Annotated in this window: 107 protein-coding genes, 1 tRNA gene and 1 riboswitch (2 of these 109 cut by a window edge); of the genes, 42 read left to right on the top strand and 66 right to left on the bottom strand. The window is 68.6% G+C overall.

Annotated features, from left to right (window positions below; genetic code table 11):
* The 5 genes in view from FB547_RS04950 to FB547_RS04930 are tightly spaced (each overlapping or abutting the next) and all read right to left on the bottom strand, a layout consistent with a single transcriptional unit that may run on beyond the window.
* Positions 1-433, bottom strand: partial view of a dihydroorotase gene (locus FB547_RS04950; protein ID WP_145740097.1) — the beginning only. Its footprint begins 854 nt before the window's first position; 433 of the gene's 1,287 nt are visible here — the first part of the coding sequence; it begins with the start codon at positions 431-433; the stop codon falls past the left edge of the window.
* Positions 430-1,392, bottom strand: a complete 963-nt coding sequence (locus FB547_RS04945; protein ID WP_145740096.1) for an aspartate carbamoyltransferase catalytic subunit — start codon at positions 1,390-1,392, stop codon at positions 430-432. The genes FB547_RS04950 and FB547_RS04945 overlap by 4 nt, the downstream gene beginning before the upstream one ends.
* A complete protein-coding gene (gene pyrR / locus FB547_RS04940) occupies positions 1,392-1,889 on the bottom strand; it encodes a bifunctional pyr operon transcriptional regulator/uracil phosphoribosyltransferase PyrR (RefSeq protein WP_145740095.1) in 498 nt (165 codons plus the stop codon). The genes FB547_RS04945 and pyrR overlap by 1 nt, the downstream gene beginning before the upstream one ends.
* Complete coding sequence (gene ruvX / locus FB547_RS04935; RefSeq protein ID WP_025569394.1) at positions 1,886-2,335, bottom strand: Holliday junction resolvase RuvX; 450 nt, start codon at positions 2,333-2,335, stop codon at positions 1,886-1,888. Before ruvX ends, pyrR begins: the two co-directional genes overlap by 4 nt.
* On the bottom strand, positions 2,335-2,934 hold the full coding sequence (locus FB547_RS04930) for a YqgE/AlgH family protein (RefSeq protein WP_015867381.1): 600 nt from the start codon (positions 2,932-2,934) through the stop codon (positions 2,335-2,337). Before FB547_RS04930 ends, ruvX begins: the two co-directional genes overlap by 1 nt.
* Here FB547_RS04930 and FB547_RS04925 point away from each other — a divergent pair, their 5' ends adjacent.
* Positions 2,935-4,482 carry a cryptochrome/photolyase family protein gene (locus FB547_RS04925; protein ID WP_145740094.1) on the top strand — a complete coding sequence of 516 codons (1,548 nt, stop codon included), beginning with the start codon at positions 2,935-2,937 and terminating at the stop codon, positions 4,480-4,482.
* Here FB547_RS04925 and FB547_RS04920 read toward each other — a convergent pair.
* Entirely contained in the window at positions 4,433-4,777 is a 345-nt protein-coding gene (locus tag FB547_RS04920) for a hypothetical protein (protein ID WP_261380212.1), read from the bottom strand. The two genes, FB547_RS04925 and FB547_RS04920, sit on opposite strands and share 50 nt — an antisense overlap.
* 45 nt (positions 4,778-4,822) lie before the next feature.
* Positions 4,823-6,454, bottom strand: coding sequence for a hypothetical protein (locus FB547_RS04915; RefSeq protein WP_145740093.1), 1,632 nt, complete (start codon positions 6,452-6,454; stop codon positions 4,823-4,825).
* A gap of 218 nt (positions 6,455-6,672) precedes the next feature.
* On the opposite strand from FB547_RS04915, the gene FB547_RS04910 reads away from it, so the two are divergent.
* Positions 6,673-7,761: a helix-turn-helix transcriptional regulator gene (locus tag FB547_RS04910; protein WP_145740092.1), complete on the top strand. Its 1,089-nt coding sequence runs from the start codon at positions 6,673-6,675 to the stop codon at positions 7,759-7,761.
* Between the two features lie 29 nt (positions 7,762-7,790).
* Here the strand turns inward: FB547_RS04910 and FB547_RS04905 are convergent, their stop codons facing one another.
* From FB547_RS04905 to FB547_RS04880, 6 genes are all read right to left on the bottom strand, one after another.
* The gene (locus tag FB547_RS04905) at positions 7,791-13,847 is read right to left on the bottom strand and encodes an Hpt domain-containing protein (protein WP_145740090.1); all 6,057 of its coding nucleotides are present in this window, start codon (positions 13,845-13,847) and stop codon (positions 7,791-7,793) included.
* Between the two features lie 76 nt (positions 13,848-13,923).
* The gene (locus tag FB547_RS04900) at positions 13,924-16,233 is read right to left on the bottom strand and encodes a methyl-accepting chemotaxis protein (RefSeq protein ID WP_145740088.1); all 2,310 of its coding nucleotides are present in this window, start codon (positions 16,231-16,233) and stop codon (positions 13,924-13,926) included.
* Positions 16,234-16,275: 42 nt separating this feature from the next.
* Positions 16,276-16,809: a chemotaxis protein CheW gene (locus FB547_RS04895; protein WP_145740086.1), complete on the bottom strand. Its 534-nt coding sequence runs from the start codon at positions 16,807-16,809 to the stop codon at positions 16,276-16,278.
* 19 nt (positions 16,810-16,828) lie between these two features.
* Entirely contained in the window at positions 16,829-17,194 is a 366-nt protein-coding gene (locus FB547_RS04890; protein ID WP_015867389.1) for a PleD family two-component system response regulator, read from the bottom strand.
* Positions 17,195-17,593, bottom strand: a complete 399-nt coding sequence (locus FB547_RS04885) for a PleD family two-component system response regulator (RefSeq protein ID WP_015867390.1) — start codon at positions 17,591-17,593, stop codon at positions 17,195-17,197. It lies immediately after the preceding gene.
* An 82-nt stretch (positions 17,594-17,675) separates the two neighbouring features.
* Complete coding sequence (locus FB547_RS04880) at positions 17,676-17,846, bottom strand: rubredoxin (RefSeq protein WP_007838397.1); 171 nt, start codon at positions 17,844-17,846, stop codon at positions 17,676-17,678.
* A 111-nt stretch (positions 17,847-17,957) separates the two neighbouring features.
* Between FB547_RS04880 and FB547_RS04875 the strand changes: the two genes are divergently transcribed.
* Positions 17,958-18,923 carry a hydroxymethylpyrimidine/phosphomethylpyrimidine kinase gene (locus FB547_RS04875; RefSeq protein ID WP_145740084.1) on the top strand — a complete coding sequence of 322 codons (966 nt, stop codon included), beginning with the start codon at positions 17,958-17,960 and terminating at the stop codon, positions 18,921-18,923.
* Positions 18,923-20,218 (top strand): glutamate-1-semialdehyde 2,1-aminomutase, encoded by a 1,296-nt coding sequence (gene hemL / locus FB547_RS04870; RefSeq protein WP_145740082.1) that lies wholly within the window; start codon positions 18,923-18,925, stop codon positions 20,216-20,218. Before FB547_RS04875 ends, hemL begins: the two co-directional genes overlap by 1 nt.
* Positions 20,219-20,267: 49 nt before the next feature.
* Here hemL and purH read toward each other — a convergent pair whose 3' ends face one another.
* The 3 genes from purH to dusB are packed head-to-tail and all read right to left on the bottom strand — an operon-like array spanning position 20,268 to position 23,209.
* Complete coding sequence (gene purH / locus FB547_RS04865) at positions 20,268-21,875, bottom strand: bifunctional phosphoribosylaminoimidazolecarboxamide formyltransferase/IMP cyclohydrolase (RefSeq protein WP_145740080.1); 1,608 nt, start codon at positions 21,873-21,875, stop codon at positions 20,268-20,270.
* 20 nt (positions 21,876-21,895) lie between these two features.
* On the bottom strand, positions 21,896-22,132 hold the full coding sequence (locus FB547_RS04860) for a Fis family transcriptional regulator (protein ID WP_007838304.1): 237 nt from the start codon (positions 22,130-22,132) through the stop codon (positions 21,896-21,898).
* 18 nt (positions 22,133-22,150) lie between these two features.
* Positions 22,151-23,209: a tRNA dihydrouridine synthase DusB gene (dusB, locus tag FB547_RS04855; protein ID WP_025569407.1), complete on the bottom strand. Its 1,059-nt coding sequence runs from the start codon at positions 23,207-23,209 to the stop codon at positions 22,151-22,153.
* Positions 23,210-23,390: 181 nt separating this feature from the next.
* Between dusB and FB547_RS04850 the strand changes: the two genes are divergently transcribed.
* Complete coding sequence (locus tag FB547_RS04850) at positions 23,391-23,861, top strand: YqaA family protein (protein WP_015867395.1); 471 nt, start codon at positions 23,391-23,393, stop codon at positions 23,859-23,861.
* A gap of 10 nt (positions 23,862-23,871) precedes the next feature.
* On the opposite strand, the gene FB547_RS04845 is transcribed toward FB547_RS04850, so the two are convergent.
* Positions 23,872-24,546 carry a glutathione S-transferase gene (locus FB547_RS04845; protein WP_145740079.1) on the bottom strand — a complete coding sequence of 225 codons (675 nt, stop codon included), beginning with the start codon at positions 24,544-24,546 and terminating at the stop codon, positions 23,872-23,874.
* Positions 24,547-24,555: 9 nt separating this feature from the next.
* Entirely contained in the window at positions 24,556-25,647 is a 1,092-nt protein-coding gene (ychF, locus tag FB547_RS04840) for a redox-regulated ATPase YchF (RefSeq protein WP_145740077.1), read from the bottom strand.
* A 213-nt stretch (positions 25,648-25,860) separates the two neighbouring features.
* On the opposite strand from ychF, the gene FB547_RS04835 reads away from it, so the two are divergent.
* From FB547_RS04835 to rbsD, 6 genes are read left to right on the top strand one after another with little or no spacing between them, the layout of a single operon-like run.
* Positions 25,861-26,817, top strand: a complete 957-nt coding sequence (locus FB547_RS04835; protein ID WP_145740075.1) for a sugar ABC transporter substrate-binding protein — start codon at positions 25,861-25,863, stop codon at positions 26,815-26,817.
* A gap of 44 nt (positions 26,818-26,861) precedes the next feature.
* The gene (locus FB547_RS04830; protein ID WP_145740569.1) at positions 26,862-28,484 is read left to right on the top strand and encodes a sugar ABC transporter ATP-binding protein; all 1,623 of its coding nucleotides are present in this window, start codon (positions 26,862-26,864) and stop codon (positions 28,482-28,484) included.
* Positions 28,481-29,464 carry an ABC transporter permease gene (locus FB547_RS04825; RefSeq protein ID WP_145740073.1) on the top strand — a complete coding sequence of 328 codons (984 nt, stop codon included), beginning with the start codon at positions 28,481-28,483 and terminating at the stop codon, positions 29,462-29,464. The genes FB547_RS04830 and FB547_RS04825 overlap by 4 nt, the downstream gene beginning before the upstream one ends.
* A gap of 26 nt (positions 29,465-29,490) precedes the next feature.
* Positions 29,491-30,600 (top strand): LacI family DNA-binding transcriptional regulator, encoded by a 1,110-nt coding sequence (locus FB547_RS04820; RefSeq protein ID WP_145740071.1) that lies wholly within the window; start codon positions 29,491-29,493, stop codon positions 30,598-30,600.
* Positions 30,597-31,565, top strand: coding sequence for a ribokinase (gene rbsK / locus FB547_RS04815; protein WP_145740069.1), 969 nt, complete (start codon positions 30,597-30,599; stop codon positions 31,563-31,565). The genes FB547_RS04820 and rbsK overlap by 4 nt, the downstream gene beginning before the upstream one ends.
* A complete protein-coding gene (gene rbsD, locus FB547_RS04810; protein WP_145740067.1) occupies positions 31,562-31,960 on the top strand; it encodes a D-ribose pyranase in 399 nt (132 codons plus the stop codon). Before rbsK ends, rbsD begins: the two co-directional genes overlap by 4 nt.
* 13 nt (positions 31,961-31,973) lie before the next feature.
* On the opposite strand, the gene FB547_RS04805 is transcribed toward rbsD, so the two are convergent.
* On the bottom strand, positions 31,974-32,855 hold the full coding sequence (locus tag FB547_RS04805) for an MOSC domain-containing protein (protein WP_145740065.1): 882 nt from the start codon (positions 32,853-32,855) through the stop codon (positions 31,974-31,976).
* A 97-nt stretch (positions 32,856-32,952) separates the two neighbouring features.
* On the opposite strand from FB547_RS04805, the gene FB547_RS04800 reads away from it, so the two are divergent.
* Genes FB547_RS04800 through FB547_RS04790 form a run of 3 tightly spaced genes read left to right on the top strand, consistent with a single transcriptional unit; the run spans position 32,953 to position 36,688 of the window.
* Positions 32,953-34,089 (top strand): FAD-dependent monooxygenase, encoded by a 1,137-nt coding sequence (locus tag FB547_RS04800; RefSeq protein WP_145740063.1) that lies wholly within the window; start codon positions 32,953-32,955, stop codon positions 34,087-34,089.
* 20 nt (positions 34,090-34,109) lie between these two features.
* Entirely contained in the window at positions 34,110-34,832 is a 723-nt protein-coding gene (locus FB547_RS04795; RefSeq protein ID WP_145740061.1) for a DsbC family protein, read from the top strand.
* Entirely contained in the window at positions 34,832-36,688 is a 1,857-nt protein-coding gene (locus FB547_RS04790; RefSeq protein ID WP_145740059.1) for a M61 family metallopeptidase, read from the top strand. The genes FB547_RS04795 and FB547_RS04790 overlap by 1 nt, the downstream gene beginning before the upstream one ends.
* Positions 36,689-36,695: 7 nt before the next feature.
* Here FB547_RS04790 and FB547_RS04785 read toward each other — a convergent pair whose 3' ends face one another.
* A complete protein-coding gene (locus tag FB547_RS04785; protein ID WP_145740057.1) occupies positions 36,696-37,298 on the bottom strand; it encodes a DUF2325 domain-containing protein in 603 nt (200 codons plus the stop codon).
* 167 nt (positions 37,299-37,465) lie between these two features.
* Here FB547_RS04785 and FB547_RS04780 point away from each other — a divergent pair, with 167 nt between their 5' ends.
* On the top strand, positions 37,466-38,245 hold the full coding sequence (locus FB547_RS04780; RefSeq protein ID WP_145740055.1) for an enoyl-CoA hydratase: 780 nt from the start codon (positions 37,466-37,468) through the stop codon (positions 38,243-38,245).
* Positions 38,246-38,285: 40 nt separating this feature from the next.
* On the opposite strand, the gene FB547_RS33550 is transcribed toward FB547_RS04780, so the two are convergent.
* Entirely contained in the window at positions 38,286-39,509 is a 1,224-nt protein-coding gene (locus FB547_RS33550; RefSeq protein WP_261380211.1) for a hypothetical protein, read from the bottom strand.
* Positions 39,506-40,174: a sigma-70 family RNA polymerase sigma factor gene (locus FB547_RS04770; protein WP_145740053.1), complete on the bottom strand. Its 669-nt coding sequence runs from the start codon at positions 40,172-40,174 to the stop codon at positions 39,506-39,508. Before FB547_RS04770 ends, FB547_RS33550 begins: the two co-directional genes overlap by 4 nt.
* 148 nt (positions 40,175-40,322) lie before the next feature.
* On the opposite strand from FB547_RS04770, the gene FB547_RS04765 reads away from it, so the two are divergent.
* Together FB547_RS04765 and FB547_RS04760 are read left to right on the top strand one after the other, a co-directional pair.
* A tRNA-Met gene (locus tag FB547_RS04765) sits at positions 40,323-40,399 on the top strand.
* Between the two features lie 229 nt (positions 40,400-40,628).
* The gene (locus tag FB547_RS04760; protein WP_145740051.1) at positions 40,629-40,955 is read left to right on the top strand and encodes an NIPSNAP family protein; all 327 of its coding nucleotides are present in this window, start codon (positions 40,629-40,631) and stop codon (positions 40,953-40,955) included.
* Between the two features lie 297 nt (positions 40,956-41,252).
* Here FB547_RS04760 and alkB read toward each other — a convergent pair whose 3' ends face one another.
* Together alkB and FB547_RS04750 are read right to left on the bottom strand one after the other, a co-directional pair.
* Complete coding sequence (alkB, locus tag FB547_RS04755) at positions 41,253-41,915, bottom strand: DNA oxidative demethylase AlkB (protein ID WP_145740049.1); 663 nt, start codon at positions 41,913-41,915, stop codon at positions 41,253-41,255.
* Positions 41,912-43,366: a PLP-dependent aminotransferase family protein gene (locus FB547_RS04750; protein ID WP_145740047.1), complete on the bottom strand. Its 1,455-nt coding sequence runs from the start codon at positions 43,364-43,366 to the stop codon at positions 41,912-41,914. Before FB547_RS04750 ends, alkB begins: the two co-directional genes overlap by 4 nt.
* A gap of 98 nt (positions 43,367-43,464) precedes the next feature.
* Between FB547_RS04750 and FB547_RS04745 the strand changes: the two genes are divergently transcribed.
* Genes FB547_RS04745 through FB547_RS04735 form a run of 3 tightly spaced genes read left to right on the top strand, consistent with a single transcriptional unit; the run spans position 43,465 to position 45,678 of the window.
* Entirely contained in the window at positions 43,465-43,653 is a 189-nt protein-coding gene (locus FB547_RS04745) for a DUF2970 domain-containing protein (RefSeq protein ID WP_145740046.1), read from the top strand.
* Positions 43,650-44,381 (top strand): c-type cytochrome, encoded by a 732-nt coding sequence (locus FB547_RS04740; protein WP_145740044.1) that lies wholly within the window; start codon positions 43,650-43,652, stop codon positions 44,379-44,381. The genes FB547_RS04745 and FB547_RS04740 overlap by 4 nt, the downstream gene beginning before the upstream one ends.
* A gap of 7 nt (positions 44,382-44,388) precedes the next feature.
* Complete coding sequence (locus FB547_RS04735) at positions 44,389-45,678, top strand: c-type cytochrome (RefSeq protein ID WP_145740042.1); 1,290 nt, start codon at positions 44,389-44,391, stop codon at positions 45,676-45,678.
* 18 nt (positions 45,679-45,696) lie between these two features.
* On the opposite strand, the gene FB547_RS04730 is transcribed toward FB547_RS04735, so the two are convergent.
* The 3 genes from FB547_RS04730 to ruvB all read right to left on the bottom strand — a co-directional run bounded on the left by FB547_RS04730 (position 45,697) and on the right by ruvB (position 48,690).
* On the bottom strand, positions 45,697-46,566 hold the full coding sequence (locus FB547_RS04730) for a UDP-2,3-diacylglucosamine diphosphatase (RefSeq protein WP_145740040.1): 870 nt from the start codon (positions 46,564-46,566) through the stop codon (positions 45,697-45,699).
* Between the two features lie 90 nt (positions 46,567-46,656).
* Positions 46,657-47,619: a CDF family Co(II)/Ni(II) efflux transporter DmeF gene (gene dmeF, locus FB547_RS04725; RefSeq protein WP_145740038.1), complete on the bottom strand. Its 963-nt coding sequence runs from the start codon at positions 47,617-47,619 to the stop codon at positions 46,657-46,659.
* A 6-nt stretch (positions 47,620-47,625) separates the two neighbouring features.
* Complete coding sequence (ruvB, locus tag FB547_RS04720; protein ID WP_145740036.1) at positions 47,626-48,690, bottom strand: Holliday junction branch migration DNA helicase RuvB; 1,065 nt, start codon at positions 48,688-48,690, stop codon at positions 47,626-47,628.
* An 86-nt stretch (positions 48,691-48,776) separates the two neighbouring features.
* Between ruvB and FB547_RS04715 the strand changes: the two genes are divergently transcribed.
* The 7 genes from FB547_RS04715 to FB547_RS04685 are packed head-to-tail and all read left to right on the top strand — an operon-like array spanning position 48,777 to position 55,285.
* Entirely contained in the window at positions 48,777-49,379 is a 603-nt protein-coding gene (locus tag FB547_RS04715) for a CDP-alcohol phosphatidyltransferase family protein (protein ID WP_145740034.1), read from the top strand.
* A gap of 42 nt (positions 49,380-49,421) precedes the next feature.
* On the top strand, positions 49,422-51,191 hold the full coding sequence (locus tag FB547_RS04710; RefSeq protein ID WP_145740032.1) for a bifunctional alpha/beta hydrolase/class I SAM-dependent methyltransferase: 1,770 nt from the start codon (positions 49,422-49,424) through the stop codon (positions 51,189-51,191).
* 19 nt (positions 51,192-51,210) lie between these two features.
* On the top strand, positions 51,211-52,560 hold the full coding sequence (locus tag FB547_RS04705) for a phosphatase PAP2/dual specificity phosphatase family protein (RefSeq protein ID WP_145740031.1): 1,350 nt from the start codon (positions 51,211-51,213) through the stop codon (positions 52,558-52,560).
* Complete coding sequence (locus FB547_RS04700) at positions 52,553-52,993, top strand: hypothetical protein (protein ID WP_145740029.1); 441 nt, start codon at positions 52,553-52,555, stop codon at positions 52,991-52,993. Before FB547_RS04705 ends, FB547_RS04700 begins: the two co-directional genes overlap by 8 nt.
* Positions 52,990-53,712 carry a lysophospholipid acyltransferase family protein gene (locus FB547_RS04695; protein WP_225612636.1) on the top strand — a complete coding sequence of 241 codons (723 nt, stop codon included), beginning with the start codon at positions 52,990-52,992 and terminating at the stop codon, positions 53,710-53,712. The genes FB547_RS04700 and FB547_RS04695 overlap by 4 nt, the downstream gene beginning before the upstream one ends.
* Entirely contained in the window at positions 53,709-54,662 is a 954-nt protein-coding gene (locus tag FB547_RS04690; protein WP_145740028.1) for a phosphatidate cytidylyltransferase, read from the top strand. Before FB547_RS04695 ends, FB547_RS04690 begins: the two co-directional genes overlap by 4 nt.
* The gene (locus tag FB547_RS04685; RefSeq protein WP_145740026.1) at positions 54,659-55,285 is read left to right on the top strand and encodes a YdeI/OmpD-associated family protein; all 627 of its coding nucleotides are present in this window, start codon (positions 54,659-54,661) and stop codon (positions 55,283-55,285) included. The genes FB547_RS04690 and FB547_RS04685 overlap by 4 nt, the downstream gene beginning before the upstream one ends.
* Positions 55,286-55,299: 14 nt before the next feature.
* Here FB547_RS04685 and ruvA read toward each other — a convergent pair whose 3' ends face one another.
* A complete protein-coding gene (gene ruvA, locus FB547_RS04680; protein ID WP_124958725.1) occupies positions 55,300-55,872 on the bottom strand; it encodes a Holliday junction branch migration protein RuvA in 573 nt (190 codons plus the stop codon).
* Between the two features lie 169 nt (positions 55,873-56,041).
* Between ruvA and FB547_RS04670 the strand changes: the two genes are divergently transcribed.
* Complete coding sequence (locus FB547_RS04670; RefSeq protein ID WP_145740024.1) at positions 56,042-56,983, top strand: PhoH family protein; 942 nt, start codon at positions 56,042-56,044, stop codon at positions 56,981-56,983.
* Between the two features lies 1 nt (position 56,984).
* A complete protein-coding gene (ybeY, locus tag FB547_RS04665) occupies positions 56,985-57,443 on the top strand; it encodes an rRNA maturation RNase YbeY (protein ID WP_145740023.1) in 459 nt (152 codons plus the stop codon).
* Between the two features lie 15 nt (positions 57,444-57,458).
* Here the strand turns inward: ybeY and dtd are convergent, their stop codons facing one another.
* Both dtd and FB547_RS04655 read right to left on the bottom strand, forming a co-directional pair.
* Positions 57,459-57,899, bottom strand: a complete 441-nt coding sequence (gene dtd / locus FB547_RS04660; RefSeq protein WP_145740021.1) for a D-aminoacyl-tRNA deacylase — start codon at positions 57,897-57,899, stop codon at positions 57,459-57,461.
* A complete protein-coding gene (locus tag FB547_RS04655; RefSeq protein WP_186454108.1) occupies positions 57,896-58,810 on the bottom strand; it encodes a cation diffusion facilitator family transporter in 915 nt (304 codons plus the stop codon). The genes dtd and FB547_RS04655 overlap by 4 nt, the downstream gene beginning before the upstream one ends.
* A 140-nt stretch (positions 58,811-58,950) precedes the next feature.
* On the opposite strand from FB547_RS04655, the gene FB547_RS04650 reads away from it, so the two are divergent.
* The gene (locus tag FB547_RS04650; protein WP_145740018.1) at positions 58,951-59,445 is read left to right on the top strand and encodes a FecR domain-containing protein; all 495 of its coding nucleotides are present in this window, start codon (positions 58,951-58,953) and stop codon (positions 59,443-59,445) included.
* Positions 59,442-60,059 (top strand): OmpA family protein, encoded by a 618-nt coding sequence (locus tag FB547_RS04645; RefSeq protein ID WP_145740017.1) that lies wholly within the window; start codon positions 59,442-59,444, stop codon positions 60,057-60,059. Before FB547_RS04650 ends, FB547_RS04645 begins: the two co-directional genes overlap by 4 nt.
* 39 nt (positions 60,060-60,098) lie before the next feature.
* Here FB547_RS04645 and tyrS read toward each other — a convergent pair whose 3' ends face one another.
* A complete protein-coding gene (gene tyrS / locus FB547_RS04640) occupies positions 60,099-61,331 on the bottom strand; it encodes a tyrosine--tRNA ligase (RefSeq protein ID WP_145740015.1) in 1,233 nt (410 codons plus the stop codon).
* Positions 61,332-61,488: 157 nt separating this feature from the next.
* Between tyrS and FB547_RS04635 the strand changes: the two genes are divergently transcribed.
* Together FB547_RS04635 and FB547_RS04630 are read left to right on the top strand one after the other, a co-directional pair.
* Positions 61,489-62,829 carry a M23 family metallopeptidase gene (locus FB547_RS04635; protein ID WP_145740013.1) on the top strand — a complete coding sequence of 447 codons (1,341 nt, stop codon included), beginning with the start codon at positions 61,489-61,491 and terminating at the stop codon, positions 62,827-62,829.
* A 29-nt stretch (positions 62,830-62,858) separates the two neighbouring features.
* Positions 62,859-63,986, top strand: coding sequence for an anhydro-N-acetylmuramic acid kinase (locus tag FB547_RS04630; protein ID WP_145740011.1), 1,128 nt, complete (start codon positions 62,859-62,861; stop codon positions 63,984-63,986).
* 15 nt (positions 63,987-64,001) lie between these two features.
* Here FB547_RS04630 and mdtD read toward each other — a convergent pair whose 3' ends face one another.
* The 4 genes from mdtD to rplM all read right to left on the bottom strand — a co-directional run bounded on the left by mdtD (position 64,002) and on the right by rplM (position 66,917).
* Positions 64,002-65,432 carry a multidrug transporter subunit MdtD gene (gene mdtD, locus FB547_RS04625; RefSeq protein WP_145740010.1) on the bottom strand — a complete coding sequence of 477 codons (1,431 nt, stop codon included), beginning with the start codon at positions 65,430-65,432 and terminating at the stop codon, positions 64,002-64,004.
* A 99-nt stretch (positions 65,433-65,531) separates the two neighbouring features.
* Positions 65,532-65,897: an iron-sulfur cluster insertion protein ErpA gene (erpA, locus tag FB547_RS04620; RefSeq protein WP_007827949.1), complete on the bottom strand. Its 366-nt coding sequence runs from the start codon at positions 65,895-65,897 to the stop codon at positions 65,532-65,534.
* Positions 65,898-66,080: 183 nt separating this feature from the next.
* Positions 66,081-66,473, bottom strand: coding sequence for a 30S ribosomal protein S9 (rpsI, locus tag FB547_RS04615; protein WP_015867438.1), 393 nt, complete (start codon positions 66,471-66,473; stop codon positions 66,081-66,083).
* A 12-nt stretch (positions 66,474-66,485) separates the two neighbouring features.
* Positions 66,486-66,917, bottom strand: a complete 432-nt coding sequence (gene rplM, locus FB547_RS04610) for a 50S ribosomal protein L13 (RefSeq protein ID WP_015867439.1) — start codon at positions 66,915-66,917, stop codon at positions 66,486-66,488.
* A gap of 194 nt (positions 66,918-67,111) precedes the next feature.
* Here rplM and FB547_RS04605 point away from each other — a divergent pair, with 194 nt between their 5' ends.
* Entirely contained in the window at positions 67,112-68,062 is a 951-nt protein-coding gene (locus FB547_RS04605) for a 23S rRNA (adenine(2030)-N(6))-methyltransferase RlmJ (RefSeq protein WP_145740008.1), read from the top strand.
* A gap of 20 nt (positions 68,063-68,082) precedes the next feature.
* On the opposite strand, the gene FB547_RS04600 is transcribed toward FB547_RS04605, so the two are convergent.
* From FB547_RS04600 to ahcY, 4 genes are all read right to left on the bottom strand, one after another.
* Positions 68,083-68,688 carry a septal ring lytic transglycosylase RlpA family protein gene (locus tag FB547_RS04600; protein ID WP_145740006.1) on the bottom strand — a complete coding sequence of 202 codons (606 nt, stop codon included), beginning with the start codon at positions 68,686-68,688 and terminating at the stop codon, positions 68,083-68,085.
* A gap of 89 nt (positions 68,689-68,777) precedes the next feature.
* Entirely contained in the window at positions 68,778-69,602 is an 825-nt protein-coding gene (gene metF, locus FB547_RS04595; protein WP_145740004.1) for a methylenetetrahydrofolate reductase [NAD(P)H], read from the bottom strand.
* A 9-nt stretch (positions 69,603-69,611) separates the two neighbouring features.
* Positions 69,612-70,403 carry a TlyA family RNA methyltransferase gene (locus FB547_RS04590; protein WP_145740002.1) on the bottom strand — a complete coding sequence of 264 codons (792 nt, stop codon included), beginning with the start codon at positions 70,401-70,403 and terminating at the stop codon, positions 69,612-69,614.
* Positions 70,403-71,842: an adenosylhomocysteinase gene (ahcY, locus tag FB547_RS04585; RefSeq protein WP_124958737.1), complete on the bottom strand. Its 1,440-nt coding sequence runs from the start codon at positions 71,840-71,842 to the stop codon at positions 70,403-70,405. Before ahcY ends, FB547_RS04590 begins: the two co-directional genes overlap by 1 nt.
* 66 nt (positions 71,843-71,908) lie before the next feature.
* Positions 71,909-71,977: riboswitch (S-adenosyl-L-homocysteine riboswitch) on the bottom strand.
* A 117-nt stretch (positions 71,978-72,094) separates the two neighbouring features.
* Between ahcY and FB547_RS04580 the strand changes: the two genes are divergently transcribed.
* The 3 genes from FB547_RS04580 (at position 72,095) to FB547_RS04570 (ending at position 75,074) form a co-directional block, all read left to right on the top strand.
* Complete coding sequence (locus tag FB547_RS04580; RefSeq protein ID WP_145740000.1) at positions 72,095-72,733, top strand: hypothetical protein; 639 nt, start codon at positions 72,095-72,097, stop codon at positions 72,731-72,733.
* A 143-nt stretch (positions 72,734-72,876) separates the two neighbouring features.
* Positions 72,877-73,368 carry a TIGR01841 family phasin gene (gene phaP, locus FB547_RS04575; protein ID WP_145739999.1) on the top strand — a complete coding sequence of 164 codons (492 nt, stop codon included), beginning with the start codon at positions 72,877-72,879 and terminating at the stop codon, positions 73,366-73,368.
* Between the two features lie 77 nt (positions 73,369-73,445).
* Entirely contained in the window at positions 73,446-75,074 is a 1,629-nt protein-coding gene (locus tag FB547_RS04570) for a peptide chain release factor 3 (RefSeq protein WP_145739997.1), read from the top strand.
* A gap of 7 nt (positions 75,075-75,081) precedes the next feature.
* On the opposite strand, the gene FB547_RS04565 is transcribed toward FB547_RS04570, so the two are convergent.
* From FB547_RS04565 to FB547_RS04545, 5 genes are all read right to left on the bottom strand, one after another.
* The gene (locus tag FB547_RS04565) at positions 75,082-75,885 is read right to left on the bottom strand and encodes an ABC transporter permease (protein ID WP_145739995.1); all 804 of its coding nucleotides are present in this window, start codon (positions 75,883-75,885) and stop codon (positions 75,082-75,084) included.
* A 92-nt stretch (positions 75,886-75,977) separates the two neighbouring features.
* Entirely contained in the window at positions 75,978-77,018 is a 1,041-nt protein-coding gene (locus FB547_RS04560; protein WP_145739994.1) for a DNA methyltransferase, read from the bottom strand.
* The gene (locus FB547_RS04555) at positions 77,015-78,205 is read right to left on the bottom strand and encodes a hypothetical protein (protein WP_261380210.1); all 1,191 of its coding nucleotides are present in this window, start codon (positions 78,203-78,205) and stop codon (positions 77,015-77,017) included. The genes FB547_RS04560 and FB547_RS04555 overlap by 4 nt, the downstream gene beginning before the upstream one ends.
* A gap of 115 nt (positions 78,206-78,320) precedes the next feature.
* Positions 78,321-79,163: an ABC transporter permease gene (locus tag FB547_RS04550; RefSeq protein WP_145739992.1), complete on the bottom strand. Its 843-nt coding sequence runs from the start codon at positions 79,161-79,163 to the stop codon at positions 78,321-78,323.
* On the bottom strand, positions 79,160-80,155 hold the full coding sequence (locus FB547_RS04545; protein WP_145739991.1) for an ATP-binding cassette domain-containing protein: 996 nt from the start codon (positions 80,153-80,155) through the stop codon (positions 79,160-79,162). The genes FB547_RS04550 and FB547_RS04545 overlap by 4 nt, the downstream gene beginning before the upstream one ends.
* Before the next feature lie 98 nt (positions 80,156-80,253).
* Here FB547_RS04545 and FB547_RS04540 point away from each other — a divergent pair, with 98 nt between their 5' ends.
* Positions 80,254-81,090 carry an HAD-IIB family hydrolase gene (locus tag FB547_RS04540; RefSeq protein ID WP_145739989.1) on the top strand — a complete coding sequence of 279 codons (837 nt, stop codon included), beginning with the start codon at positions 80,254-80,256 and terminating at the stop codon, positions 81,088-81,090.
* Here the strand turns inward: FB547_RS04540 and FB547_RS04535 are convergent.
* Positions 81,080-82,342 (bottom strand): MFS transporter, encoded by a 1,263-nt coding sequence (locus FB547_RS04535; RefSeq protein WP_145739987.1) that lies wholly within the window; start codon positions 82,340-82,342, stop codon positions 81,080-81,082. The two genes, FB547_RS04540 and FB547_RS04535, sit on opposite strands and share 11 nt — an antisense overlap.
* Positions 82,343-82,431: 89 nt before the next feature.
* On the opposite strand from FB547_RS04535, the gene FB547_RS04530 reads away from it, so the two are divergent.
* Positions 82,432-83,001: a TetR/AcrR family transcriptional regulator gene (locus FB547_RS04530; protein ID WP_145739985.1), complete on the top strand. Its 570-nt coding sequence runs from the start codon at positions 82,432-82,434 to the stop codon at positions 82,999-83,001.
* On the opposite strand, the gene FB547_RS04525 is transcribed toward FB547_RS04530, so the two are convergent.
* The 4 genes from FB547_RS04525 to uvrA all read right to left on the bottom strand — a co-directional run bounded on the left by FB547_RS04525 (position 82,988) and on the right by uvrA (position 92,152).
* Positions 82,988-83,971, bottom strand: a complete 984-nt coding sequence (locus FB547_RS04525) for a tripartite tricarboxylate transporter substrate binding protein (protein ID WP_145739983.1) — start codon at positions 83,969-83,971, stop codon at positions 82,988-82,990. The genes FB547_RS04530 and FB547_RS04525 overlap by 14 nt on opposite strands.
* Positions 83,972-84,072: 101 nt before the next feature.
* Positions 84,073-85,122 (bottom strand): histone deacetylase family protein, encoded by a 1,050-nt coding sequence (locus tag FB547_RS04520; protein WP_186454107.1) that lies wholly within the window; start codon positions 85,120-85,122, stop codon positions 84,073-84,075.
* Between the two features lie 8 nt (positions 85,123-85,130).
* Positions 85,131-86,180: an ornithine cyclodeaminase gene (locus tag FB547_RS04515; RefSeq protein WP_145739979.1), complete on the bottom strand. Its 1,050-nt coding sequence runs from the start codon at positions 86,178-86,180 to the stop codon at positions 85,131-85,133.
* Between the two features lie 122 nt (positions 86,181-86,302).
* Positions 86,303-92,152 carry an excinuclease ABC subunit UvrA gene (gene uvrA, locus FB547_RS04510; RefSeq protein ID WP_145739977.1) on the bottom strand — a complete coding sequence of 1,950 codons (5,850 nt, stop codon included), beginning with the start codon at positions 92,150-92,152 and terminating at the stop codon, positions 86,303-86,305.
* Between the two features lie 171 nt (positions 92,153-92,323).
* Here uvrA and FB547_RS04505 point away from each other — a divergent pair, with 171 nt between their 5' ends.
* Positions 92,324-93,430 carry an ABC transporter substrate-binding protein gene (locus FB547_RS04505; protein ID WP_145739975.1) on the top strand — a complete coding sequence of 369 codons (1,107 nt, stop codon included), beginning with the start codon at positions 92,324-92,326 and terminating at the stop codon, positions 93,428-93,430.
* A 136-nt stretch (positions 93,431-93,566) separates the two neighbouring features.
* Complete coding sequence (locus FB547_RS04500; RefSeq protein WP_145739973.1) at positions 93,567-94,682, top strand: ABC transporter substrate-binding protein; 1,116 nt, start codon at positions 93,567-93,569, stop codon at positions 94,680-94,682.
* A gap of 18 nt (positions 94,683-94,700) precedes the next feature.
* Here the strand turns inward: FB547_RS04500 and FB547_RS33260 are convergent, their stop codons facing one another.
* The 13 genes from FB547_RS33260 to FB547_RS04440 all read right to left on the bottom strand — a co-directional run bounded on the left by FB547_RS33260 (position 94,701) and on the right by FB547_RS04440 (position 105,317).
* Positions 94,701-94,847 (bottom strand): hypothetical protein, encoded by a 147-nt coding sequence (locus tag FB547_RS33260; RefSeq protein ID WP_186454106.1) that lies wholly within the window; start codon positions 94,845-94,847, stop codon positions 94,701-94,703.
* Between the two features lie 108 nt (positions 94,848-94,955).
* Positions 94,956-96,650, bottom strand: a complete 1,695-nt coding sequence (locus FB547_RS04495) for an MFS transporter (protein ID WP_145739972.1) — start codon at positions 96,648-96,650, stop codon at positions 94,956-94,958.
* Positions 96,651-96,816: 166 nt separating this feature from the next.
* Positions 96,817-97,461: a 2-hydroxychromene-2-carboxylate isomerase gene (locus FB547_RS04490; protein ID WP_145739970.1), complete on the bottom strand. Its 645-nt coding sequence runs from the start codon at positions 97,459-97,461 to the stop codon at positions 96,817-96,819.
* Positions 97,458-97,724, bottom strand: coding sequence for a DUF1289 domain-containing protein (locus tag FB547_RS04485; protein WP_145739968.1), 267 nt, complete (start codon positions 97,722-97,724; stop codon positions 97,458-97,460). The genes FB547_RS04490 and FB547_RS04485 overlap by 4 nt, the downstream gene beginning before the upstream one ends.
* Before the next feature lies 1 nt (position 97,725).
* Positions 97,726-98,214, bottom strand: coding sequence for a YbaK/EbsC family protein (locus tag FB547_RS04480; RefSeq protein WP_145739966.1), 489 nt, complete (start codon positions 98,212-98,214; stop codon positions 97,726-97,728).
* A 30-nt stretch (positions 98,215-98,244) separates the two neighbouring features.
* Positions 98,245-99,165: a hydroxymethylglutaryl-CoA lyase gene (locus FB547_RS04475; RefSeq protein ID WP_145739964.1), complete on the bottom strand. Its 921-nt coding sequence runs from the start codon at positions 99,163-99,165 to the stop codon at positions 98,245-98,247.
* Between the two features lie 139 nt (positions 99,166-99,304).
* Positions 99,305-99,598 carry an acylphosphatase gene (locus FB547_RS04470; protein WP_145739963.1) on the bottom strand — a complete coding sequence of 98 codons (294 nt, stop codon included), beginning with the start codon at positions 99,596-99,598 and terminating at the stop codon, positions 99,305-99,307.
* Between the two features lie 13 nt (positions 99,599-99,611).
* Positions 99,612-100,781: an acyl-CoA dehydrogenase family protein gene (locus tag FB547_RS04465; RefSeq protein ID WP_145739961.1), complete on the bottom strand. Its 1,170-nt coding sequence runs from the start codon at positions 100,779-100,781 to the stop codon at positions 99,612-99,614.
* Positions 100,778-102,004, bottom strand: coding sequence for a CaiB/BaiF CoA transferase family protein (locus FB547_RS04460; RefSeq protein WP_145739960.1), 1,227 nt, complete (start codon positions 102,002-102,004; stop codon positions 100,778-100,780). The genes FB547_RS04465 and FB547_RS04460 overlap by 4 nt, the downstream gene beginning before the upstream one ends.
* A gap of 130 nt (positions 102,005-102,134) precedes the next feature.
* Complete coding sequence (locus tag FB547_RS04455) at positions 102,135-103,145, bottom strand: Bug family tripartite tricarboxylate transporter substrate binding protein (RefSeq protein WP_145739958.1); 1,011 nt, start codon at positions 103,143-103,145, stop codon at positions 102,135-102,137.
* 26 nt (positions 103,146-103,171) lie between these two features.
* The gene (locus tag FB547_RS04450) at positions 103,172-103,555 is read right to left on the bottom strand and encodes a cupin domain-containing protein (RefSeq protein ID WP_145739956.1); all 384 of its coding nucleotides are present in this window, start codon (positions 103,553-103,555) and stop codon (positions 103,172-103,174) included.
* 9 nt (positions 103,556-103,564) lie between these two features.
* A complete protein-coding gene (locus tag FB547_RS04445; RefSeq protein WP_145739955.1) occupies positions 103,565-104,302 on the bottom strand; it encodes an IclR family transcriptional regulator in 738 nt (245 codons plus the stop codon).
* Between the two features lie 94 nt (positions 104,303-104,396).
* Positions 104,397-105,317, bottom strand: a complete 921-nt coding sequence (locus FB547_RS04440) for a 2-hydroxyacid dehydrogenase (RefSeq protein ID WP_145739953.1) — start codon at positions 105,315-105,317, stop codon at positions 104,397-104,399.
* A 117-nt stretch (positions 105,318-105,434) separates the two neighbouring features.
* On the opposite strand from FB547_RS04440, the gene FB547_RS04435 reads away from it, so the two are divergent.
* Positions 105,435-105,749, top strand: a complete 315-nt coding sequence (locus FB547_RS04435; protein WP_145739952.1) for an EthD family reductase — start codon at positions 105,435-105,437, stop codon at positions 105,747-105,749.
* Positions 105,750-105,761: 12 nt separating this feature from the next.
* Here FB547_RS04435 and FB547_RS04430 read toward each other — a convergent pair whose 3' ends face one another.
* The 4 genes in view from FB547_RS04430 to FB547_RS04415 are tightly spaced (at most 58 nt apart) and all read right to left on the bottom strand, a layout consistent with a single transcriptional unit that may run on beyond the window.
* Positions 105,762-106,709, bottom strand: coding sequence for a DUF4349 domain-containing protein (locus FB547_RS04430; RefSeq protein ID WP_145739950.1), 948 nt, complete (start codon positions 106,707-106,709; stop codon positions 105,762-105,764).
* 58 nt (positions 106,710-106,767) lie between these two features.
* Positions 106,768-108,771: an acetyl/propionyl/methylcrotonyl-CoA carboxylase subunit alpha gene (locus FB547_RS04425; RefSeq protein WP_145739948.1), complete on the bottom strand. Its 2,004-nt coding sequence runs from the start codon at positions 108,769-108,771 to the stop codon at positions 106,768-106,770.
* Positions 108,764-109,435 (bottom strand): DUF4126 domain-containing protein, encoded by a 672-nt coding sequence (locus tag FB547_RS04420; RefSeq protein ID WP_145739947.1) that lies wholly within the window; start codon positions 109,433-109,435, stop codon positions 108,764-108,766. The genes FB547_RS04425 and FB547_RS04420 overlap by 8 nt, the downstream gene beginning before the upstream one ends.
* 10 nt (positions 109,436-109,445) lie before the next feature.
* On the bottom strand, positions 109,446-109,871 hold the 3' portion of the coding sequence (locus FB547_RS04415) for an enoyl-CoA hydratase/isomerase family protein (RefSeq protein ID WP_145739945.1). Its footprint extends 363 nt past the window's final position; 426 of the gene's 789 nt are visible here — the last part of the coding sequence; its start codon lies off the right edge, out of view; its stop codon occupies positions 109,446-109,448.

Genomic DNA, 109,871 nt, shown 5'->3' with positions numbered 1-109,871 from the left:
CGGTCAGTTCGGCCATTTCGGTGAGCACGCCGCCCGCGAGGCTGCGCGTGAGCGCGCCGAGCGGAAAGAGCCGTGCGCCCTGCAGCTTCTCGGCGCGGAACTTGAGCATCTCGACCAGGCCCGGCTCGTCGAGCACGGGGTCGGTGTCGGGCGGGCACACGAGGCTGGTGACGCCGCCCGCGATGGCCGCGGCCATTTCGCTTTCGAGCATGCCTTCGTGCTCGTAGCCGGGCTCGCGCAGTCGCGCGGCCAGGTCGACGAGGCCGGGCGCGACGATGCAGCCCGCGGCGTCGATGATGCGCTCGGCCTGGAAGCCGGCCGGGCTGCGGCCGATGCCGACGATCTTGCCGTCGGCGATGGCGATGTCGGCTTTCCTGTCGGTGCCCGAGGCGGGGTCGACGACGCGGCCGTTGGTAATCAGTGTTCTGCTCATGCTTCGTTCCCTGCGACGATGCTCATGACGGCCATGCGAACGGCGATGCCGAAAGTGACCTGCGGGAGGATCACGCTCTGCTTTCCGTCGACCACGGCCGAATCGATTTCCACCCCGCGGTTGATCGGCCCCGGGTGCATGACGATGGCATCCGGTTTCGCCAGCTGCAGCTTCTCGGGCGTGAGGCCGTAAGTCTTGAAGAACTCCTGCGACGAGGGCAGCAGCGCGCCGCTCATGCGCTCGTTCTGCAGGCGCAGCATGATGATGACGTCGCAGTCCCTGATGCCCTCTTCGAGTGTGTGGCATACGCGCACGCCCATGCCGGCCATGTCGCCGGGCACCAGCGTCTTGGGGCCGACCACCCGCACCTCGGCACAGCCGAGCGTGGTGAGCGCATGGATGTCGGAGCGCGCCACGCGCGAGTGCAGCACGTCGCCGACGATCGCCACCGTGAGGTTCGCAAAACCCTTCTTGTAGTGGCGGATCGTGTACATGTCGAGCAGCCCCTGCGTCGGGTGCGCGTGGCGGCCGTCGCCGGCGTTCACCACGTGCACGTGCGGCGCCACGTGCTGCGCGATCAGGTAGGGCGCGCCCGACTCGCTGTGGCGCACCACGAACAGGTCGGCCGCCATCGCGCTCAGGTTGGCGATGGTGTCGAGCAGCGACTCGCCCTTGGTGGCCGAGGAGCGCGCGATGTCCAGGTTGATGACGTCGGCACTCAAGCGCTTGGCCGCGATCTCGAAGGTGGTGCGGGTGCGCGTCGAGTTCTCGAAGAACAGGTTGAACACGCTCTTGCCGCGCAGGAGCGGCACCTTCTTCACCTCGCGGTCGCTCACGCTCGTGAAGTTGGCGGCGGTGTCGAGGATGTGCGTGACGATGTCCTTGGGCAGGCCCTCGATCGACAGCAGGTGGATCAGTTCGCCGTTCTTGTTGAGCTGGGGATTTCGCTTGTAGAGCATTACTTGCTTTCTTCCACCTTGAGGCTGAACGCGCCGTCGTCGGCGCGGGCCAATGCGAGCAGCTGCGTATCGGGCAGCGTGAGCTTCGCGGCCGCGAAATCGGCCGCCACCGGCAGTTCGCGTCCGCCGCGGTCCACCAGCACCGCGAGCCGCACGCGGGCCGGGCGGCCGAAGTCGAACAGCTCGTTGAGCACCGCGCGGATCGTGCGGCCGGTGTAGAGCACGTCGTCCAGCAGCAGCACGTCGGCGCCGTTCACGTCGAAGGGCAGCGCGGTCTGCGCGCTGGCCGAGAGGCCGCGGCGCGCGAAGTCGTCGCGGTGCATGGCCGACGAAATGACGCCGGGTGCCCCAGGCAGGCCCAGGTCCTTCTGCAGCCGCTCGACCAGCCAGGCGCCGCCGGAGGTGATGCCCACTAGCTTGGTGTCGGGGCGCATCAGCGTTTTCACGCCCGCCAGGAGCCCTGTGTAGAGCGCTTCGGCATCGGGTATTGAACTCACGAAAGACTCCTTAGGAATTGCTCCAGGATGATGCAGGCCGAGGCGGCATCGGCATCGCGGGCGCCGGAGGCCAGCGCCTCGGTCGTGCTGTAGCGCTCGTCGACCTCGAACACCTGGAGATTGAAACGGCCACGCAACTGCCGCGCGAACTTCTGCGCGCGGCGGGTGTTCTCGTGCGGGGCGCCATCGGGGTGGTAAGGCACGCCGACCACCAGCGCGTCGGGCTGCCATTCCTTGATGCGGGCCTCGACCTGCGCAAAGCGGGCGTCGCCCTCGGCCTTGATGGTGGCCTGTGGCGTCGCGGCGCCGAGCAGCCGGTTTCCACTGGCGACGCCGGTGCGCTTCAGGCCGAAGTCGAAGGCCAGGAAGCTCTGGAAGTGGGGAGGAACGGCAACGGCAGCAGGGGCGGCGGGAGGAGCGGGAACGTCCGGCATGGCAGCGGCCATCAGGCGTGTCCCGCTTCCGGCGACAGTTTCCAGGCTTCCAGGCCCAGCAGCAGCAGCGCCCTGTCGTAGCGCTGCTCCACCGGGGTATCGAAGATCACGGCCGGATCGGCGCCCACGGTGAGCCAGCTGTTCTCGGCCAGTTCGGACTCGAGCTGCCCCTCGCCCCAGGCCGAATAGCCCAGCGAAACCAGCACCTTGCGCGGGCCCGCGCCGGTGGCCAGGGCCTCGAGCACGTCCTTGGAGGTGGTCATTTCGAGGCCGCCGGGAATGGTCATGGTCGAGGCGTAGACCGATTCCTCGGGCTTTTCGGCATGGGTGAACACCGGCTCGTGCAGCACGAAGCCGCGCTCGGTCTGTACCGGCCCGCCCTGGAAGACGGGTGCGTCGCCGAGTTCGGGACGCGACAGGTGCAGTTCGATCTTCTCGAACAGCACCTTCAGGTTGATGTCGCTGGGTTTGTTGATCACCAGCCCGAGCGCGCCGCGCTCGCTGTGCTCGCACAGGTAGACGACGCTGCGGTTGAAAGTTTTATCTTCCATCCCCGGCATCGCGATCAGAAAGTGATGCGTGAGGTTCATCGGGGCAGAATCGGCAGCCATATGCCGCCGATTTTACTGGCCGTCGACAAGACCTATCCCAAAGGGCTCATGTGGTTTCGCCGCGACCTGCGCGTGGACGACAACGCGGCCCTGTACCACGCGCTGCGGGCCTGCCGGCAGGTGGTGTGCGTTTTCGTGTTCGACCGGACGATCCTGGACCCCCTGCCCCGCATCGACCGGCGCGTGGAATTCATCCGGGAATCGCTGGTGGAGCTCGAGGAAGAACTGCGGGCGCTGAGCGGCGGGCTGATCGTGCGGCACGCCAACGCCATCGAGGAAATCCCGGCGCTCGCGCACAGCCTGGACGTGCAGGCCGTCTTCGCCAACCGCGACAACGAGCCCGACGCGCTGGCGCGCGATGCCCAGGTGCTGGGCGCCCTGGCCAACGCGGGCGTGAGCTTCTATACCTACAAGGACTCCACCGTCTTCGAGCGCGACGAGGTGCTCAACAAGACAGGCCAGCCGTACACGGTGTTCACGCCCTACAAGCGGGCCTGGCTCGCCAAGGTCGATTCCTTCTTCCTGAAGCCGTACCCGGTGCGCAGCCATGCCGACGCGCTGGCGCCGCCGCCTGCGGCCGATCGCACGCCGGTGCCTTCGCTCGAGGATCTCGGCTTTGGGCGGAGCAATCTTTCCGAGCTCGGCATTCCCACCGGCAGCCAGGGCGCGGCAACGCTGTTCGAGGACTTCTTCCAGCGCATCGACCGCTATGACGCCGCGCGCAATTTTCCGGCGGTGCGGGGACCGAGCTACCTGGGCGTGCACCTGCGCTTCGGCACCGTCTCGATCCGGCAGCTGGCCGGGGTCGCGCACCAGCTCTTCCTGCAGGGCGACGCGGGCGCGGCCACCTGGCTCAGCGAGCTGATCTGGCGCGAGTTCTATTTCCAGATCCTGGTGCACTTTCCGCACGTGCATTCGGACGGCGAGTCGAAGAGCTTCCGGCCCGAGTACGACAAGATCCAGTGGCACCACGGCAAGCATGCCGACCAGCTGTTCGAGGCCTGGTGCCAGGGCCGCACGGGCTACCCGCTGGTGGACGCGGCCATGCTGCAGATCAACCAGAGCGGCTACATGCACAACCGCCTGCGCATGGTGGTGGCCAGCTTCCTCTGCAAGGACCTGGGGCTGGACTGGCGTCGCGGCGAGCGCTACTTTGCGCTGCACCTGAACGACTTCGAGCTGGCTTCGAACAACGGCAACTGGCAATGGGCCAGCTCCAGCGGCTGCGACGCACAGCCCTGGTTCCGCATCTTCAACCCGGTGACGCAGAGCGAGCGCTTCGACCCCGAGGGCAAGTTCATCCGGCGCTACCTGCCGCAGCTCGCGGGGCTGTCGAATGCTGCCATCCATGCCCCCTGGACGGCGTCGCCGGTGGAACTGGAGGCCGCCGGCATCAAGCTCGGGGAAACCTACCCGAGGCCGGTGGTGGACCATGCCGAGGCGCGCGAGCAAACGCTGCGGCGCTACGGTGCCGTGCGCGGCGCCGACCAGCCGCCGCTCAGCGGCGCGTCAGCACGATCTCCGCGCCGGCGTCGGAGCGTCCCCTGAGCGTGCCCGCGTCGAGCTGCTGGAAGGTGACGAGGTTGTCGCGGCAGCCGGTGAGCGCCTTGCTGCTCTGGAAGTGCAGCTCGTAGACGCCGCTGTCCACGCGCCGCCAAAGCATCGGGATCGGGATGCCGACGCAAGGATCGGCGGGGCTCTGCAAGAGCGTGCGCCAGGTGCCGCCTGCCGACTGGAGCTGCATCTGCGCGTTGATCTGGCGGCCGTCCTTGAGCGTGATGCGCGCGGTCCAGTCGCCTTCCAATCCGTCGGCCGCCTGCGCCGCGGCCAGCCCGGCGGCCATGGCCCAGCATGCCGGCGCAGGCTGCGGCACGCCACGAGATGCGCTTCATACCGCGCTCCCGATGCCCAGCTGGGGCTTCATCGCCTCCCAGGCCACGCCGTTCAGGCGGCGCGCGGCGTTGAGGTTGTATCGCGTATCGGACTTGGTCGCGCGCACCACATAGACCTTGCCGCTGTATTCGCCGAAGGTGCGCAGCGATCCCACGCCGGTCGGCGGATGGCCGCCGTTGAAGGCCAGCACGCGCGCGCCGCCCTCGGTGCGGACCTCCACCGTGCCGGTTTCGGCGGCCGCGCAGGTGTCGTACGCGTTGGTGGCGGAATCGAAGTTGCAGGCGTAGTACTGCACCGTGCCAGGGCCGGTGAAGGCCGCGCGAAGCAGGCGCGTCTGCTGCTCGTTCAGCACGCCCAGGCTGAGGGTGCCGGTGCCGGCCGGCAGGGTGGCGCCCGAGGCCGGGAAGGCCGCGATCAACGCTTCCAGCGTGGCGAAGCCGGTCGTCTCGCTGGGGTTGGCCAGATTGATCGAATAGGGTTGCGCCAGGTCCACGCCGCGGCGGTAGCGCAGCTGCGAGCCGGCCGGGAAGGTGGCGTCCGGGTTGGCGAAAGCGGCCGGCGGCACGACGCCGAAGATGCTGTTGCCATCGCCCGCCTGCATCTCGGCCACCACTTCGGCCATCTTGCGGCCGGAGATGTCGGTGACCGCCGTGTGGCCGAGGCTGCGCGCGGTGCCCGCGCAATAGTCGCTGCGGCTCGGCGTGCCAAGGGTGCTGGTGAAGGCCGCGTTCTCATCGCAGCGCACCCAGCCATTGGCGCCCAGCTGCACGGTGCCGTAGAGCGTGTCGTGGGGGGTCGGCGTACCGTTGGTCAGGCCTTCGCGCCGGTCGGTGAGCTTCAGCTTGCCGGTGGCCGGATCGGGAACACCATCGGTCGGATAGGTCCGCGCACAGTAGTCGTCGGCGCGCGTGAAATCCAGCCGGGCCAGCTGGTCCGAGGCCACCGGCGTGACAGTCGCCGGATCGGCCAGCCGCAAGGCCACGCCGCTGTGCAGCGCATCGGCCGTGACCCGCGCGGCGGTGAAGGCGTTGTCCTCGAAGCGGCCGGGGTCGGTCACGGCCACGCCCTGGTAGTCGTACAGCTGGGCGGCCTCGGGCAAGCCCAGCTGCAGCAGCACCAGCGCCTCGGCCCGCTCGGGCGCCAGGCCGCCCGCCACGCCCGCCTGCAGCAGCGTGGTCAGCGGATTGACCTGCCCGCGGTGTCCGGCCGGCGCACTCATGGTGAAGGGCTGGGAGAACGATGGCAGCGAGGGATTGCCGCCGTCCACCTGCGCCAGCAGCGGCGCGGCGGCGAGTTCGGCCGCTGCGGCCGCGTCGGCCGGCGTGTAGGCGAAGCTGTAGGCGCCGTCCTCTCCGGTCTTGTTGGCGACGGCGGGCTCGCCCTCGTCGCAGGCCCCGTTGCGGTTGCGGTCCACGCAGACCAGCGCCCCGCTCACCGGACCGAGCACCACCACCTTGCCCGACACCGTGACCGGCGACGGGGACGATGGCGGGTTGGCGCCGCCCGGGGGGCCGAACGGCGCAAAGCCGCCGCCCCCACCGCCTCCTCCGCCGCCACAGGCGGACAGCGCCAGCAGGAGGCCTGCGCAGGCCGACGGGACGGCGGTTCTGGTGAATCGAATGGACATGGTCTTTTCCTCCAGGTGGTGTCGAGTACGAAGGCCGCCCGAAAAGCGAACCTTCGTTCTCAACAGTCTGGGAGGGCGATGCGCACGGCGCATCACGCAAATGCACGATGCGCGGCGATCGGCGAAGCGGTAGCAGGTACCCCTTGCGCGTTGACACCCCGCAACGCGGGCGCGCATCATGGCAGCGGGAAAAAACCGGCAGGCCAGGGAGGCATCACATGAACCGGAATCTCGCACTGCGCCGCACGCTCGATGCCATCGCGCACCTGGACGATCCGCAGCCGCCATGGCGCGACCTGCTGCAGGGCATGCAGCAGGTGATCGGCGGCGACAGCGCCACCTTCATCCTGCTGGAACGCGGCAGCGAGCTGCTGAGTTTTCAGCAGGTCAACGTTTCACCGGCCGCCGAGCGCGAATATGTGCAGCATTTCTGCGCCCACGACATCCTGATTCCGCCGACCCTCGGCGCCGCGCCGGGAAGCTGGTTCGACACGCACGAGCTGTTCTCGCCGGCCTTTCTCTCGAAGAACCTCTACTACGCCGATTTCATGTGCCGCCACGGCGCGCGCCAGATGCTGGCATGCATCGTCGACGAGGGGGCGCAGCGCCGCGGCGGCCTGACGGTGCAGCGCAGCACGGCCGCGCATGCGCGCCGGCTGCTCGACAGCACGCGGATCCGCCGCGTCACCCAGGCGCTGCGCCAGGGGCTGGCGCGCCGCGACGGGCGCGCCCGGTTGTGGCTCGACGGCGCCGAGTCCGCGCTCGCGGCCTTCGGCGAGGCGGTCTTGCTGGTGACGCCCGCGGGCACGGTGCTGCGCGCATCGGCCGGCGCGCAGGAATTCTTCGGCGCGAGCCGCTCGCTGCGCCTGCGCAGCCAACGGCTCTGGCATCCGGATGCGCAGACGCAGCAGGCGCTCGCGGCCGGCCTGCGCCTGGCGGCGCAATCGCGTCAGCGGATCCGGCTGCCCATCTCCGGCGGATCGGCAGGCCTGCAAGAACTGGAACTGGAAATGGCACGCGCCGCGCCGCAGCTGAGCCTCGGCGAGGAGGTGCTGGTGCTGGCACGCATCCGCCCCGGCCGTTCGCAGGCGGTGCCTTCGATCGACAGCCTCTGCGGCGCCTTCGGCGTCACCCCTGCCGAGGCGCGCGTGCTGGCGGCGCTCGCCGCGGGCCAGTCGCCCAAGCAGCATGCCGGCGCGCAAGGCGTGTCGGTGCACACGGTGCGCAGCCAGCTCGGCTCGCTGATGGCCAAGATGGGCTGCACGCGGCAGGTCGACCTGGTGCGCAAGGCGCTGCTCGCGCCGTAGGCATCCAGGATGCCGGCGGCGGCCCCGGCTCAGGCCGCAGCCAGCGCGGCGGGCTCGCTGGTATAGCTGCGCACCAGGCGCAGCAGCTCTTCTTCCGAGTAGGGCTTGCCGAGGTAGTGGTTGACGCCCAGCGTGCGCGCGTAGTCGCGGTGCTTCTCGGCGATGCGCGAGGTGATCATGATGATCGGCAGGCCGGCCATCGAATCGTCCGCGCGGATGTTGCGCGCCAGGTCGAAGCCGTCCATGCGCGGCATCTCGATGTCCGACAGCACCACCGCCGGACGCTCCTGCTGCAGGCGTTCGAGCGCCTGCAGGCCGTCGGCCGCGAGAGACACGCGATAGCCTTCGCGCTGCAGCAGGCGCTGCGTCACACGGCGCACGGTGATGGAGTCGTCCACCACCAGCACCAGCGGCACCTGCGGCGCCGCGGGGGCCAGCACCGGCAGCGGTTCCTGCGGTGCGCCGTGGCCGGCGCCGGCGGCATGCGCCGGCGCGGCCAGCGCGGCGGCCTGGCGCTCGCGTGCCTGTTCGCCATGCACCGCGGCCACCGCCACCGGGTTGTAGATGAGCGCCACCGCGCCCGAGGCCAGCACCGAGATGCCCGCCAGGCCCGGCAGCCGGGCCAGCTGCGGCCCGAGGTTCTTGACCACGACTTCCTGGTTGCCCAGCACTTCGTCCACGTGCAGGCCCACCCGCTGCGCCGCGCTTCGCACGATCACGACGGTGTTGTTCCGGCTCGCGGCATGCTCGCTGCGCGCCGAAGCCTGCAGCAATGCACCGGCCCAGTAGAAAGGCACCTGCTCGCTGCCGAACGGATGGCTGTTGTGCAGGTAGGCGGCCTCGAGCTCGGTGCTGCTCACGCGCTGCACCAGCTCGACCAGGTTGGACGGCACGCCGATCGACACCTCGCCCGCGCGCAGCATCACCACGTGCGTCACAGCGGTGGTGAGCGGCAGCACCAGCTTGAAGGTGGTGCCCTGGCCTGGCGTGCTGTGCGTTTCGATGCGGCCGCCGAGCGCGGCGATCTGCGCGCGCACCACGTCCATGCCGATGCCGCGGCCGGCCAGCTCGGACACCTGTCCGGCGGTCGAGAAGCCGGGCTTGAAGATCAGCTCGGTGGCTTCCTCGGGCGAGAGTTCCTGACCGGGCGCGAGCAGGCCGAGCGTGCGGGCGCGCTCGGCGATGCGGCCGCGGTCGAGGCCGGCGCCGTCGTCGCGAAAGCTCACCGAGACGTCGTTGCCCTCCTGGTGCAGGTCGATCACGATCAGGCCGTTGGCGTCCTTGCCGGCCTTCTCGCGCACGGCCGGTTCCTCGATGCCGTGCGCCACGCAATTGCGCAGCAGGTGCTCGAAGGCGGGCGTCATGCGGTCGAGCACGCCGCGGTCCATTTCGATGGAGCCGCCGACGATGTCCAGGCGCACCTGCTTGCCGGTGTCCTTGGAGGCCTGGCGCACCACGCGGTAGAGGCGATCGGAGATGCCCTCGAACTCCACCATGCGCGTGCGCAGCAGGCCGCGCTGCAGTTCGCGCGTCTGGCGCGCCTGCACGCTGAGGTCGTCTTCCGTGGCCTGCACCGTCTTTTGCAGCGTGCGCTGCACGGTGGCCACGTCGTTCACCGACTCGGCCATCATGCGCGTGAGTTCCTGCACGCGGGTGAAGCGGTCGAACTCCAGCGGGTCGAAGCTCTGCTGCGAATCCTTGGCCTGGGCCAGGCGCGACTGCATCTGGCTTTCGGCCTGCACCTCGATGTCGCGCAGCTGCTGGCGCAGGCGGTCGAGGTTGCCCGTGAGGTCGGTGAGCGAACCGCGCAGCTGGCCGAGCTCGGCCTCCAGGCGCGAGCGCGTGATGATGACCTCGCCGGTCTGCGCCACCAGGCGGTCGAGCAGCTGGGTGCGGATGCGCACGGCCTGGCTCGACACCGCACGCAGCGGCGCCAGCAGCGCGTGGGCCGGACGCGGCAGCAGCGATGGCGCGGCGGCGGCTTCCGCGGCTGCGTCGGCGTTCTCGTTGCCGGCCATCAGCGTCTCGTCGTTGGCGGACACGCCGGTATCGGCAGGAACCTGCACCAGCTGCACGCCCGGCGAAGTCACCGAGGCCGTGGCCACCAGCTGGGCCACTTCGGCCTGGGTGGCATCGTCCGCGGCGCGCAGGGCATCGAAGGTGGCCTGCAGCGCATCGAGGCGCGTGAGCAGCTTCTCGATCTCGGCCCGGTCGGCGCCGCCCTGGGTGCCGAGCACTTCGATCTCGGACTCCATGCGGTGCGCGCGCTCGCCAAGGCGCATGGCGCCGGCCAGCCGGGCGCTACCCTTGAGCGTGTGCAGCGTGCGCAGCACCGAGGCGCGCGGCGCGCTGTCGTCGGGGTGGTGCGCCCATTGGCGCAGCGCCTGGCCCAGCTGGGGCAGCAGCTCCGCCGCTTCTTCTTCGAAGATGGGGAACAGGTCGACGTCGACCGCATCGACCATGTCGATCGCGTCTTCGGAGTCGTCCAGCGCCACGTCGGCCACGTTGCCCTGCGCCACCAGGTGCTGGAGCGTGCGGGTTTCGACGCGCGCGGCAGCCTCGGCCGGCATCGGTGCGGCGGCAATGTCGCGCAGCGCCTGCAGCGTTCCTTCGGACGGTTCGCGCAGGAAGCCGACGGCGAACTGGTGCAGCAGGCGGCGCAGCTCGTCGGCCGCGGCCACCAGCACCACGCCCTGTTCGCGCGAGCCGCTGCCCTGCATCTGCAGATGCTGCAGCGCGGCTTCGAGCAGGCGCGCCATGCCCGAGAGGCTGTGGAAGCCGACCGTGGCCGAGCTGCCGGCCAGCGAATGCGCGAGCGCAATGGTCGAGTCGGGCAGCCGCTCGTGCGATTCGAGCGCCCACTCGCCCACTTCGGTGGCGAGCTGCCTGGACCACTCGTCGGCCTCGTTGAGGTAGACGTTGTAGAGCGCAATGCCGATGCGCAGCGGCCCGATGACCTTGACCTGGTCTTCGGCACCGGAGGCCGCGGCGGCTTCGGCGGTTTCCTCGGCCTCCACCGGCCGGGCGACTTCTTCGGCGGCGACGGCGGGCGCCGATTCTGCAGCCGCGGGCGGTGCTTCGTCGGCGGCGGCGGCAACGGCGGATTCTTCAAGCTCCAGCAGCAGGGCCGGCGCGGCCACGGGTTCTTCGGTGGGCACCGCTGCTGCTGGTGCGGGCGCTTCCGGCGGCGCCGGTGCGGGCTCCTCGGCAAGCACCACGGGCTCTTCCGCCTTTGCCGGCACGATCTCGGTCGCCCAGTCGAGGTCGGGCAGCCCCTCCAGGGCCGGCGATTCGGGCGCATCGGCGGCCGGCGCCGGTTCGACGGCGGGTTCCGCCGTGAAGCGCGCGATCGACTCGACCGGCGCCTGCGCTTTCGCGGGCGCGAGAAAATCGAAGTCGGCGCTGTGGTCGAAGGCCTCGGTTGCTTCGGCTTCCGGCGCCGGGCGGGATTCGAAGTCGAGGAAATCGGTGGAGGCGAAGTCGTCGTCGGCTTCGGGCTTTGCAGCGGCCGGCGCCGTTTGCGGCGGCAGTTCGGATGGCGCGGCGGGTGCCGTTTCCACCGGCGCCGCGGGGGAAAGCGACAGGTCGGGCAGTTCCGGAAGCTCCAGCAGCTGCGCGGGTTCCGGTGCGGGAGCGGCCGGCGGCGGCTCCGCGGCAATGTGGCGCGCGGCCACGGCCAGCGCGTCGGCATCGGCGACCCACGTGGGGGCGGTGGGCACGGGTTCGCCCGCCAGCAGGGCATTGGCCACGCGGCTGAAATGCGCCGACTGCCAGCCGTGCTGGGCGCCGGACGCAATGGCCTCGACCCACTGGCTGAATTCCTCGAGCGCCTTGCGGGTGCCGGTGAGCAGGTCGGGCGTGGCAGCGCGCTGGTCGGCCAGCCAGGTGTTGAGCACCTGTTCGAAGGACCAGGCGGCATCGCCGAAATCGGTCAGGCCGACCATGCGCGAACTGCCCTTGAGGGTGTGGAACGCGCGCCGCAGGATGGTGAGTTCCTCGGTGTCGTCGGGGTGGCTGCCCAGCTCGTCGATGGCGGCCAGGCCGTTTTGCACCACCTCGCGGGCTTCGTCCAGGAAGATGTTCTGCAGGTCGTCTTCTTCGAGCTCGGTCACCTCGGTATCGGGCAGGGCCGCAGGACCGGCGATCTTGTGGGTCCAGCTGTCGGCCTTGCTGCTGAATTCCTCGATGGGCGAGACCTTCGCCTTGCGGTTGGGCGTGGCGAGCGCGGCAAGCTTGGAGGCGATCTGGGCATCGACCTCCTCGATGCTGAGCACCGCTTCGGCGGCCGCGGGCGCAGCGCCGGGGGTTGCAGCCTCCGCGGCTCCATCGGCGGCCTGGCGGCCCATCAGCGGCTTGAGTTCGCCGGCATCGGCGTCGAACACGAACAGGCGCTTGGCGAGCGTCGGCTGGTAGCCCAGCATGTCGATCAGGAAACCCAGCGCGCCCAGGTTGTTGCCGAGCGCATCGAAGCTCTGCATCTCCTCGACCGGCGAGGCGTTGCCCACCAGCATCTGCTCGACGTCGTCGCGCATGCGCTGGACGGTGCTGGCGGCCTGGTCGAGCCCCAGCACCGAGAACACGCCGCGCATCTGCAGCAGCTGGCTCGGCACGGTGCGCAGCAGGGCCTTTTCGGCGGGGCGGCGGAAATACTGGTCGAGCGATTTCTCGAGCTCGCTCAGGTGGCTGCGCAGTTCGTCGACCACGGTGCCCATGGTCTGGCGGTCGCTCACGCGCCGGTACAGGTCCTCCATCCAGGGCTCGAGCGGCTCCGAATGCCCGCCTTCGCGCACGCGCTCGATGCGGCCGGCCAATTGCAGGGTGCGGGAGGTGAGCTGCGGATCGCTCGGGTCCAGGTCTTCGAGCGCGGCTTCCAGGTAGAGCACCGAGGTGGCGACTTCCATCGCCAGCTCGGTATCGGGCGGCTGGCTGGAGCGCACCGAGGCCTCGACCGCATGCGTGAGCGCCTCCACCATCGGCGAGATCGGCGGATGGAGCTTCTGCAGCGATTCGCCCAGCTGCGCAAAGGTGTCGGCCACCTGGCGCGTGCGGGTGATGTCGCCGCCCGAGAGCGCCGACCACATTTCCTTGGCGGTTTCGATGCGCTTGCGCGCCTGCGCCAGCACCAGCGGATCGTAGCGGCCGAACTGCTCGACCGTATAGTCGACCTGCCGCTCGCCGGCCACGCCCCAGGCGGTGCGGACGGTGCGCAGGGTGGCGGCTTCGTCCTGCGTGCCGGGCGCGGCCTGGGCGCAGAAGAACAGCAGGTCCTGGCCCAGGCGGTCGGACACCGTGCTGTCGCCGCGCGCCAGGGTGGCGTACTGCAGCAGCACGCGGGAAGCGGCGCGCTTCACATACGCATCGGCGGGAATCAGCCCGAGCGCCAGGGCCTCGAAGAAGCCTGCGGCCAGGGTCCAGAAGCTGGCGACGCGGGGCAGCAGCGCACCGCGCCCGAGCCCCAGGCACAGCGCATGCAGCCGTCGCGCGGCCTGCGGGTCGCCGGTCTTGACCAGCTGCAGCACCTCGCGGTCGAGCCGCGAACGCACGGCCGGGTCATAGCTGACGGCGGCCTGGGTCAGTGCGGGCCGCACTTCGACCCAGCGCCAGGCCGTGCTCCACAGATCCGCCGGATGCACGCGCTCGTTGCCAACCAGTTCGAGCACGTCGCGGTATTGCGGGAACAGCGCCACCGACGACACGGCCTTGCCGGCCAGCAGCGCGTTGAGGAAATCGATGACGGCAAAGCCGGCGCGCTCGATCTTCTGGACCGCGCTGTCGGTGCAGCGCTGCGGCTCGGCAATGAAGCCCTGCACCGCGAACTCGATGGCGCCGAGCACCAGCGCCGGTGCGGTGTTGCCCACCATCTGCAGCGCGCCGACCGACTGGTGCAGCTGCTGGCGGGCCATCTGCAGCGGGCCGCTTTCGAGCTCCGAGGCATTGCCCACGTCGCGCACGAAGCGCCGCAGCGACTTGCCGACGCTGTCGAGGGATTTCTGGATTTCTCCCAGAACCCAGGCCAGCGGCCCAAGGTCTTCGGTGGCCGGCACGTTGCCAGCGAGGAGGGCCGTGGCAGGGGTTTGAGTCGACACGTTGGATGCTCGCCGTTCTTTATCTGTCAGTTTTCCGAAGCGACACGAAGTGCGCGAAGACTGGGGGAGAGCTTCATCAGGCGATCTTGAAACGGGCGACGGAGCGGCGCAGTTCTTCGGCCATCTGCGACAGCTCGCGCACCTGCTGGGCGGTGTTGCGGGTACCTTCTCCGGTCTGTTCGGTCACGGCAAAGATGTGCTGGATGTTGGCGGCCACCACGTTGGCCGAATCGGCCTCGCGGGAGGCGGACTGCGAAATCTGCTCGATGAGGTCTGCAAGCCGGCGCGACACGCGGTCGATCTCGGACAGCGCGGTACCGGCATTGTCGGACAGCTTGGCCCCTTCGACCACACCCTGCGTGGAACGCTCCATGGCGCCCACCGCGTCCTGCGTGTCGGTCTGAATGGCCTTCACCAGCGCCGAGATCTGGCGCGTGGCGTCGGCGGAGCGTTCGGCCAGGCGCTGCACTTCTTCGGCCACCACCGAGAAGCCGCGGCCGGCTTCACCGGCCGATGCGGCCTGGATGGCGGCGTTCAGCGCCAGCACGTTCGTCTGCTCGGTAATGTCCGAGATCAGCTCGGTGATTTCGCCGATCTCCTGCGACGATTCGCCCAGGCGCTTGATGCGCTTGGAAGTTTCCTGGATCTGGTCGCGGATGGAGTTCATGCCGCCGATGGCGTTCTGCACGGCCTGCAGGCCCGAGGACGCGGCCTGCAGCGACTGGCGCGCCACCGTGGCGGACTCCTGCGCCTGCGAGGACACGCCGTTGATCCGCTCGGCCATGGTCACCACCGACTGGCCGGTTTCGCGGATCTCGCGCAGCTGTTCGGTCGAGGCGGCGAGCAGTTCGGTCGAGGTGCTTTCCACCTGCGAGGTGGTCTGCGCCACGCGGGTGGCCGTGTTCTGCACGTTGCCCACCAGCAGGCGCAGTTCTTCCACCGTGTAGTTCACCGAGTCGGCGATGGCGCCGGTGATGTCCTCGGTCACGGTGGCTTCCTGCGTCAGGTCGCCTTCGGCCACTGTCTGCAGTTCGTTCATCAGCCGAAGAATGGCGGCCTGGTTGGCGTTGTTGATGCGGCCCGCCTCTTCGCTGGCCTGCTCGGCCGCGAGACGCTCGCGCTCGGCCACGGCGGCACGTTCGCGGCCTTCGCGCACCTGCACGAAACCGATGGCGCCGGCCAGCGCCAGGGCGGCCAGCGAGAGCACGAACAGCATCACGATCGTTCCGGCGCCCAGGCCGGTGCGCGCGGACAGCTTGTCCTGCAGCTCGCCGAGCGATTTGCGCAGCGGTTCGCTGTCGGTCAGGATGGAAGCCTGCGCTTCGCGCGCGGCCACCAGGCCCTGCAGGTTGCCCAGAATGGCCGAGGCCTGCGTGCGCATCTGCTCGTAGGTCTTGAGAATGGCTTCGAGCTGCTGGCGGGTCTGCGGATCTTTCGAGCCGGGGAAGCGCTGCTGCGCATTGCCGTCAAGCAGGCCGCGGGTGGTTTCCTGGAAGGTGTTCAGGTCCTTGCCGAGCAGGAACACGGCGTCGGGGTTCACGCCCTCGACCGTGAAGAATTCGTTGGTCGACTTGCCGATGCGCTGGGTCAGCATCACGAGCTGGCCGGCCGCCGAAATTTCGGGCAGCGTGGCGTTCTGCTGCATCTTCAGCGACGCGACGGTTTCCGTCATTTCGAGCAGCGCGGACGACTGCTGGTTGATGTCGCGCAGCGCGGCGCCCACCTGGGTCAGGATCTGGCGCTGGGCCAGCACGACCTTGGCGCTGGCATCGGCACGAACGACCAGGGGGTTGATCTTGGCCATGTCCTCGTCGTACTGGTTGCCCACACGCTCCAGGCGCAAGGCATCGTCGCCGTTGGTCAGGCCCTGCACGCGGCGCGTGAGGTCGTCGGCGCTGTCCTTCACTTCGACGAATGCGGGCGCGCTGCCCACGAGGGCCTGGGAGATCGATTTCGCGAGCCGCTGCGACTGCATCAGCGACTGGCCGGTGGCGGCCACCTGCTGCGCCAGGCGCTCGGCGCGAAGAATGGCGGAACCGGCCACCAGCAGCAGCAGCAGCACCACCACCGCCAGCATGATGGCCAGGATGCGCTGCTGGCGCGCCGGGTTCGAACCCGCGCGGCCGGCCGCCTGCGCCGGGGCCCCTTCGGGCGACGCCGCTTCGTTGGCAGCCTCGCCGCCGCCCAGCAGCTCGTCGGCAAAGCCGGCGGGCAGCGGCGCGGCCGGGGCGCCGTCCTTGCGAGCCAGCCGAATGGTCTTTTCCTCCAGGGCCTGAACCGTGTCGACGTCGTCGAGCGATATGGAACCGGAGCCGTCGACGCGGGCCTTGTCGTTGCCGCTGTTCGCGGGCAGTAATTTCTTGAACTTGTCGGCGATCGAGCTCACGGTCGGTCCTTCAGGTGGTTGTCTTTGGGCTGTGCGGAAGCACTAGGCGCCAATACTCAAAAACTCGGGTTGCTGCGAAAGCGCCTGCAGGTTGACTTCCTGCCAGCGCTCGCCCGCCGCATCGGTGTACAGATGCCCCAGCCAGGCGGGTGCCTGTGCGCCTGGCGGCTCCGAAGCCGTGAAGGCCTCGGCGCCGCGCAGTCCCGCCAGCCGGTCGACCAGCAGCGCGCAGTTCACTTCGAGCAGCTCGTTGAGGGCAACGAGCCGCGATTGCATGCGGGCCGCCTCGGTGGCGACCGTGTTGTCCGGCGCGCCCGAGGCGAATGCCGACAGGTGCACCACGCCATAAAGGCCGCCGCGCAGGTTGGCAACGCCCAGGAACCAGGGCTGCGTGTAGGGCACGGGCTGGGGTGGCGTCCACGGGAAGATCTCTCCCGCGTGGCCGAGTGGAAACAGGTACTTGCCCTCGCCCGCCTCGACCGCGAGCCACGAGGCGGCGACGCCGGTCGTGCGCGCAGCCTGCAGGCGGCTTGCAAGCCGGGACTGGAAGGCTCGGAGAGCGTCGCGATTGGCCATGGACTCGGCAGGCGCCTGCTCAGGCCAGCGCGCTGATCTTGGACATCAGCTCGGCCGCGTTGACCGGCTTCACGATGTAGTCGCGGGCGCCCTGGCGCATGCCCCAGACGCGATCGGTTTCCTGGTTCTTGCTGGTGCACAGGATGATCGGGATGGCGGCGTACTGCGGATCGCGGGCAATCGCGCGCGTCAGCTGGAAGCCGTTCTGGCCGGGCATCACGACGTCCATGAGAATCAGGTCGGGCTGGTCCTCTTCGAGGCGGCGCATGGCGTCTTCGGCGTTTTCGGCGGTCTTGACCGCAAAGCCGTTCTTCTGGAGCAGGTCCGAGAGGAACACCAGTTCCGTCTTGGAGTCGTCGACGACGAGGATTTTTCGAATGGGCATTTACTGCACTTCCTGTTGAAGGGTGCCAAACTGCTGCACGGCCTGCAGCAGCTGGTCTTTGGTGAAAGGTTTGGTCAGGTAGTCCTGCGACCCGACCATGCGGCCGCGAGCCTTGTCGAAGACGCCGTCTTTCGAGGAGAGCATCACGACCGGAACATTGGAGAAATGAGCGTTGCGCTTGATGATGGCGCAGGTCTGGTAGCCGTCCAGCCGCGGCATCAGGATGTCGCAGAAAATCAGATGCGGCTTGTGGTCGTTAACCTTGGAGAGCGCGTCGAAGCCGTCTTCCGCGAGAAGAACCTCGTGTCCGCCCTGCTTCAGAAATATTTCGGCACTGCGCCGGATCGTATTGCTGTCGTCAATGACGAGCACCTTGTAACCTGATCCATTCGGCCCCATTGCACATGCTCCTGCTGAGATGAGACTTGGATGCCCGCCGCGCCGTACATCGGCGCAAATCGCGTAGCCCTATGCCATGCTTTTAGATTTCAACCATTTCGAAGTCTTCCTTGCGCGCACCGCACTCAGGACAGGTCCAGTTCATCGGGACATCGGCCCAGGCCGTGCCTGCCGCGATGCCGTCTTCCGGTACACCAACCGCTTCGTCATAGATCCACCCACAAATCAGGCACATCCAAGTTTTCGTATTCATCGGAGCTTAAAGTCCTTGTTCATTAAATGCAACGAGTGTATCTATGCGTATCTCACTGGCGGACGGTAAACGTCGCGCCTATGCCACCATCCAGGGGATTTCGCCCGGCGTATGACCATCTACTTACATCCAGCAGACCACGCCCGCAAACCGGGCAATCTTAACGACCCCCCGCCGGACGCCGAAGAGGTGGCCGAGCGCGACCTGAATCCGCCCTGCGTGCTGGTCTTCAACGCCAGCGACCCGAGCGGCGCCGGCGGGCTGGGCGCCGACGCCCTGGCCATGGCCTCGGTCGGCGCGCACATGCTGCCGGTGGTGACGGGCGCCTACGCCCGCGACACGGCCGAGATCTTCGACCATTTCGCCTTCGAGGAGGAGGCCATCGCCGAGCAGGCGCGCGCCATTCTCGAGGACGTGGAGGTCCAGCTCATCAAGGTGGGCTTCGTCGGAACGCCCGACGCGCTGAGCACCATCGCCGAGACCGCCTCCGACTACCCCGAGGTGCCGCTGGTGGCCTACATGCCCAACCTTTCCTGGTGGGACGAGAACCTCATCGAGGGCTATCTCGACGCCTTCCGCGAACTGCTGCTGCCCCAGGCCACAGTGTTGGTTGGAAACCACAGTACGCTGTGGCGCTGGCTGCTTCCCGACTGGAGCGGCGAGCGCCCGCCCGGCGCGCGCGACATTGCCAAGGCCGCCGGCGAATTCGGCGTGCCCTACACGCTGGTGACCGGCATGGTGCTGCCCGACCAGTTCATCGACAACGTGCTGGCCTCGCCGCAGTCGGTGCTCGCCAGCGAGAAATACGAGCGGCTCGAAGCCGTCTTCGCCGGTGCCGGCGACACGCTGTCGGCCGCGCTGGCCGCCCTGCTCGCGAGCGGCACCGACCTGGTGGCCGCCACCACCGAAGCCCTGGCCTACATGGACCGCTGCCTCGACGCGGGCTTCCGGCCCGGCATGGGCCATGTGCTTCCGGACCGCCTGTTCTGGGCCGAGCCGGAAGACGATGAGGACGACGATGAAGACCCCGATGCGCCGCAAGACTTTGCCCTGCCCCCCCACGACACCCGACACTGATGCAAAACGCTGACCAAAACGACATTCTTTTCGAGCGCGCCCGCGCCGTCATTCCCGGTGGCGTCAATTCGCCGGTGCGCGCCTTCAAGGCCGTGGGCGGCACCCCGCGCTTCATCCGCCGGGCCGAGGGCGCCTATTTCTGGGACGCCAACGACAAGCGCTACATCGACTACATCGGCTCCTGGGGGCCGATGATCCTGGGCCACGGCCACCCCGCGGTGGTCGAGGCGGTGCAGAAGGCCGTGCTCGAGGGCTTCTCCTACGGCGCGCCGACCGAGCGCGAGATCGAGCTGGCCGAAGCCATCCTCGCGCTGATGCCGTCGATGGAGATGGTGCGGCTCGTGAGCTCGGGCACCGAGGCCGCCATGAGCGCGCTGCGCCTGGCGCGCGGCGCCACCGGCCGCAAGCACATCATCAAGTTCGAAGGTTGCTACCACGGCCATGCCGACGCGCTGCTGGTGAAGGCCGGCTCCGGCCTCGCCACCTTCGGCCATCCCACCTCGGCCGGCGTGCCGCCCGAGGTCACGCAGCACACGCTGGTGCTCGAGTACAACAACATCGCGCAGCTCGAGGAAGCCTTCGCGCTGCACGGCAACGACATCGCCTGCCTGATGATCGAGGCGATTGCCGGCAACATGAACTTCGTGCGCGCCACGCCCGCCTTCGCCGCCCGCTGCCGAGAGCTGTGCACGCAGCACGGCGCGCTGCTGGTGTTCGACGAAGTGATGACCGGCTTTCGCGTCGGCCTGCACGGCGCGCAGGGCGTGCTGGGCATCACGCCCGACCTCACGGTGCTCGGCAAGGTCATCGGCGGCGGCATGCCGCTGGCGGCCTTCGGCGGCCCGCGCGCCATCATGGAACAGCTCGCGCCGCTCGGGCCGGTCTACCAGGCCGGCACGCTGTCGGGCAACCCGGTGGCCACGGCCTGCGGCCTGGCCACGCTGAAGGAAATCTCGAAGCCCGGCTTCTATGAAGCACTGGCGAAGAAGACCCGCACGCTGGTCGACGGCCTGAAAGCCGCGGCAGCCGCCGAGGGCCAGCCCTTCAACGCCGACAGCGAGGGCGGCATGTTCGGCTTCTTCCTGATGGACGAACTGCCGCAGAACTACGCCACCGTGATGACCACCGACAACGCGAAGTTCAACGCGCTGTTCCACGGTTTGCTCGACCGCGGCGTATACATCGCGCCGGCGCTCTACGAGGCCGGCTTCGTGAGCGCCGCGCACGGCGAGGAAGACATTGCCGCCACCATCGAAGCTGCGCGGCAGGTTTTCAGGACGCTGCGCCCGCTCTGATCTGTCTGCTGCGGGGCGCCGACGGGCGCCCCGACCCAAGGGCGCTGGCTCAGTGCCGGAAGTGGCGTACGCCCGAGAGCACCATGACCACGCCGCGCTCGTCGGCAGCGTCGATCACTTCCTGGTCGCGCATCGAACCGCCCGGCTGGATGACGCTGCTCGCGCCGGCATCGACCACCACGTCGAGCCCGTCGCGGAACGGGAAGAAGGCGTCGCTTGCCACCGCCGTGCCTTTCAGCGACAGGCCCGCATGCTCGGCCTTGATGCTCGCGATGCGCGCCGAGTCGAGGCGGCTCATCTGGCCGGCGCCCACGCCCATGGTCATGCCGCCGGCGCAGAACACGATGGCGTTGCTCTTGACGTACTTGGCGACCTTCCATGCGAACAGCAGGTCCTGCAGCTGCTCGGGCGTGGGCTGCTTCTTGCTGACCACCTTGAGGTCGGCCAGCGCCAGCTCGTGGTTGTCGGCGGTCTGGATCAGCAGGCCCGAGCCGACACGCTTGACGTCCATCGCGTTGCGGCCGTTGTCCCAGTCGGTGCTGCCGCCCTTGGGCAGTGCGATTTCGAGCACGCGCACGTTGAGCTTGGCCTTGGTCGCCTGGAACACTTCGAGCGCCTCGGGCGTGTAGCCCGGCGCCATCAGCACTTCGACGAACTGCTTGGCAATGGCCTGCGCAGTCTCGCCATCGACCGGGCGGTTGAAGGCGATGATGCCGCCGAAGGCCGAGGTCGGGTCGGTCTTGAAGGCCTTGGCGTAAGCCTCGGCCGCGTCCTTGCCCACGGCCACGCCGCAGGGGTTGGCGTGCTTGACGATCACGCAGGCGGGCACGTCGAAGCTCTTCACGCATTCCCATGCGGCATCCGCATCGGCGATGTTGTTGTAGCTGAGCTCCTTGCCCTGCAATTGCTTCGCCGACACGAGCGAACCGGGCGCCGGATGCAGGTCGCGGTAGAACGCGGCCTGCTGGTGCGGGTTCTCGCCGTAGCGCAGGTCCTGCACCTTCACGAAGCGGCCGTTGCTCTGCGCCGGGAACAGCGAGCGCGTGGGCGAGGGCTGGCCGATGCTGGCGTCGAAGTCGATGGCCGAGAGGTAGTCGCTGATCGCGCCGTCGTAGTCGGCGATGCGGTTGAACGCGGCCACCGAGAACGCGAACCTGGTCTTGTCGCTGAGCTTGCCGCCGGCCTGCAGTTCAGCCAGCGCCACGGGGTACTGCGAGGCGTCCGTCAGCACGCCGACGTCCTTCCAGTTCTTGGCCGCGCTGCGCACCATGGCCGGGCCGCCGATGTCGATGTTCTCGATCGCGTCCTCGAGCGTGCAGCCGGCCTTGGCCACTGTCGCTTCGAAGGGATAGAGATTGACCACCAGCAGGTCGATGGTGTCGATGCCGTGTTCCTTGATGGCCGCGACGTGCGCGGGCAGGTCGCGCCGCGCGAGCAGGCCGCCGTGGATCTTGGGATGCAGCGTCTTCACGCGGCCGTCGAGCATTTCGGGAAAGCCGGTGTGGTCGGCCACTTCGGTCACGGGCAGGCCGGCATCGGCCAGCAGCTTGGCGGTGCCGCCGGTGGACAGCAGCTTGATGCCCAGCGCATGCAGCGCCTGCGCGAATTCGAGGATGCCGGTTTTGTCGGAGACGGAGATGAGTGCGGTCTGGGCCATGGAATATGCCGTGGAGTTATTTATTTCAAGAGTTTGTGTTCAACCAGCTTCTTGCGAAGCGTGTTGCGATTCAGGCCCAACCATTGCGCGGCCTTCGACTGGTTGCCCTCGGCGCGCGTCATCACGACGTCGAGCAGGGGCTTCTCGACCACACGCACGAGCATCTCGTACATGCCGTCGGGTTCGGTGCCGCGCAGATCACGAAAGTAGCTGTCCAGACTGGTGCGCACGCAGTCCTCGATGTGTTTCTTGCTCATGTTTTTTTTCTCTTCCTCTCAATCGGCGGCGCAGGCCGCCTCCTCTTCACCGGACAGCTCTTCGGCCGCCTGGTGCACGGGCATGCGGTCCATGCGGTCCGCCAACCCGTCGAAATAATCGCCGACCGCGCGCAGCTGCGCAGCGGAGTCTTCGATGGTGTTCATCCGCGCGCGGAAGGCTTCGCCGTCCGGCAGCGTGCGCACATACCAGCCGATGTGCTTGCGCGCGGTGCGCACGCCGCTGAATTCGCCGTAGAGCGCGTAGTGCTCCACCAGGTGGTCGAGCAGCAGGCGGCGCACTTCGGCGACCAGCGGCGGTGCAAGGTGCGTGCCCGTGGCCAGGAAATGGGAGATCTCGCGGAAGATCCAGGGCCGCCCCTGCGCCGCGCGGCCGATCATCACCGCATCGGCGCCGGTGGCCGCGAGCACCTCGCGCGCCTTCTCGGGCGAGCGGATGTCGCCGTTGGCCACCACCGGCACGCGCACCGCGGCCTTCACGGCGGCAATGGTGTCGTACTCGGCGCTGCCCTTGTAGCCTTGCTCGCGGGTACGCCCGTGCACGGTGAGCATCTGCACGCCGGCCGATTCGAAATCGCGCGCGAGCTTCACCGCGTTGCGGTGCTCTTCGCTCCAGCCAGTGCGCATCTTGAGCGTGACCGGCACGTTGTGGGGCGCTGCCGCATCGACCACGGCCTGCACGATTTCGAGCGCCAGCGGCTCGTCGCGCATCAGCGCCGAACCGGCCCACTTGTTGCAGACCTTCTTGGCCGGGCAGCCCATGTTGATGTCGATGATCTGCGCGCCGCGCTCGATGTTGTAGACCGCAGCCTCGGCCATCATGGCCGCATCGGTGCCGGCAATCTGCACCGCGATGGGACCGGGTTCGCCGTCGTGGTTGGCGCGGCGCGAGGTCTTGAGCGTGTTCCAGAGTTCCTTGCGCGAGGTGACCATCTCGCTGACCGCGTAGCCCGCGCCGAGTTCGCGGCACAGCATGCGGAACGGCCGGTCCGTCACACCGGCCATGGGCGCAACGAACAGGCGGTTTTCCAGCGTGTGGGTGCCGATCTGCAAGGTCATGAAGTGGAAAGCGTCGCGAGAGCGGCTGCTGAAAAATGAGGCACGATTGTAGCCACGCGCGATTCCATGCGCTGAAACGATTTGCGCGCGCGGTACACCGCAAGCACCGGTTGCATCCGGCGTTTTCTCCGACCTGCCGCAGAAGGTTCGCTGCCTATACTGCGTCGACTCATTTCACCTTATGCAAGCCTGGCTCGACGCACTCCTGGCGCTCCTTGCGCTTCCGCAATACGGACTCTCCACGCTGTTCATCGCGGCCTTCGTCTCGGCCACGCTGCTGCCGGTGGGCTCGGAGCCCATTCTTTTCGGCTTGCTCAAGCTCAACCCCGACATGTTCTGGCCGGCGATCCTGGTCGCGACGGTGGGCAACACGCTGGGCGGCGCGGTCGACTGGTGGATGGGCTACGGCGCGCACAAGGTGGCCGACAAATATTCGCACTCGAAACACCATGTGCGGGTCTTGGGCTGGCTGGAGCGGCTCGGGCCCAAGGCCTGCCTGCTGAGCTGGCTGCCGCTGGTGGGCGATCCGCTGTGCGCGGTGGCGGGCTGGCTCAAGCTGCCGTTCTGGCCATGCCTGGGCTACATGGCCATCGGGAAGTTCCTGCGCTATGTCTGCATGACGGTCGCGCTGCTCTACGTGTTCCCGTCGTGAAGCAAACGCTTCAGCTCAGGAGGCCGTAGGGGCCGCCGCGTTCGAGCGCGCGCTGGTAGCCGGGCCGCGCATGGATGCGCTCCAGGTACGCCATCAGCCTGGGCCGCTTCGCATCGAGGCCGCCGCGCGCCTGCGCGGCTTCGACCGGGAAACTCATCTGGATGTCGGCACCCGTGAATTCGCTGCCGGCAAACCACTCGCTCTTGCCGAGCTCGGCTTCCATGAAATCCAGGTGGCTTTCAATATTGGGCGTGACGATGGCCGCCTTGGCCTTGCCGGAGATCATCTTCGCGATCGGCTTCGCGAAGAAGGGCATCCTGCCGTTCTCGACCCTGTCGAACACCAGCTTGAGCAGCAGCGGCGACATCGCCGAGCCTTCCGCGAAATGCAGCCAGTAGCGATAGCGCACCGCCTCCGGCGTGCCCGCCGCGGGCGCCAAGCGGCCGCTGCCATGGCGCTCGATCAGCGTTTCGATGACCGCACCCGACTCCGCCAGCACCAGCCCGTCGTCCGTGGTCACCACCGGCGACTTGCCCAGCGGATGCACGGCCCGCAGCGAAGCGGGCGCCAACATGGTCTGCGGGTCGCGCTGGTAGTGGACGATCTCGTAGGGCAGGCCAAGTTCTTCGAGCAGCCAAAGCACGCGCTGCGAGCGCGAATTGTTGAGGTGATGGACGGTGAGCATGACGCGGCTCTACGAACTGAACAGGAAGTTCATCACGTCGCCGTCCTTGACCACGTATTCCTTGCCTTCCGAGCGCATCTTGCCCGCGTCCTTCGCGCCCTGCTCGCCCTTGTAGGCGATGTAGTCCTCGAACGAAATGGTCTGGGCGCGGATGTAGCCCTTTTCGAAGTCGCCGTGGATCACGCCGGCGGCCTGGGGGCCGGTGTCGCCGATGTGGATGGTCCAGGCGCGCACTTCCTTCACGCCGGCGGTGAAGTAGGTCTGCAGGCCCAGCAGCTTGTAGGCCGCGCGGATCAGGCGATTGAGGCCCGGCTCCTCCTGGCCGATTTCGGCGAGGAACATCTTCTTGTCCTCATCGTCCATCTCGGCGAGTTCGGCTTCGATCTTGGCGCAGATGGCTACCACGGGCGCGCCCTGCTTCGCCGCATATTCGCGCAGGCGGTCGAGGTAGGGGTTGTTCTCGAAGCCGTCTTCCGCCACGTTGCCGACGAACATCGCGGGCTTGGCGGTGATCAGCGTGAACGACTTGACCAGCGGCTGCTCCTCCTTCGTGAACTCGAGCGCGCGCACCGGCGTGTTCTCGTTCAGCGCGGCCTGGCAGCGTTCGAGCAGGCCGACCAGCTTCTGCGCATCCTTGTCGCCGGAGCGCGCCACCTTGGTGTGGCGGTGCAGCGCCTTCTCGACGGTGGCGAGGTCGGCCAGGCAGAGTTCGGTCTGGATCACCTCGATGTCGGAGATCGGATCGACCTTGCCGGCCACGTGGATCACGTTCTCGTCGTCGAAGCAGCGCACCACGTTCACGGTGGCGTCGGTTTCGCGGATGTGCGCGAGGAACTTGTTGCCCAGGCCCTCGCCCGTGCTGGCGCCGGCCACCAGGCCGGCAATGTCGACGAACTCGACGATCGCGGGCACCACGCGCTCGGGCTTGACGATTTCGCTCAGTTGCGCGAGCCGCGGATCGGGCACTTCCACCACGCCCACGTTGGGCTCGATGGTGCAGAACGGATAGTTTTCCGCCGCGATGCCGGCCTTGGTCAACGCATTGAAAAGGGTGGATTTACCGACGTTGGGCAGGCCGACGATGCCGCATTGCAAACTCATGGGGGGTCCTCTTGGGTAACCGGGGATTTTAGGCTGTCCAGGTTTTCCCTCGGCCGTGCGTACTTCAGGCCGCTTCGCTCGCCCTGGAAGGTGCCCAGAAAAATCAGGGTTAAACCGGATTAGCAAACGTTTGCGCAAACGTTTTCGTTGGTTAACATCGGTGCCCCGGCCACAGACCGGCGAACCGCTCAACCACCTCAGGAGACATCACCCATGAAGTTCACCCGCCGCACGCTGCAAAGCGCAGCCGCCCTGGCGCTGCTGGGCGCCTTCGCCGCCTCGCCCGCCCTGGCCCAGGACAAGCCCAAGGTCGCGCTGGTCATGAAGTCGCTGGCCAATGAATTCTTCCGCACCATGGAAGACGGCGCCAAGGCGCACCAGAAGGCGCATGCCTCGGAGTACACGCTGGTGGCCAACGGCATCAAGGACGAGACCGACACGGCCGCCCAGATCAAGATGGTCGAGCAGATGATGGCGCAGAAGATCAATGCGCTGGTCATCGCGCCGGCCGATTCGAAGGCGCTGGTGCCGGTGGTCAAGGCGGCCATCGACCGCGGCATCCTGGTGGTCAACATCGACAACCAGTTCGACGCCGCCGCGCTGAAGGAAAAGGGCATCCAGGTGCCCTTCGTGGGCCCCGACAACCGCGCCGGCGCCAAGCTGGTGGGCGACGAGCTCGCCAAGAGCCTGAAGGCCGGCGACAAGGTCGGCATCATCGAAGGCGTGTCGACCACCTTCAATGCGCAGCAGCGCACCCTCGGCTACCAGGACGCCATGAAGGCCGCCGGCGCCACGGTGGTGGGCGTGCAGTCGGGCCAGTGGGAAATCGACAAGGGCAACACGGTGGCCGCCGGCATGATGCGCGAGCACCCCGACCTGAAGGCGCTGCTCGCGGGCAACGACAGCATGGCGCTGGGCGCGGTCGCTGCCGTCAAGGCCGCGGGCAAGACCGGCAAGGTGCTGGTGGTGGGCTACGACAACATCGGCGCCATCAAGCCAATGCTGAAGGACGGCCGCGTGCTTGCCACCGCCGACCAGTTCGCGGCCAAGCAGGCGGTGTTCGGCATCGAGACCGCGCTCAAGGCGCTGGCCGAGAAGAAGCCGCAGTCGGCCATGCCGGCCGAAGTGAAGACCGACGTGGTGCTGGTCACCAAGTCCTCCGCGAAGTAAGCCCAGAAGAAAAAGAGCCGACGTTGAACGCACCTGCCGCCGCCATGAATACCGGCCTTGCCGTGCCCGTGCTCTCGCTGAGCGCGCTCGGCAAGGACTATGCGGCGCCGGTGCTCGACGACGTCTCGCTGGTGCTGAACGCCGGCGAGGTGCTCGCGCTCACGGGCGAGAACGGCGCCGGCAAGAGCACGCTCTCGAAGATCGTCTGCGGCCTGGTGCAGCCCACGCGCGGGCAGATGCTGCTGGGCGGCGCGGCGTTCCAGCCTGCTTCCCGCCGCGACGCCGAGCGCCTGGGCGTGCGCATGGTCATGCAGGAGCTGGGGCTGGTCACCACGCTGTCGGTGGCCGAGAACCTGCTGCTCGACCGGCTGCCCAACCAGACCGGCTGGATCCGCCGCGGCAAGCTGCACGAACTGGCCGCGCGCCAGCTCGCGAAGATCGGCATGGAACATATCGACCCGGCCACGCCCGTGGCGCGGCTGGGCATCGGCCAGCAGCAGATGGTCGAGATTGCGCGCAACCTGCAGGACGACACGCGCGTGCTGGTGCTCGACGAGCCCACCGCCATGCTCACGCCGCGCGAGACCTCGCACCTGTTCGAGCAGATCGAACTGCTGAAGGCGCGCGGCGTGGCCATCGTCTACGTTTCGCACCGGCTCGAGGAGTTGCAGCGCATCGCCGATCGCGTGGCGGTGCTGCGCGACGGCCGGCTGGTGGACGTGCGCGCGATGGCCGGCGTGCGCGAAGCCGAGCTGGTGCAGCGCATGGTGGGCCGCGCGGTGCACGAGCACGAAGGCCGCGACCGCCGCGTGGCCGGGCCGGTGCTGCTGAGCGCGCGCGGCATCGGCCGGGCCGAGGCCGTGAAGGACGTCGACATCGACCTGCACGCGGGCGAAGTCATGGGCCTGGCGGGCCTGGTCGGCTCGGGCCGGACCGAACTCGTGCGCCTGCTGTTCGGCGCCGACCGCGCCGACCGCGGCGAAATTCTTCTCTACGACGGCATCGCCGCCACGCAGCCGGTGCTGCGCGTGCGCAAGGGCTGGCGCTCGCCGATGCAGGCCATCCGCGCCGGCATCGGCCTTGTGACCGAGGACCGCAAGTCGCAGGGGCTGCTGCTTGCGCAATCGATCCGCGTCAACGCCACGCTGAGCGACCTGGGCGCGATCTCGCACGCCGGCTGGCTGCAGCGCGCCAAGGAGCGCGGCATTGCCAGGAGGCTGGTGGAGCTGCTGCGCATCCGCTCGCGCAGCATCGAGCAGCCGGTGGCCACCCTGAGCGGCGGCAACCAGCAGAAGGTGGTGTTCGCGCGCTGGCTGCACCGCGAATGCAAGGTGCTGCTGCTAGACGAGCCCACGCGCGGCGTGGACGTCGGCGCGCGTGCCGACCTGTACGCCGAGCTCGACCGCATGACCGACGCCGGCAAGGCGCTCCTGATGGTGTCGAGCGACCTGCGCGAACTCATGGCCATGTGCGACCGCATCGGCGTGATGAGCGCCGGCCGGCTGGTCGCGGTGTTCGAGCGCGGCCAGTGGAGCGAGCAATCGCTGCTGGCCGCCGCCTTCAGCGATGCGGCAGGCCGCGCCGCCAATGCGGCAACCCCCGCCACGGCGGGCTCCGCCATTTCCGATTCGAATCCGGGCCAACCGGCCACCGCCGACACACCATGACCGCAGCCGCTGCTACCTCCGCCCCGCCCTCCGCCTTGAAGGGCCAGCTGGGCACCTACGTGGGCCTGACCGTCGTGCTCGTGGGCATGGTCGCGCTCTTCGGCACGCTGAGCGAATATTTCCTCACACGCGAAACCTTCATCTCCATTGCCAACGAGATTCCCGCGCTCGCGGTGATGGCGGTCGGCATGACCTTCGTGCTGATCATCGCGGGCATCGACCTGTCGGTGGGCTCGGTGCTTGCACTCAGCGCGGCGGTCACAGCCGCCGCCATCCTCCAGTGGAAGCTCTCGGTGCCGGTGGCCGCGGCGCTGGGCCTGGCCACCGGGCTGGTGTGCGGCAGCGTGACGGGCGCGGTGTCGGTCGCATGGCGGCTGCCGAGCTTCATCGTCTCGCTCGGCATGCTGGAGGCGGTGCGCGGCGGCGCCTACCTGGTGACCGATTCGCGCACCCAGTACGTGGGCGATGCCATCTCGGGCCTGGCCGCGCCGTGGCTCGGCGGCATCTCCGCGGCCTTCGTGCTGGCGGTGGTGCTGGTGGCCGCCGGCCAGCTGGTGCTCACGCGCACGGTGTTCGGCCGGCACGTGGTGGGCATCGGCACCAACGAAGAAGCGATGCGGCTCGCGGGCATCGATCCGCGGCCGATCCGCATCATCGTGTTCGCGGCCACCGGCCTGCTGGCCGGGCTCGCGGGACTGATGCAGTCGGCGCGGCTCGAAGCGGCCGACCCCAATGCCGGCGTCGGCATCGAGCTGCAGGTGATCGCGGCCGTGGTGATCGGCGGCACCAGCCTCATGGGCGGACGCGGCTCGGTGGTCAACACCTTCTTCGGCGTGCTGATCATCGCGGTGCTCGAGGCCGGGCTCGCGCAGGTGGGCGCCAGCGAGCCGAGCAAACGCATCATCACCGGCGCGGTCATCGTGGTTGCGGTGATCATCGACACCCTGCGCCAGCGCCGGGCCGATCGCCGCCTGGCCTGACGCCGCAACAAAAGGGGGAAGCCACCATGGCCACCATCAAGGACGTCGCGCTGCGCGCGGGAGTTTCGGTCACCACCGTCTCGCACGTGGTCAACGACACGCGCCACGTGAGCGCCAAGGGCCGCGAGCGCGTGGAACAGGCCATCCGCGAGCTGGGCTACGTGCCCAATGCGATGGCGCGCAGCCTCAAGAGTAACACCACCTCGACGCTCGGCATGCTGATTCCGAACAGCTCGAACCCCTACTTTGCCGAGATCGTGCGCATCGTCGAAGACCGCTGCTTCGGCGCCGGCTACACGCTGGTGCTGTGCAACACCGACGACGAGCCGCGCCGCCAGAGCGTCTACCTGCAGGTGCTGGCCGAGCGCCGCATCGACGGGCTGATCGTGGTGTCGACCGGCGCCGGCGACGACGACTCGCTCGTCACGCAGCTGCACGGCCTGCGCATTCCCACGGTGCTGGTCGACCGCGAGATTGCCGATCCGGCCTGCGACCTGGTGGAAACCGCCCACATGCAGGGCGGCCTGCTCGCGGTGCGGCACCTGCTGTCGCTCGGCCACAAGCGCATTGCCTGCATCGGCGGGCCGGTGGGCGTGATGCCGAGCGAGCAGCGCATCGAGGGCTGGCGCATGGCGCTGGCCGAGAACGGCACCGCGCCGAATGCCGACGCCCTGCTGTGGCGCGGCGGCTTCACGAGCCAGGGCGGCTACGAGGCGATGCACGCCATCTTGCGCACCGAAGAGGCGCCCTCGGCCGTCTTCGTCTGCAACGACCTGATGGCCATCGGCGCCCTGCGCGCCGCGCATGAAAGCGGCGTGCGCGTGCCTGACGAGCTCTCGATCGTGGGCTTCGACGACATCGAACTCTCGGCCTACACCAGCCCGCCGCTCACCACCGTGGCGCAGCCCAAGGAGCGCATCGGCGCGCTGGCTGTCGACATGCTGCTGGAGCGCGTGGGCGGCAAACGGCGCGATGCGCGCAAGGTGGTGCTGCAGCCCGAGCTGCGCGTGCGCGCCTCGACCGCGCGGCACGCGAGCTTCCGCGAGGCCGCCGCACCGTCTTCTTCTTCCTCGTCCTCTTCCGCCCCCGCGTCCGAAGCGGCAGCCGCGCCAAGCCGAAAGTCCCGCACCCCGTGAGTTCGAAGCCTTCTCCCTCTTCCAGCGCCGCCCAGCCGCCACGCATCGTGGTGCTCGGCAGCCTGAACATGGACATCGTGCTGCGCGTGCCGCATGCACCGGCCGCGGGCGAAACCCTGCTGGGCCATTCGATCGCCCATATCCCGGGCGGCAAGGGCGCCAACCAGGCCGTGAGCTGCGCGCGCGAAGGCGCCCGGGTGGCCATGATCGGCTGCGTGGGCGCCGACGCGCACGGCCAGGCGCTGCGCGGCGCGCTCATGTGCGACGGCATCGACACCGCCGCGCTGCGCACGAGCCGCAGCGAGCCCACGGGCACCGCGCTGATCCTGGTGGAAGACAGCGGCCAGAACCGCATCGTGATGATTCCGGGCGCCAACGCGCAGGCCGAGATCGACGCGGCGGCGCTGCGGCAGCAGCTGCAGGGCGCGGCCTTCCTGGTGACGCAGTTCGAGATACCGATGGACCAGGTCGCGCGCGCCATTTCGGTGGCGCACGAGGCCGGCTGCAGGGTGCTGCTCAACCCGTCGCCGGTGCAGCCGATCGCCGAGCCGCTGTGGCCGCGCATCGACACGCTGGTCGTCAACGAGATCGAGGCCGAGGCGCTGTGCGGCCAGGCCGCCGACAGCCCGCAGGAAGCCGCATTGGCCGGCCAGGCCTTGCGTGCCAAGGGCGTCGCGCGCGTGGTCGTCACGCTGGGCGCGCGCGGCGCCGTGGCCATCGATGCCGACGGCGCGCGCCACCATCCCGCGCCCAGGGTGCAGGCGGTCGACACCACGGCCGCAGGCGACACCTTCCTGGGCGCATTGGCCGTGGCACTGGGCGAGGGCCAGTCCTTCGACGAAGCCGTGCGCCTGGGCATCCGCGCCGCCGCGCTGTGCATCCAGCGGCCCGGCGCCCAGCCTTCCATTCCGCAGCGCGACGCCGTGCTGCAAAGCCCCATGCCTCCCGACTGGACCGCGCTGTGAAACGTACCGCCCTGCTGCATGCCGAACTCTCGCAAGTGATTGCCGCGCTCGGCCATGGCGACATGCTGGTGATCGGCGATGCCGGCCTGCCGATTCCCGACGGCCCCCGGCGCATCGACCTGGCGCTCACGCCGGGGATTCCGCGGGTCGCGGACGTGCTCAAGGTCGTGCTTTCGGAGATGCAGGTGGAGCGCGCGCTGATCGCGCGCGAAGCCATCGGGCAGCTGCCGGCGGGACAGCTGCCGGCATGGTGCGAAGGCCAGCTGGCCGCCCTGCCGGAGACGGTGTCGCACGAGGAACTCAAGCGCCTGAGCGCACGCGCCAGGGCGGTGATCCGCACGGGCGAATGCACGCCCTACGCCAACATCGTCCTGTACGCCGGCGTGACCTTCTAGAGCCGGCCAGGGCCTAGTCGAAGCGGTAGTTCGCGCCTACCGGCTGCCCCACCTTGAGCATGTGCTCCACGCCCTGCAGCACGATGCAGTTCATGCCGAAGGTGATGCGCCCGTCGACGCGCGGATCGGCGCGGTAGGTGCGCAGCATGTCGCCGACCTCGGGGCTGCTCGAGGCCGTGGCTGGGTCGATGTCGGGAATCGGGCAGCGGGTGCAGGGCTTGACGGGCTTGAGCTCGGCCTCGCCTTCGCCGGTGGCGACGTGCAGTGCATCGACCCGGTCCTCGTCGTGCGATTCGATGCCGGCCAGCACGATGTTCGGCCGGAAGCGCTCGATGCCGACCGCATCGTGGCCCGCGGCGGCCAGCCGTTCGTTGAGCTCGCCCAGCGAACCCTCGCTGGCCACCAGCAGCGGAAAGCCGTCGGTGAACTGATTGGTCGCCTCGATGCCATCGGTCCACTGCAGGCTCGACAGGCGCTTGTGCTCGGGGTCGAAGCGCACCAGCCGCAGCGCCTGCGGCTTGCCCGGCTCGGAGAGAAAGTCGCTGAACCACTGGGCGGCGATGTCGCCCATGTCGTAGGCCGCCACCTCGTCCTTCCAGACCCGCACGCGCACCGGCTTTTCGACCCGGTCGAACGCCAGGTGCAGGGCCAGCATGCCCGGCGCGCGCAGCACCACTTCCATGTGCTTCATCTGCGGACGGATCAGCGCCATGCGCGGCAATTGCCGCTGGGTCACGAATTCGCCCTGGGCGTCGACCACCATCCAGGCGCGGTCGAATTCCAGGCCGGTTTCGGTCAGCAACGCCTCGGGAAGCTCGACCCCCGCGCACGATTTCACGGGGTAGACGAACAGGCGCGCAATGGTGGCTTCAATGTCGAAGGCGGACTGTGGCACGTGGGGTTCCTTGGATTCCTTGGAATTGGGCCGCGATTGTCCCGCATCGGCCCGCCAGGGCGCAGCCCGGGATTGGGCTTGTTCTTACAATGGCCGGATGGCCCTCCCTCCTGAAGTTTGCATTCGTGGCGCCGGCATCGTGGGCCGCACGCTGGCCCTGCTGCTCGCACGCGAGCGCGTGCGCGTCGCGCTGGTGGTTCCGCCCGCCGCGGCCGGCAAGCAGGACATCCGGGCCTATGCGCTGAACACCGCCTCCCGCACCCTGCTCGAATCGCTGCGCGCCTGGCCGGACGCCGCGCATGCCACGCCGGTGCGCGAAATGCTCGTGCACGGCGACGAGGGCGGGCGCGTGCAGTTCAGCGCCGTGCGGCAGAAGGTCGATGCGCTGGCCTGGATCGTCGACGTGCCGGCGCTCGAACAGCAGCTGGCCGATGCGGTGCGCTTCCAGCCCCAGGTGGAGGTCGTGGCTGCACCCGTGCCCGCGCCGCTTACCGTGGTGTGCGAAGGCAAGGCCAGCGCCACGCGCGACGCGCTTGGCGTGAGCTATGCCGTCACGCGCTATCCGCAGCATGCGATTGCGGCGCGGCTCGAAGCGGCGCAGCCACACGACGGCGTGGCGCGCCAGTGGTTCAACGACACGGGCGAGGTGCTGGCGCTGCTGCCGATGGGCGGCGTGCAGGGCCGTTCGCTGGCGCTGGTGTGGTCGGTCGACCAGCTCCGCGCGCCCGCGCTGCTGGCGCAAGGCGACGAGGAATTCAACGCCGCGGTGAGCGAAGCCAGCCATGGCGCGCTCGGCCCGCTTCGGCTTACAAGCGAGCGCGCCGCCTGGCCGCTCGCGCGCGCCATTGCCGACCGCTGGACCGGCACCATGCCGCAGGCGCAGGGTACGGCTGCGCAGTCGTGGGCATTGGCCGGCGATGCGGCCCACACGGTGCATCCGCTCGCAGGCCAGGGCCTCAACCTGGGCCTGGCCGATGCGGCCATGCTGGCCGACGTGATCCGCCAGCGCGAATACTGGCGCAGCGTGGGCGATCCGCGCCTGCTGCGCCGCTACGAACGCGCGCGCCGCGCCGACGTGCTGCAGATGAGCCTGGCCACCGACGGCCTGCAGCAGCTGTTCTCGCACAGCGTGGGGCCCCTGCCCGCGCTGCGCAACTGGGGCATGCGCGGCTTCGACCGCACGCGCCTCCTCAAGCACTGGATCGCCAACCAGGCGATGGGCTTGAAGGCATGAATCCATCGACCGGACTTCCAATGAAACTCGCACGCAACCTTCTTCTCGCCGCCTGCACGCTGGCTGCGGCCGCTACGGCCCTGGCCGGTGAGGCCGAGATCCGCAAGAACCTTCCGGCACGCATTCCGCAGTTCCCCGCCATCGACGAAGTCACCAAGTCGCCGCTGCCGGGCCTCTACGAAGTGCGCGTGAACGGCTTCCAGATCTACTACACCGACGAGCAGGGCAACTACCTGCTGCAGGGCAACCTGATCGACGTGAATGCGCGCAAGAACCTGACCGAGGAGCGCATCGAGAAGCTCAGCCAGGTCTCGTTCGACAAGCTGCCCGTGAAAGACGCCATCAAGATCGTGCGCGGCAGCGGCAAGCGCAAGCTCGCGGTGTTCGAAGACCCGAACTGCGGCTACTGCAAGCGCTTCGAGAAAGACATGAAGACCGTCGACAACGTCACCGTCTACCTGTTCCTTTACCCGGTGCTCGGCCCCGATTCGGCCGTCAAGTCGCGCGACATCTGGTGCAGCAAGGACAAGGGCAAGGCCTGGGGCGACTGGATGGAAACCAGCGTCAAGCCCGCCACCGCGGCAACCAGCTGCGACGTCACGGCGCTGCAGCGCAACGTCGAGTTCGGCCGCAAGTACAACATCACCGGCACGCCCACGCTGATCTTCAGCGACGGCACCCGCGCGCCGGGCGCCATTCCCGCGGACCAGGTCGAGAAGCAACTCGCTGCCTCCATCAACTGATGGCCGCGCCGACCGTTTCCCGGCGCGCGCGAGCGGCTGCGCCGGCCGCCGCAGTGCACTACCGCATCGAGTGCGCCGACCTGCATGCACACCTGTTCGCCGTCACCCTGACCATCGAGGCCCCCGCCGCGCAGCAGCGCGTGGCGCTGCCGGTGTGGATTCCAGGCAGCTACCTGGTGCGTGAGTTCGCCAAGAACCTGCAGGGCCTGCGCGCCACGCAAGGACGCCGCAAACCCGCGCTGACGCAGCTCGACAAGTGCAGCTGGCAGGTCGACTGCGTGCCGGGCCAGCCGCTGGTGCTGCACTACCAGGTCTGCGCCTACGACAACTCGGTGCGCACCGCCTGGCTCGATGCCGGCCGCGGCTTCTTCAACGGCACCAGCCTGTGCCTGCGCGTCGAGGGCCAGGCCGATGCGCCGCATGTGCTGGAAATCAGCGCGCCCGCTTTGCCGCCCGGCGACGATGCGCGCTGGTCGTGCGCCACCGCGCTCGTGCCCGCGAAGATCGACAAGCACGGCTTCGGCCGCTACCTGGCCGCCGGCTACGACGAGCTGGCCGACAGCCCGGTCGAGATGGGCCCCTTCTGGAGCGCCGAGTTCGAAGCCTGCGGCGTGCCGCACCGCTTCGTCATCGCGGGTGCCGCCGCCTCGTTCGACGGCGAACGCCTGATTGCCGACACGCAGGCCATCTGCGAAGCCGAGATCCGCTTCTGGCACGGCGACAAGGCCGGCAAACGGGGCGGCCCCAAGCCGCCGATCGACCGCTACGTGTTCATGCTCAATGCCGTGGACGACGGCTACGGCGGGCTCGAGCACCGGCACTCCACCGCGCTGATCTGCAACCGGCGCGACCTGCCGCAGCGCGGCGCGAAGAAACAGCCCGAGGGCTACACCACGCTGATGGGCCTGATCAGCCACGAGTACTTCCACACCTGGAACGTCAAGCGCATGCGCCCGGCGGAATTCGCGCACTACGACTACGGCCGCGAGAACTACACGCACATGCTGTGGTTCTTCGAGGGCTTCACCAGCTACTTCGACGACCTGCTGCTGCGCCGCGCCGGCCGCATCGACGATGCGGGCTACCTGCGTCTGCTCAACAAGACCATCAACCAGGTGCTGCAGACGCCGGGCCGGCTCGTCCAGTCGGTGGCCGACGCGAGCTTCGACGCCTGGGTCAAGTACTACCGACAGGACGAGCAGACGCCCAACGGCACCGTCAGCTACTACACCAAGGGCGCGCTGGTGGCGCTGTGCTTCGACCTCACCCTGCGCCGCGAAGGCAAGGGCACGCTCGACGACGTGATGCGCCACCTGTGGGCGCAAAGCGATGGCGGCCCGATCAGCGAAGCCGACGTGGCCGCGGCGCTCGAGGCCGTGGGCGGCCGCTCCTATGCGGCAGAAATCGCGCAGTGGATCCACTCGACCGACGAACTGCCGCTGGCCGAACTGCTGCGCGCGCACGGCGTGGCCGCGCTCGAAGACCCCTCGCAGCAGGCGCAGGCGCTGGGCCTGCGCGTGGCCGAGGCCAACGGCAGCGTCCAGGTCAAGGTGGTGCTGCGCGGCGGCGCCGCCGAAAAGGCCGGCTTCTCGGCCAACGACGAGTGGATCGGCATCGAACTGCCCGCCATCGGCCGCAAGGGCCAGCAGCGCCCCGCGCAGGCCTGGCGCATCGCCAAGCTCGACGACCTGGCGCTGTACCTCGGCGACGCCACGCGCTGCACCGCACTGGTGGCGCGCGACCGCAAGCTGCTGAGGCTGCCGCTGGTGCTGCCGGAAGGCGCAACCACCTGGCGGCTGTTCTCGCACGACGCGGCAAAGATCGCGGCCTGGCTCGCGCCGGGCGCGCGGCGCTGAGAACCCGCTAGCGTTCGCTTTCCGTGGCAGCGGCGGCCGGCGGCTGCCGCACGAACTGGATCGGCTGCGGCTCGCCCACCAGCACGCAGGGCTTGCCGGTTCGCCGGCAATGGTCCTGCACGCGCCAGTAGGCGCCGTGGCTCACACAGCCGGTCTGGCAGATGACAAGGTCGGCGGCGCGCAGCCCAGCTTCGAGTGCCAGCTCGTCGGCATCGTCGCCGCCGTCGTGGTGCAGGTAGCGGCCGCCGGCAATCTCCACCAGCTGCCGCGCGAGCGATGGCGCATCTTCCTCGCGGCCGACGCACAGCACCGCCTTTTCGCGCAGGTCGGCCGGGGCCGCGTCATGGGGCCGCGGCATGGCGCGGCGCCGGCTTGCCGCCGGTGCCAGCAGCGCATCGAGGCGCTTCGGCAGCGCACGGCCCGCGGCGGCGCGCGCCGCGAGTTCTTCGCGCACGATCGCAACGGCGGAATCGCGCGCCACCAGCGCGCCGCGCAGCCGCACAACCTGCGCCTCGAGTTGCGCGATGCGCGCGGCCTGCTCGGCCATCACTTGCGAGCAGCGTTCCTGGACCCGGGCATAGGCCCGCAGCAGCACGGCATGTTCTTGCATCGGGAACTCCATGGCGGGCATTCTAGATGAGATCAATTCTCAACTAGGCCCCGAAGACGAAGTGGACTCGGCGGTGGCAAGCGGCTGTGCGCACCAACCGCCGCCAGCGCGCCTGCGCCGGATGCTGGGTATAGTGAAGCGCGTTTTTTCCTTCTCCCGGAGACACCATGAGCTACGAAAACATCGAAGTGCGGACCGAAGCAGGCAAGGTCGGCATCATCACCCTCAACCGGCCCAAGGCGCTCAACGCGCTCAACGACGCGCTCATGACCGAGCTGGGCACCGCGCTCAAGGCCTTCGACGCCGACGACGCCATCGGCTGCATCATCCTGACGGGCAGCGAACGCGCCTTTGCGGCCGGCGCCGACATCGCCGCCATGGCCAAGTACAGCTTCATCGACACCTACAAGGGCGACTACATCACGCGCAACTGGGAAACCATCCGCTCGATCCGCAAGCCCGTGATCGCGGCCGTGAGTGGCTTCGCGCTGGGCGGCGGCTGCGAGCTTGCGATGATGTGCGACTTCATCATTGCGGCCGACAACGCCAAGTTCGGCCAGCCCGAAATCAAGATCGGCGTGATCCCCGGCGCCGGCGGCACGCAGCGCCTGCCGCGCGCGGTGGGCAAGAGCAAGGCCATGGACATGGCGCTCACCGCCCGCATGATGGACGCCGCCGAAGCCGAACGCGCGGGCCTCGTGAGCCGCGTGGTGCCTTATGAAAAGCTGGCCGACGAGGCGCTCGGTGCCGCGCTGGTCATCGCGGGCTATTCGCAGATCGCGGTGATGGCGGCCAAGGAGTCGGTCAACCGCGCCTTCGAGAGCGGCCTCTCCGACGGCGTGATGTTCGAGCGCCGGCTGTTCCATGCGCTGTTTGCCACGGCCGACCAGAAGGAAGGCATGGACGCCTTCCTCGCCAAGCGCCAGCCGGACTTCAAGAACGCCTGAGCGACAGCGCGCGGGGCCGCGCCCCTCGCCGCCCCCCGCACTACTGGCGCGCGAGCAGCGCCCTCAATTCGGCCAGCGCCGGCGCCGGCGGCGTGCCGACCGAGGCGCCAGCTCCCGCCCCCTGCGGCGTCCAGCGCACCTGGTCGCCCGCGATCTCGAGTACCGCGAGCAAGGTGCCGCCGCGGTAGAGCTCCAGCCGCGCCTCGACCGGCGCGGCCAGCTCGGCGCCCGGCGCGGTGGTGGCCGAACGGGCCAGCGTGTTGACCAGCGCGGCCAGCCCCTCGGTGTCGCCGCGCGCATGGCGCGCGCCCTGCCCGGCGCGTGTCGCGTTCAGCGAGGTCCATTGGTCGAGCGCCGAGAACGCAGCGGCGCCCTCCGCCGGGCTCGCCGCGGCCTTGCCAGCCACCACAGCCGCGCGCGGCGCGGGGGCCGAACGCAACATGCTGGAGGCCTCGGCACTGGGGCTGCGCTGCGGCGCCGACAGGGCTGGAGAGGAAGCAGAAACGTCGCCGCTGACCGCCTCGCGGGTGACGGGCGGCGCTGCGGGAGCCATGGCGGCAGGAGGCGGCGCCGGTGCGATCGCTGCTGCTGGTGATGCTGGTGCGGGAAGTGGCAAGGACTCTGGCGCTGCCTGGCTGATCTGGGGCTCTGGCGCCGGTACAGCAGCCTCCTTCTCGCCGGAGGGCGGCGGCGCCGATCGGCGCACTGCGATATCCCTGCTTCGCATTGACTCTTCGCCCACCGCGTCTCGCGCCGCTTCGGGCTGCGCCGGAGCCGGCGCTGGTACCGCAGCTGGTGCCGGTGCTTGAGCTGGCGCTGGCGCCTGAGCCGCGGTTGGGCCCGGAACTGCAGCCGCAGACGGCGCCGCCTCCGGAGCGGTCGCAGGCGCCGAGGCAACGCCCGCCTCTCCATCCAGCCGCGCATCGGGCACCGGTTCGCGGTGCCAGAGCACGGTCACGAAGGTGGCCAGCAGCACGGTCGCAAAGGCCGCGTTCCACGGCATGCGGGCATGCGACCCTCCGCCACCACCGAACAGCCGGCGCCACCAAGGCGCGGCACCCTTGTCTTCGGCCGCCGGCGCCGCCGCGGGAATGGGCGCGAGGTTGTGCGCCATCTTCCGGATCGCGTCGCGGGTGCGCGGATCAGGCAATGCATCGCTGTCGGGCGCGTGGTCGAGCGCCCGGCGCAGTGCGGGATCGCGCAGCGCCGCGTCCTCGGCGCCATCTTCAAAGCCGGGGGTGCCGTTGCCGCCGCCGGTGTTCATGCGCGCTGCTCCAGCACCGACAGGTAGCGTTCCATGCAGGCGCGCAGTTTCTGTAGCCCATAGCGCAGGCGGCTTCGCACGGTTTCGAAGCCGATCTGCAGGCTGGCCGCGAGCGCTTCGACGGTCAGCCCGTCTTCATGGTGCAGCAGGAACGCGGCGCGCTGCTCGGGCGGCAATTCGTCCAGACAGGCCAGCAGGCGCCGGCCGGCGGCGCGCCAGAACGCGAGTTCTTCGGCAGACGGATGCGCCGCGGCATCCATCGCGCCGCGCACGCCGCGGTCGAGCGTGGGAAAGGCAGCGTCGTCGCCATCGCCCGGATGCGCATCGAGCGCCACCTCGCGCCCGCTCACGCGCAGCCGGTCCATCGCCAGGTTGTGCGCGATCGTGAAGGCCCAGGTGCGCCAGGCGGCGCCCTGCGGCGAGAAGCTGTCGCGCGCCGAAATGATGCGCACCCAGGTGTCCTGGAACACCTCGTCTGCCTGCGCGGCCAGCCGGGTGCCCAGCAGCCGCTTGACGAAGCGGAACAGCCCGCCCTCGTGGCGCGCATAGAGCACGTCGAACGCCGCGCCATCGCCGCGCGCGTAGGCCAGCATCAACTGGTCGTCGGGCATGGCGTCGCGCTCGGTGGCGGCTTTGGCGGAAGGGGCGCGGGGCAGCGCAGACATCGGCGGATTTTCACCCGGGGTTGTACGGGCGGCGGCCGGCTTCGGGGTCGGCCATCGCAAAAAAGACACCGAGTGCTTCGCGCCGGGCTTGATTCGGGACCCGCAGCCTGCGCTATAATCTTGGGCTCGGCACAAAACTGTGCCGAACGGCTCTTTAGCTCAGTCGGTTAGAGCGATGGAATCATAATCCACAGGTCCGCGGTTCGAGTCCGTGAAGAGCCACCAACACTGCTTCAGCGATCGATCGCTGAAGCTTAAAAGCCCCAAGTAAATCAACTACTTGGGGCTTTTTTCATTGCGCTTGCTCCCGCATCAGTCCGGGTGCTTCCGAGGCATTGCGCAGTCACTGCACCATCTCCTTTGACGGTGGATAGACCTCTGGCAGCACAATGTGAGCGGGCGGTCGTGCCCGCCACCCCGTCAACTCGCAACCATCTTTTCAGGACTGAGGTCGATGATCTACGAACTGCGCGTCTATACCGCAATGCCTGGCCGCCTACCCGACGTTCTTGCCAGATTTCGCGACCACACCGTGGGCATCTGGAATCGGCTGGGAATTCGTCAGCTCGGATATTGGACGACTGCCGTCGGACCTGACAGCAACGCGCTGACCTACATGCTTGTCTGGGAGAGCCTGGCCGATCGTGAGACCAAGTGGGGCAAGTTCGTCGTCGATCCCGAATGGGTCGAGGTCAGAAAGGCGAGCGAGGCAGCCGGACCGATCGTTGCGAAGATGGACAACTCGTTCTTGGCGCCAACCTCTTTCTCGCCTGCGAAATAGTCTCTTCCGCGGTGGACGGGAGCGGCGCGCAGTGCTTTCCGACAGGTCCTTGGGGGCTCCCATGAAATCGCGTCCTCTCGCCCAAGCGTGATGTATGTCACGAATTCGGCTCGATTTTTCGAGACATCCGTTCCAGGCGCCCCGCGTTTTTCCACCGCTCCACCCCCTGCCCATTCCGCAGGCAACCTAGTGCCAACCCCCGTCAATGCTGGCTCCGCCGACCCTGGTCCTCAGACAACCCACAGAGTTGTGCACAGAAAAAAGGAACAAGTCATCAATTTGACTTGAGCGGCCGCTTCATCCCGCTTTGCGAAAAGTCAGGTTGATGCGCCGGCGGCCCAGCAGCGCGTGCGGCCGGTCTTCCAGCGGCAGCACGCCGTGGTAGCGCAGCCGGTCGGGCCCGCCCCACACCGCCACGTCGCCGTGCACCAGCGGAATGCGGGCGGCCTTGTCGCTGCGGGCGAGTCCGCCGAAGAGAAAGGTGGCCGGCATGCCGAGCGATACCGAGACGATGGGCGCGCCGTAGTCGCGCTCGTCCTTGTCCTGGTGCAGCGACAGGCGCGTGCCGGGCTCATAGCGGTTCACCAGGCAGGCGTCGGGCTCGAAGTCCGCAAACCCGGCCTCGGCGGCCGATGCCTTGGCCAGGCGCGCGAAAGCGGCCGGCATCGCGGGCCAGGGCAGGCCTGTTTCGGGATCGTGCTCGCCATAGCGGTAGCCGCGCCGGTCCGAGATCCAGCCGAGCCGGCCGCAGTTGGTCATCGCAACCGACATCGTGAAGCCGCCGGGGGTTACCAGGTGGCGGAAGGCGGCGCGATGCTCGACCTCGTGCAGCCCGGACAGCAGTTCGTCGACACAAGGCAGCGCGAATCCGCGCAGGACGAACGCACCGGGCCCGATCGACTGCTTGCCGCGCGGCGATGCGGCATCTTCGAGGGCATCGGAGAAAAGGTCGAAGGTCACGGCAGCACGATTTTCTCGCGCGGCGGGCTGCCTGCCGCGGCCGCTGCCACCAATCGCCCCAGGGTCTGCATCGCCTTTTCGCTCTGCGCGTCCCAGGCATGCCCATAGTTCAGCCGCAGGCAGTGCGTGAAGCCGCGCGTGGCCGAAAAAATGGGCCCGGGCGCCACGCTGATGCCGCGCTCCAGCGCTTGCGCATGGATCGCGAGAGCGTCGACCTGCGCCGGCAGCTCGACCCACATGAAATAGCCGCCCAGCGGCCGCGTGGCGCGCGTGCCCGCAGGAAAGTAGTGGCCCACTGCCTGCGCAAAGCTCGCCTGCTGCACGGCCAGCACCTGGCGCAGCTTGCGCAGGTGCTTGTCGAGCCCGCCTTTTTCGAGGTAGCTTGCCAGCGCGAGCTGCGCGGGCACCGAGGTGCTGAGCGTGGTCGTCAGCTTCAGCCGCGCCACGTTGCGCGCGAAGCGCCCGGCTGATGCCCACCCGATGCGGTACCCCGGTGCCAGGCATTTCGAGAAAGACGAGCAATGCAGCACGAGGCCCTGCGTGTCGAAGGCCTTGGCCGGCGGCGGGCGCCGGTCGCCGAAGTAGAGCTCGGCATACACGTCGTCCTCGATCAGCGGCAGCGCATGCCGTGCGAGCAGTTCGACCAGCGCCTTCTTCTTCGCGTCGGGCATCAGGCTGCCGAGCGGGTTCTGGAAAGTGGTCATGAGCCAGCAGGCCTTGGGCCGGTGCGCCGCAATGGCCAGCTCCAGCGCCCCCAGGTCGATGCCTTCGCCGGGATGCGTCGGCACCTCGATCGCTCGCAGGCCCATGCGCTCCAGCGCCTGCAGGGCCGCATAGAAGGTGGGCGATTCGACGATCACCGAATCGCCCGGGCGCGTGACCGCCGCGAGGCACAGGTTGAGCGCCTCCAGCGCACCGTTGGTGACGACGATCTCGTCGGCCGGCACCTGCATGCCGTCGCCCAGGTAGCGCAGCGCGATCTGCCGGCGCAGGGCCGCGCTGCCGGGCGTGAGGTCGTCCACGGTGCTCCACGGATCGAGCGACTTGGCGCTCGCGGCCATGAACTGGCCCAGCCGTGCCAGCGGAAACAACAGCGGGCTCGGGAACGCCGAGCCGAAGGGAACCACCTTGCGCGACATGCTGGCCTCGAGGATGTCGAACACGTGGTCGCTCACGTCGAGCGACCTGGGGCCCTCGGCCGGGCGCGACGTGAGGTTGGCCTCGGGCGGCGCATCGCGCAGCCCGCCGCCCGTGACGTAGTAGCCCGAGCGGTCCCGCGCGCGCACCAGGCCGCGCGCCTCCAGCAGGTAGTACGCCTGGAACACGGTGGAGGCGCTCACGCCGCGGCTCTCGCCGGTGTGCCGCACCGAGGGCAGGCGGTCGCCGGTCTTGAGCGTGCCGTGGCGGATCGACGCCTCGATGTCGGCGGCAAGGGCTTCGTAGCGCTTCATGGCAGGGCGGTCTTCATTCGGTGGGACTTTATCTGCACCGGTGATTTGGTTTGGATCTGCATCTGTTTTTTTGGCTGCGCTTGCGGCACAGTCGGTGCATGTCCAATCTCATGCGCGCGGTACGCGCGGTTCTCTGGAGTTTCATCGGGCTGGGCGGCCGCCGCGCGGAGGCCGACCGGCGCACCGCACAGGTGGGGCTCTTGCCGCTGATCGGCGTTGCGCTGGTTACCGTGCTGCTGCTCATTGCGGGACTGCTGGCGCTGGCGCGCTTCGCGGCCGGCACATGAAGAAGAACAACGCAGCCCGCCGCATCGCCGCGATTGCATTGCTGCTGCTCGGCCACGGCATCTTCGCCATGGCGGCGGCGCCCGCCGCACCGGCCGCCTCTTCCGCGAGCGACATCGAACAGCGCGTGGCCGCCTGCATCGCCTGCCACGGGCGCGAAGGCGCGACCACCAACGCCGGCTACTTTCCGCGCCTCTCGGGCAAGCCCGCGGGCTACCTGTTCAACCAGCTGCGGAGCTTTCGCGACGGCCGGCGCTTCAACGCCGACATGAGCTACATGGTGCAGCACCTGTCCGACGCCTACCTGATGGAAATGGCCGAATACTTCGCGGGCCTGGACCTGCCCTACCCGCCCGTCTCGCCTGCCAGCGACGCGCCGCCCGCACAGCTGGCGCGCGGCCGCCAGCTGGCGCTCGAAGGCGATGCGGCAAGGCGCATTCCGGCCTGCGTGCAGTGCCACGGCGCCGCGCTCACCGGTGTGCAGCCGGCCATTCCGGGGCTGCTGGGGCTGCCCCGCCTCTACGTGTCCTCGCAGCTCGGCGCCTGGCTTACCAGCGAGCGGCATGCGCTGGCGCCCGACTGCATGGCCGAGATCGGCCGCCGCATGACCACCACGGACATCAATGCGGTGGCCAGCTGGCTCGCGGTGCAGCCGATGCCGGCCGATCCGAAGCCCGCTGCCTCGCTGCCCGCTGCACTGCCGATGCGCTGCGGCGGCATGCCGAAGTGAGGCGCCGATGAAGATGCGACATCTCGGCTGGACGCTGTTGATTCTCGTGCTGCTGCTGGGCGCGGCGGCCGGCGGCATCGTCGCGCTGAACCTGCGCGGCGAAGACCCGCTACCCGAACAGGCCGAAGCCTTCAACGCCACGCCGCAGCTGGTCGAACGCGGGCGCTACCTTGCGCTGGCCGGCAATTGCGCCGGCTGCCACACCACGCGCGGCGGCCAGCCCTATGCCGGCGGGCTGCCGATCGAGACGCCCTTCGGCACCGTGTATTCGAGCAATCTCACGCCCGACGCGCAGAACGGCATCGGCAGCTGGAGCAGCGCGCACTTCTGGCGCGCGATGCACAACGGCCGCAGCAAGGACGGCCGCCTGCTGTACCCCGCCTTCCCCTATCCGAACTTCACGCAGGTCACGCGCGAAGACTCGGATGCCATCTACGCCTACCTGCGCAACGTGCCGCCCGCGCCCGTGGCCAACCTGGCGCATCGGCTGCGCTTTCCCTACGACACGCAGGCCGCACTCGCGGTCTGGCGGGCGCTCTCCTTCAAGCCCGAGGCTTTCGTGGCCAACGCGGGCAAGCCGGCCGAATGGAACCGCGGCGCCTACCTGGTCGGCGGGCTGGGCCATTGCATCGCCTGCCACGGCAGCCGCGATTCGCTCGGCGCAACGCAGGCGAAGCTGGGCCTCTCAGGCGGGCTGATCGCGGTGGAGAACTGGTATGCGCCATCGCTTGCCGACCCGCACCAGGCCGGCGTGGCCGATTGGCCGACGGGCGACGTGGTCGCTCTGCTCAGGAACGGCGTTGCGCCGCGCGGCTCGGTCATGGGGCCGATGGCCGACGTGGTCTTTCGCAGCACGCAGTACCTGAGCGAGGCCGACCTGGCCGCGATGGCCAGCTACCTGAAAGACCTGCCCGGCGTGCCGGCGCAACCTGCGGCGCCCGTACGCACGGCAGCCGCGTCCACGCGCCGCGATGCCGGCACCATGGCCCGCGGCGCCAAAATCTACGACCAGCAATGCGCCTACTGCCACGGCGACCAGGGCCAGGGCGCGCCGGGCGCCTTTCCGCCGCTGGCGGGCAACCGCGCCGTGAACATGGCACAGACGACCAACCTGATCCAGGTGATCGCCCACGGCGGCTACCTGCCCTCCACCGCTGGCAATCCGCGGCCCTACGGCATGCCGCCGTTCGGGCAAGTGCTCGATGCGGCCGACGTGGCCGCGGTGCTCACCTTCATCCGCGGATCGTGGGGCAATGACAGCCCGCCCGTGACGCAGCTCGACACGATGCGGCGCTGAAGGGCTGGCAGTGCCCGCTCAGGCCGCCACGGGCTGGTTCTGCGCGCCCGCTTTGGCCGGCACCGGCATGTGCTGCGACCAGTCGATGATCTCCAGCGTGCCGTCGGCATGCTCGGCGAGCGCCGTCAGGCTCTCGACCCAGTCGCCGTCGTTGCAGTAGAGGATGCCGTCGATGTCGCGCATCTCGGCATGGTGGATGTGGCCGCAGACCACGCCCTGCACGCCGCGCTTGCGGGCCTCGCGCGCCACGGCGTTCTCGAAGTCGCCCACGTAGCTCACGGCGCGCTTGACCTTGCCCTTGAGGTACTTGGAAAGCGACCAGTACGGCAGTCCCATGCGTGCGCGCAGCGAGTTCAGGTGGCGGTTGAGCTTGAGCGTGAATTCATAGAGCGAATCGCCCACGTGCGCGAGCCACTTGGCGCACTGGATCACGCCGTCGAAGAGGTCGCCGTGGATGATCCAGAGCTTGCGGCCGTCGGCGGTCTCGTGGATCCATTCCTCGGCCACGTCGATGCCGCCGAAGTTGTGGTTCAGGTACTTGCGCGCGAACTCGTCGTGGTTGCCCGGGATGAAGATCACGCGCGTGCCCTTGCGCGCCTTGCGCAGCAGCTTCTGGATCACGTCGTTGTGCGCCTGCGGCCAGTACCAGTTCCGCTTGAGCTGCCAGCCGTCGATGATGTCGCCGACCAGGAACAGGGTCTCGCACTCGGTGTGCTTCAGGAAATCGAGCAGCGCGCGGGCCTGGCAGCCGGGGGTGCCCAGGTGCAGGTCGGAGATCCAGAGGGTGCGGCAGCGCAGCGGCGGGCGCGCAAGATCCTCGTCCTCCGGCTCGGGGGCCCGGGTCGCGGTGTCGCGCCATGCGCGCAGGAAAGCATCGTCGCGTTGCATGGACGGGTAGGCTCCCACCAACGCGTGACCGGGCGATGGCGATCCCGTGACATATCGGTGACGCCGAAGGCCGCGCTTCGGGGGGCGTCCTCAGCAGCGTTGGATTTCGACCGTCGAGTGGCGGATTTCCTCGTGCATCGAGAAGCAGGCCCGCACCTCGTCGGCCGTGAGCGTGGGCGAGTGCGTCACCACCGTGAGCGCGCAGGCATAGGCCTCGCGGCCCACGCGCCACACGTGCAGGTCGGACACGCGGGTTTCCGAATCGGCCAGCATCGTTTCGACGCCTTCACGGATCTCGGCCGTCACGGGATGGTCCATCTCGCGGTCGAGCAGCACCTTGCCAGTTTCCTTGAGCAGGCTCTTGGCCCACACGGCCACCAGCACCGCGCCGACGATGCCCATCACCGGGTCGAGCCAGGACCAGCCGAAGAACCAGCCGCCGAGCAGCGCGCCGATGGCCAGCACCGAGGTGGCGGCATCGGCCACCACGTGCAGGTAGGCCGAGCGCAGGTTCAGGTCATGTCCGTGCGCGTGGCCATGGTCGTCGTGATGATGGTGCGCATGGCCATGGCCATGGTCGTGCCCATGCCCGTGATGGTGCGCCGACCCCAGCAGCCGCGCGCAGACCAGGTTGACCACCAGCCCGAGCACGGCCACCGCCACGGCTTCGCGGTAGTGGATGGCCGAGGGCGAGAGCAGCCGCTCGATCGAGCCCACCACCATCAGTACCGCCACGCCGAGCAGCATCAGCGCGCTCGCAAAACCGCCCAGCACCTCGATCTTCCAGGTGCCGAAGGCAAAGCGCGGATCGCGCGCGTAGCGCCGCGCGGCCGCATAGGCGAAGGCGCTCAGGCCGATGGCCAGCGCGTGCGAGCTCATGTGCCAGCCGTCGGCCAGGAGCGCCATGGAGTTGAACCACCAGCCGGCACCGATCTCGACCACCATCATTGCGGCGGTGATCCACATCACGAGGCGGGTGCTGCGCTCGGCCGATTCGTTGCCAGCGCCGAAGTGATGGTCGTGCTGCCAGGCACTCAGGTCATGGGTATGCATGGGTTGTCAGACTCCAAAGAGGTCCTGTCCGTCGGACCGGCTCGAAGGCGGCGTCACACCCAGGTGGCGGTAGGCCGCCAGCGTGGCGATGCGCCCACGCGGCGTGCGCTGCAGGTAGCCCTGCTGGATCAGGTAGGGCTCGATCACGTCCTCGATCGTGTCGCGCTCCTCGCCGATGCTGGCCGCCACGTTGTCCAGGCCCACCGGGCCGCCGTCGAAGCGATGGATGACGGCTTCGAGCAGCTTGCGGTCCATCAGGTCGAAGCCCTGCGGGTCGACGTCGAGCATGGCGAGCGCCTTGTGCGCGATGTCCTCGGTGATGCGGCCGTTGCCCTTGACCTCGGCGTAGTCGCGCACGCGCCGCAGCAGGCGGTTGGCGATGCGCGGCGTGCCGCGCGAGCGGCGCGCGATCTCGAAGCCGCCGGCCGCGTCGGTGTCCACCTTGAGCAGGCCGGCGCTGCGCCGCACGATGCGCGCCAGTTCCTCGGGCGTGTAGAACTCCAGCCGCGCCACGATGCCGAAGCGGTCGCGCAGCGGGTTGGTGAGCATGCCGGCGCGGGTGGTGGCGCCCACCAGCGTGAAGGGCTGCAGGTCGAGCTTGATGCTGCGCGCCGCGGGGCCTTCGCCGATCATGATGTCGATCTGGTAGTCCTCCAGCGCGGGGTAGAGGATTTCCTCGACCACGGGGCTCAGGCGATGGATCTCGTCGATGAAGAGCACATCGTTGGGCTCCAGGTTGGTCAGCAGCGCCGCCAGGTCCTTGGGCTTTTCGAGCACCGGCCCGGAGGTCTGGCGCAGGTTCACGCCCAGCTCGGCCGCGATGATGTGCGACAGCGTGGTCTTGCCCAGGCCGGGCGGGCCGAACAGCAGCACGTGGTCGAGCGCTTCCTTGCGCTTGCGCGCCGCGCCGATGAAGATCTCGAGCTGCTCGCGCACCTTGGCCTGGCCCACGTATTCGTCGAGCAGCTTCGGGCGCAGCGCCCGCTCGATGGCCTCTTCCTGGGGCGAAGCGGGGGCGGCGGACACCACGCGGGGCGGGGCAGGGGCGAAGTCGTCGGTCTGGATGGTCATGGAATGAGGGGCTGCGAGCACGAGTTTAGTGCCTGCCACACTGGCAGAATGCTTCGGCCATATAACAAACGAGGGGAAGCCGGCACGTGTCGATCTACGAACTGAAACCACGGTTCCAGGGGCTGCTGCGGCCGCTCGTCGGGCGCCTGCATGCCCTGGGCGTCACCGCCAACCAGGTCACGCTGGCCGCGTGCGCGATTTCGGTCGTCCTCGGGCTCTGGCTTTTCTTTGCGGCGCCGTCGATGGCCGCCTTCGGGCTCATCCCGGCGTGGATGTTCGTGCGCATGGCGTTCAACGCCATCGACGGCATGCTGGCACGCGAGCACGGCCAGCAGAGCAGGCTCGGGGCCTTCCTCAACGAGCTGACCGACGTGGTCTCCGACGCCGCGCTGTACCTGCCGTTTGCGCTGGTGCAGCCGTTCAGCCCGTTCTGGGTCGGCACGGTGATCGTGCTGGCGGGCCTGAGCGAATTCGCGGGCGCGCTGGGCCCCACGGTGGGTGCCTCGCGCCGCTACGACGGGCCGCTCGGCAAGAGCGACCGCGCCTTCGTGTTCGGCGCGCTCGGCCTCTATGTGGCGCTGGGCTGGCCGCTGCCGGGCTGGGCGGCGTGGCTGATGCCGCTTGCCGCGGTGCTCGTGGCCTGGACGGTGGTCAACCGCGTCCGCCGCGCGCTGGCCGAGGCGCCGTAAACCCGCACACGACGAACACAGAGAAATAGCCACAGGGATCCGATGACCGACAACAACACCCAGCAACGCATTCCGCAGGAGCGCCAGTTCCGCACGCACGACGGCGAATCGCTCTTCTACCGGCACTGGCCGGCCACCGGCGCCACGCGCCGCGGCGCGATCGTGCTGTTCCACCGCGGCCACGAGCACGGCGCGCGCATGGCGCACCTGGTCGACGAGCTCGACCTGCCCGACTTCGACTTCTTCGCGTGGGACGCGCGCGGCCACGGCCGCTCGCCGGGCCAGCGCGGCTACAGCCCGAGCTTTGCCACCTCGGTGCGCGACGTGCAGACCTTCGTCCAGCACATCGGCAGCACGCACGGCGTGGCGGAGCACGACGTCCACGTGATTGCGCAGAGCGTGGGCGCCGTGCTGGTTTCCACCTGGGCGCATGACTACGCGCCCAAGGTGCGCGGGCTCACGCTGGCCTCGCCGGCCTTCAAGGTCAAGCTCTACGTGCCGTTCGCGCGCGCGGGGCTGGGGCTGCTGCACAAGCTGCGCGGCCTGTTCTTCGTCAACAGCTATGTGAAGGCGAAGTTCCTCACGCACGACCCCGAGCGCATCGCCAGCTACGAGAGCGATCCGCTGATCTCGCGGCCGATCGCCGTCAACATCCTGCTCGGCCTCTACGAAGCCGCCGACCGCGTGGTGGCCGATGCCAACGCGATCACGCTGCCCGTGCAGCTGCTGATCTCGGGATCGGACTGGGTGGTGCACCACAAGCCGCAGCACCAGTTCTTCGAGCGCCTGGGCAGCGCCGTGAAGACCAAGCTCGAGCTGCCGGGCTTCTTCCACGACACACTGGGCGAGAAGGACCGCGCGCCGGCGGTGCAGGCCATCCGCGAATTCATCCTGCAGCTGTTCGACCAACCGCCGGCGCCGGTCGACCTGCGCGCCGCGCACCTGGGCGGCAACACCGCCGACGAGTCGCGCGCGCTGGCCGAGCCGCTGGCGCCGCTCTCGCCACGCGGCGCCTACTGGGGGCTGACGCGCGCCGGCCTGCGCCTGGGCGGCATGCTTTCGCGCGGCGTGAAGCTCGGGCACGACACCGGCTTCGATTCGGGCAGCACGCTCGACTACGTCTACCGCAACGAACCGCAGGGCAAGGGCGCGCTGGGCCGCGCCATCGACCGGACCTACCTGGACTCGATCGGCTGGCGCGGCATCCGCCAGCGCAAGATCCACGTCGAGGAGCTGATCCGCATCGCCATGGAGCGCCTGGCCGAGATGCATCGCGAAGTGCGCGTGATGGACATCGCGGCCGGCCATGGCCGCTATGTGCTCGACGCGGTGCTTGCGAGCCCGGTCAAGGCCAGCTCGATCCTGCTGCGCGACTACAGCGACATCAACGTGCGCGACGGCCGCGCACTCATTGCCGAGAAGGGCCTGGAAGACGTGGCGCAGTTCGTGCAGGCCGACGCCTTCGACCGCCTCAGCCTGGCCACCGTGACGCCGCGCCCCACGCTCGCGGTGGTGTCGGGCCTCTACGAGCTGTTCCCCGACAACGAGATGGTGCGGCGCTCGCTCGCGGGCGTGGGCGATGCGGTGGAAGACCGCGGCTACCTGGTCTACACCGGCCAGCCCTGGCATCCGCAGCTCGAGATGATTGCGCGCGCACTCACCAGCCATCGCCAGGGCGAAGCCTGGGTGATGCGTCGCCGCACGCAGGCCGAGATGGACCAGCTGGTGGAGGAAGCGGGCTTCCGCAAGATCGACCAGCGCATCGACGAGTGGGGCATCTTCACCGTCTCGCTCGCGGTGAGGGTCGCGTGAGCGTCGGGCTGCGCACCAGATGAAGCACTGGCTCGCACAACGGCCCTGGAAGCGCGCCACCGCCTGGCTCGTGTTCCTGGGGCCGTTGTTCTATGCGACCTACGGCCTGGCCAACTGGTGGGCCGCCACGCGCGCGCAGGTGCCCTCGATGGCCTTCGAGTGGGAGCGGCAGCTGCCCTTCTGGGCCTGGACGATCTTTCCGTACTGGACGATCAACGTCTTCTACGCGCTCTCGCTGTACCTTGCGCGCAGCAGGCACACGCTCGACCGGCATGCCCTGCGGCTGGTGAGCGCAACACTCATCGCCTGCACCTGCTTCGTGATCTGGCCGCTGCATTTCAGCTTCGGGCAGCCGGCGGTCGAGGGCGCGCCAGCCTTCCTGTTCAACGCCCTGCGCGGCTTCGACCAGCCCTACAACCAGGCGCCTTCGCTGCACATCGCGCTGGCGGTGATCCTTTGGGATTGGTACCGGCAGTTCCTGCGCGCCGCGTGGGCCAGGCTGGTGCTGCATGTGTGGGCGTTCGCGATCTGTGCCTCGGTGCTCACGACCTGGCAGCACCATTTCATCGACATTCCGACCGGCGCGCTGCTCGGACTGTTCTGCGTCTGGCTGTGGCCGCTGGAGCGCACGGTGTCGATGCCGCGCGCCTGGCGCTGCACGCGCGATGCGCAGCGCCGGAAGCTCGCGGGCTTCTACGCCGTGGGCGCGGCGCTGTTCCTCGCGGCGGCCATGCAGCTGGGCGGCGTTGCGCTGTGGCTCGCCTGGCCTTCGGCCTCGCTGGCGCTGGTGGCACTCAACTACATCGGCTTTGGCGCGCGCGGCTTCCAGATGAATGGCCAAGGCCGAATGGGCTGGGCGGCACGCTGGCTGCTCGCACCCTATCGCCTCGGCGCGGCCGTCAACGCATGGCTCTGGACGCGCAGGCTGCCGGCTTTCGTCGAAGTGGTGCCGGGCCTCTTGCTCGGGCGGCGGCCCACGCGCGCCGAATGGATTGCCGCCGGCCGGCCCCGTCTCGTGAGCCTGTGCGCCGAGCTGCAGGTGCCGGCCGGCGTGCCGCACGCGCGCTGCGTGCCGATGCTCGACCTGACCGTGCCGCCGACCGTGCGGCTGCAGCGCGCCGCCGCGGTCATCGAAGGCCAGCGCCGCAATGCCGACGGCGCGGCCGTGTGGGTCTGCTGCGCGCTGGGCTTTTCGCGCAGCGCCGCCGCCGTGATCGCCTGGCTGGGCCGCTACGGTGCGGTGGGCGGACTGGCGCAGGCCGAGGATGCCGTGCGCCTGGCGCGTCCGCAGATCGTGCTGCGGCCGGCGTGGCGGATGTCGCTCGCGCCCTTGGGCACCGCCGCTTCGGGAGCACCGCCCCATGACTGACAGCGAACGCGCCACCTGCGCCTCGCTGGCCGCGTTGCTGCGCGCCGCGGCGGTGCTGGCGGTGTGGGGCTTCGCGCTCACATGCATTGCGGCGCTGGTGCTCGCGCTCACATTGCGCTCGCTGTCGAGCACGGCCGCCATGGGGTTTGGCGCGGTGCTGGTGCTGGGCGCGCTCGAGCGCTATTTCGCATTCAGGCTGCGCTTCGACCAGGCACTGTTCGCCGACCTGGCGCGCAGCGCCATCGCATCGCTGGACGCGCTCGACACCGCGCTCGACCGGCTCGGGCTGCGCAATGCGGAGGCGTCGAAGGCCCTGCGCCCGCTCGAGGACCGCGTGCAGGGCACCCGCCAGCTCATGCAGCGGCATGCCATCGTGGTCGCCTGCCAGAGCGCGATGTTCCTTCTTGCCTTGATGACACAGGATCTCTCTTGACCGAAGAAGACGACAAAAACGAAAAAGACCACCGCCCCGAAAGCACGGTACTGCGCCGCGCGCTGGCCGTGGTCGCGGGCAAGCTCATCATCGGCGCGGCGGGCCTCCTGACCGGCGTGCGCGCCATCTGGAGCGGCACCACGCCCAAGGCCGAGCAGACGCTCTACTTCGCCAACCACACGAGCCATGGCGATTTCGTGCTGCTGTGGGCCACGCTGCCACCCGACCTGCGCGCGCTCACGCGGCCCGTGGCCGGGCAGGACTACTGGATGGCCTCCAGGCTACGCCAGTTCATCGGCGCCGACGTGTTCAACGCACTGATGATCCGGCGCGACGGCTCGGGCCAGGGCGAGAACCCGGTCGAGCAGATGAAGGAGGCGCTGGACGGCGGCGACTCGCTCATCATGTTCCCCGAGGGCACGCGCAACACCGGCGACGACATCCTGCTGCCGCTCAAGAGCGGCCTCTATCACCTGGCGCGCGCCTGCCCCAATGTGCGGCTGGTGCCGGTCTGGATCGAGAACCTCAAGCGCGTGCTGCCCAAGGGCACGCTGGTGCCGATTCCGCTGGCCTGCACGGTGCGCTACGGCACGCCGATCCGGCTCGAAGAAGGCGAAGACAAGAATGCCTTCATCGCCCGCGCGCGCGCCGCCATGCTCGACCTGCGCCCCGAATACGACCGCCTGCCCGAGCAAGAAAAGGCAGCAGCAGCCCCATGAACATCTCCGCTTCCACCCAGACCACGCTGCAGTTGTTCGGCGGCGTGGCCGGCGTGCTGATCCTCGCCTCGGCCATCGGCGCGCTGCTCAAGTGGCGCGTGGCGGCGGGGCAGCCGAACTCGGTGATCGACAACCTCAATGCGCGCGTCAACGCATGGTGGGTGATGGTGGCGGTGATCGGCCTGGCCTTTGCGTTCGGCAAGGGCGGCGTGATCGTGCTGTTCTACCTGATCTCGTTCTATGCGCTGCGCGAGTTCATCAGCCTGGCCTACACGCGGCGCGGCGACCATCATGCGATTGCGGCCGCCTTCTACATCGGGCTGCCGGTGCAGTACTTCCTGGTGTGGATCGACTGGTACGGGCTCTATTCGATCTTCATTCCGGTCTACGCCTTTCTGGTGCTGCCGATTCTCGCGGCCGTGGGCGGCGACACGCAGCGCTTCCTGGAGCGCACCTCCAAGATCCAGTGGGGCCTGATGGTGTGCGTGTTCTGCATCAGCCACGTGCCCGCGCTGCTCACGCTGCAGATCCCCGGTTTCGAGGGCCGCAACCTGCTGCTGATCGCGTTTCTCGTGATTGTGGTGCAGGGCAGCGACGTGCTGCAGTACGTGTGGGGCAAGCTTTTCGGCCGGCGCAAGGTGGCGCCCGAGCTCTCGCCTTCCAAGACCTGGGAAGGCCTGGTCGGCGGCGTGGCCAGCGCCACGGCGCTGGGCGCGGCGCTCTACTGGGCCACGCCATTCAACCCGTGGCAGGCCGCGCTGATGGCGCTCACCATCTGCCTCATGGGATTCTTCGGCGGACTCGTGATGTCGGCCATCAAGCGCGACCGCGGCGTGAAGGACTGGGGCTCGATGATCGAGGGCCACGGCGGCATGCTCGACCGGCTCGACTCGGTGATCTTCGCGGCGCCGATCTACTTCCACGCATTGCGCTACTGGTGGGTGCCATGAGCACAGGCAGCAGCACGCGCACGAGAAAGCCCGCAGCCGCCGAGCAGCGCGTTCCGCACGACACACCCATCGAATGCAGCAGCGCCGCCGCATGGGAGCGCTGGCTCAAGCGCCACCATGCCACCGCCGCCGGCGTGTGGCTGCGCATCGCGAAGAAGGACAGCGGCATCGCCTCCATCGACCACCCCGCGGCGCTTGAAGAGGCGCTGTGCTGGGGCTGGATCGATGGCCAGCGCAAGAGCGAGGACGCGCAGTATTTCCTGCAGCGCTTCACCCCGCGCACCGCGCGCAGCACCTGGTCGAAGATCAACCGCGACAAGGCCCTGGAGCTGATCGGCCAAGGCCGCATGCAGCCCGCCGGCCTGGCCGAAGTGGAGCGCGCCCGAGCCGACGGCCGCTGGCATGCGGCCTACGATGCCCAGAGCGTCGCCACCGTGCCGCCTGACCTGCAGGCCGCGCTCGACGCCAACCCCAAGGCCGCCGCCTTCTTCGCCACGCTCGATTCGCGCAACCGCTATGCGGTGCTGTTCCGCACGCAGGGCGCGAAGAAGCCCGAGACGCGGGCGAAGCGCATTGCGCAGTTCGTGGAAATGCTCGCGAAGGGCGAGAAGATCCACCCCTGAGCGGGTCCGGCGCCTTATTTCGCCAACGCCTTCAGCGCCAGCTTGATCCCCTCGCTCACCGTCGCGTCCTTGGGCAGCGCCTTGAGCGCCAGCGCGGCCTCCTTGTCGCTGTAGCCCAGCGCGACCAGCGCCTGCAGGATGTCGGCCTGCGCGTCGGTGGCCGCATGCGCGGGCAGGCCGATGTCGGCACCCAGCTTGCCCTTGAGTTCGAGCAGCAGCCGCTCGGCGGTCTTCTTGCCGATGCCCGGGATCTTCACCAGCCGGCCGAGCTCCTGCGTCGTGATCGCCTGCGACAGCTCGCCCACGCTCATCCCCGACAGCAGGCCGAGCGCGGTGCGCGGGCCCACGCCGGTGATCTTGATGAGTTGCCGAAAGGCCGCACGCTCCTCGGCGGTGCCGAAACCGTAGAGAATCTGCGCGTCCTCGCGCACCACGAAGTGCGTGAGCAGCGAAACGCGCTCTCCGGTGCCGGGCAGGTTGTAGAACGTGCTCATCGGCACATCGACCTCGTAACCGACGCCGTTGCAGTCCACCACCACCTGCGGTGGGTTGCGCTCGGCCAGGATGCCGGTGAGTTTGCCTATCATTGGCCCACCCCCGTTGCTTGCTCACTTCGTGTAGCCGCCTCCCCCCTCAAGGGGGCAACACCGGCGGCCCGGCAAAGCCGGTTCCGCGGTGTTCCCCGCTTTGGATTGCGTTTTTTCGAGCATGACTGGTCTTGCATAGGGCTGCCAAAAAGATGGAAATGGATACCGCGTGATTCTGCGACACACCTTTACCCCGCCCAACAACTCGCGCCTGGGCCACCTGTGCGGCCCGCTGGACGCGCACCTGCGCCGCATCGAGGAGGCGCTGGGCGTGAAGATCGCGCACCGCCACGAGCAGTTCAAGGTCGATGGGCCCAAGGCCTCCGCGCAGCGCGCAATGGACGTGCTGCAGGCGCTGTACGAGATCGCGCAGCGTCCGATCGATCCGGCCGTGGTGCAGCTCACGCTCGCGGGCGACGGCTCGATGAGCGACGAGGACGCGGCCCTGCTCGTCACCCGCCGCGCCGACCTGCGCGCGCGCACGCCCACGCAAGCGCTGTACCTCGACAACATCGCCAAGCACGACATCACCTTCGGCATCGGCCCGGCCGGCACCGGCAAGACCTATCTGGCCGTGGCTTGCGCGGTCGATGCGCTCGAGCGCGCCGCGGTGCAGCGCATCGTGCTCACGCGACCGGCTGTGGAAGCGGGCGAGCGGCTCGGCTTCCTCCCGGGCGACCTGACGCAGAAGGTCGACCCCTACCTGCGCCCGCTGTACGACGCGCTCTACGACCTCATGGGCTTCGAGAAGGTGCAGAAGGCCTTCGAGCGCAATGCGCTCGAGATCGCACCGCTGGCCTTCATGCGCGGACGCACGCTGAACAACGCCTTCGTCATCCTCGACGAAGCGCAGAACACCACGGTCGAGCAGATGAAGATGTTCCTCACGCGCATCGGCTTCGGCGCCAAGGCGGTGGTAACCGGCGACGTGAGCCAGATCGACCTGCCCAAGCAGCAGCTGAGCGGGCTGATCGATGCCGAGCGCGTGCTCAGGCGCGTGAACGGCATTTCGATCACGCACTTCACCAGCGCCGACGTGGTGCGGCATCCGCTGGTGGCCAAGATCGTCGATGCCTACGACGGGCAACGCAAGCGCGCCGGAGCGCATTGAAATGGCGCTGCCCGCACTTTCCCTTTCGCTGCAGTTCGCGCGCTTCAAGGGCGTCGAACGGCACCGCGCCGCGCTGCCGCGCCACGCCGTCACACGCTGGATCCGCCATGCGCTCGAGATCGACGGCGAGATCACGGTGCGCATCGTCGATGCCGAGGAAGGTCAGCGCCTGAACCGCGAGTTCCGCGGCAAGGATTACGCCACCAACGTGCTGACCTTCGACTACACCCAGAGTCCGATGGTGATGGCCGACCTGGTGCTGTGCGCGCCGGTGGTCGCGAGCGAGGCGAAGGAACAGCGCAAGACCCTGGCCGCCCACTACGCGCACCTGCTGGTCCACGGCACGCTGCACGCGCAGGGCTGGGACCACGAGACCGGCGAGGCCGACGCCGAGGCCATGGAAGCGCGCGAGATCGAGATCCTCGCGGGCCTCGGCATCCGCAATCCGTACGGCCGCTGAGGCCCGCGCGCGGCGCTACGCCATCTGCAGCGGGATGGTGACCGGCCCGTCGTTGACCAGGTGAACCTGCATGTCGGCGCCGAACTCCCCGGTGGCCACCACCGGATGCGCGGCGCGGGCCCGGTCCACGAAATAGTCGTAGAGCCGCCGCCCCTCGTCAGGCGCCGCCGCCTGCGTGAAGCTGGGCCGGTTGCCGCCGCTCACGTCGGCGGCCAGCGTGAACTGGCTCACCACGAGCAGGCCGCCGCCGATGTCCTGCACGCTGCGGTTCATCTTGCCCGCCTCGTCCGAAAAGATGCGCAGCTTCAAGAGCTTGGCCAGCATGCGGTCGGCCATCGCATCGGCATCGCCGCGCTCGGCGCACAGCAGCACGAGCAGGCCGGCGCCAATGGCGCCGACAGTCTGCCCGGCGATGTCGACACGCGCGCTGGCCACGCGCTGCACGACGGCTTTCATACCGCTTCTTCCTCGATGCGCGGGCCGCGTGCTTCCATGCCCAGGGGCAGCAGCTGGATGGTCACGCGCAGGCCCGGCACGGCGTCCATCAGCGCCTGCTCCAGTTCGTCGCGCATCGCGGCGGCATGCTGCAGCGTCCACTCGCCGGGCACATGCATGTGCAGGTCGGCGAAGCGGCGCTGACCTGCGCGCCGCGTCACCATGTCGTCGAAGCGCATGCGCGTGCCTTCCGGCATGCGTGCGGCAAACTGGTCGAGCGTGGTGCGCAGCGTGGCAATGGTTTCGGCGTCGAGGGCCTCGTCCATCAGCCCCTGCGACGAGCGCCATACCAGCCTGACGCCTTCGCGCACGATGTTGAGCGCCACGCCAATGGCCAGCACCGGATCGAGCCAGAGCCAGCCGCTGAAGTGCACGGCCACGATGCCGACCACCACCCCGGCCGAGGTCCACACGTCGGTCATCAGGTGCCGCGCATCGGCTTCGAGCGCAATCGAGCGGTGCGTTCGCGCGGCGCGGAACAGCGCAAAAGCCAGGGCCGCGTTGAAGCCCGAACTGACCACCGAGAGCCCGAGCCCCCAGCCCAGTTGCTCCAGCGGCTGCGGCGCAAGCAGCCGCTGCACCGAGACCCAGAGGATGGCGGCGGCGGCGCCGACGATCAGGATGCCCTCGAAGCCCGACGAAAAGTACTCGGCCTTGTGGTGGCCGTAGGGATGGTCCTCGTCGGCCGGCCGCGAGGCGATGGTCACCATGCCCAGTGCAAACATCGCGCTCGCAAGGTTGACGAAGGACTCCATCGCATCGGAGATCAAGCCCATCGAGTTGGTCACATAGCCCGCCAGGCCCTTGAGCAGGATGGTGACGAGCGCAACCGCCACGGAAACACGAAGCAGCGTCTTGGGCGTGAAAGTCATGCAGGGAAGGCGTAGGCGATAAAAGTCGGCAAGAATGCGGCAAAGGTCCGCATCCGCGATCGAATTATCGAGCGCGGCCTCCATCTGCCGACTCCATGTATTTAATATTTGTGGCACCGCGAGACATTCGCAGAAGAGTGATGATGAAAAAATTCCTGATCGCCGTGGGAGGCTTCGCCTTCTGGGGCGCAGCGGCGTTGGCTCAAGCGCAGGCGCCTTCCCGTCCTGCGGGCGCCATCCCCGCTGCAGAACCGCAGGCAGGGTTCGTGAAATCGGTGCGGGGCAACGTGCAGCTGCTCAGCACCGCCGGCACGCTCCGCGCAGCCAACGCAGGCGATGCGCTGGCTGCCGTGGACCGCATCGTGACCGGTCCCGACTCATCCGCCTCGGTGGTCCTGCGCGACGACACGACGCTGGTGGTCGGGCCTTCGTCGCGGCTGGACCTGAAGGAATTCCACTTCAATGCCACCACGCACGAAGGCGGCGTGCTCGTCTCGCTGCTGCGAGGCTCCATGCGCATGATCACCGGCCTGATCGGCAAGACCAATCCCGACGCGATACGGGTGGAGACGCAAACCGCCACCATCGGCATCCGCGGAACCGACTTCATCGTGCAGACCGACGGGCAGCCATGAGGGAGGCGACGACGAACCGGGGCCTTCTTTCCATTGCCGCACTGGCCGCGGCACTGCTGGCCGCATGTTCGGCGCCAGGCACCCGCGTGGTGCTGCTGCCGCAGGCGGACGACAAGCCTTCCGCCGTGATCGTGCGCGCGAAGGACGGCGAGGAAGTCCTTTCCAGGCCCTACCAGCGTGCAACCGCCGCCGTCGGCGCCTCCGGTGCGCCGGTGGTCGACCAAGCCGACCCGGCCAAGGTGCAGGCGGACCACAAGATCCTGTTCGACATGCGGCCGCCCGCGCCGCAGCGCTACACCGTGTATTTCGAAGTTGGCGGCACCACGCTCACGCCCGCGTCGCAGCAGGTCATGAACGAGGCGCTGATTGCCGCGCAAACCCGCAGCGGCAGCGACATCGTGGTGACCGGGCACACCGACACCAAGGGCGCGCTCGAGCAGAACGACATGCTCTCGCAGCGGCGCGCGCAGGAAGTGGTGCAACTCTTCATCGAACGGCAGTTCCCGGCCAGGCGCATCGAGGCCGTGGGCCGCGGCGAGCGCGAACTCGCGGTACCCACCGCGGACGAAGTGGACGAGCCGCGCAACCGGCGCGTCACCATCGAAGTCCGCTGACGGCCAGGCGCGCGGCGCTCGCCGCGCTGCCGGCCCCGCTCAGCCGAGGGTCACGCGCGCGAACTTGCGCTTGCCGACCTGCACCACGTAGCGGCCCGCGGGCAGCTTGAGCGCCTTGTCGCTGACCACCACGGAGTCGACGCGCACGCCGCCGCCATCGATCAGCCGATTGCCTTCGGAGGCCGAGGGCGCAAGGCCGGCCTGCTTGAGCAGCTGCGCAATGCCCAGTGGCGCTCCGGCCAGCGACAGCTCGGGAATGTCGTCGGGCACGCCGCCCTTGCTGCGGTTGATGAAATCCTGTTCCGCCGCCTCGGCCGCCGCCGCGCTGTGGAAGCGCGCGGTGATTTCCTTGGCCAGCGCCACCTTCGCATCCTTGGGGTTGCGGCCGGCCGCGATCTCGGCCTTGAGCGCCTCGATCTGCGCGAGCGACTGGAAGCTCAGCAGCGTGTACCAGCGCCACATCAGCTCGTCGGAGATCGACAGCACCTTGGCGAACATGGTGTTGGCGTCCTCGCTGATGCCGATGTAGTTGTTCTTGCTCTTGGACATCTTCTCGACGCCATCGAGCCCTTCCAGCAGCGGCATAGTGAGTATGCACTGCGGTTCTTGGCCGTATTCCTGCTGGAGATGCCGGCCGACGAGCAGGTTGAACTTCTGGTCGGTGCCGCCCAGCTCGAGGTCGCTCTTCAAGGCCACCGAGTCGTAGCCCTGCATCAGCGGGTAGAGGAATTCGTGCACCGAGATCGACTGGCCGGCCTTGAAGCGCTTGTTGAAGTCGTCGCGCTCCATCATCCGCGCCACGGTGTACTTGGCGGCCAGCTGGATCATGCCGCGGGCGCCCAGCGGGTCGCTCCACTCGGAGTTGTAGCGAACTTCTGCACGATCGACGTTCAGCACGAGGCGCAGCTGGTCGAAATAGGTGGTCGCATTGGCCTCGATCTGCTCCCGCGTCAGCGGCGGCCGCGTGCTGTTTCGCCCGGAAGGGTCGCCGATGGTGGTCGTGAAGTCCCCGATCAGGGGAATCACTGTGTGGCCCAGGTCCTGCAGCTGGCGCAGCTTGTTGAAGACCACGGTGTGCCCAAGATGGATGTCGGGAGCCGTCGGATCCAGGCCGAATTTGATGCGCAGCGGCGTCCCAGTGGCTTCCGAGCGCTGCAGCTTGCGCACCCATTCATCCTGCGGCAGCAGCTCGTCGGTGCCCCGGAGCGATATTTCGAGCGCTCGTCTTACACCATCCGAGAGGCTTGTGGATGTAACAGATTCGGCATTCATAGGCTTTTTTAGCTGATTTTCAGGTTGCCGAAGCTATACTCAGCCCGACTTTTCTAGCGCCGAATTCTAAGCGGCGCTTTTTCCGCACCGCCCTGCCGCCCTGTCCGTCCTGGGCTTTGCAGCGCGGATTTGCAGAACCTGAGCTGGAATTCATAGTTTGATCAACGGCATTCTCGCCGCCGAGGAGCTTTTGGCTTCTCGCGTGGCCTATACGTTCCGGACCTATCCCAAGCAGATCACCGCAGCCATCGCGGCTGCCTTGCTGAGCGCCGGAACCCTGGCAGTGGCCTCCCTGGGCCCCGACGCCTCCGACCTCCCGGTGCAGCAGATCCTCGAAGCGACCGCTCCGCTGTCTTTCGCCGAACAGAGCGAATCGCTGGAAAACTTCAGCTTCACGCTGTTTCGCACCGACATCACGCGCTCCAGCGACACGGCCGAGGCCCTGCTGAAGCGCCTGGGCATTTCCGACCCTGCCGCCACCGCCTTCGTGCGCGGCAGCAGCGAGGCCCGCAACGCCCTGTTCGCCCGCGCCGGGCGCACCGTCACGGCCGAAGCCACGCAGGAAAACCAGCTCAAGAAGCTGAGCGCCCGCTGGATTCCCGATGGCGACGGCGGCTTCAAGCGTTTCGTCATCGAGCGCACGCCGGTCGGCTTCGTGGCGCTCACCGAGCGCGACACGCTGACGCCGGGCACGCGCCTGGCCAGCGGCGTCATCCGCACCTCGCTGTTCGCCGCCACCGACGACTCCCGCGTGCCCGACGCGGTGGCCAGCCAGCTGGCCGACATCTTTGCGGGCGACGTCGACGTGCGCGCGCTGCGCAAGGGCGACCGCTTCGCCGTGGTCTACGAAACCTTCGAGGCCGACGGCCAGGCGCTGCGCAGCGGCCGCGTGCTCTCGGCCGAGTTCGAGAGCGGCGGCAAGGTGCACCAGGCCGTCTGGTTCCAGCCCCCGGGCCAAAAGGGCAGCTATTACCGCCCGAATGGCGATAGCCTGCGCAAGGCCTACCTGAGCTCGCCGGTCGAGTTCTCGCGCGTGTCGAGCGGCTTCGCGATGCGCATGCATCCGATCCTCAACAGCTGGCGCCAGCACAACGGCATCGACTTCGCGGCCCCCACGGGCACCGCGGTGCGCAGCGTCGGCGACGGCACGGTCGATTTCGCCGGCACCCAGAACGGCTACGGCAACATCGTCATCATCAAGCACCGCAACAACCAGCAGACGGCCTACGCCCACCTGAGCCGCATCAACGTCAAGGCCGGCGAAAGCATCACCCAGGGCCAGACGATCGGCGCCGTGGGTTCCACCGGTTGGGCCACGGGCCCTCACCTGCACTTCGAGTTCCGCGTGAACGGCGAGTACCAGGACCCGACCTCCATCGCCCAGGAGGGCGGCGCCCCCATCACTGCGTCCCTGCGCCCGGCCTTCGAGCGCATTGCAGTCGGCGCACGCACCGAACTGGCGGCCGCGTTCTCGGTCATCCAGGCCAGCGCGGACTGAGCCCCGGCGCGGCTCGCCTTCCCATCGAGATGGCCGCCGAACTGTTCATTGGCCTGATGTCGGGCACCTCGCTCGACGGGGTCGATGGCGTGCTGGCCGATTTCGCGAATGGCCGCATCGCCGTGCGGGCCTATGCCACGGCGCCTTTTCCCGCCGCCTTGCGCGCCGAGCTGATGGCGCTCAACAGCCCCGGCGACAACGAGCTCCATCGTGCCGCGCTGGCCGGCAATGGCCTGGCCCGCATCTATGCTGGCGTCGCCAGCCAGCTGCTGGCGGACAGCGGCACTCCTGCCAGCCAGGTGACGGCCCTCGGCGCGCACGGGCAGACGGTGCGCCATCGGCCCACCGAGTTCGACGGCGTCGGCTACACCCTGCAGATCAACAACCCCTCGCTGCTGGCCGAGCTGACCGGCATCGACGTGGTCGCGGATTTCCGAAGCCGCGACCTGGCCGCGGGTGGACAGGGCGCGCCGCTGGTGCCCGCCTTCCACCGTGCGCTGTTCGCACGCGCTGGCGAACCCGTGGCGGTGCTGAATATCGGCGGCATTTCCAACCTGAGCCTGCTGCCCGCGGCCGACGCGCCGGGAGAGCCGGCGGTGCTGGGCTTCGACTGCGGCCCCGGCAATGCCCTGATGGATCACTGGAGCCAGCTCCATACCGGCCAGCCCTTCGACCGCGGCGGGCAATGGGCCGCCAGTGGACGGGTGCTGCCCGACCTCCTCGCGCGGCTGCAGGCCGATCCGTATTTTGCGAAGGCGCCTCCCAAGAGCACCGGGCGCGACCTGTTCAATCCCGCGTGGCTTTCGGTCCGCCTGGGCCCGGATGCCGGCGCGGCGCCCGCCGACGTGCAGGCCACCCTGACCGAGTTCACCGCCGGCGTATGCGCAGCGGACGTTTTTCGCTACGGAAACGATAGCAAACTGCTGATCGTCTGCGGCGGTGGGGCGCTGAACGATCATCTGCTCGAGTGCCTGCGCGCGCACTTGCCCGGCGTGGAAGTGGCCGCCTCCACGGCACATGGCCTGCCCCCGCTGCAGGTCGAGGCCGCGGCCTTTGCCTGGCTGGCCCGCAGCACGGTACGCCGCGAAGCCGGCAACCTGGCCAGCGTGACCGGCGCACGAGGCCCCCGAGTGCTCGGGGCGATTTATCCGGCCTGACGGGCCGGCACTGCGTCACCCCTGGCCAGAAACCTCGGGCTGGGCCGGATGGGCAGCGCGCACTTCTGCAGGCAAATGCCAGAAGATCAGCGCAGAAGCGATCGTGACGAGCCCCATCGTGGCAAAAGTGGCCTGGAAGGCATCGAGCGTCTGCTTCGCCGTCTCGAGGCCAAAAATACCGTTGTAGCCCGCCAGCACTGCGCTCGCAGCCGCCACGCCGAGGCTCATTGCAAGCATCTGGACCATCGACAGCAGGCTGTTGCCGCTGCTGGCCATGCTGCCGTCCAGATCCTTCAGCGTGATGGTGTTCATGGCCGTGAACTGAAGCGAGTTGACGGCACCGAAGGCCAGCAATTGCAGGATATGCAGCGCAGCCGGCTGCTCCGGCCCGGTCAGGCCGAAACTGGCCATCGCGAGGCCCACCAGGACGGTGTTGGCCACCAGCACCTTGCGGTAGCCATGGCGCGTGATCAACGGGGTCGCGAAGCGCTTCATGGCCATGCCGGCCAGCGCGATCGGCAGCATCATGAGCCCCGCCCGAAGCGGCGAATAGCCCAGTGACACCTGCAGCAGCAAGGGCACGAGAAACGGCATGCAGCTGCTGCCGAGCCGCGAGAACAGGTTGCCGAGCAAGCCGATGCTGAGCGTGGGCACGCCAAAGAGCGACGGCGAGAACAGCGGCTCGGGCCGGCGCGCGGCATGCAGCCAGTAGGCGACCACGCTCGCAAAGCCGAACACCAGCAACAGCAGCACGCTGACCTGGCGCAGCCCCGCACCCGAAACGCCGTCGAGCGCCAGCGAGATCGCAACCATGCCGAAGGCCAGCATCGCGTAGCCCGCGCCATCGAAGCGGCGCTGGATGGCCCCGCGCAGGTCGGGCATGAAGCGCAGGGTTGCGAGGCAGCCGGCCAAGCCCACGGGCACGTTGATCAGGAAGATCCAGTGCCAGGAGGCGTACTGCACCAGCCAGCCGCCCAGCGTGGGTCCGAGCAGCGGCCCGATCAGCCCCGGAATGGCAACGAAGCTCATCGCCTGCAGGAACTCCCCGCGCGGCACGGTGCGCAGCAGCGTCAGCCGCCCCACCGGCAGCAGCAAGGCGCCGCCGAGGCCCTGCACCACCCGCGCAGCCACCAGTTGCCCGACGCCCACCGACAAGGCGCACAGGACGGAGCCGACGACGAACAGCACAATGGCCGAGAAGAACACGCGCCGTGTGCCGAACTGGTCGGCGATCCAGCCGGAGGCCGGAATCAGCATCGCCATGGTCAGCGCATAGGCCACCACCACCGACTGCATGCGCAGCGGGCTTTCGCCCAAGCTCGCGGCCATGGCGGGCAGCGCGGTGTTGATGATGGTGGCGTCGAGCGTCTGCATGAAGAAGCCGATCGCCACGAGCCAGAGCAGGCTCTTTCGGGCAGGATCGATGGCCGAGGCGGCGGAGGTCATGAGGTGGCGAGGGGGAAAGGAAAAAGCGGCGGGCAGCAAAAAGCCGCCCGAGGGCGGCTTTTTCAAGGAGCGAATGCTGGTGCCAGCATCAGCCCGGCATCAGGCCGAGAAGCTCGATCCACAGCCGCAGGTGCTGGTGGCGTTCGGGTTCTTGATCACGAACTGGGCGCCCTGCAGGTCTTCCTTGTAGTCGATCTCGGCGCCGACCAGGTACTGGTAGCTCATGGCATCGATCAGCAGCGACACGCCGTTCTTGGTCATGGTGGTGTCGTCTTCGTTGGTGATTTCATCGAAGGTGAAACCATATTGGAAGCCCGAGCACCCGCCGCCCTGCACGAACACGCGCAGCTTGAGGTCGGGATTGCCCTCTTCGGCGATCAGGTCGGCCACCTTGGCAGCCGCGCTGTCGGTGAAGACGATCGGTTCGGGCATCTGGGTCTGGATGTTTTCGGCAACAGCGCTCATGGGGGATAACTCCTTGGGGGCCGTACATGCGGCCAATGGACCAATGCTACTGCAATGCCGCATTCCTGGCTGGCGGGAGGCAGCGAGCACCCAACGCAAGTGGGGTCGAACACACATCCGCCAAGGCCGCGGCAATGAAAAAGCCGCCCGAAGGCGGCTTTTGTTCGCGATGAACAGGAAGGATCAGCGCTTGCTGAACTGCTTGCGGCGGCGTGCAGAGTGCAAACCGACCTTCTTGCGCTCGACTTCACGTGCATCGCGCGTGACGTAGCCGGCCTGGCTCAGCACCGGCTTGAGGCTTGCGTCGTAGTCGATCAGCGCCCGGGTGATGCCGTGGCGCGTTGCGCCGGCCTGGCCCGATTCACCGCCGCCGTTGACGTTGACCATGACATCGAATGCTTCGAGGTTGTTGGTCAGCACCAGGGGCTGCTTGGCAATCATGATCGAGGTTTCGCGGCCGAAGAACTCCTGGATGTCCTTGCCGTTGACCGTGATCTTGCCGGTGCCCTTTTTCAGAAACACACGGGCGACGCTCGATTTGCGACGGCCGGTGCCATTGTTCCATTCACCAATCATTCTCAAGGCTCCTTACAGTTCCAGCACTTTGGGCTGTTGGGCGGTGTGCGGGTGTTCTGCACCACCGTACACCTTGAGTTTCTTGATCATCGCGTAGCCGAGCGGGCCCTTGGGCAGCATGCCCTTGACGGCCTTTTCCAGGGCGCGGCCCGGATGCTTGGCTTGCATGTCGCGGAAGTTCGTGGCCGTGATACCGCCCGGGTAGCCCGAGTGACGGTAGTAGACCTTGTCGATCGGCTTGGCGCCGGTGACGCGCAGCTGGGCTGCGTTGATGATGACGATGAAGTCACCGGTATCGACGTGAGGCGTGTAAATGGCCTTGTGTTTGCCGCGCAAACGGAGAGCAACTTCGCTGGCTACTCGTCCGAGGACCTTGTCGGTCGCGTCAATCACAAACCACTCGTGCGTCACGTCAGCGGGCTTGGCGCTGAACGTTTTGGTCATGAGTTTTTCTCTATAAAGAGGGTTTGGCGAGCCCTTTTCCACGGTCGGCGTTCCTCTGACGGGAATCTCTTAGGTGGGAATAATTCTCCGCCGCGGGGCTACAAAAACGCTGCGAAGCCCGCGATTATACGAAGAATCGGCCAATCGGGGCAAATTCGGGCCCAGCGGCCGTCCAAGCCGTTACCATCGACCCCATGTTCAGTTACCGCCACGCCTTCCACGCCGGCAACCACGCCGACGTGCTCAAGCACACGGTGCTGATTGCCACGCTCGACCACCTGCTCGAAAAAGAAGCAGCGCTGACCGTGGTCGACACCCACGCCGGCGCCGGCCTGTACCGCCTGGACGGCGACTACGCCGGCACCAGCGGCGAGGCCGCCGAAGGCGTGCTGCGCCTGTTGGCGGACAAGAAAGCCCCTGCCTCGCCGGCCCCTGCCGCCAAGTCCGCCGCCAAAAAGGCAGCGCCCGAAGCCGAGGCGCCCCTGGCCGACGCGATTGCACGCTATCTGAGCGTGATCCACGACTTCAACCCCAAGGGCGGCGCCCGCATCTATCCCGGCTCGCCGTTCATCGTGCAGCACCTGCTGCGCGACCACGACAAGCTCAAGCTGTTCGAACTGCACCCGACCGATGCCCGCACGCTGGACGCCAACATCGCGCAGCTCGAGGCGGGCCGGCAGATCGCGGTGCTGCGCGAAGACGGTTTCGGCAGCGCCACCAAGTTCCTGCCGCCGCCCTCGCGCCGCGCGCTGGTGCTGATGGACCCGAGCTACGAGATCAAGAGCGACTACGGCCGCGTGCTCGACTTCGCGGCCGAGGCGCTCAAGCGCTTTGCCACCGGCACCTACGCCATCTGGTACCCGATCATTCCGCGCCCCGAGGCGCATGACCTGCCGCGCCGGCTCAAGACCCTGGCCACCAAGGCCGGCAAGCCCTGGCTGCACGCCACGCTCACGGTCAAGTCGAGCAAGCTGACCACCACGCCGACGGGCGAAACCCAGCGTCCGGGCCTTCCGGCCAGCGGCATGTTCCTGATCAACCCGCCCTACACGCTGAAGCCGCTGCTGGCGGCCGCCCTGCCCCAGCTGGTGCAGCGGCTGGCGCAAGACCGGCACGCCACCTTCTCGCTCGACGCCGGCGGCTAGGCCCGGCGGTCTTTGCCGCTTCAGCGGCGGCGGCGGCGCGGTGGCACTTTCACCTGGCGGCGCGCAGGTGCGGGTGCAGCCGCCGGCGCCTGGGCCTGCGCCTCGCCCTCCTCCACCTCGGAGCCACCGCAACGCATGCCCTCGCGGTCGATGATCGTCAGCGCCACCTGCTTGATGCCGAGCCCGATCAGCCCGATGCGTTCGGCCGCGGCGCGGCTCAGGTCGATGATGCGGCCCTGCGCATAAGGCCCCCGGTCGGTGATGCGCACCAGCACCTCGCTGCCGTTGACGAGGCTGCGCACGCAAACGCGGGTATTGAACGGCAAGGTCTTGTGGGCCGCCGTCATGGCCGTCATGTCGAAGCGCTCGCCGCTCGCGGTCTTGCGCTGGTGGAACTGGATGCCGTACCACGAGGCCCCGCCGCGCTCGAAGATCTCGCGCGGGCCGCCGTCTCCAGGCACGCCGTCGTCGGGCCCCAGTTCGCCGGCGCCCGATACGGCAAGGTCGTAGCGAACCGAAGGCACGTTCGATCGTGCCGGAGCACCCGGCGGAACGGCCAGCTGGCGCGGCAGCGGCAGGAGCTTGGCGTCCTTGTCGGTCGGCCCGCCCTCGGTGGCGGGGGGCATCGCACAGCCGGCCAGCGCACAGGCTGCTGCGACAAGCGCAACCCGAAACGCCGCGCGCAGCGGGCTCCCCGCTCCTGGACGCCCCCCCTTCAACCGAGGCGCTCCAATACAGCCAGCGTCGCCGCCGACTGGTTCATCGTGTAGAAGTGCAGCGCCGGCGCGCCGCCGCCCTGCAGCCGCGCGCAGAGGTCGGTCACTACGTCGAGGCCGAAGGCCTTGATGGAGGCCGTGTCGTCGCCGAAGCCCTGCAGCCGCAGGCGGATCCAGCGCGGGATCTCGGCGCCGCAGGCATCCGAGAAGCGCATGAGCTGCGTCGAGCTGGTGATCGGCATGATGCCCGGCACGATCGGCAGGTCGAGCCCCAGCTTGCGGGTGTCGTCGACGAAGCGGAAGTACGCCTCGGGGCTGAAGAAATACTGCGTGATCGCGGAATCGGCGCCGGCCTTCACTTTGGCGGCGAAGGCCTGCAGGTCGGCCTCGGGCGAACGTGCCTGCGGATGCACCTCCGGGTAGCAGGCCACCTCGATGTGGAAGTCGCGGCCGGTCTCCTCGCGGATGAAGGCCACGAGGTCGCTCGCGTACTGGAACTCGCCGCCGATGCCGTAGCCACTCGGCAGGTCGCCGCGCAGGGCGACCAGGCGCTTCACGCCCATCGCCTTGAGCTCGGCCAGCTGTTCGCGCACGGTGGCGCGCGTGGCGCCGATGCACGAGAAGTGGCTCGCGGCATCGACACCCTCGGACAGGATTTCCTGTACCGCGCCGAAGGTGCCCTGGTGCGTGGAGCCGCCCGCGCCGTAGGTCACGGAGCAGAACTCGGGCTTGCGCGCATACAGCTGCTGGCGCACCGCGCGCAGCTTGACCGCACCCTCGGGCGTCTTGGTCGGAAAGAATTCGAAGCTCAATGGAAGGCGCACCTGCGTCTCCTAGGAACCGTTCGCCTGGTCCGCGCGAACGGCGTGAATGAAAAACTCGCGGTTGCCGTCGCCGCCGGCAATGGGGCTGTCGAACCACCGCAGCACGCGCAGCCCGAGCGCCTCGCAGGCATCGCGCAGGCGCTTTTCGACCACCGCGTACATCGACGCGTCGCGCACGATGCCGCCCTTGCCGACCTGCCCCGGCTGCAGTTCGAACTGCGGCTTGACGAGCATCAGCAGCTGGCCGTCGCCGGCCAGGAACGGCACCACGGCCGGCAGCACCAGCGTGAGCGAGATGAACGAAAGGTCGCCGACGATCAGGTCGAAGCGCAGTTCGGAAGGCTCTTCGCCCTCTTCTTCCTGCAGGTCGTCCGGCGACAGCGCACGCGCATTGACGCCCTCGATGGCCACCACGCGCTGGTCCTCGCGCAGCTTCGGATGCAGCTGCCCGTGGCCGACGTCGACGCCCACCACCTTCGCCGCGCCGGCCTGCAGCAGGCAGTCGGTGAAGCCGCCGGTCGACTGGCCCACGTCGAGGCACAGCTTGCCGTCGGCGCTGACGCCGCTCGCCGCCAGCGCGCCTTCGAGCTTGAGCCCGCCGCGCGACACATAGCGCGCCTCGGCTGCATCGTCGAGCTCGACCTCGGCGGACTCGGGTACCTCGTCGCGGTTCTTCACCACCGGGCGCCACGCGTCCGCGCTGCCCGCATCGCGCCAGCGCATGCCGCCGGCAATCAGCCGCACGGCCTGCGAACGCGACGCGGCAAGGCCGCGCTCCACCAGCAATTGGTCAGCGCGCATCAGTACCGGTACGTGTCCGGCTTGTAGGGGCCGTTCTTGCTCACGCCGATGTAGGCGGCCTGCTCGTCCGTCAGCTCGGTCAGCATCGCGCCGACCTTCTTCAGGTGCAGGCGCGCGACCTTCTCGTCGAGGTGCTTGGGCAGCACGTAGACCTTGCCGGCCTGGTAGGCATCGGGCTTGGTGAAGAGCTCGATCTGGGCGATGGTCTGGTTGGCGAAGGACGACGACATCACGAAGCTCGGGTGGCCCGTGCCGCAGCCCAGGTTCACGAGGCGGCCCTTGGCCAGCAGGATGATCTTCTTGCCGTCGGGGAAGGTGATGTGGTCGACCTGCGGCTTGATTTCTTCCCACTCGTACTTCTCGATCGACGCGACGTCGATCTCGTTGTCGAAGTGGCCGATGTTGCAGACGATGGCCTGGTCCTTCATGGCAGCCATGTGCTCGTGGCGGATCACGTCGCGGTTGCCGGTGGTGGTCACGAAGATGTCGGCCTTGTCGGCGGCGTATTCCATGGTGACGACCTTGTAGCCTTCCATCGCGGCCTGCAGCGCGTTGATGGGGTCGATCTCGGTCACCCACACCTGCGCGCTCAGCGCGCGCAGCGCCTGGGCCGAGCCCTTGCCCACGTCGCCGTAGCCGGCCACGCAGGCCACCTTGCCGGCGATCATCACGTCGGTCGCGCGCTTGATGCCGTCCACCAGCGATTCGCGGCAGCCGTAGAGGTTGTCGAACTTGCTCTTGGTGACCGAATCGTTCACGTTGATGGCGCGGAACAGCAGCGTGCCCTTGGCGCTCATCTCGTTCAGGCGGTGCACGCCGGTGGTCGTTTCCTCGGTCACGCCGATGATCTCGGCCGACTTGCGGGTGTACCAGGTCGGATCGACCGCCAGCTTGGCCTTGATGGCGGCGTAGAGGATGCGCTCTTCCTCGCTGGTGGGCTTGGCGAGCACGCCCAGGTCCTTCTCGGCGCGCTGGCCCAGGTGCATGAGCAGCGTGGCATCGCCGCCGTCGTCCAGGATCATGTTGGGGCCTTCGCCCTGGGAACCCTTGGGCCCGAAGTCGAAGATGGCGTGCGTGTAGTCCCAGTAGTCCTTCAGCGACTCGCCCTTGATCGCGAACACCGGCGTGCCGGCGGCGGCAATCGCGGCGGCGGCGTGGTCCTGCGTCGAGAAGATGTTGCACGAGGCCCAGCGCACGGTGGCGCCGAGCGCCTGCAGCGTCTCGATCAGCACGGCCGTCTGGATCGTCATGTGCAGCGAGCCCGTGATGCGCGCGCCCTTGAGCGGCTGCGCCTTCGAGAATTCCTCGCGGATCGCCATCAGGCCGGGCATTTCGGTTTCCGCAATGCGGATTTCCTTGCGGCCCCAGGCGGCCAGCGAGAGGTCGGCAATCGCCTGGTCGGCGGTGGAAACGGGGGTGGGCTTGAGAACAGCGCTCATGAGAACTCCAACAAAGCTAGTTTGAAAGGTGCCACTGCGTTCGGGGAAAAGACTCACCGCGAGAACAGCGGGTGAGCGTGGTTGCGATGTGGTCCGAGCCTCACGCCTGGCGGCGCTGCAACGCTCCTCGGAACCGCGGATTGTAGACGGGGCGCCAAGGCGAGCCAACCGCCAGGGCATCCCACATGCCGGAAAGCGCATTTCGCATCCGGGGCGTACATTGACCTGACCCCAACGCCGGAAGTTCCACCCATGCGCTTGTCCAGACTCTCCCCCGTCCTGCTGGCCTCGGCCGCCTTTCTTCTTGTGGCCGGCGCGCCGGTCCTGGCCTCAGCGCAGGCCGCCCCCGATCCGGTGCGCATCCGCGGCACCATCGTGCGCATCGACGCCAAGGCCCTCGTGGTCCAGGACCGCGGCGGCGAGGTCGTCAGCCTGGCGCGGCCGGCCGACATGGCCGTGTCGGAGGTCTACCCGATCAAGCTGTCCGACATCAGGCAAGGCAGCTTCATCGGCACCGCCGCCATGCCGCAGGCCGACGGCACGCAAAAGGCGCTCGAGGTGGTGGTGTTCCCCGAGGCCGCGCGCGGCACGGGCGAAGGCCACCGTCCCTGGGACCTGCTGCCGCAGAGCACCATGACCAACGCCACCGTGGCCGACCTGGCCGCGGCGCCGACATCAGTGCGCGGCGGGCAGCAGCTGCGGCTGACCTACAAGGGCGGCGAGAAGACCGTCATCGTGCCGCCCGACGTGCCGGTCGTGACCTTCCGCCCCGGCACCGAAGCCCTGCTGGTGCCCGGCGCCAAGGTGCTGGTCAATGCGCAGGAAAGGAACGGCGTGCCCACGGCGCTGCGCGTCACCGCCGGACGCAACGGCTTCGCGCCGCCGATGTAGCCCAAGGGAAATCCCGCAGGCAATTCTTGCCGCCGCGGCGCCGCGGGCGGGCTGCCGCGGCGTATCGTGGCGAGGGACCGTCGGCCGTCCGGCCGGTCCTTGCCGCTCACCCGTTCTTCACCCGACACAGGAGATACCGCACCATGGCCACTGCCAAGAAAGCCGCCGCGAAGAAGACCACCGCCAGCAGCAGCACCAAGGCGGCTCCCGACGCCGCCGACATGCTCGACCCCTTGAAGAATCTCAAGGCCATGACCGACCGCCTGCAGGACCTCAACCTGACCGGCGGCGCGAGCAAGCTGCTCGAGAGCGGGCAAAAGGACCTCCAGGCGCTGATGCAGGCGAACCAGAAGTCCTACCAGGGCCTGCAGACCGTGGTGCAGCGGCAGACCGAGATGATCAAGAGCGCCATCGCCGAATGGCAGACGGCCGCCAAGGAAATGCCCGGCAAGGATGCCAAGGCCAACCTCGCCAAGCTCGACGAACTCGGCCGCCAGTCGTTCCAGCGCGCCATCGACGACATCAAGGAACTGGCCAACCTCGCGGCCAAGTCGCAGGCCGACGCGTTCGAACTGGTGCGCCAGCGGATCCAGGCCAATGTGGATGAAGTGACGAAGTTGCTGCAGCGCAAGTAAGGCGTTTTCGGCAGGTCGGGCAGGCGGTTCGGGGCCGCCTTCTAAAATCGGGCCATCCCCCTGCAGATTGCCCCATCTTGTCTTTTCTCTCCGAAACCCGCCGCCGTCGCACCTTCGCGATCATTTCCCACCCCGACGCCGGCAAGACCACGCTGACCGAAAAGCTGCTGCTTTTCTCCGGCGCGATCCAGATCGCCGGCTCGGTGAAGGCACGCAAGGCCTCGCGCCACGCCACCTCCGACTGGATGGAAATCGAAAAGCAGCGCGGCATCTCGGTGGCGTCGTCGGTCATGCAGATGCTGTACCGCGACCACGTGATCAACCTGCTCGACACGCCCGGCCACAAGGACTTCTCGGAGGACACCTACCGCGTGCTCACGGCGGTGGACTCGGCCCTGATGGTGATCGACGCGGCCAACGGCGTGGAGGCGCAGACGCGCCGGCTGATCGAGGTCTGCCGCCAGCGCGACACGCCCATCATCACCTTCGTCAACAAGATGGACCGCGAGGTGCGCGAGCCGCTCGACATCCTCGACGAGGTGGAGCGCGAGCTCGGTATGCCCTGCGTGCCGATGACCTGGCCCGTGGGCCAGGGCAAGAGCTTCCGCGGGATCATGAACCTGCGCACGCAGGCGATGACGGTGTTCGAGTCGGGCAGCGAGCGGCTGCCGCAGGACTTCGAGACCATTCCGCTGAGCGAGCGCGAGACGCTCACCAAGCGCTTCGGCGCCGACTTCGAGCACGCCATGGAAAGCATGGAGCTGGCCGCCGGCGCCTCACCGACCTGGGACCGCGAAGCCTTCCTGGCCGGCAAGCAGACGCCGGTGTTCTTCGGCTCCGGCGTGAACAACTTCGGCGTGATGGAAGTGCTCGACGCGCTGGTCGACCTCGCGCCGTCGCCGCAGTCGCGCACCAGCACCACGATGGTCAACCGCCAGCCCGTGGTGAAGGAGATCCAGCCCGAGGACAAGGACTTCGCGGGCGTGGTGTTCAAGGTGCAGGCCAACATGGACGCCAATCACCGCGACCGCATCGCCTTCGTGCGGATGGCCTCGGGCAAGTACACGCCGGGCATGAAGCTCAAGGTGCAGCGCACCGCCAAGGAACTGCGGCCGACCAGCGTGGTCACCTTCATGAGCCAGCGCCGAGAGGCGGTCGAAGAGGCCTATGCAGGCGACATCGTGGGCTTCACCACGCATGGCGGCGTGCAGCTGGGCGACACCATCACCGACGGCGCGAGCCTGCAGTTCACCGGCCTGCCCTTCTTCGCGCCCGAGCTGTTCATGACGGTGATCCTGAAGAACCCGCTGCGCACCAAGCAGCTGCAGCAGGGCCTGGCCCAGCTCGGCGAGGAAGGTGCCATTCAAGTGTTCCGCCCCGAGATCGGAGGGCCGATGCTGCTGGGTGCCGTCGGCCAGCTGCAGTTCGAGGTGGTGCAGCACCGCCTGAAGGCCGAGTACGACGCCGACGTGCGGCTCGAAGGCTGCCAGTACACGGGCGCGCGCTGGATCACGGCCGATTCGCCGGCCGAGCTGCGCGAATTCGTCAACGCCTATCCACAGCGCATGGCCAAGGACGCGGCCGATACGCTGGCCTTCCTGTGCACTTCGCCCTACGACGTGCGGCTCGCGCAGGAGCGCTTTCCGAAGATCCACTTCCATCCGCTGCGGGAGCACGCGGGGCTGGCGCTGCAGAACGCGGGCTGACGCAGGCTCAGCTGCCCGTCGAAGCGTAGTGGCGCAGCCCGATGCGCCATGCGCCGAATGCCGCCGCGAGGAACACGAAGCCCGCGAGCGGCGACACCATGCCCACCCAGCCCGGCGCACCCAGCGGATCCGGCTTGCCCAGGATCGCGAGCGCCGGGTAGTACGCCACGCAGGCCAGCGGCACGATGAAGGTCAGCACGCGGCGGAACCACTGCGCATAGAGCGCCAGCGGGTACTGCGCCGCCTGCACGCCGCCGTAGGTGAGCACGTTGGCGATCTCCAGGCTTTCGACGGTCCAGAACGACAGCGTGCCCTGCAGCACCAGGATGCCGAGGAAGAGCGCGATGCCGCCGGCCAGTGCGAACACGGCGAGCGCCACGGCGCCCGGGGTCCATGCGATGCCGGCCTGGACGGTCGCGAAGACCAGCACGACCAGGCCCTGCAGCAGCCGGCCCAGGCGGCTGATCCGTACGTCGTGCCCCATGAGCTGCAACGCCAGCGGCCGCGGGCGCAGCAGCAGCCGGTCGAAGGTGCCGGTGCGCAGGAACTCGGTGCCGAGCACGTCGAAGCCGCGGCCCAGCGCGTCGGCAATCGCGAACATGCAGTTCACCAGCCCGTAGAACAGCGCGACCTCGCCGATGCCCCAGCCCTGCACCTCGCCGAAGCGATGGAACAGCGCCCAGACGGCGACCACCTCGATGCCTGTGCCGAGGAACTGGCCTGTCGTGAGCAGCAGCGCGGACGCCGGGTATCTGGCCTGGCCGCTGATGGAGGCGGCCATGAGGCGGAAGAAGAGAGGGAGGGCGCCCATCTTTCAGGGGCTTTCTCGGCTTGTTTCGCCGTGGTCCAGGGCGCGGTCCTCGTGCGGGCCGCTCAACCGCTGTGCAGATTGCGTCGTGCCGCTCATTGCTCGTAGCAGATGTCCAGCCGGACCAATGCGCCGCGGGCATCGATGCGGTCGGCTCGGAAGTAAAAACGGCCGCGGTAGCTGTCGAGATGAAGGGGCACGGCGACCGGATCGCCCCAGCTCGTCAGCGAAAAGCCGCGCTCGCGCAGCCATCGCAGCAGGGCATCCAGGCGCTGCGGCTCGGCGTCGACGCGGATGTCGGCGTCTGCGGGCGGCGTGCCTTGCGGGTCCTGCTGCCAGCGCGCGAAGCTGCCGAACAGCGTGAAGTCGTGTCCCTCTGCGCGCATGGCATCGAGCAACGCAACGGTGGCTGGCAGGTCGATGCGCTCGCGCTGCTTGCGAAAGACCAACGCGTACTCGTGGCGCCGGTCGGTGCGGGCATCGGCGTCGCTGTCTTGCGCGTCGTGCGGATAGACCAGCACGCGCTCTTCTTCCATCGCGAAGAGCGAACCCAGGATGCGCGCGAGGTCGACGGCCAGCGGCAGCACGCGATCGCCGATCCGGAGGTTCTGCACCATCGCGATGCAGGCGCCCCCCTCGCGCAATCCGGCGCGGACGCGGTGGAAGACGTTGCGCAGGCCGTCGAGGTGCTGCGCATAGCTCTGGCTGCCGTAGAGCTGGGAGCTTGTCTGCGCACCGGTCCAGCGGCAACCGAAGTAGGGCACGTTCGTCAGGCAGAGGTCGAAGGGCGGGAGCGCAGCGTCTTCGAGCGCATCGCACGAGGCGTGCAGGAGCGTCGCACCGTGTGCGAGGCCGTGGCGTGCCAGCCGCTCGCGGATGAGGTCGATGCGGCCGGCATCGACTTCGCAGCCCAAGGCCTGTCGGCCATCGAGGCGCGCCGCGAGCAGTGTCGTGCCGAAGCCGGCGAATGGATCGAACACCGTGTCGCCCGGTTGCGAGAACCGGCACACGAAGGGCCGCATCTGCTCGACCCATCCGCAATCGCGCCCACCCATCGGGTCCCGCGCGCGCAGGTCGTCCGGCAGCCGGTAGCGCGGCGATTCATGGTCGAGCCTCAGCCAGCTGTGACCGGTCATGGGCAGGCCTGCGCGATGCGCGTGTCGAGCAACACGTCGTGCCCGGGTTCCCAGCCGGCGCAGAGCTGGCCGTCGGCAAAGTAGACGAGCTTGTAGACATCGCCGGTGGCATGGCGCGCGTGCATGGCACCGTAGTCGGCGCTTTCGAAGACGACCGTCAGGCCGTTCCCGGTGCGCAGGCGCAGGTTCCAGAAGTAGTAGCCCTCGGTGAGGCTTTCGAGGGTCCACCCGCGCGAGACGCCGGGGTCGTCGAGGCAGGCCGTCAGCAGCGCGTCCATCGAGACCCGCTCCGTGCGCAGGTGGCGCGCGGTGGCGTTGTCGCGATAGCCGTCGCCGAGCCGCGAGAACTCCCGGAAGACGACGGTGCCGGCGCCGCATTCCCGTGCCCACGCGAGGTACGCGGCCACGTCCGGCGGCTGCGCAATGCCGCCACGCTGGAGGATGCACACGAGCCGCAGCGCCACCGTATCGGCGAGCCGGCGCGCGGTGCGTTCGAACACGGTCTGGTAGCCGATGGCCACCTCGGGGCGGAACCGCATGATGGCCTGGTTGGCCGCGCCGTCGTGGTGATGGCGGGACAGTTCCAGCCAGCTCATTCCGAAGCTTGGCAGCGCGCGCCGCAGCACCTCGCCCTGCGGCCCGGCAAAGCCCGCGCCGTTGGTGTAGAGCACGCGGTCCTCGACCACCGGCCCCTCGCTTTCGCCCGCGGCCAGGGTGTGGAGCAGCCGAAGCATCCAGTCGGCGTCGTCGCTCGTTTCCAGGCCCGAGAGCGACCACGACAACGGTACGCCGCGCAAGGCCCGCAGCGCGCGGGACAGGCCGTCGAAGTAGCCGGACGCCGGGCGCAGCCGGGACGCCGAGGTGCCGCCCCCGGCCTTGCGCAGGTTTTCCGAGCAGAAGCCGCAGCGTGCCGAACAAGGCTTCACGGAGGCATACGGCGTGAACGTGAGGGGCTGCGCAAGGCGCCGCTCGATGCCGCCGATCGTGTGCGTGTGCCAGCGCGCGGCTTCGTTCAGGGGCGGCGTGCGAAGGGTCACGCCGTGCACAGCGCGGCGAAGGCGCTCGAAGAGGGGGGAGCTCGCGCTGCGCGGCAGGTCGGCCACCGCGACCTGCTCCATCGCGCAGGTCGCGATCCGCGCAGCGCGTGGCACCGGCGTATCGGCTTCAGCGGGAATGGCAGGGCGCATGGCAGCGGCGGGATTGTCGCACCCGCCACGATACGGCAGCACGGCCTCCGATGGTTGGAGCGGCCCCCTGCGCACGCCAGCGCGGGAAGCGCCGACACGGTGCAAGCCAGCCACCCTAGCCACCCTGCACCTGCAGGCTGCGCATGGTGCGCCCCATCGCCACCCGCCCGAGCGCGACCAGCACGGCAATCCAGAAGCACTGCAGCCCCAGTCCACCGAGCGCATGCCAGCCGCCCAGCTGCCCGAAGTACAGCCGCGCCGGGATGTCGAACAGCCCCGCCAGCGGCTGCACCAGCAGCGCGGTCTGCCAGGCGTCGGGCAGCAGCGCCAGCGGCAGCAGGTTGCCCGAGAACACGATGACCACGGGGGTGGCCACCGCACTGATGCCGCGCTCGTTGAGCGCCGCCGTGGCCGCCACGTTGAGCAGCATCACCATCGCGGTCGACAGCAGCAGCGCGAGCCCGACCGACAGCAGGAACGCCATGCCGGCCACCGCGTTCGCGGGCGGCTGCCAGGCCCATTCGCCCAACCCTGCCAGCGGTAACGCGACCGCCGAGAAGGCTGCCATCAACGCCACGCGCGGCAACAGCCGCGCCGCGATCCAGCCGGCGCTGCGCGCGAACCACAGCGCGTAGGCATCCACCGGCCGCAGCCGGTCGTAGGCCACCGCGCCGGTGCGCACGGCCTGCGCCACCTCCGGGTCGCCGAGCCAGGGCAGCAGCACCAGCAGGCCTTGCGCGAGCCAGGTGTAGCTAATGGCCTGGGCGAGCGACATCGGCGACGCCGCGCCCGCGACGGCGCTGCCGCCATAGAACGCCGCGAACACCATCACCTTGATGCCGCCCCACCAGCACTGCGTTGCAAAGCCGGCGAGCGCCGCAGTGCGGTACTGCAGCATCTGCATGAAGCGCGACACGAAGGCCGCGGCATAGGGGCGAAGCAGATCGCGCGGGCTCACGCCTCGGCCGCTCCGTGCATGGCATAGAAGCGCGCGATCACGGCCTCGATGGCCAGGCCTTCGAGGCGGATGTCTTCCACCGCGTGCTCGGCCGCGATGCGCGCGATCAGCGCGGGCGCAGAGGTGACCGCGGGATCGAAATCGAGCACCAGCGTCTGGCCGTCCCGCGCGTGCACCGTGGCGCCGGGCACCTGCTGGGGCAGCGCCGCATCCTGCGCGAAGTCGACCACCAGCCGACGCTCGGCCATCACCTGCGCGCGCAGCGCCTCGACCGGGCTGTCGGCCAGCACGCGTCCGTGGCCGATGACGATCACGCGCTGGGCCAGGGCCTCGATGTCGTGCATGTCGTGCGTGGTCAGCAGCACGGTGGTGCCGCGCTCGCGGTTGGCGCGGCGCACGAAGTCGCGCACCGCGAGCTTCGAGGGCGCATCGAGGCCGATGGTCGGCTCGTCGAGAAACAGGATGTCGGGCTCGTGCAGCAGTGCCGCCGCGATCTCGGCGCGCATGCGCTGGCCCAGCGAGAGCTGGCGCACCGGCTGGCCGAGCACGCGCTCCAGATGCAGCAGCGCGACCAGTTCGTCGCGCGTGCGCCGATAGCGCTGCGGATCGACACGGTAGATGTCGCGCAGCAGGTCGAAGCCGTCGCCCACCGGCAGGTCCCACCACAGCTGCGTGCGCTGGCCGAAGACCACGCCGATGCGCGCCACGTGCCGCTCGCGGTCCGCGAAGGGATCGCGCCCGTCGATCTCCACGCGCCCGCCGTCGGGCCGCAGGATGCCCGAGAGAATCTTGATGGTGGTCGACTTGCCCGCGCCGTTCGGCCCGATGAAGCCCAGCAGTTCGCCGCGCTCGAGCGAGAACGACACGCCCGACAGCGCCTGCACCGTGCGCTGGCGGCGCTGCACGAGGCCGCGCAGCGCACCCATGACGCCCGGTTCGCGCTCGGAGATGCGGTAGCTCTTGAGGAGTTGGTCGACGAGGATGTGGGGCATGGAAAGCGCCGCGCCGGCGTTGGAACGCGCGGCGGGGGCGGGATGCTACACGAAACCGCCGGTACGATCACGGGCTCTGCAGAGATTGCCCGCTCCCCATGCCTTCGCCGACCTCCCTTCCGCCCTCGCCCACCCACCTGCTGCCGCTGGACCGCTGGGCCGCGCCCGTGCGCCGTACGCTCGCGGGTATGTTCACCGATATCGACGACACGCTCACCACCGAGGGCGCGATCACGCCCGATGCGCTGCAGGCGCTCGGCGATCTCAAGGCCGCGGGCCTTTCCATCGTGGCCATCACGGGCCGGCCCGTCGGCTGGAGCCTGCCCTTCGTCAACACCTGGCCGGTCGATGCCATCGTGGCGGAGAACGGCGCGGTGGCGCTGCTGCCCACGGCCGAGGGCAAGATCGAGAAGCGCTACATGCAGGATGCGCCCACGCGCAGCGCCAACTTCGAGCGCATGCAGGCCGTGCTCGCGCGCATCGAGCGCGAGATCCCGGGCGCGCGGCGCGCCACCGATTCACCGGGCCGCGAGACCGACATCGCCATCGACCACAGCGAGTTCGTGCAGCTGGGCGAAGAGACCATCGCGCAGGTCGTCGCGCTGATGCGCGGCGAAGGCATGCACGCCACCGTGAGCAGCATCCACATCAACGGCTGGTACGGCGACAACGACAAGCTCGAAGGCGCGCGCTGGATCGTGCGCGAGCTCTGGGGCCGAACGCTCGACGACGAACTCGACCGCTGGGCCTACGTGGGCGACTCCACCAACGACCAGCTCATGTTCCGCACCTTCGCGAGCAGCATCGGCGTGGCGAACGTCGCGCGCTTCGTGCCGCAGCTGGAGCACCTGCCGCGCTATGTGACGGAGGGCGAGCGCGGCGCGGGCTTTGCCGAGGCGGTGCGCGCGATTCTCTCGGCCCGCGCTACCCGTTGACCGGCCCGCTGCGGGCGCAGCGGCGCAGCACCGACCATTGGCGCCAGGTGCCGAAGGCCGCAATCAGCAGCAGCACGGCCGCATAGCCCTTCACCGTGTCCAGCAATCCGAGCGGCGCCACCAGGAAGCCGGCCAGCATTGCGGGCAGGCTGAACGCAAGATAGCTCACCACGAAGATGGCGGCGAACAGCTCGCCGCGCTCGTGCGAATCGGCCTGGGGTGCGAGCGTCTGCACCAGCGCCGAGAAAGAGCCGCCGAAGCCCAGTCCCGCGATCGCGGTGCCGGCAAAGAACAGCGCGAGCGATCGGGTGGCCAGCGATGCGAGCAGCAACGCCAGACCGGCCGCGATGCTGGCCGTGCCGAAGATGACCGATCGCGGCGCGCCAAGGCGGCCGAGCAGGGCGGGCGCGATCGCGCCGAAGCCCGAGAGCACCGCCACCGTGAGGCCGTTGACCACGCCGTTGTCGATGCCGAACACATGGTGCATCAGCGAGGGTGCGAGCGACAGATACAGGCCGCCCAGCGCCCACACCACGATGAACACCGGCAGGCCGCGCGCAAAGTCGGCCCGCGCCCGAACGGGAATGGACACACGCGGCACCAGCGAAGCCAGCGCACCGGCACGCGGCGTGACGGTCTCGGGCATCCACAGCACCGCGGCCGCGCCCAGTGCGAACACCGCGGCGAGCACGCCGAACACCAGCGTCACCGGCGCGGCGCTGAACTTCACCGCCATGCCCGTCAGCAGCGCTCCCGCCGCGAGCCCCGCGAGCGGCGACACGCTCGTGATCAATGCGCCCAGCCGCTTGCGCGCAGCCGGCGCGGCCTCGACCACCGCCGCGCTCAGCGCGCCGCTTGCGACGCCCGTGGCCACGCCCTGCACCACGCGCGCGGCGATCAGCCCGCCGATGCCGTGCGCCAGCAGGAAGAGCCCCATCGCCAGCGCCTGCAGCACCAGCGCTGCCAGCACCACGGGCCGGCGCCCGATATGGTCCGACAGCGATCCCGCGACCAGCAGCGAGATCAGCAGCGCGATCGCGTAGACGGCGAAAGCCACGGTGAGCATCGACGACGAGAAACCCCAGGCGTGCTGGAACACCACAAACAGCGGCGACGGCGCGGCAGCCGCGAAGAAGAACGCGAACAGCACCGTCGCCAGCAGCGCAAATCCGGCGGCCGCGGGCAGGCGCCACGGCTTGGCACGGGACGCGGCGGCAGTGGCAGCGGCAAGCTCAGGACAGGAGGACGGCATGGGCGAATCCTTAACGCAACTTTTTTAGCTTTTACGATTCTAGACTCGCATCCCTCCTAAAGCAAATATCTTTGCGTTAAAGTCCTTGCATGAACGATGTCGTCCTTCCGAACAAGCGTCCCGGCGGCCGCAGCGCCCAGGTGCAGGCGCTGGTGCGCACTGCGCTCGAAGAACTGGTGGCCGAACAGGGGCGCGAACGTGTGACCGTCCCGGCGGTGGCCGAGCGCGCCGGCGTCAGCGCCTCGAGCATCTACCGCCGATGGGGCGACTTGTCGGGCCTGCTGGCCGAGACGGCGGCGCACCGGCTGGACCCGAACCGGCCCCTGCCCGACACGGGCTCGCTGCGGCAGGACCTGACGGCATGGGCGCAGGAACTCATCACGCACCTTGCGCGCCCCTGCAACACCTCACTGTTGAAAGCCGCGGCCGCACTGGCCGACGGCGGCGCCGACACCGACTGCCTGCGCAACCGCCGCAAGGAAGCGCTGAAGCTGGTCGAGCAGGCGCACGCCCGTGGCGAGCGGGCACCCGAGGCGCAGCAGGTGATCGATCACCTGATCGCGCCGATCGTGTTTCGCCTCGTGTTCGGCGGCGACCCCGTGAAGCCGGCGCTGGCGAAGCGGCTGGTGGACGAGCTGTTCGTGCTCAGTTCGTCTTGACTTCCTTCGCGAGCCCCAGCTTCTCGATCACCGCCTTCTCGCGCACCACCGTGTCCTGCGCGAACCTGGTGTAGGCCGCCGAGCTCATGTAGTTGGGCAGCATGTCGTAGCGGCCGAGCGAGGCCACATAGCTCGGCTCTTCCATTGCCTGCTTGAACGCGTCGTGCAGTTTCTTCACCACCTCGGGCGGTGTGCCCTTGGGCGCGCCGATGCCGAAGGGCGAGTTCTGCACGATGTCGTAGCCCAGTTCCTTCAGCGTCGGCGCATCGGGGAACTTGGCCAGGCGCTTCTCACCCCAGGTGTTGAGCACGCGCAGCTTGCCGGCCTCGACCTGCGGCGCGAAGCCGGTGCTGTCGGCGGCCGCCATCAGCTGGCCGCTGACCACCGCGAGCATCAGGTCGGCGCTGCCCTTGTAGGGCACGTGCTGCAGCTGGATGCCGGCCTTCTGTGCGATCAGTTCGGTCGTGAGATGCGGGCTCGTGAGGTTGCCGGTGGAGCCGTAGGTGAGCTTGCCGGGGTTGGCCTTGGCATAGGCGACGAAGTCGGCCCAGGTCTTGAACGGGCTGTCGGCCGGCACCACGATGCCGAAGGCATAGCCCGTGACGTTGAGCACGTAGCTGATGTCCTTGAGCGGGTCCCAGTTGATCTTGGTGGTGTAGCCGAGGCGGAACACGCCGAGCGGAATCTGCGCGACCGTGTAGCCGTCGGGCTGCGCGGTCTGCAGCGCCTGCGCGGGCAAGGTGCCGCCGGCGCCGGGCTTGTTGTCGATGATGACGGGCTGGCCGAGGATCTTGCTCGCGTTGTCGGCCAGCTGGCGCATCGTGATGTCGGTGGGCCCGCCCGCGGGGAAGGCGATGACCAGCTTGACCGGCTTGGAGGGAAAGGCCTGCGCGAGCGCCGCCAGCGGAGACAGAAGAAGCCCGCAGGCTGCGGCGAGCGTGGCGGCACGGAGAAGGGATCGGCGGGACATGGTGGCGGGTTCCTGGAACGGGAAAAAAGCAAAAGGGCGCATTGGGCCCTGCCCTTGGCGCGGCGGCAATCGGTGCTCACCCGACTGCTGTCGCCTGCGGCTCAGCCCGCGGCCTGCTGCTCGAAACCCTGCAGCACGTTGACGGCGTTGACGCCCACCTCCGCCACCGCGTAGCCGCCCTCGAACACGAACACCGTGGGCAGGCCGGCGCGCGCCAGGTCTTCGCCCATGCGCAGGTAGTCGTCGCTTTGGAGCCGGAAGCCCGCGACCGGGTCGCCTTCAAAGGTGTCGACGCCGAGCGACACCACCAGCGCGCCCGCGCGCACTTCGGCAATGCCGCCGAGCGCGGCCTTCAGCGCCGCGCGCCAGGTGGCGAAGTCCGCACCGCGCGTGAGCGGCAGGTTGTGGTTGAAGCCGAGCCCGGCGCCCGCGCCACGCTCGTCGGCATGGCCCAGGTAGTAGGGATAGTCGGTCAGCGGATCGCCATGCAGGCTCGCAAAATGCACGTCGCTGCGCTCGTAGAAGATGGCCTGCGTGCCGTTGCCGTGGTGGTAGTCCACGTCGAGCACCGCCACGCGCGCCACGCCCGCATCGCGCAGCGCCTGCGCGGCCACGGCGGCGTTGTTGACGAAGCAGTAGCCGCCGAAGAAATCGGCGCCCGCATGGTGGCCGGGCGGCCGGGTGAGCGCGAAGGCGGCGCGCTCGCCGCCAGCAACGCGCTGCGCCGCGGTCCAGGCGCAGGCGGCGCCGTGGCGCGCGGCGGCCCAGCTGCCGGCCATGAGCGGCGTGCCCGCATCGAAAGAGAACAGCCCCATGCGTGCGGGAAAGCTCTTCGGCAACACATCGGTGCGCATGCCGCGCGTGGGCCAGTACGAAGGCAGGGCATCGCGCGATGCGTTCGACGGATCGAGCGCCACCCACTCGTCCCAGGCATGGGCGATGAAGTCGAGGTAGCGCGGCGCATGCACCCTGGCCAGCAGTGCCTCGTCGAAGGCATCGGGCACCTGCAGCGGGCCGAGGCCGCGGCGCTCCAGTTCATGTTTCACATGGTCGACGCGGGCGGGCACCTCGAAGCACGGCACCAGCTCGCCGCGGAACATCTCGACTTTGCCCTGGTGCAATGTGTGCTGGTCGTTGTAGATGGTGAGCATGCCGCGCATCATGCCGCACGCCGCAGCACCGCCCGGCGCCGGCCGGACGCCGTCAGGCCGAACAGGTCCTTCGGGTCGTCGAGTTCGGGCACCAGCGCGATCTGCTGGCCGATGCCGCGCTCCAGCGACAGCTGGTGGATGTAGCGCAGCGCCGTGTAGTCCTCCAGCGCAAAGCCGACCGAGTCGAACACCGTGACCTGCCCGGCGCTCTCGCGCCCGGGCACGCTGCCGAGCAGCACCTTCCAGAGCTCGTGCACCGGAAAGTCGGCCGGCAGCTGCTGGATCTCGCCCTCGATGCGGGTCTGGGGCTCGTATTCGACGAACACGCGCGCCAGGCGCAGCACGTCAGGGTGCAGTTCGGTCTTGCCGGGCGAATCGCCGCCGACCGCATTGATGTGCATGCCCGGCTCGATCATGCCGGGCGCGAGCACCACCGCGTGGCCCTGGTGCGCCGTGACCGTGGTCACGATGTCGGCGCCGCGCACCGCATCGGCGACCGACGGCGCGCGCACCACCTCGAGCGGCGTGCAGGCCGACAGGTGGCGCACCAGCTTGTCGGTGGCGCGCGGATCGATGTCGAACACGCGCACCTCCTCGATGCCCAGCAGCGCATGGAAGGCCAGCGCCTGGAACTCGCTCTGCGAGCCGTTGCCGATCAGCGCCATGCTGCGCGCGCCGGGCCGCGCCAGGGCCTGCGCCGCCATGGCCGAGGTGGCGGCGGTGCGCAGCGCGGTGGTGAGCGTGAGCTCCGACAGCAGCACGGGGTAGCCCGTGTCGACCTCGGCCAGCACGCCGAAGGCCATGACCGTAGGCAGCCCCACGGCCGTGTTGTGCGGATGGCCGTTGACGTACTTGAAGGCGTAGGCGCCGTCGTCGGCCACCGGCATCAGCTCGATCACGCCGAGGTGCGAGTGGCTGGCCACGCGCGCCTTCTTGTCGAACTCGCGCCAGCGCATGAAGTCGTCGCGCAGCGCGTCGGCCAGGGCCTTGAGGAATTCCGGAACGCCGGTTTCGTCCACCAGGCGAACCAGGCTGTGAACATCGATGAAGCGGGTCATGGCGCGGCTCCTTGCGTAGCCCGGACGCGGCGCTTCATCCCTTCATCGGTCCAATCGCTCCACCATGGCTGATCCAGGATGCGCCTGCGCCAAGGGTTCAGGCCATTGTGCGCCTGCGCGCATCAACGTGCCAGCACCGGCGCCAGGGCCACGCCCGTGTGCGTGCCGAGCCGCACCACTTCCTCCGGCGGCGCCGCGGCCACGATGCGCCCGCCGGCGTTGCCGCCCTCGGGACCCAGGTCGATGATCCAGTCGGCCTCGGCGATCAGGTCGAGGTCGTGCTCGATCACCACCACGCTGTGGCCGCCGTTCACCAGCCGGTGCAGCACGTGGATCAGCTTCTCGACGTCGGCCATGTGCAGGCCCACGGTCGGCTCGTCGAGCACGTACAGCGTGTGCGGCGCCTTCTGGCCGCGGCGCGTGACGTCGTCGCGCACCTTGCTGAGCTCGGTCACCAGCTTGATGCGCTGCGCCTCGCCGCCCGAAAGCGTGGGCGAGGGCTGCCCCAGCGTCAGGTAGCCCAGCCCCACGTCCTTCAGCAGCTGCAGCGGATGGCTGATGTTGGGCATGGCCGCAAAGAACTCGACCGCCTCGTCCACCTCCATCTGCAGAACCTCGCCGATGCTCTTGCCGCGCCAGCTCACGGCCAGCGTCTCGGGGTTGAAGCGCGCGCCGTGGCAGACCTCGCAGGGCACCTTCACGTCGGGCAGGAAGCTCATCTCGATGGTGCGCACGCCGGCGCCGTCGCAGCCGGGGCAGCGGCCCTCGCCGGTGTTGAAGCTGAAGCGCGCGGGCCCGTAGCCGCGCGCCTTGGCCTCGAGCGTGTCGGCAAACAGCTTGCGGATGGTGTCCCAGAAGCCGATGTAGGTGGCCGGGCAGCTGCGCGGCGTCTTGCCGATGGGGGTCTGGTCGACCTCGAGCACGCGGTCGATGGTCTCGTAGCCCTCGACGCGCTCGCAGCCGGACCAGGCCGGGCGCTTGCCCGCGGCATCGGCGTCGCGGCCGGCCTTGGTCATGCGCTGGACCACGATGGCATGCACGCTGGCCAGCAGCACGTCGCGCGCGAGCGTGGACTTGCCCGAGCCGCTGACGCCGGTGACCACCACCAGGCGGTGCAGCGGCAGCGTGGCAGTCACGTCCTGCAGGTTGTGCAGGTCGGCGCCGTGCACGGTGAGCCAATGGCCGCTGTCCTCGGCCTTCGGGTCTGGCGCAGGAATCAGCCGCCGTGCGTGCAAGGGATGCTTGATCGCATCGCGCAGGTAGCGCCCGGTCTGCGAATCGCCGGCCTTCTGGATGTCGGCCACCGAGCCCTCGGCCACGAGCCGGCCGCCGCGCTTGCCGGCGCTCGGGCCGATGTCGATGATGTGGTCGGCGCGGCGGATGGTGTCTTCGTCGTGCTCCACCACCACCAGCGTGTTGCCCTTGTCGCCGAGCTTGTGCAGCGCGTCGAGCAGGATCTGGTTGTCGCGCGCATGCAGGCCGATGGTCGGCTCGTCGAGCACGTAGCACACGCCCTGCAGGTTGCTGCCGAGCTGCGCCGCCAGGCGGATGCGCTGCGCCTCGCCGCCCGAGAGCGTGGGCGCGCCGCGGTCGAGCGTGAGATAGCCCAGGCCCACCTCCTCCAGGAATTCGAGCCGGCTCCTGATCTCGGGCACCAGGTCGCGTGCGATCTCGGCTTCGCGGCCGGTGAGCGCCAGGCCTTCGAACCACTGCCGCACCTCGGTCACGCTCATGCGCGCAAGCTCGGTGATGCCGATGCCGCCCATGCCGTCGGCCGGCGAGGCACCGAAGCTCACCGCGCGTGCCGTCGCATTGAGCCGCGTGCCTTCGCAGGTCGGGCAGGCGGTGTCGGCCAGGTCTTCGATCTCGGGCTCGGCGAAGGTCTGTTCGCGGCCCTTGCTGTCGTCGTCGCGGATCGAGTCGTCGAAGACCTTGCGCTGGTCCTTGCTGAGCTTGACGCCGGTGCCCACGCAGTCGGGGCACCAGCCGTGCTTGCTGTTGTAGCTGAACAGGCGCGGATCGAGCTCGGCATAGCTGGTGCTGCAGACCGGGCAGGCGCGCAGCGTGGAGAACACGTTGACGCGGCCGATGCCCGAGGCCGGTGCGCCGGCCATCATCGCGGCCTTGAGGCCGTCGAGCTGGCTCAGCACGTGCACCACGCCCTTGCCGTGCTCGAGTGCCTTGGTGAGCGCCTCGCGCAGTTCGGTTTCCTTCGAGGGCAGCACGTCGAGGCTGGCCACCGGCAGCTCGATGCTGTGCTCCTTGAAGCGGTCGATGCGCGGAAAGCCGGTGGTCGGCAGGAACTCGCCGTCCACACGCAGGTGCGTGAAGCCGCGCGGCCGCGCCCAGTCGGCCAGCTCGGTGTACACGCCCTTGCGGTTGCTCACCAGCGGCGCGAGCAGGCCGATGTGCTGGCCCTTGAAGTTGCGCATCAGCTGCGCGGCGATGCTGTCGGGCGTCTGCGGCTGCACCGCCGCGCCGTCATGGATGCAGTGCTGGATGCCGAGCTTCACGTACAGCAGGCGCAGGAAGTGCCAGACCTCGGTGGTGGTGCCCACCGTGCTCTTGCGGCCGCCGCGCGACAGGCGCTGCTCGATCGCCACCGTGGGCGGAATGCCGTAGACCGCATCCACTTCGGGCCGGCCCGCGGGCTGCACGATGCTGCGCGCATAGGCGTTGAGCGATTCGAGGTAGCGCCGCTGCCCTTCGTTGAACAAAATGTCGAAGGCCAGCGTCGACTTGCCCGAGCCGCTCACGCCCGTCACCACGCTGAACTTGCCGCGCGGAATGTTCACGCTGAGGTTCTTGAGGTTGTGCTCGCGCGCATTGACGATCTCGATCGCATGGCCGCCGGGCGCCGCCTTCGCATTGGCGATGTAGCGCCGCGCGGCGCGCTCGGCCACCTTGTAGGCCTCGGGGCCGATCGCCAGGTCGTAGTCGGCCAGCGCCGCGCCGGTGAGCGAGGCGCGGTTCTCGCGCAACTGCTCGGGCGTGCCCTCGGCCACCACCATGCCGCCGCCCTCGCCGCCTTCGGGGCCGAGGTCGATGCACCAGTCGCTGGCGCGGATCACGTCGAGGTTGTGCTCGATCACGATCAGCGAATGGCCGGCGTCGAGCAGCTTGCGCAGCGCGCGCATCAGCCGCGCGATGTCGTCGAAGTGCAGCCCGGTGGTGGGCTCGTCGAACAGGAACAGCGTGCCCCGGCGCGCGACCGACTGCTTGCTGGCGGTCGCGCTCTTGGCCGCCTCGGCCAGGAAGCCCGCGAGCTTGAGGCGCTGGGCCTCGCCGCCGGAGAGCGTGGGCACGGGCTGGCCGAGCTTGACGTAGTCGAGCCCCACGTCGGAGATCGGCTGCAGCACGCGCAGCACGTCGCGGTCGGCCTCGAACACCGCTGCGGCTTCGGCCACGGTGAGGTCGAGCACGTCGGCCACGTTGTAGCTCCGGCCCTTGCGTTCGACCTTCACTTCGAGGATCTCGGGGCGGTAGCGCTTGCCGTCGCAATCGGGGCATCGCAGGTACACATCCGACAGGAACTGCATCTCGACGTGCTCGAAGCCCGAGCCGCCGCAGGTCGGGCAGCGGCCGTCGCCGGAATTGAAGCTGAACTTGCTCGCGGTGTAGCCGCGCTGGCGCGAGAGCGCGGCGGTGGCGAAGATCTCGCGGATCGCGTCCCATGCGCCCACGTAGCTCGCGGGGTTGGAGCGCGCCGTCTTGCCGATCGGCGACTGGTCGACGAAGACCACGTCGCCGAGGTGATCGGCGCCGAGCATGCGGTCGTGCGCGCCGGGCGTTTCCGTGGCCTTGCCGAAGTGGCGCATGAGCGCGGGCGCCAGCACGTCCTGGATCAGCGTCGACTTGCCCGAGCCGCTGACGCCGGTGACGCACACCAGCCGCGCGAGCGGGAACTCGACCGTGACGTTCTTCAGGTTGTGCTCGCGCACGCCTTCGAGGATGAGCCGGTGCGTGTTCTCGCTCACGAGCCGCTTGAAGCCCATGCCGATCTTCTTGCGCCCGCCCAGGTACTGGCCGGTGAGCGTGTCGGCGTCGCGCAGTTGGTCGGTGCTGCCGTCGAACACGATCTGCCCGCCGCGGATGCCGGGGCCCGGGCCCATGTCGATCACGCGATCGGCCGCGAGCATCACGGCCGGGTCGTGCTCGACCACGACCAGCGTGTTGCCCGCATCGCGCAGGCGCAGCATGGCCTCGGTGATGCGGTTCATGTCGCGCGGGTGCAGGCCGATGCTGGGCTCGTCGAGCACGAACAGCGTGTTGACCAGCGAAGTGCCGAGCGCCGTCGTGAGATTGATGCGCTGCACCTCACCGCCGCTCAGCGTGCGGCTCTGGCGGTCGAGCGTGAGGTAGCCGATGCCGACGTCGTGCAGGTAGCGCAGGCGGGTGGTGATTTCGTCGAACAGCAGCTTGAGCGCCTGGGTTTCGCCCTGCCTTGCTCCTTCCCCCGCCGGGGGAAGGCCGGGATGGGGGCTCGCGGCCTCCCCCATCACCACGGCTTTTGCCGAGGCCGCGTGCCCCCACCCCTGCCCTCCCCCGGCGGGGGAGGGAGCCAAGCCCATGCGGTCGAAGAATTGCCGCAGCCGCTCGATCGGCAGCAGCATCAAGTCGTGCAGGCACAGCCCGGGCAGCGCCTCGAGCTGCGCGCGCGTCCACTTCACGCCGGCCGGCATGAAGCGCTTGGCAGGCTCCAGCACCGCATCCGCATCTTCCTTGCTGCCGATGCGCCAGATCAGGCTGTCGAGCTTCAGGCGCGCGCCGCTGCAGGTGGGACACGGCGTGTAGCTGCGGTACTTGGACAGGAGCACACGGATGTGCATCTTGTAGGCCTTGCTCTCCAGGTAGCCGAAGAAGCGGCGCACGCCGTACCACTGCTTGTTCCAGTTGCCCTCCTTGTAGTTGGGCGTGCCCTCGATCACCCAGTGCTTCTGCTCGTCGGTGAGCTTGTTCCAGGGCGTGTCGCGCGGAATGCCGGCCGCCTCGGCGTGGCGCATGAGGTCGTCCTGCGCTTCCTTCCAGGCCGGTGTCTGGATGGTCTTGATGGCACCGGCGCGCAGCGTGAGCTTGTCGTTCGGGATCACGAGGCCCAGGTCGACGCCGATCACGCGGCCGAAGCCGCGGCAGGTGTCGCAGGCGCCGACGGCCGAGTTGAACGAGAACATCGACGGGATCGGGTCGGCGTAGCGGATGTCGCTTTCGGGGCAATGCAGGCCGGTCGAGAACTTCCACACGTCCGTCGGCGCGTTTTCTTCGGCACCCGTCGCGTGCACCGTGACCCGCCCGCTGCCGCGCTTGAGCGCCACCTCGATGGCCTCGACCACGCGCGAGCGCTCGGCGCTCGAAATGCGGAAGCGGTCGGCCACCACGTCGAGCATCTTGCGCGGGCCGGTGGGCGTGGCCACCTCGCGCTCGGCCTGCACGCGCGTGAAGCCGCTGGCCGACAGCCACTGCGTGACTTCGTCCGGCGAGGTGCCCGCCGGCAGCTCGACCGGAAACGTGACCACCAGCCGCGGATCGCCGGCCGCAGCCGCCCGCTCGGCGATCTGCGCATAGATGCTGTCGGGCGAATCGTGGCGCACCGGCAGCGCGGTTTCGCGGTCGAACAGCTGGGCCGCCCGCGCGTAGAGCAGCTTCAGGTGGTCGTTGAGCTCGGTCATGGTGCCGACCGTGGAGCGCGAGGAGCGCACCGGGTTGGTCTGGTCGATGGCGATGGCGGGCGGTACGCCCTCCACCTTGTCGACGGCCGGCTTGTCCATGCGGTCCAGGAACTGGCGCGCATAGGCGGAAAAGGTCTCCACATAGCGCCGCTGGCCCTCGGCATAGAGGGTGTCGAACACGAGGCTCGATTTGCCCGAGCCGCTGGGCCCGGTGACCACGGTCATCTCGCCGGTGCGGATGTCGAGGTCGAGGTTCTGGAGGTTGTGCTGGCGCGCGCCGCGAATCCGGATGGAGCCCTGTGTCATGAGTGCCTTGGGGGGTGGGGCAAACATTCTAGGGAGCGGCCGGTGACGTATTCGTGCACTCCGTCACATGGTCCGCGGCCGCGCAGGGGTTTGTACTGATGGAGTCATTGTCACTTCGTGTAACAAATAGCACCTTCGTTTACGTTCACATCCGCACTTGAAAGTTATTCCATGAACAAGCTGCACGTTCTTTGCGCCGCCCTGCTCGCCGTGGCCGCGACGTCCGCGCCGGCCCAGATCCTGATCGGCCAGACGGCGGGCATGACCGGCTCGGTGGCCGCCAGCGTGAATGAAACCATCGGCGGCGCCCAGCTGCTGATCGACGCGGCCAACGCCCAGGGCGGCATCCACGGCGAGAAGATCGAGGTGCTGCGCATGGACGACGGCTTCGACGTCAAGCGCGCCAGCGAGAACGCCCGCGTGCTGATCGAGGAGAAAAAGGTGGCGGCGCTCTTCATGAGCCGCGGCACGCCGCATTCGCAGGCCATCATCCCCTGGCTCGACAAGCACGACGTGGCCCTGATCGGCCCTTCGACCGGCGCCATGGTGCTGCACAAGCCGGTGCAGAAGCACGTGTTCAACGTGCGCGCCACCTACCAGCGCGAAGCCGAGAAGGCGATCCAGCACCTGCTCACCACCGGCATCGCGCGCATCGCCGTGGTCCACGTGACCGATTCCTTCGGGCAGGACGCGCTCGAGGGCGCCATGACCGGCTTCGCCAAGGCGCAGGCCAAGCCCGTCGTGACGGTGCCGGCCGACCGCGAAAAGCCCGACTACAAGGCCATCGTGCCGGCCATCAGGGACGCCAATGCGCAGGCGGTGCTGTGGATCGGCTCGGGCGTTGCCGTGGTCGAGGGCATCAAGGCGCTGCGCGCCTCCGGCTCGGCCGCGCAGGTGGTCACCCTGTCGAACAACGCCTCCTCGGGCTTCATCAAGCAGCTGGGCGATGCGAGCAAGGGGGTGATCGTGACCCAGGTGTTCCCGAACGAGCGCTCCATCAGCTACCCCATGGTCAAGGAAGCGCTGGCACTGGCGCGCGCCAAGGGCCAGGCCGAGCTCTCGCCGGCCGCGCTCGAGGGCTTTGCCTCGGCCAAGGTGCTGCTCGAGGCGCTGCGCCGCGCCGGCCCCAAGCCGACGCGGGCCAAGGTGCTGGCGGCGCTCGACAGCCTGCGCGGCTACGACCTCGGCGGGCTCGAGATCAGCTACTCGCCGCAGGACCATTCGGGCATCGATTTCGCCGACCTCGCGATCATCAGCGACGGCCGCTTCAAGCGCTGAGCACGGCGCCGGCGGCAGCGCCAGGGCACTGTCAACTATGGTTTGACAGGGTTTCCACGAGCGAGTGAATGTCACTTGCGGCAACACATTACACATCTTCTGACAGAAGCATCCGCTTCGCCCAAAGGCCTGTTCGATGATGAAGATGTTGTCCACGTCCCGCGCTGTTGCGCTGCTCTTCGCCCTGTCCGCGCTCGGCGCGTCGGCGCAGATCGTGATCGGCCAGTCGGCCGACCTGTCGGGCCCGGTGGCCGCCAGCGTGAAGGAGACCATCATGGGCTCGCAGCTGGTCATCGATCAGGTCAACGCCCAGGGCGGCATCAACGGCGAGCAGGTCGAGGTGATCCGGCTGGACGACGGCCTGGACGCGAAGCGCTCGGTCGAGAACACGCGCATCCTGATCGAGGACAAGAAGGTGCTGGCGCTGCTGCTCAACCGCGGCACGCCCAATACCCTGGCCGTCATCCCGCTACTCGACAAATACGGCGTGGCCCTGGTGGGCCCTTCCACTGGCGCGATGGCGCTGCACAAGCCGGTGCAGAAGAACATCTTCAACGTGCGCTCGACCTACCAGCGCGAGGCCGAAAAGGCGGTGCAGCACCTGCACACCACGGGCATCCAGCGCATTGCCGTGGTGCAGGCCGACGACTCGTTCGGCAAGGACGCGATGGAAGGCGCGAGCAAGGGCTTCGAGAAGGCCGGGATCACGCCGGCCGTGCTCGCGCTGGCCGACCGCAGCAAGCCCGACTATTCGGCGATCGTGCCGCAGCTGGTCAAGGCCAATGCGCAGGCCGTGCTGTGGATCGGCTCGGGCACCGCGGTGACCGAAGGCGTGAAGGCGCTGCGCGCCGCGGGCTCGGCGGCACAGATCATCACGCTGTCGAACAATGCGGCCTCGGGCTTCATCAAGGAGCTGGGCTCGGCCAGCGCCGGCGTGATCGTCACGCAGGTGCTGCCCTATGAGCGCTCGTTCGGCCATCCGCTGATCAAGGAAGCGTTGGCACTCGCCAAGGCCAAGGGACAGACCGAGCTCTCGCCCGCGCTGCTCGAAGGCTTCGTCGCCACCAAGGTGATGGTGGAGGCGCTGCGCCGCACCGGCCCCAAGCCCACGCGCGCCCGGCTGATCGCCACGCTCAACAGCTTCCAGTACGACCTGGGCGGCAACATCGACGTGAGCTACTCGCCGACCGATCACACGGGCATCGACTACGTCGACCTGTCGATCGTCAGCGAAGGCCGCTTCAAGCGCTGATCGCCGCCGGTCGGTGCCCTACTTGGGTGCGGCAGCGGGCGCAGGCTCGTGCGTCGTGTCGCCGCCGTGCTTCTCGCCCGACATGTCGATCTTGTCGCCGGCTTTCGAGATCACGTACAGGGCAATGGCGGCAAAGACGACGAAGCCGACAACGAGTTTCCACATGGGTTCTGTCTCCTGATTGGTTCAAGAAAAGGGCCTCATGCCGACGGCATGAAGCCCTTTTGTTGAACGGAGGGCCGGCTCCCGCCGCCCTCCTGTGCCGAACGTGCGTCAGTCGTTCGCGTAGATGTCGACGTTCTTGGTTTCGCGGATGAACAACGTGCCCACCACCAGCGTGACGCCCGCGATGATGATCGGGTACCACAGGCCGTTGTACATGTTGCCGGTGGACGCCACGATGGCGAAGGCGGTGGTCGGCAGCAGGCCGCCGAACCAGCCGTTGCCGATGTGGTACGGCAGGCTCATCGAGGTGTAGCGGATGCGGGTGGGGAACAGTTCCACCAGCATGGCGGCGATCGGGCCGTAGACCATGGTCACCAGCAGCACCAGCCAGAACAGCAGCGCAACCGTCAGCGGCTTGTTGATCTTGGCGGGGTCGGCCTTGGCCGGATAGCCCGCGACCTTCAGGTCTTCGGCCACGCCCTTCTTGAAGGCGGCGATTTCCTTGGCGGAGGTCTCGTCGAACTTGAGGTTCACGACGTTGCCCACGGGCGCCTCGACCGTCTTGTCGCCGATCTTCACGATGGCCTTCGAACCCGGCGCGCCGGCCACGTTCTCATAGCTCACCGAGTTCTGCACGAGGTAGCGCTTGGCGATGTCGCAGGAGCTGCGGAAGTCGATCTCGCGCGCCACAGGATTGCCCTGGAACGAGCAGGTCGCGGGGTCGGCCGTGACGGTGACGCCGGCGGTGGCCTGCGCCCTGGCAAGGTCGGGGTTGGCGGCCTCGGTCAGCATCTTGAAGACCGGGAAGTAGGTGACCACGGCCAACAGGCAGCCGGCCATGATGATCGGCTTGCGGCCGATCTTGTCCGACAGCGTGCCGAAGACCACGAAGAACGGCGTGCCGATCAAAAGCGCGGCCGCGATCATCAGGTTGGCCGTGGTCGCATCGACCTTGAGCTGCGCCGTCAGGAAGAAGAGCGCGTAGAACTGGCCCGAATACCAGACCACCGCCTGGCCTGCCGTAAGGCCGACCAGCGCCAGGATCACGATCTTGAGGTTCTTCCACTGGCCGAAGGATTCGGACAGCGGCGCCTTCGAGGTCTTGCCCTCGGCCTTCATCTTCTGGAAGGCCGGCGACTCGGACAGCGACAGCCGGATCCACACCGAGATGCCGAGCAGCAGGATCGACACCAGGAACGGAATGCGCCAGCCCCAGTCATTGAACACCGCTTCGCCGAGCCATTCGCGCACGCCCAGGATCACCAGCAGGCTCAGGAACAACCCGAGCGTGGCGGTGGTCTGGATCCACGAGGTGTAGGCGCCGCGCTTGCCGTGCGGCGAGTGCTCGGCCACGTAGGTGGCGGCACCGCCGTACTCGCCGCCGAGCGCGAGGCCCTGCAGCATGCGCAGTGCGATCAGGATCACCGGCGCCGCGACGCCGATGGTGGCGTAGCTGGGCAACAGGCCGACGATGAAGGTCGACAGGCCCATGATCAGGATCGTGACCAGGAAGGTGTACTTGCGCCCGATCATGTCGCCGAGCCGGCCGAACACGATGGCGCCGAACGGCCGCACCAGGAAGCCCGCGGCAAACGCCAGCAGCGCGAAGATGAAGGCCGCGCCCGCATCGAGGCCGCTGAAGAACTGCTTCGCGATGATCGCGGCGAGCGAGCCGTAGAGGTAGAAGTCGTACCACTCGAACACCGTGCCAAGGGAGGAAGCGAAGATGACCTTCTTTTCCTCCGAGGACATGGGCCGGGGGGCCGGATGCGGCACCCCCCTTGAATCCAGTGTTGCTGCCATTTGCGTCGTCTCCTGTGTATGCGTTCGGTCGGCCCCGGCATTCGGGACCGTGAAGCATTCTTGGAGGCGCGACTGACCCGAGCCTTTCGCGAAACTGAACCGACGCTTACGGATTAAGGTGAAACCCGCGGGGTCCGTTTCAGCTTGTAAGAAATCGGCCTTCTGCTCAGCTTTTGCTGCTTCGCAGCAAGGAGGGCCGCTGGTCGGCCGCCGCCCATTGCGGGCCGTCGAACCAGGCGTCGCCGGCCAGGTAGGCGCGCAGCATCGCGAGGCCGTCGAAGCCCCAGAACAGGCGGCCGTCGACCACGCAGCTCGGCGTGCCGAACACGCCGGCCTGCAGGGCCTCGTCGGTGTTGCGCTTGAGCAGCGCCTTGTTCTCGTCGCCGTTCACGTCGCGCTTCGGTTCCAGCTGTGCTGCCAGCGCGGCCAGCCGCGTGGCATCGCCGGCTTCCTCGCCGCCGCGCCACACGTTGCGCAAGATGGTTTCGGCCACGAGGCGGCTGATGCTGCCGTCGTCCGAGGTCGACAGCGCGAGCCGCAGGTGCGGCAGCGGGTTGTACGGATGCGAGGCCGGCATCTCGATCGGGATGCCGTTCGCATGGCCGAGCCAGAGCACGTGACGGTAGGTCCAGCTGCGCTTGGCGGGAATCTCGGCCGGGCCGAGCTGGCCGTGGTGCTTGAGGATCGCGCCCAGCAGCACCGGCTTGTAGGCCACGCTGCAGCTCAGGCCCTCGAGCGCCTGGGGCAGGTGCTCGAACGCAAGGTGCGCGTAGGGCGAGATGAAGTCGAGGTAGAAGTCGATGTGCTTCATGCGTGGTTGTCTCCTGATGGCTCCGGGATGCGCCAGATGCCGGCCCGTGCCCGCAACTCTATCGCGCGCCATACGCTGCGCCGCGCGTCGTCATCCATCTTGCTCCAGCCGGCGATCTCGGGGATGGTGCGCAGGCACCCTTCGCAGAAGCCGCTCAGGCGGTCCATGCGGCAGACCGAGGTGCAGGGCGACGGCGCATCTTCGGCCGAGCGCTGCACGGCGGCGGCGCGTTCGGCCAGCGTTTGCGCGGTGTCGAAATTCACATCACACCACGTCGGCCACCGGCGCGCCGGTGAGCTTCTCGAGGTCTTGCGGGCGCAGTTGGAACACCGCATGCGGATGGCCCGCCGCGGCCCAGATCTCCTCGAAGCGGAACAGCTCGCGGTCGATCAGCACCACCGGCGGCGTGGCATGCGCCACGGGCGACACGCCGCCGATCGTGAAGCCGGTGCGCGCCTTCACGAACTCCGCATCGGCGCGGCCGGTCTTGCCGACCAGCACATCGACCTTCTTCTCGTCGACGCGCTTGTCGCCCGAGGTGATGACCAGCACTGCCGCGTCGTCGCTCTTGCGCCGGAAGACGATGCTCTTGGCGATCTGCCCGACCCCGATGCCGAGCGCGTCGGCCGCCTGCTGCGCGGTGCGGCAGGCGTCGTCGAGCATGCGCGGCGAATGGGGGTGGCCCGCGTCCTGCAGCACACGGGAAACGCGCTGCACGCCTTCGGGCAGTGAATGAAGTTCAGCGCCGCACATCAGATGCCTCCCGCTTTGTGTCGACGCTCATCATCCCGCCCTCTTGGTACGGATCGCCTTGGAGGCGCGCGAATTCGGCTCGCGCCCCAGCGCCTCGCTGATGTAGACGCCCGCGTCGATCAGCCTGTCCAGGTCGATGCCGGTCTCGATGCCCATGCCGTGCAGCATGTAGACCACGTCTTCGGTGGCGACGTTGCCGGTCGCGCCCTTGGCGTAGGGGCAGCCGCCCAGCCCGGCGGAGGACGACTGGAAATTCCAGACCCCCAGCTCCAGCGAGGCCAGCGTGTTGACCAGCGCCTGGCCGTAGGTGTCGTGGAAGTGGCCCGAGACGTGGTCCACGTCGAAGTGCGCCAGCGTGGCCTCGATGGCGGCCTTCACCTTGCGCGGCGTGCCCACGCCGATGGTGTCGGCCACGTCCACGCGCTGCACGCCGATGTCCTTCATCAGCTTCGCCAGCATGCCCACGCGCTCGGGCGCGATCTCGCCTTCGTACGGGCAGCCCACGGTGCACGACATGGCGCCGCGCACCGCGATGCCCTTGTCGCGCGCCGCGGCCACCACGGGTGCGAAGCGCTCGATGCTCTCGGCAATGGAGCAGTTGATGTTCTTCTGGCTGAAGGCCTCGCTCGCGGCGCCGAAGACCACGATCTCGTCGGGCCATTCCTCGCGCGGCGCGGCAATGGCGGCCTCGAAGCCCTTCATGTTGGGCGTGAGCACCGAATAGCGCACGCCGGGCTTGCGCTTTATGCCGTGCATCACGGAGGCAGCGTCGGCCATCTGCGGCACCCACTTGGGGCTCACGAAGCTGGTGACCTCGATCTCCTTCAGGCCGGCGTCCTGCAGGCGGTGCACGAGGCCGATCTTGATTTCGGCGGAGACCGGTTGCTTCTCGTTCTGCAGTCCGTCGCGCGGACCGACGTCGACGATCTGGACCTTGGCGGGGAGTTTCATGGGATGTCTCTGGGTTCGCTGGGGAAAGGAAAAAGCGTCCGTCAATTGTCGGCCGTCTGGCTCCGGCGTGCTCGGCGGTGCCTGCCGCAGGGGTTGCAATGCCTGCCAGCGGCGTTGCAGATCGTGCCAGCGCCGCGGTTCACGCCGTTTCGCGCTGCACGAAATCCGATGGCGGCTCGGCGGGCGCGGGCGCCTCCACCGCTTCCAGCGCATCCACCCGCGCGCCGTCCGGCCCGCTGCGGGCCCACGCGACCAGCGCATCGACCGCAGCGGCCGGGCCGCAGGCCAGCGCCTCCACGCTGCCGTCGCGGCGGTTGCGCACCCAGCCGCGCACGCCCAGGCGCCGCGCGGCCTGCACCATCGACCAGCGATAGCCCACGCCCTGCACCAGGCCGCGGACGACGAGATGGCGGGTGACGGCGGATGGATTCATGGCATGGGCAGCATCAGTACGACTTGGGCAGGCCGAGCGCCTTTTCCGCGATGAAGTTCAGGATCATCTGCGGACTGACCGGCGCAATGCGCGGAATGTAGCTCTCGCGCAGCAGCCGCTCGACATGGTATTCCTTCGCATAGCCCATACCGCCCAGCGTGAGAACCGCGTTCTGGCAGGCGTCGTGCGCCGCCTCGGCCGCCAGGTACTTGGCGGCGTTGGCCTCGATGCCGCAGGGCTCGCCCGCGTCGTACAGCGTGGCGGCCTTGAACACCATCAGGTCGGCCGCCTCGAGGTTGGCCCAGGCGCGTGCGAGCGGGTGCGCCACGCCCTGGTTCTGGCCGATCGGCCGGCCGAACACGACGCGCTCCTGCGCGTACTGCGAGGCGATGCGCAGCGCGGCGCGGCCGATGCCGATGGCCTCGGCCGCAATCAATATGCGCTCGGGGTTGAGCCCGTGCAGGATGTATTCGAAGCCGCGTCCTTCCTCGCCGATGCGGTCTTCCTCCGGCACTTCGAGGCCGTCGATGAAGAGCATGTTCGAGTCGACCGCCGCGCGGCCCAGCTTGTGGATCTCGCGCACTTCGACCTTGGTGCGGTCCAGCGGCGTGTAGAACAGCGTGAGGCCCTGCGTGGGCTTCTTCACCTGGCCGAGCGCCGTGGTGCGCGTGAGGATCAGCATGCGGTCGGCCACCTGCGCGGTCGAGATCCAGATCTTGCGGCCGTGCAGCAGGTAGCTGCCGTTCGGCTGGCGCACCGCCTGCGTCTTGAGGCTCGTCGTGTCGAGCCCCGCGTCGGGCTCAGTCACCGCGAAGCAGGCCTTCTCGGTGCCGGCGATCAGCGGCGGCAGGAAGCGCTGGCGCTGTGCCTCGCTGCCGAACACCACCACCGGGTTGAGCCCGAAGATGTTCATGTGCACCGACGATGCGCCCGACATGCCCGCGCCCGATGCGCTGATGGCGCGCATCATCAGCGCCGCCTCGGTGATGCCCAGGCCCGCGCCGCCCTGCGCCTCGGGCATCGCGATGCCGAGCCAGCCGCTGCCGGCCACGGCGCGGTGGAACTCGTGCGGGAACGCGGCGCGGTCGTCGTGGTCGCGCCAGTAGTCGACGGGGAAGTCTTCGCACAGCCGCTCGATGGCGGCCACCAGCGAGCGCTGGTCTTCGTTGAGGGAGAAGTTCATTCGTCGTTGTCCTTGGGTGGGGCCGGCTGCAGCGTGATGCCGCGGGCGAGCAGGCGGTCGATGGCTTCATCGCCGTAACCCGCTTCGCGCAGCAGCTCGACGCTGTGCTCGCCGATGCGCGGCGCCATGCGGCGGATGGCCGCGGGCGTGGCGCTGTAGCGGCCGACCGGCGCGAGCGTGCGGATGCGGCCTTCGCTCGGATGGTCGAATTCGGGAAAGAAATCGACCGCGCGCAGGTGCGGGTCGCCGAGCAGGCTCTCGGTGCTGTGCAGCTGCGCGACCGGGATGTCGGCCGCTTCCAATGCGGCCATCCAGTCATCGCTGCTGCGCGTGGCCATCACTTCGGCCACGAACGCATAGACCGCGCCGATGTTCGCGGCGCGCGCCGTGTGCGTGCCGAACATCGGCGAAGCGCGCAGTTCGGGCCGGCCGATCAGGTCGAAGAAGGCCTGCCAGTGCTTGTCGTTGTAGATCAGCACGCTCAGGTAGCCGTCGGCCGTGGCGTAGGGCTTGCGGTGCGGCGCGAGCAGGCGCGCATAGCCGGTGGGGCCGAGCGGCGGCTCGAAGCTGTGGCCGCCGAGGTGGTCGCCCATCACGAACTGCGAGAGCGCCTCGAACATCGGCACCTCGACCGCCTGGCCGCGGCCGGTGCGCTGCGCGTGCAGCACGGCGGCGAGCAGCGCGATGGCGGCCTGCAGCCCCACGGCGCGGTCGGCCAGCGTGACGGGCGCGTAGCGCGGTGCGCCGCCGCTTTGCTGCGCGAACAACGAGGCCACGCCGGCCGCCCCCTGGATCAGGTCGTCGTAGGCGGGTTTGCCGGCATAGGGGCCGTCCTCGCCGTAGCCGAAGGCGCCGAGGTAGACGATCTTCGGATTGACCGCGGCCACGGCTTCGTAGTCGAGCCCGAGCCGCGCCATCGCCTGCGGGCGCGTGTTGTAGATCAGCGCATCGCAGCCAGCCGCGAGCCGCAGGCAGGCCTCGCGTCCCTCGGGCTGCTTGAGGTCGAGCACGATCGAGCGCTTGTTGCGGTTGAGGTGCATCGCCATCGCGCCCATGCCGGCATGGCGCATCGGGCCGACGGCGCGCAGGTTGTCGCCGGCGGGCGGCTCGACCTTGACGATGTCGGCGCCGAGGTCGCCGAGCGTCTGCGTGGCGTAGGGGCCCATCACCACGGCCGTGAGGTCGAGGATGCGGATGCCCTGGAGTGGTCCAGCGGTGCTCATGTCTCTGCTCCTTCCCCTTCCGGGGGAAGGCTGGGATGGGGGCAGGCAGGGCGCGCGATGGCGGCGCTGCGAGCCCCCACCCCTGCCCTCCCCCGGAAGGGGAGGGAGAAATTCAGACTCGACTGCATGCTCATTCCGGTTGAATGCCGGCCGCCTGGATCAGCTTCTTCCACTTCGCCAGCTCCGCCACCGTGAACGCCCCCAGCTCCTCCGGCGTGCTGCCGAAGGCATCGAAGCCCAGCTTCGCCACCCGCTCGCGGAAGGCCGCGCCGTTCGCCATTTCCGACAGCACCTTGTTGAGCTTCAGCACCACGTCGCGCGGCGTGCCGGCCGGCGCGAACACGCCGTTCCACGAGGTGATGTCGAAGCCCTTGAGCTCTGGCGTATCGGCCAGCGGCGGCAGTTCGGGAAACAGCTTGGTGCGCTCCTGCGTGGTGACCGCGATCGCGCGCATCTTGCCGGCCTTCACCGTGGCGAGCCCCGCGGCGAGGTCGACCACCATCATCGACACCTGCCCGCCGATCAGGTCGGCAATCGCGGGCGGCGTGCTCTTGTAGGGCACGTGCAGCATCGGCACGCCGCTCATGCGCGAGAGCGTGGCACCACTCACGATGCCGGTGCTGTTGCCGCTCGCATAGGTCAGCTTGCCCGGATGCGCGCGGCCCCAGGCCAGCAGCTCGGCCACGCTCTTCACCGGCAGCTCGTTGTTCACCACCAGCATGAACGGCAGGTTGCCCATGCGACTCACGGGCGCGAAGTCCTTCACCGGGTCGTAGGGCAGCGACTTCATCAGGCTCGGGTTGGCCGAGTGCGTGGTGTTGGTGGTCATGAAGAGCGTGTAGCCGTCGGGCGGCGCCTTGGCCACGAACTCGGCGGCGATCACGCCGTTGGCGCCCGCGCGGTTGTCCACGATGACCGAGGCCTTCAGCGCCTCGCCCAGCATCTGCCCCGTGATGCGCGCCACCGCATCGGTGCCGCTGCCGGCCGCGAAGGGCACGATCAGCTTGATCGGCTGCTTCGGGTAGCCCTCCTGCGCAAAGGCCCAGGGCGCCGCGCCGGCCAGGCCCGCGGCGGCGCCGATGGAAATGAAACGGCGGCGGCTTGCCACCGCGACCGTGGTTGTCGCGTTCTTCGTCTGCATGGTTCTTGTCTCCGGGTGGTTGTCGTTCAGGGCCGGATCACGCGCTCCGGCGATTCCTCGTACGGCGGGCTGTAGATGACCAGCACGCGCACCGGCTCGTCGCTCACCACCGTGAAGGTGTGCATCGCGTCGGCCGGGAAAAAGCAGCTGTCACCGGGGTGCAGCTCCTGCCGCTGGCCGCCCACCTCGGCGACCGCGCGGCCTTCGAGCATGTAGCAGACCTGCTCGATGCCCGGGTGCGCATGCGGCAGCGCGCCCTTGCCCTTCTGGATGTGGCCGACCAGCACCTCCAGCTGCTTCGCGCCCACAGTCTCGGGGCCGATCAGGCGCTTGTTCAGGGTGCCGGTGTGGTTGGCCGGGTGGTAGTCGGCGATCTCGCTCTCGCGGACGAAGTAGCGTGGTGCAGTCATTGTTTTCATTCAGCCTTTGTGTTCGATGGCCAGGCAGGCGGAGCGCAGCATGGCGGCCACCTCGTCGATGCGCGGCTCCAGCCGGTAGCGCGGGCCCGCCACCGAGATCGCGTAGGCCTCGCCCCCGATGCGCAGCGGCCATGCGAGGCCGACGAGATCGGGGATGCTCTCGCCCAGGTTGCCGTACCAGCCGCGCGCGGGCGAGCGTTCGAGCTCCTGCTCGATGGCATCGGGTGTGGTCAGCGTGGCGTCGGTCAGCGCTGCCAACGGAGTGGCTGCCAGCAGCTTGCGGCGCGCCTCGGGCGCAAGCGTGGAGAGCAGCGCGCGGCCCATCGAATTGGCATAGGCCGGGCGGGTTTCGCCCGACTCGGCGGAATAGCGAATGCTCTGCGGCGCACTCAGCACTTCCAGATAGACGACCGTGCTCGGGTCGCGGAACTTGCCGAACAGCACGGTTTCGCGCGCACCGTCGCGCAGCTCTTCGAGCGCGGGCCGCACGCGGTCGAGCACCGGGTCGTGGGCCGCGATGACCTGCGCCATCGCGAGCAGCCGGCCGGTCGGGTAGTAGCCCTGGCGGCGGCCGGTCTCATACATGTAGCCCTGCTCTTCCAGCGTGCGGATCAGCCCGAGGCAGCTGGACACCGGCATCTCGAGCAGCCGCGCCATTTCGGACAGCGCCAGCGGCTGCTTCTCCCGGGCAAAGAGCTCGACGATCTCGATCACGCGAAAAGCAGTTTTCACAACCATGAAGAAATTTTCGCGTATGTGAAAAACAAAAGCCTCAGGGTTTGCCCCTGGCTGCGCCTCCTTTCAGCGTCATCGCCGGTAACGCATGCCGTCGTCAGTAGCCCCGGACCGGATCGACCACGCCGCTGACCGGCAGGCCCTGTTCCATCGCGCGGATCTTTCCGGCGATCTGGGCGATGGATTCCTCGCGCAGCGTGCGCGCCGAGCCGTGCGGCGTGACGGTGATCTTCGGGTGGCGCCAGAAGGCATGGCCGGCGGGCAGCGGCTCGACCTGGAACACGTCGAGCGTGGCACCGGCCAGCTGGCCCGCATCGAGCATCGGGATCAGGTCGTCTTCCACCAGGTGGGCGCCGCGCGCGATGCTGATGAGATAGCCGCCCGGCCGCAGCCTGCCGAGGGTGTGGCGGTTGAGGATGCCGCGCGTGGCCTCGGTCAGCGGCAGCAGGTTGACCAGCACGCGCGTGGACGACAGGAACTCGTCGAACTGCGCTTCGCCGCTGAACACCTTCACGCCGTCGATCGCCTTGGGCGAACGGCTCCAGCCCAGCACCGGAAACTCGAACTGCGCCACGGCTTTCGCGACCCGCTCGCCAAGCACGCCCAGCCCCATGATGCCGACCGGAAAGTCGCGCCGCAGCTTCGGCTTGCGGTAGCTCCAGCGGCCTTCGCGCGCATCGGCTTCGTACACGTCGAACTCGCGGAAGTGCCGGATCAGCGTGTGGCACACGTATTCGGCCATCTGCACCGACATGCCGGCATCGTCGAGCCGCACGATGCGCGTGTGCGCCGGCACGCGCAGCTTGAGCAGCGCATCGACGCCCGCGCCGATGTTGAACAGGCCGCGCAGCCCGGGCTGCTCGTCGAGCAGTTGCTGGGGCGGCGCCCACACCACCGCATGGTCGGCCTGGGCGACGCCCGGCTTCCAGGCCTCGATCTGCGCATCGGGCAGTTCGGCCCGGAGGCCTTCGATCCACGGTTCGGGGCGGTTGTCGGTCAGGGAAACGATGATTTTCATGCGCCGGATCTTAGAGGCCCCGGCCCATCGATCCGATCGGCGGCTTGTCCCGCCAGGTGCCTTCTTCTATGCTCGTGCGCGACCATCCAGAACATCGACACACCCGGAGACCCCAGCATGATCAAAGTCAGCGTGATGTACCCCTACACCGAAGGCGCACGGTTCGACCACGCCTACTACCGCGACAAGCACATGCCGCTGTTGAAGGCGCGCATGGGCGATGCCTGCAGGTCGTACACCATCGACAAGGGACTGGCGGGCGGCGCACCCGGCGCACCGCCGGCCTATGTCGGCATGTGCCACGTGTTCTGCGATTCGGCCGAGGCCTTCCAGGCGGCCTTCGGCCCGCATGCCAAGGAGATCCTGGGCGACATCAAGAACTACACCGACATCGCGCCGGTGATGCAGATCAGCGAAGTGGTGGTGGGCTGACCGCCCGACTGCTCAAGCCGCCTTGATCCGGCGACGGCGCCACAGCAGCCGCAGCAGCCACGCCAGCGGCAAGCCAACGAGCAGCAGCCAAGGGAGCACCGCCGCCAGGAAGGTGATGAGCGTGCCCACGCTCTCGGCCAGCACCGAGCCCGCCTCGCGCAGCGCGCGCATCATGGGGTTGTAGCTGCGCCCGCCCTGCACCAGCATGCGCGCCGGCGTGAACTGGATCTGGACGTGCTGCTTGCTGGTCTGCTGCTCCAGCACCTTGCGCTGGGTGGCAATGGCATCGAGCTCGGCCTGCGTGTCGGACAGCGTGCGCTGGATGGCGAGCAGGTCGGCCATGGTGCGCTTGGTGGCCGTGTCGCGCAGCATCAGGCGCAGGCTGTCGCGGAACTCGACGCGGTTCCTGATGCGCGCCTCGACGTCGATCACCTCGGCGGTCTTGTCTTCGCTGGTGGTGTTTTGCGACACCACCCTGGCCACGCCGGCCAGGCCGCCCAGCAGCCTGTCGACATCGGCCGGCGCCACGCGCATTTCGAGCATCGCGCTGCCGGGCTGCTGCGGGGTCTCGCGCTGCAGCGTGGACGACAGCAGTTCGCACTGCAGCGTGCCGCACAGGTCGCGCACCTTGCCCCAGGCATCGGCCAGATGCTCGGGCGGGACTTCGACGTTCAGGTCCTGCCGCACCGCGAGAAAGCGCTGCAGCGGCGCGTCCGGGGCCCGATCGGAAGCGGTGGCGGCCACCGGCGCCGGCGGGGCCGCAGCTTCAAGCCGCGCGCTCTTCATCCCCATCGATCCACCGTAGGCCATTGCAGGCTCGGCGGCGGCCGAGGTCTCGTTGTCGCTTCTCTTGCAGCCCCCGAGCGACAGGGCGGCGGCCAGAACCAGCAGGAAAACGCCCGGGCGGTGAGCGAAAGTAGAAGAAGAAAAATGCGAACGCAGGTGCTTGCGGCAGGTCATGAAAGTCCCTTGAAGAAATGGCTACCGCAGCTGATACGGGCGAGCGCCCGAAACGGGGTTAGGCCGCCGCCGCAACCATTCGCAACAGTTCGTCGCCCTCGGCCACCTGCTCGCCGGGCGAGAACATCAGTTCTTCCACCGTGCCGTCGGCCGGCGCCGCGATGGTGTGCTCCATCTTCATGGCCTCCATCACTGCGAGCGGCTGGCCGCGGCTGACCTTGTCGCCGGCCTTGACCGCGAAGGACACGACCTTGCCGGGCATCGGCGCGGTAAGCCGGCCGGCTTCGGCATGGGTGTCGCCGGCATGGGCCAGGCGGTCGATCGCCATGATCTTCGTCGCGCCCTTCGACGCGAACACATGGGCCGTGGCGCCATCCAGATGCACGTCCACGGTCTGCCGCGTGCCGGCGAACTCGACCTCGAACTCGCCCGACGGGAACTGGCCCACGACCAGCGGGCCCTGCACGCCGCCGGCTTCGAGCCAGAGGCTGCCGTCGCGTTTGTAGGCGAGCACAGCCGCGTGCTCCGTGCCGCGGAACTCGAAGTCGAAGTGGCGCCGGTATTCGCCGTGCGAGCGCCAGCCGTCGCGCCGCTCGAACGGGTCGGGTGCCCCGGCCGGCCGCTCGGTGATGAGCGTGCGCGTGATGGCGGCGGCCGCGGCCAGCGGCAGGCCCAGCGCTTCGCGATCGAATAGCACGGCGCGCTCGCGCTCGATCAGCGCGGTGTCGAGGTTCGCTTTCGAGAACGATTCGGTCGCAAGGATGCCGCGCAGGAACTGCACGTTGGTCGACACGCCCACGATCTGCACCTGCGCCAGCGCCGCATCGAGCCGCGCCAGCGCCTCGGCGCGCGTGCTGCCGTGCACGATCAGCTTGGCGATCATCGAATCGTAGAACGGAGAGATCTCGCCGCCCTCGCGCACGCCGTCGTCGATGCGCACGCGGCTGCGCTGGAACGCCGTTGCCTGCGGCTTGCGGTAGACGCGCAAGCTGCCCGTCGCAGGCAGGAAGTTGTTGTCGGGATTCTCGGCACAGATGCGCGCCTCGATCGCGTGGCCGTGGATCTGCAGCTCCTGCTGCTTCGCAGGCAGCGTCTCGCCCGAGGCCACGCGCAACTGCCATTCGACGAGATCGAGGCCCGTGATGGCTTCGGTCACGGGATGCTCCACCTGGAGACGCGTGTTCATCTCCATGAAGAAAAAATTCATCTCTCCGCCTTCGCGCTGCTCGACGATGAACTCGACCGTGCCGGCACCGACGTAGTTCACCGCGCGCGCCGCAGCCACCGCCGCCTCGCCCATCTGCTTGCGCATCGCGTCGGTCATGCCGGGCGCGGGCGCTTCCTCGAGCACCTTCTGGTGGCGCCGCTGCACCGAGCAGTCGCGCTCGAACAGGTAGACGTAGTTGCCGTGCGTGTCGCCGAACACCTGGATCTCGATGTGGCGCGGGCGCTGCACGTATTTCTCGATCAGCACCGCGTCGTCGCCGAAGCTGTTGATCGCCTCGCGCTGGCATGAGGCGAGCGCCGCGGCAAAGTCTTCGGCCCGGTCGACCGCGCGCATGCCCTTGCCGCCGCCGCCCGCGCTGGCCTTGATGAGCACCGGGTAGCCGATACGGTCGGCCTCGCGCTGCAGCAGCTGCGGGTTCTGGTCGTGGCCGTGGTAGCCCGGCACCAGCGGCACGCCGGCCTTCTCCATCAGCTGCTTCGATTCGGCCTTCAGGCCCATCGCCTTGATGGCCGATGGCGGCGGGCCGATGAAGACCAGGCCCGCGTCGGCGCAGGCCTGCGCGAACTCCTCGTTCTCGCTCAGGAAGCCGTAGCCCGGGTGCACCGCTTCGGCGCCCGTGGCCTTGGCGGCTTCGAGGATCTTTTCCCAGCGCAGGTAGCTGTCCTTGGGCGCGCTGCCGCCGAGGTGCACCGACTCGTCGCAGGCACGCACGTGGTTGGCATGCGCGTCGGCATCGGAGTACACGGCGACGGTGCGGATCGCCATGCGACGAGCAGTGGCCGCGACACGGCAAGCGATCTCGCCTCGGTTGGCAATGAGGATCTTCTTAAACATTCGGAGTGTCTCCCGGAGGATTCTTTTTCAGTTGGAATGCAGGCGCGACGCCCGGATCGGGCCGGCCGCTGAAGATGCGGGCCACGCGGACGAACAGCGCCTTGAGAAAGCGCCAGCTCTTGCGGATGAGCCACACGCTGAGCACCAGCACGAAGACGAACAGCAGCAGGAAGACCAGCGGGTGCGCAACGGCAAGCCACAAGCCCGCGGGCACCATGCTGTCCTCGACCAGCGAGGCGCCCACGTTCGAGAACGGCTCGGGCGATGTGTTGATGGCCGCGCGCGTCGTGGCCTTGGCCGCATGCGCGGTGGCCGCGAAACCGCCGCCCACGAGCGCGGCCACGACGGCCATCGCACCATGGTCGGCACCGAACACGCTGGCCGCGAGCGCCGCGCCGGCCGGAATGCGGATGGCCGTGTGCACCACGTCCCACAGCGAGTCGAGGCCCGGAATCTTGTCGGCGAAGAACTCGATGAACACCATGAAGCCGCTGGCCGCGATGACCACCGGATGCGCGAGCAGCTGCAAGCCGCTGGGCAGCGGTACCCAGCCGAAATAGCCGGCCAGCCCCGTCAGCAGCACGACCAGGTACAGCCGCACCCCGCTGGCCCAGCCGATGGCCGCGGCCAGTGCGAGCAGCTGGGGCATGTCGAGCGCAGTCATCGCCTGGCGCTCAGCGGTTCAGCCAGGAAGGCTTGCGCTTCTGCAGGAAGGCCTGCACGCCTTCGCGGCCTTCGTCGCTCGCGCGGATGTCGGCGATGCCCTCGACGGTCTTGGCAATCAGCGCGTCGTCGATCTCGCGTCCGTCCACGTCGGCGATCAACTGCTTGCAGGCGCGCACCGCGGCCGGGCTGGCGCTGGCGAGCGCCTTCAGGAGTTCGTCGACCTTGGCGTCGAGCGCATCGGCCGCCACCACTTCATGCACGAAGCCGATACGGTGCGCCTCGGCGGCCGTGAAGCGCTCGGCCGTGAGGAAGTAGCGCTGCGAGGCGCGCGTGCCCATGGCACGCAGCACGTACGGGCTGATGGTCGCGGGCACGAGGCCGATCTTGACCTCGCTCAGGCAATACCACGCCGTATCGACGCTCACCGCCATGTC

It is taken from the genome of Variovorax beijingensis, assembly GCF_007828835.1.
Classification (GTDB): domain Bacteria; phylum Pseudomonadota; class Gammaproteobacteria; order Burkholderiales; family Burkholderiaceae_C; genus Variovorax; species Variovorax beijingensis_A.
The sequence above is the reverse complement of the archived record's forward strand: the minus strand, read 5'-3'. Positions and strand labels throughout refer to the sequence as shown.

What these genes read in the sequence shown, in the direction of transcription:
- FB547_RS04945 (WP_145740096.1), bottom strand. Translation starts at nt 1,392, where the DNA reads ATGCTCTACAAGCGAAATCCCCAGCTCAACAAGAACGGCGAACTGATC.
- ruvX (WP_025569394.1), bottom strand. Translation starts at nt 2,335, where the DNA reads ATGGCCGCTGCCATGCCGGACGTTCCCGCTCCTCCCGCCGCCCCTGCT.
- FB547_RS04930 (WP_015867381.1), bottom strand. Translation starts at nt 2,934, where the DNA reads ATGGCTGCCGATTCTGCCCCGATGAACCTCACGCATCACTTTCTGATC.
- FB547_RS04925 (WP_145740094.1), top strand. Translation starts at nt 2,935, where the DNA reads ATGCCGCCGATTTTACTGGCCGTCGACAAGACCTATCCCAAAGGGCTC.
- FB547_RS04920 (WP_261380212.1), bottom strand. Translation starts at nt 4,777, where the DNA reads ATGGCCGCCGGGCTGGCCGCGGCGCAGGCGGCCGACGGATTGGAAGGC.
- FB547_RS04915 (WP_145740093.1), bottom strand. Translation starts at nt 6,454, where the DNA reads ATGTCCATTCGATTCACCAGAACCGCCGTCCCGTCGGCCTGCGCAGGC.
- FB547_RS04910 (WP_145740092.1), top strand. Translation starts at nt 6,673, where the DNA reads ATGAACCGGAATCTCGCACTGCGCCGCACGCTCGATGCCATCGCGCAC.
- FB547_RS04895 (WP_145740086.1), bottom strand. Translation starts at nt 16,809, where the DNA reads ATGGCCAATCGCGACGCTCTCCGAGCCTTCCAGTCCCGGCTTGCAAGC.
- FB547_RS04890 (WP_015867389.1), bottom strand. Translation starts at nt 17,194, where the DNA reads ATGCCCATTCGAAAAATCCTCGTCGTCGACGACTCCAAGACGGAACTG.
- FB547_RS04885 (WP_015867390.1), bottom strand. Translation starts at nt 17,593, where the DNA reads ATGGGGCCGAATGGATCAGGTTACAAGGTGCTCGTCATTGACGACAGC.
- FB547_RS04880 (WP_007838397.1), bottom strand. Translation starts at nt 17,846, where the DNA reads ATGAATACGAAAACTTGGATGTGCCTGATTTGTGGGTGGATCTATGAC.
- FB547_RS04875 (WP_145740084.1), top strand. Translation starts at nt 17,958, where the DNA reads ATGACCATCTACTTACATCCAGCAGACCACGCCCGCAAACCGGGCAAT.
- hemL (WP_145740082.1), top strand. Translation starts at nt 18,923, where the DNA reads ATGCAAAACGCTGACCAAAACGACATTCTTTTCGAGCGCGCCCGCGCC.
- purH (WP_145740080.1), bottom strand. Translation starts at nt 21,875, where the DNA reads ATGGCCCAGACCGCACTCATCTCCGTCTCCGACAAAACCGGCATCCTC.
- FB547_RS04860 (WP_007838304.1), bottom strand. Translation starts at nt 22,132, where the DNA reads ATGAGCAAGAAACACATCGAGGACTGCGTGCGCACCAGTCTGGACAGC.
- dusB (WP_025569407.1), bottom strand. Translation starts at nt 23,209, where the DNA reads ATGACCTTGCAGATCGGCACCCACACGCTGGAAAACCGCCTGTTCGTT.
- FB547_RS04850 (WP_015867395.1), top strand. Translation starts at nt 23,391, where the DNA reads ATGCAAGCCTGGCTCGACGCACTCCTGGCGCTCCTTGCGCTTCCGCAA.
- FB547_RS04845 (WP_145740079.1), bottom strand. Translation starts at nt 24,546, where the DNA reads ATGCTCACCGTCCATCACCTCAACAATTCGCGCTCGCAGCGCGTGCTT.
- ychF (WP_145740077.1), bottom strand. Translation starts at nt 25,647, where the DNA reads ATGAGTTTGCAATGCGGCATCGTCGGCCTGCCCAACGTCGGTAAATCC.
- FB547_RS04835 (WP_145740075.1), top strand. Translation starts at nt 25,861, where the DNA reads ATGAAGTTCACCCGCCGCACGCTGCAAAGCGCAGCCGCCCTGGCGCTG.
- FB547_RS04830 (WP_145740569.1), top strand. Translation starts at nt 26,862, where the DNA reads ATGAATACCGGCCTTGCCGTGCCCGTGCTCTCGCTGAGCGCGCTCGGC.
- FB547_RS04825 (WP_145740073.1), top strand. Translation starts at nt 28,481, where the DNA reads ATGACCGCAGCCGCTGCTACCTCCGCCCCGCCCTCCGCCTTGAAGGGC.
- FB547_RS04820 (WP_145740071.1), top strand. Translation starts at nt 29,491, where the DNA reads ATGGCCACCATCAAGGACGTCGCGCTGCGCGCGGGAGTTTCGGTCACC.
- FB547_RS04800 (WP_145740063.1), top strand. Translation starts at nt 32,953, where the DNA reads ATGGCCCTCCCTCCTGAAGTTTGCATTCGTGGCGCCGGCATCGTGGGC.
- FB547_RS04795 (WP_145740061.1), top strand. Translation starts at nt 34,110, where the DNA reads ATGAAACTCGCACGCAACCTTCTTCTCGCCGCCTGCACGCTGGCTGCG.
- FB547_RS04790 (WP_145740059.1), top strand. Translation starts at nt 34,832, where the DNA reads ATGGCCGCGCCGACCGTTTCCCGGCGCGCGCGAGCGGCTGCGCCGGCC.
- FB547_RS04785 (WP_145740057.1), bottom strand. Translation starts at nt 37,298, where the DNA reads ATGCAAGAACATGCCGTGCTGCTGCGGGCCTATGCCCGGGTCCAGGAA.
- FB547_RS04780 (WP_145740055.1), top strand. Translation starts at nt 37,466, where the DNA reads ATGAGCTACGAAAACATCGAAGTGCGGACCGAAGCAGGCAAGGTCGGC.
- FB547_RS33550 (WP_261380211.1), bottom strand. Translation starts at nt 39,509, where the DNA reads ATGAACACCGGCGGCGGCAACGGCACCCCCGGCTTTGAAGATGGCGCC.
- FB547_RS04770 (WP_145740053.1), bottom strand. Translation starts at nt 40,174, where the DNA reads ATGTCTGCGCTGCCCCGCGCCCCTTCCGCCAAAGCCGCCACCGAGCGC.
- FB547_RS04760 (WP_145740051.1), top strand. Translation starts at nt 40,629, where the DNA reads ATGATCTACGAACTGCGCGTCTATACCGCAATGCCTGGCCGCCTACCC.
- FB547_RS04750 (WP_145740047.1), bottom strand. Translation starts at nt 43,366, where the DNA reads ATGAAGCGCTACGAAGCCCTTGCCGCCGACATCGAGGCGTCGATCCGC.
- FB547_RS04745 (WP_145740046.1), top strand. Translation starts at nt 43,465, where the DNA reads ATGTCCAATCTCATGCGCGCGGTACGCGCGGTTCTCTGGAGTTTCATC.
- FB547_RS04740 (WP_145740044.1), top strand. Translation starts at nt 43,650, where the DNA reads ATGAAGAAGAACAACGCAGCCCGCCGCATCGCCGCGATTGCATTGCTG.
- FB547_RS04735 (WP_145740042.1), top strand. Translation starts at nt 44,389, where the DNA reads ATGAAGATGCGACATCTCGGCTGGACGCTGTTGATTCTCGTGCTGCTG.
- FB547_RS04730 (WP_145740040.1), bottom strand. Translation starts at nt 46,566, where the DNA reads ATGCAACGCGACGATGCTTTCCTGCGCGCATGGCGCGACACCGCGACC.
- dmeF (WP_145740038.1), bottom strand. Translation starts at nt 47,619, where the DNA reads ATGCATACCCATGACCTGAGTGCCTGGCAGCACGACCATCACTTCGGC.
- ruvB (WP_145740036.1), bottom strand. Translation starts at nt 48,690, where the DNA reads ATGACCATCCAGACCGACGACTTCGCCCCTGCCCCGCCCCGCGTGGTG.
- FB547_RS04710 (WP_145740032.1), top strand. Translation starts at nt 49,422, where the DNA reads ATGACCGACAACAACACCCAGCAACGCATTCCGCAGGAGCGCCAGTTC.
- FB547_RS04705 (WP_145740031.1), top strand. Translation starts at nt 51,211, where the DNA reads ATGAAGCACTGGCTCGCACAACGGCCCTGGAAGCGCGCCACCGCCTGG.
- FB547_RS04700 (WP_145740029.1), top strand. Translation starts at nt 52,553, where the DNA reads ATGACTGACAGCGAACGCGCCACCTGCGCCTCGCTGGCCGCGTTGCTG.
- FB547_RS04690 (WP_145740028.1), top strand. Translation starts at nt 53,709, where the DNA reads ATGAACATCTCCGCTTCCACCCAGACCACGCTGCAGTTGTTCGGCGGC.
- FB547_RS04685 (WP_145740026.1), top strand. Translation starts at nt 54,659, where the DNA reads ATGAGCACAGGCAGCAGCACGCGCACGAGAAAGCCCGCAGCCGCCGAG.
- ruvA (WP_124958725.1), bottom strand. Translation starts at nt 55,872, where the DNA reads ATGATAGGCAAACTCACCGGCATCCTGGCCGAGCGCAACCCACCGCAG.
- ybeY (WP_145740023.1), top strand. Translation starts at nt 56,985, where the DNA reads ATGGCGCTGCCCGCACTTTCCCTTTCGCTGCAGTTCGCGCGCTTCAAG.
- dtd (WP_145740021.1), bottom strand. Translation starts at nt 57,899, where the DNA reads ATGAAAGCCGTCGTGCAGCGCGTGGCCAGCGCGCGTGTCGACATCGCC.
- FB547_RS04655 (WP_186454108.1), bottom strand. Translation starts at nt 58,810, where the DNA reads ATGACTTTCACGCCCAAGACGCTGCTTCGTGTTTCCGTGGCGGTTGCG.
- FB547_RS04650 (WP_145740018.1), top strand. Translation starts at nt 58,951, where the DNA reads ATGATGAAAAAATTCCTGATCGCCGTGGGAGGCTTCGCCTTCTGGGGC.
- FB547_RS04645 (WP_145740017.1), top strand. Translation starts at nt 59,442, where the DNA reads ATGAGGGAGGCGACGACGAACCGGGGCCTTCTTTCCATTGCCGCACTG.
- tyrS (WP_145740015.1), bottom strand. Translation starts at nt 61,331, where the DNA reads ATGAATGCCGAATCTGTTACATCCACAAGCCTCTCGGATGGTGTAAGA.
- FB547_RS04630 (WP_145740011.1), top strand. Translation starts at nt 62,859, where the DNA reads ATGGCCGCCGAACTGTTCATTGGCCTGATGTCGGGCACCTCGCTCGAC.
- mdtD (WP_145740010.1), bottom strand. Translation starts at nt 65,432, where the DNA reads ATGACCTCCGCCGCCTCGGCCATCGATCCTGCCCGAAAGAGCCTGCTC.
- erpA (WP_007827949.1), bottom strand. Translation starts at nt 65,897, where the DNA reads ATGAGCGCTGTTGCCGAAAACATCCAGACCCAGATGCCCGAACCGATC.
- rpsI (WP_015867438.1), bottom strand. Translation starts at nt 66,473, where the DNA reads ATGATTGGTGAATGGAACAATGGCACCGGCCGTCGCAAATCGAGCGTC.
- rplM (WP_015867439.1), bottom strand. Translation starts at nt 66,917, where the DNA reads ATGACCAAAACGTTCAGCGCCAAGCCCGCTGACGTGACGCACGAGTGG.
- FB547_RS04605 (WP_145740008.1), top strand. Translation starts at nt 67,112, where the DNA reads ATGTTCAGTTACCGCCACGCCTTCCACGCCGGCAACCACGCCGACGTG.
- FB547_RS04600 (WP_145740006.1), bottom strand. Translation starts at nt 68,688, where the DNA reads ATGCCCCCCGCCACCGAGGGCGGGCCGACCGACAAGGACGCCAAGCTC.
- FB547_RS04590 (WP_145740002.1), bottom strand. Translation starts at nt 70,403, where the DNA reads ATGCGCGCTGACCAATTGCTGGTGGAGCGCGGCCTTGCCGCGTCGCGT.
- ahcY (WP_124958737.1), bottom strand. Translation starts at nt 71,842, where the DNA reads ATGAGCGCTGTTCTCAAGCCCACCCCCGTTTCCACCGCCGACCAGGCG.
- FB547_RS04580 (WP_145740000.1), top strand. Translation starts at nt 72,095, where the DNA reads ATGCGCTTGTCCAGACTCTCCCCCGTCCTGCTGGCCTCGGCCGCCTTT.
- phaP (WP_145739999.1), top strand. Translation starts at nt 72,877, where the DNA reads ATGGCCACTGCCAAGAAAGCCGCCGCGAAGAAGACCACCGCCAGCAGC.
- FB547_RS04565 (WP_145739995.1), bottom strand. Translation starts at nt 75,885, where the DNA reads ATGGGCGCCCTCCCTCTCTTCTTCCGCCTCATGGCCGCCTCCATCAGC.
- FB547_RS04560 (WP_145739994.1), bottom strand. Translation starts at nt 77,018, where the DNA reads ATGACCGGTCACAGCTGGCTGAGGCTCGACCATGAATCGCCGCGCTAC.
- FB547_RS04555 (WP_261380210.1), bottom strand. Translation starts at nt 78,205, where the DNA reads ATGCGCCCTGCCATTCCCGCTGAAGCCGATACGCCGGTGCCACGCGCT.
- FB547_RS04545 (WP_145739991.1), bottom strand. Translation starts at nt 80,155, where the DNA reads ATGCCCCACATCCTCGTCGACCAACTCCTCAAGAGCTACCGCATCTCC.
- FB547_RS04540 (WP_145739989.1), top strand. Translation starts at nt 80,254, where the DNA reads ATGCCTTCGCCGACCTCCCTTCCGCCCTCGCCCACCCACCTGCTGCCG.
- FB547_RS04535 (WP_145739987.1), bottom strand. Translation starts at nt 82,342, where the DNA reads ATGCCGTCCTCCTGTCCTGAGCTTGCCGCTGCCACTGCCGCCGCGTCC.
- FB547_RS04530 (WP_145739985.1), top strand. Translation starts at nt 82,432, where the DNA reads ATGAACGATGTCGTCCTTCCGAACAAGCGTCCCGGCGGCCGCAGCGCC.
- FB547_RS04525 (WP_145739983.1), bottom strand. Translation starts at nt 83,971, where the DNA reads ATGTCCCGCCGATCCCTTCTCCGTGCCGCCACGCTCGCCGCAGCCTGC.
- FB547_RS04520 (WP_186454107.1), bottom strand. Translation starts at nt 85,122, where the DNA reads ATGCTCACCATCTACAACGACCAGCACACATTGCACCAGGGCAAAGTC.
- FB547_RS04515 (WP_145739979.1), bottom strand. Translation starts at nt 86,180, where the DNA reads ATGACCCGCTTCATCGATGTTCACAGCCTGGTTCGCCTGGTGGACGAA.
- uvrA (WP_145739977.1), bottom strand. Translation starts at nt 92,152, where the DNA reads ATGACACAGGGCTCCATCCGGATTCGCGGCGCGCGCCAGCACAACCTC.
- FB547_RS04505 (WP_145739975.1), top strand. Translation starts at nt 92,324, where the DNA reads ATGAACAAGCTGCACGTTCTTTGCGCCGCCCTGCTCGCCGTGGCCGCG.
- FB547_RS04500 (WP_145739973.1), top strand. Translation starts at nt 93,567, where the DNA reads ATGATGAAGATGTTGTCCACGTCCCGCGCTGTTGCGCTGCTCTTCGCC.
- FB547_RS33260 (WP_186454106.1), bottom strand. Translation starts at nt 94,847, where the DNA reads ATGTGGAAACTCGTTGTCGGCTTCGTCGTCTTTGCCGCCATTGCCCTG.
- FB547_RS04495 (WP_145739972.1), bottom strand. Translation starts at nt 96,650, where the DNA reads ATGGCAGCAACACTGGATTCAAGGGGGGTGCCGCATCCGGCCCCCCGG.
- FB547_RS04490 (WP_145739970.1), bottom strand. Translation starts at nt 97,461, where the DNA reads ATGAAGCACATCGACTTCTACCTCGACTTCATCTCGCCCTACGCGCAC.
- FB547_RS04480 (WP_145739966.1), bottom strand. Translation starts at nt 98,214, where the DNA reads ATGTGCGGCGCTGAACTTCATTCACTGCCCGAAGGCGTGCAGCGCGTT.
- FB547_RS04475 (WP_145739964.1), bottom strand. Translation starts at nt 99,165, where the DNA reads ATGAAACTCCCCGCCAAGGTCCAGATCGTCGACGTCGGTCCGCGCGAC.
- FB547_RS04470 (WP_145739963.1), bottom strand. Translation starts at nt 99,598, where the DNA reads ATGAATCCATCCGCCGTCACCCGCCATCTCGTCGTCCGCGGCCTGGTG.
- FB547_RS04465 (WP_145739961.1), bottom strand. Translation starts at nt 100,781, where the DNA reads ATGAACTTCTCCCTCAACGAAGACCAGCGCTCGCTGGTGGCCGCCATC.
- FB547_RS04460 (WP_145739960.1), bottom strand. Translation starts at nt 102,004, where the DNA reads ATGAGCACCGCTGGACCACTCCAGGGCATCCGCATCCTCGACCTCACG.
- FB547_RS04455 (WP_145739958.1), bottom strand. Translation starts at nt 103,145, where the DNA reads ATGCAGACGAAGAACGCGACAACCACGGTCGCGGTGGCAAGCCGCCGC.
- FB547_RS04450 (WP_145739956.1), bottom strand. Translation starts at nt 103,555, where the DNA reads ATGACTGCACCACGCTACTTCGTCCGCGAGAGCGAGATCGCCGACTAC.
- FB547_RS04445 (WP_145739955.1), bottom strand. Translation starts at nt 104,302, where the DNA reads ATGGTTGTGAAAACTGCTTTTCGCGTGATCGAGATCGTCGAGCTCTTT.
- FB547_RS04440 (WP_145739953.1), bottom strand. Translation starts at nt 105,317, where the DNA reads ATGAAAATCATCGTTTCCCTGACCGACAACCGCCCCGAACCGTGGATC.
- FB547_RS04435 (WP_145739952.1), top strand. Translation starts at nt 105,435, where the DNA reads ATGATCAAAGTCAGCGTGATGTACCCCTACACCGAAGGCGCACGGTTC.
- FB547_RS04430 (WP_145739950.1), bottom strand. Translation starts at nt 106,709, where the DNA reads ATGACCTGCCGCAAGCACCTGCGTTCGCATTTTTCTTCTTCTACTTTC.
- FB547_RS04425 (WP_145739948.1), bottom strand. Translation starts at nt 108,771, where the DNA reads ATGTTTAAGAAGATCCTCATTGCCAACCGAGGCGAGATCGCTTGCCGT.
- FB547_RS04420 (WP_145739947.1), bottom strand. Translation starts at nt 109,435, where the DNA reads ATGACTGCGCTCGACATGCCCCAGCTGCTCGCACTGGCCGCGGCCATC.